This is a genomic window from Planctomycetia bacterium (assembly GCA_016795155.1).
Taxonomy (GTDB): domain Bacteria; phylum Planctomycetota; class Planctomycetia; order Gemmatales; family HRBIN36; genus JAEUIE01.
This window is the reverse complement of record JAEUIE010000008.1, coordinates 57,672-173,014: the sequence shown is the minus strand read 5'-3', so window position 1 is coordinate 173,014 and position 115,343 is coordinate 57,672. Positions and strand designations below refer to the sequence as shown.

Genomic DNA, 115,343 nt, shown 5'->3' with positions numbered 1-115,343 from the left:
AACCAGGGGGGATTCAAGGGTAACAATTAGGTCAAAATCACTCTACACCTTGGGGCTTCTCGTCAACCTCTTTTTCAAACTTTGCTTTCCTATCGGCAATTTCACGAGCCAGCTCAGCTCGCTTCTTATCCCCCTTCGATTCCCAGTACGTCGCTTCCATTGAGTACCCTTCAGGCTCGTTCACTGGTCTAAGAAGGAAAACAACTCGTTGGATGTCGTCCCACTCAGTGTTGCAAATGGGATGAAATGTGACTGAGAGCATGCTTTTGACATATAGCGGTGGCGACCCGGATGAAGAAAAGTGAAGCGGAAAATCCGCCCCATCACCAGTGCTCCAATTCCTGAGTATTTCCCCTAATTCATAGATATCCTTATTGTAATAAGAAGTTAATTGAAAGAACTCCTTTCCTTCATCCCATTTTTTCTCTAATTCAGTTTGAGAAATATCTGGACTATCAATTCTTGGCGCGCTAAATAATCTCCCTGGTTGAGTCTTAAGCGTTTCTTCAAAATAGACTTTGCCAGCCGAAGTAGCGAACTGAAGAACGATTGCAGTGCCCAAAATTTTCTTGCTGCTTCTAAATTCCTTCCAATAGTCTAGTTTTTGAGCAGTATCTTGCAGTGCAACTTTCTGTAGTTCTTCCTGAATCACGAATATTGGGATCGCAAGAGATTCATCTTGTCCTTCAAGTGCGTCCAAGAGTAGGTAAAGCCAGGAAGGAAGTGGAAATAACCCCTCCTCAAGCCCAGTCGCATTGGATACTCCAATTGTACGACCGTCGCTCGCTAATACTGATTCGATACGGAAGGCTCTGCTTCTGGATATGGAATTGAGATATGCGATTTGTTTTAGGTGCTTAATTTGCATTCTGTCCCACCGCAGAGACCATGTAAATGTCACCATAGTCATCGGATTATTCTTGTTCGGCGTTGGAAGTTTCAGTAAGAGCGGACATTGATCGCCGACTGGATCTGAAAGCGGATACAGCAAGAAGCGGATTGTGTTCGAAGCCTCGTCGTAGTCTAAGATCGCAGGGCAAGTGACAGACGGGACTACTCTAGGCCTTTCCGGCGCAAATCGTATTGATCGTATGGTCTTACCCCCTGAAATTTCTGTCTCGGCACTTTTTATGTCTGCAGTAAGTACCCCATCTGTCTCGGCAGCAATTGTCAAAGGCTTTCCCGAACGGCCACTGGCAACTACCAAATAAGACATTAGTGTTGCGGCCGCAGGGGCCTTATTGGGAATTGTTTGTGTAAAATGTATTGTTGTTTTCTCATTACTCGATTTTGGTGTTTCCATTGCTCTTTGTTCCGCGCTGGAAGGAATGAGCAAGCCTTCTATCTGTTCAGGGTCATACGCCCCTACTAATGTCATTTCTTCGACCCATCGTAGCGACGTCTCTAACTGGTCATTGCCCTTTACTGTCGACCAAATCGCTTTACGAAATTCAGGCTCAAGTATTCGTGAAGTGTCGTTGAACAAGTCATACATGCCACCAGTGATCACTGCCAACCTTAATAATTCTTCTTTGCAAACAGTTGATGTACTTGGCTGATAAACCTCTGCTACTCTAACAGCAGATGGCGAATAGCGTAATATGGTTCTTATTTCGTTAAGTGATGGTTCGTAAGCAAATGATACGGTAAACACTCTTTCGATTGCTGGGAGAACATTCTTCTCTACATATGCTCTTCCAAATGGACTTTCAAATAAGCGAGTTTCCCACCCTATGCGGTACCTTCCAGCGAATAATTCATCAATCTTATCGATCTCACGCATCAATTCAAAGAACTTGTCTGCGTTCTTTTTTTGGAGAGATAGGCTTATGCCTTTGGAATTCTGATCGATACTGCCCTTTGTCACTTCCTTACTAATGGCGCGTCTCACGTCCAAAGTTTGGTCTCGCTCCTCTTCTTGGCAAAGTTCTATCAAATTCGTGAACTTGGTAGTTTGCTTGCTCCATTCTTCTAAGACGGCGTTTACTAATTCATCTTCGCTAATTGGGTTGGGAAAAGATGCCAAGCATACTGTGATTAAAGACTTCCAAATTCCAGTTCGATCCCAATTAACATAAACTTTTCTTGGCTCTATTGTGATATTGGATTGCTTTAGTAGTCCAACTAGATCTCGTCTTGCGCTTAAGCCCTTTGCAAATACATTGGCCCGTAAGTCTTCCTCGGCTACAGCTGACTTAGGCGCTACGTCAAATGTGAAACGTCCTTCCCCAAGTATACTTGGACCTGAAATCATCCCATGCCTTTTCCAATGCTTTAGAGCATCGGGCTGGGTTACTTCACGGTATTGCTCAATTAGCTTCGGAGTTCTGTCCCCACCAAGATGTAATTCATCTGAACAGTAAATAAGACCGGCCACAAGACGCGTTCTAATCGATACTCCTGGGGCTAGTATCATTTCAGTATGGAGATCATCCCAATTTGCCACGCCTTTCAATCTGTTTGGTCGGTGGCCTCTACATACCTCACCAAGAATCTCGGCTTCTCTTTGAGTACTAAACCCAAGCACTTGCCAGTGTTCTTTTAATCTCTCTCCAATTGTTAAGGCATGTGCATGTCTCGTTTGCTTACGACCTTCCTCATCACGATCAGCTTCGACAGTGCCTACCATTCCAAGATCATGGTAGTGGCATGCTAAGACAAGAAAGAACAACTCTTCATCCGTCAATTTGGCTACTAGCGACTCAGGTAGTAGCATTTCAGCAATTTGTTCGACCGTAATAGTATGAGTAGCTGTATGGTCAGTTCCACTTGGAAAGCTTGAAGGCGAGAAGGTTAGCAACTTATGTGCATTGTCAATCAAGAGCTTTGCTTTAAGTGCAAGATCACTTGATCGAATGAGCAATCTTGAAATGAGAGGAAACTTCAGCTGATCAATCGTCATAGGAGATCTCAAATAGTCACTAAAAATTATACATATTTAACAATACGGAACCGCACGAGTGCCACAGTGACGGTGCTTCGTTGATTGCAAGCCGCGCACCGTCAGCGAGTACGCAAACGGTGGCACCCATGAAGGACAAGTAACGAAACGTAACTCATTGTCCAATTATGGTGAATGTGGAGTTCTTTATACCTCGCCATGTCGCTGAAGATGATTGGGATGACGACGAGGAGCGTGACTACTCTGACGATGAAGAAGCAACGATACCCTGTCCCTATTGTCGCAAGCACATTCACGAAGACGCTCAACGTTGCCCGTATTGCGAACACTTTATTTTGGAGGAAGATGCATCAGTCTCCCGGAAACCCTGGTGGCTTATTCTCGGTGTGATCGTTTGCCTGATCATTGTCTATTTTTGGATAACCAACTGAGGTGCTCGCAGGTCTCCTCTGTGAGGCGACCAGTGGCACGTGAATCAAGAATTGCAGATAGAGTACACAGACGATAGAATATCACCATGCCGGAACTCAGTCGCTTTTTTGGCATCATCATTCGCATGTACATGGAGGTTGGAGTACCACACCACCTGCCACATTTTCATGCTTACTATCAAGACGATGTGGCAATCATTGGGCTCGATCCAGTCGAATTGATCGCCGGTGAACTCCCGAGACGCCAGCGCCGTCTTGTGGAGGCATGGGCAGAGCTTCACCAGGAAGAACTGCTCGCTGATTGGGCACGATTGCAGGCGGGACAATCGCCTTTGCCGATTGATCCTCTGGAGTGATGAAGATGTCGATGCATCCTATCTACCGCGTGAAGTCGTTCCAAACGGTAGCGCCTTATACCTTGCACGTACAATTTGATGACCAGACAGATCAGGTGATCAACTTTGAGCCGGTTTTGTTCGGCGAGCTTTACGGCCCGTTGCGGGAGTTAGCCCTGTTCAATCAAGTGAAGATTGATCTTGAAGTCCACACACTGGTTTGGCCAAACGGTGCCGATTTCGATCCGGCCACACTCCACGACTGGCCAACACTGGCAGAGGCACTCGCACGAAAGGCGCGGCAATGGGAGCTCTCGGCTGTCTGAATTGAACCAAATCAGCGGGGTCGGAAGACCCGTGCCGAGGGCCGCGAGAGCGCATTCGATTGCAACCCCCTCACCCCCAGCCCCTCTCCCGCCAGGGGAGAAGGGAGAAAATATCTCCAGGGGAGAATGCATCTCCGGGGGAGAAGTCGTTATCGCAGCATCCCCATCTTCCCCGCCTGGTAGTCGCGGATGGCTTCGCTGATTTCTTCCCGGCTGTTCATGACAAACGGGCCGTGGCCTACGATGGGTTCATTGAGCGGCTCGCCGGTCAGTACCACTAGCTGCGAATTCACCACGGCATTCAGTTTGACCTTGTCGCCTTCGCGATCCATATGCGCCAGTTGTACACCTACCAGCGTGTCATCTCTGATCATGACTCTGCCTTTCTGCACCACGACCATGGTGGAGTGGCCTTTCGGAATCGGCAGTTCAACTGTGCTGCCTGCGTGCAGGAACATATCCCACACGTTGACAGGCGTAACGGTTTTTGCCGGGCCTCGGGTGCCTTCCAATTCGCCAGCAATGACTCGAACGCCACCGCTGTCCGCTGGAAGTTTCACGGTCGGAATCTGGGCAGCGAGTATTTCCTGATACCGGGGCTTGCTCATCTTCTCGCGGGCAGGCAGATTCACCCAGAGTTGCACCACTTCAAACTGCCCCCCCATTCTCGTGAATCGTTCACTGTGGAACTCTTCATGCACCACACCTGAAGCAGCGGTCATCCATTGCACATCGCCTGGACCAATGTTCCCGGCATGGCCACCTGAATCGCGATGGGAAAGCTCTCCCTGATAAACAATGGTCACCGTCTCGAAGCCACGATGCGGATGTTTTTCCACGCCACGCCGTTTCTTGGCTGGTTCAAATTGTGCCGGGCCTGCATAGTCAAAAAGCAGGAACGGATCGGTACGCTCCGGGCGATCTGCATAGGAAAACAGGCTGCGTACCGGAAAGCCATCGCCTACCCAGTGTGGGGGGACATTGCGAACGATATCCACTACTTTCTTACTCGACATGACTTGCTCCTTTTTCGTAGACACCATCATTGTCAACGGGTTCCACGAGTCGTCAATCCTGAACAGAAAGCTCGAAGACGGGACAGATGTATCGAGAAGGAGCGAGTAGCTAAGTTCTCCCTTCTCCCCCCTTGGGGAGAGGGGCCGGGGGTGAGGGGAATAAAATCGTATTGAACCCTGTTGTCAACAAACATGGTTAAACATGAATAAAACCCCTCATCCCTACCCCTTCTCCCCAAGGGGTAGAAGGGAACTAGCAACGTCACTAAGTAGCTAGTAGAACACGAGGTACTATACTGCTGGAATGAGCACCAATTCCAAACGATTACGCGTTCTTTCGGGCGTGCAGCCTTCGGGTAAGCTGCATCTGGGCAATTACTTCGGCGCCATCCGCCAACATATTGCTTTGCAGGATACCAACGAGAGTTTCTACTTCATTGCTGATTATCATGCCATGACCACGCTGCAGAACCCGCAGCAGCTTCGTGACAATGTGCGTGATGTGGCTCTCGATTACCTGGCACTGGGACTCGATCCCAACAAGGCTGCTTTCTTTCGACAGTCGGATGTGCCTGAAGTCACCGAACTAACCTGGTTTCTTTCCACTGTGGCAGGCATGGGATTGTTAGAGCGTGCACATTCATACAAGGACAAGGTGGCGCGAGGCATTTCGCCCAGTGTTGGTCTTTTCACGTACCCCATTCTGATGGCTGCTGATATTCTCGCATACCGTTCCAACCTTGTGCCGGTCGGGCAGGATCAGGTTCAGCATCTGGAAATGACCCGCGACATGGCTGGTTCCTTCAACAGTACGTATCAGACCGATCTGTTCCCGTTGCCTGAAGCCCGCCTGGATGTTGCTGCAGTAGTGCCTGGCATTGATGGCAAGAAGATGAGCAAGAGTTATCAGAATACCATTGATATCTTTGCGGAAGGCAAGCCACTGAAAAAGACGGTGATGAGCATTGTCACTGACAGCACGCCTCTGGAAGCGCCTAAGAACCCGGATACCTGCAACGTGTTTGCACTCTACAAGCTCTTTGCGAGCGAAACAGAACAGCAGGAACTGGCGGACAAGTATCTAGCAGGTGGCATGGGGTATGGCACTTCCAAGACGATGCTGCTGGAGAAGATTGAAGGCTACTTTGCACCAGCACGGGCTCGTCGCAAGGAATTGGCAGCCAATCTCGACTATGTTGAACAGGTATTGAAACAGGGTGCAGCGAAAGCACGTCATGAAGCTCAACTCACGATGGAACAGGCCCGGCGTATCGTGGGCTTAAGGTAATTCGCCATGAACCCCCGGGTCTATCTTCAATATCACAATTGCGAGACCCAGGGGACGTTGCCTCATACTTGGCGGCCCGAAGTACAGACGGTGCAAATCCATACCAAAGTCCGCTCTGCAAAGCAGGCAGTTGGGCAGGTCATGCTGATTGCAGGTCTGGGCAGCCCACGTCGCTATTATCTTTGGAGCACGTTCACCACAGGTCGATGTCTCAACAAGCCGGGTGGCGTGATTCAACTGGAAGGAACAGGCTGGCAACTGGCTCCACCGGTGGAACTGACAGGTGCCGACTTTCAAAAGTTCAAAGCAGCCTGTGCCAATTTCATAGGCTTCCGCGAGATCAGTTCGCTGCCTTTTGCTCGCAAGCTGTTGCAGTACACGGAGAAGTATTGTCCGCCTGGCGATGGGGATATTATTGCGAAAGCATTGCAGGCTATGCAGCGTTATGTCTGTCATCCCCATGTTAAACAGCAATTACAATCGAATGTCGTGAGGGAAAATGTTTCCGAGAATCCTTATGACATGATTGCCTTGAGCATACGTCAGCCCCATGCGGAGGCGATTCTGCGAGGCATCAAGAAAGTGGAATACCGTTCGCAGGCAACCACGAAACGTGGCAGGGTGCTGATCTATGCCAGTCGTATTCCGGTTGATGACGTTCCATCATGGATGAAGAAGTATGGCATTCGCGATCAAGCATACGATGCGTTGCCTCGTGGGGTGATTGTTGGAAGTGTGGAAATACACGATTGCGAAGGAGGTGAATGGCACTTGCGCAATCCGCAACGAGCTACCAAGTTGCTAACACCTCGAAATCGCCCGCAGCCGATCTGGTTTTATCCGTTCCGATAGCTAACTGATCAATTTCAACTGAATGTCCTTCACGGTGGTGCTCGCGGGGAGAGGTTCATGCAGAATGACCTGCACTTTGTGCTGCGCAATCTGGTACGTCACCGGCAATACCTGCAGTTGCGGGATTGCAGCGTCGAGCCCACTGAGTATGTCCGTTAAAGCTGGTGCGTTCTCAGTCATCAGCACCAGGTGGTCAGCCTGCAGAGCATTCTGGGCTTGTTTCAATTCTTTTGCGAGATCTGCCTGCTGTCCCTGCAGGGTTATCACCAGCCTGTCGCAACAGGCATGGATGTCTCCCAGATGTTGAGGTGTGGTGGCATTGGTTACCATGACGATGGGCCCAGTGGCAGGCAGATACTTGGAATTGACGATCGAGATGGAATAACGGCCCAGTGACTTCAGCCAGATGCTGGTTCGAGCGAACAGGTCCGGTAGTTGCCAGACCAAGAGGCCCAGCACAATGAAAGACAGCAGCGTGCCACCCATGAATAAATAGGCTGGCAGGTTCTGATTGTCGTAGACCGTAGGAACAGGCTTGCTAGCCAGCCGGACATGGTAATTGATGACATCCTTGCCAGTCGACTTGCTGTGGATGATATAGGTGGAAACCTTGACCTCATCGCCGACGGTAACGCCTTTGCCGCGATGAATGACAGCCTGGGCAGCATGGTCGTCGTGTTTGCCTGCCACAAAGTCGGGAGGCAATGCAGCCTCCTTGGCACCATGCTGGGCACTGATGCTGTAGATGACTTTGCGCGCTGCAGGATCATCGCCCTCGCTGCTGATTTCAATCGCTTCGGTTTCAATGCTGCCAGGCGGTTCCAGCCTCGTAAGGATACCTTTGGCAACCACCACATCGGTGGCTTTCACTTCTGGCGCCAGCCCAGCACTATGCATGCCCGTCTGCAAGGCCCAGAACAGAAACGAAGCGAGGATAGCGCCTGTCACATTAAGAAAATTGCTTGCTGCAATCGTAGCTCCTTTGCCCCCTTTGGGAGCACGGAACTGCAGCATCGTATACATAGGCAGTACATAGAAGCCGGAGAAGAAGCCGATGGCAATCAAGCCAATGATCAAGCCTACATCACCGGCGGTGCTATGTATGAGTACACACGCTGCGCCGATGGCACTGAAGAGTGCCATGCCAAGCGTGCCGATGGTCACCATGCCCAGTTCAAGCTTGCCGCCGGAAAGGAACCCTGCCAGCGGACTGCCGATACCGATGCCCAGTGCTACGGAGGCTACTACCATGCTGGTCTTGAGTTCCGACCAGATGGGGTTCTGCGATTCGCCATGCATGTACATCACGCCACGCATGTAGACGGTCATAAACGTGAAGAAGGCAATGCTGCAAAGAGCAGTCCGGCGGGAAGCTAGGCTGAAGAGCATTTTCAGATCAGCCCACAGCGGTGCGTACAGCTTGAGCGGATTCCACCCCGGAAACTTCGCATTCGGATTGGCAGGCTTCATGGGTAAAATCAGCAGACTGCATAGAGAGCCGAAAATCGAAGTGCCTACCAGAAAGTAACCGATGACTACTTCGTTGCCTTTGAAGAACATTTCATCGGATAGAATGCCACCGCTGGCAGTGCCGAGGATGACCGCAAGGAAGGATGCAGATTCGACCAGGCCGTTGGCTTTGGCGAGCAAATGCGTCGGGAAAATCTCAGGCAGCACGCCATACTTGTTGGGAACATAGAACGCACTATGACTGCCCATGAGAAATACGCAAGCCAGCACCGCCCAGGCGCCGTAATGTTCAGCGCCAGGGAACGGCGGGTGCGTACCGAGCCAGAAACCGGCAAGAGCCACCAGGGCAATCACCACTTCGCTGAGTTTCCAGATGATCATCATGTTGCGTTTGCTGTGCTTGTCGGAAAGATAGGCAGCAAGCGTGCAGAAGATGGCCCAGGGCAAGAAGAACAGAATCGGCATCAGGCTGATCGCCAGGCCTGGTGTCAACGTTTCCGTACGAATCGCAAAAAACATGGCGGCGGCATGAATGCACTGATCATTAAACGCCGCCAGGAACGCTGCAATTAAGAAACCAATGAAAGTGCGGTTGAAGAGTGATGAGTAGAGTTTATTTTCACTGGCAGGCGTATCGGCCATGCGGATCAACCTGAAAAAGGAATGAAGCGGTTATGATAGAGTAAACAGATTACATAAGCTATTGATAAGAATGTTTGATTATTGCACGGCATTAAATAATCAGATTTGTTGAATTTGATTTGACTTTCACAATTTGCAATGTTTAAATGCTCCTCGTTACGCGTATTCCATCGCGTTTGTTTCATGGTTCAAAAATTCGCCCAACTTTAAGGAGTTTGCTGCTATGCTGCGAAACATGTTGTTGTCCCTTTGTGTGCTGGCGCTCGGCCTAACCGCTGCCAGAGCCGATATCATTATTGATTTTCAGTCGTTGGAAGTGAATGACAGCGGTTATCACAGCCAGGGATTCACTTATTCTGAGGATGGTTTTACCCTCGATAACCTCTCATCTCCATTCCCCTTTGCAACATTTGGCACAGGCGAATTCCGCTACCCCGGTTCGACTGCAATGTTCAACGATACAGTTTTGGGAATTACTCGATTGACGAAGACAGGCGGGGGCGCATTTGATCTGCTGTCTATCGATCTCTGCCAACTCAACTTTACGAGTGGCACTGTTGATGTCACGTTTGTAGGTGAATTCGACGGTGGTGGAACTATTTCCCAGACAGTCACCATTGCGGTTCAGGGAACATTTGCGTTGCAGACCTTTAATCTTGTAGGTTTCACCAACCTGGTAAATGTTCAATGGGAACAGACGCCTAATTTCCATCAATTCGATAACATCCGCATTGGCGATGGAGTTGCAGTTCCCGTACCTTCCAGCATCGTGCTGATGGGTATTGGCAGTCTAGGTATGATCGGTTATAGCCTGCGTCGCAAGAAACTGCCTGCAGACTGTTAAAGTCAATTATTAACCAAATTCAAAAGGCAACTGGATAACAGTTGCCTTTCTTCAATTGTGTAAATAATTGTGACGCAGGATAATTGCATATTGTCACTTCATCGCTCCTGTGCCGCGCATGTCCAATTCTCTGCAATCCTCCTAAAATGTCACCAGTATGTCACGCGATTGAGCGTCGCCCTCATGGAGTGACTGATGGATTGGCGACATCTGGAGGATTCTGAAATGCGTCGCACCCTCGTTTGCCTGGCTGCCTGTGCTCTGTTGACACCGCTGGCTGCTCAGGAAAAAGTTCCTGCCCCCACGACCGGCACCACGGTAGCACCGGCTCCCATGACGATGAGCCGTTCAACCCGCTCAATGACCCGCCGTGGCGAAGTCGTCGTGATGCCTGGCACCATGACCACCACTACCATCGTCAATGGCCAGACTCAGACCATGACCATGGAACCGGTCGTGGACAGTCGAGGCCGCGTCCGCGGATTTCGTCAGGTGATGACTCCATCCACCACGGTGACCAAGTCAGAAACCAAGTCCGAAACCAATCCAGTCACCCAGACAGGCAACTCCGAACCCAAGGTGGAGAAGTCTGAAACCAAGGTGACCACCACGCAGACCACGGAACAGCCTGCGCCAGAACGCCGACGTGGTTTTCTGTCGCGTATTTTCCGTCGATAATTCAGTCTGATAAAAGACGAACAGGCAACCGGCATTCCGGTTGCTTTTTTTGTTATCCGATTGCAGATCATTTTCACATGACACTTTTCATGTTCAGTTATCAGTACACGAAAAGCACGTGCAAACCGGCTTATTCCTCTGTAAACTATTCCATGACTTATCTTCTAAGGTGCTCTCCATGTCTACGACTGCAGCGATCAAGCTGACTTTTCCTGAACCCGATATTGCCTTGATGACATTTGATCTGCCCAACAAGGGGGCGAACGTGCTCAGCAGGCCGTTCCTGGCTGAACTGAAACAGCATCTGGAAACCTTGAACAAGCGAAGCGACCTGGCTGGGTTGATCATTGCATCGGGCAAGCCGGGCATCTTCATTGCCGGTGCGGACATCACCGAGTTTGTGAAGTCGTTTGAAGCGCCCAAGAACGAGATTGTTGATTTCAGCAAAAGTGGCCGGGCATTGCTCGAAACGCTGAACCAAGGCAACTATGTTTCGGTAGCTGCCATCGATGGCTTGTGTCTGGGCGGTGGTGCGGAACTAGCATTGCAATGCGACCGTCGGCTCTTTGGCAACTCGCCCAAGGCCCAGTTTGGCTTCCCTGAAGTGAAGCTCGGCCTATTCCCCGGATGGGGTGGCACGGTTCGCTCGCCGCGTATTGCCGGGCTTTCCAATGCGATTGAACTGTGCACCGGCGGCGAGAATATTGATGGCCGGACTGGGGTGATGATGAACCTGGCGAGCGATGTGGTGCCCTCAGCTAACCTGATTCCTGCAGCTATCAAGCTGATTCGCGATGAACAAAAGAGCGGACAGTTCAAGAAGGATCGGGTGAAGTGGAGCCAGCCGATCAAAACCAACCCGACCGAGATGGCGTTCCTGGGTGCAACCGCTACCGCCTACATCCAGCAGATGACCAAGGGTAACTACCCTGCCCCGCTGGTGTGTCTGAAGCACATGATGATGAGCGCGGGGCTGGATGCCGCCGCCGCGTATGAATCGGAGGCGAAGGCATTTGCAGAGTTGTTTGGCTCACCGGTCAATCGGGCACTGGTGAATGTATTCCTGATCATGGATCGGAACAAGAAGGACATGGGCATCTCGGCCAAGGTCGAACCCAAGCCAATACAGAGTGTAGGCATCATTGGTGCAGGCATCATGGGTTCGGGCATTGCTGCCGCCAGCATCAAGAAGAACCTGGCAGTGACTCAGACCGATGCCAAGCCGGAAGCGCTGGGGGCGGGCATCAAGAAAGCACTGGAAGAAGCGAGCTTTGAGAAGACCATCAAAGGCCCCGATGCTGGCAAGATGGCCAAGCTGGTGCCGTTCCTGAAAGCCAGCAGTAACGATGCTGATTTCGCTCAGTGCGACCTGGTGCTGGAAGTGGTGGTGGAAAACCCTGAAGTGAAGAAGCAACTTTACCAGCGTATCGAACCGATGATGAAGCCGGGTGCGATCCTGGCCAGCAACACGTCAGCTATTTCCATCGGTGTGCTCGCTGAAGGTTTAAAGAACCCTGATCGGTTTGTTGGCATTCACTTCTTCAACCCGGTTCGCCAGATGCCTCTGGTGGAAATCATCAAGGGGCCGAAGACGAGCGACCAGACGGTGATCAGTGCTGTGGCGTATGCCAAGAACCTGGGTAAGGTCACCGTGGTGGTGAAGGATGGCCCCGGCTTCCTCGTCAACCGCGTGCTGTTCCCTTACATGAATGAAGCGATGGAGCTGATCCTCGATGGCGTATCGCTGCGAGATATCGACAAGGCATCGAAGGCGTTCGGCATGCCGATGGGGCCCATCACGCTGAGCGATGTGGTCGGCATGGATACAGCACTGCTGGCTGGTGGCGTGATGCTGAAAGCGTTCCCGGATCGTGTCATCAAGACACCGGTTCTGGAAGCCATTGTGAAAGCAGGCCGACTCGGTCAGAAGACCGGTTCAGGTTTCTTTAAGTATGGTGGAGGTAAGAAGGATAAGGCACAGGACGATCCCACCGTGGAAACCATCATCGGGCCGCTTCGCCGCAAGGGCACACCGCCGAGTTTGAACCAGGCGACGGAACGGCTGTTCCTGCCCATGCTGCTGGAAGCGACTCGCATCCTGATGGAGAAGAAAGTCCGCCATGCTGCGGATGTTGATCTCGGTGTGATCAATGGCATCGGCTTCCCACCATTCAAGGGTGGGTTGATGTTCTGGGCCGACACCGTGGGTGCAGGTAAAATTCTGGAGATGCTCAAGCCGTATGAAAGCCTGGGCGAGCGGTACAAGCCCACGCCGTTGCTCCAGGAACTGGCAGCCAGTGGCAAGAAGTTTTACGACCTGCCACCGAACGAGATTTAGTCTGTAGTCATCGATACTGTAGTCATCACTCTCCGAGTGATGACCGGATCACGCGAAATCAACAACACCCATTGACACCATATCGCACAACTTGTCCTCATGCGGAGCGTGAGGACTACTAACCAGAAAGCACTCTCATGAAACGTCCTGTTATTGTCGCTTGTGCCCGAACTCCCATTGGCCGTGCCCATAAAGAAAAAGGATGGTTCCGCAATATTCGTTCCGACGACCTGGCGACCACCGTGGTAAAAGCCATTGTTGAACGTTCCGGCGTCGATCCGAAAGAAATCGACGACCTGGTGCTAGGCTGTGCTTTCCCCGAAAAGGAACAAGGCCTGAACGTAGGCCGGGCAGTCAGCCTGATGGCTGGTTTGCCGTTCACCGTTTCAGGCGCTACGGTCAATCGCTGGTGCGGCTCCAGCCTGCAGGCTTTGAACCAGGCAGCTCACTCCATCATGGCGAATGCTGAAGATGCCCAGATTGTCGGCGGCTTGGAACACATGCACCACATCCCCATGGATACCATCGGCGAGATCAACCCCAAGCTGTTCACCCAGACCAGCAAAGCAGCGATGATGATGGGCATTACCGCCGAGTTCCTGGCCCAGGCTAACATGATTTCGCGGCAGGAACAGGATGAGTTCGCCCTGCGCAGCCATCAGAAAGCAGCGAAGGCACATGCCGAGGGACAGTTCAAGAAGGAAATCGTGCCCATCTATGGCCATGATGATGCAGGCAACCGCATCCTCTGCGAAACGGATCAGTGTGTTCGTGCTGATGCTTCCATGGAATCGATGTCTGCACTGCAACCTGCATTTATGCCGGGCAAAGGCACGGTGACAGCGGGCAACAGTTCACCGCTGAACGACGGTGCAGCAGCGCTGATGATCATGTCGGAAGAGAAAGCCAAGTCGCTGGGTCTGAAGCCACTGGTGCGCGTGGTGGCCACCGCAGCCATCGGTGTGGAGCCTTGCGTGATGGGTACCGGCCCGGTGCCAGCTACTCAGAAAGCCCTCAAGCGGGCAGGCATGACTCTGGACAATATCGACATTGTTGAACTGAATGAAGCGTTTGCTTCGCAGTCGCTGGCCTGCATGCGGATGCTCAATCTTGATGAATCGAAGGTGAATGTCCGGGGCGGCTCGATTGCTATTGGCCATCCACTCGGTGCCAGCGGAGCACGTATCAGCACGACGCTGATTCACAACATGATCGACCGGAATGCCAACGTCGGCCTGGCGACCATGTGCATCGGAATGGGCCAGGGGATTGCGACGATTTTTGAGCGGGTGTAGTCACGTTCAGGATGAAAGAATGAATCAGTTTGGTCTTACCTGCCCCGTAGTGGAGTAGCTAAACTGGTAACAGTTCATTTCTTTGACTGAAGCTCAACATGAAGATTCCAGGGAAACGATTGAAGCGAACCCGCCTGATTCAAGGAGACAAGTACGTCGTAGCAGTGGACGTGGAGGTTGTCATTCCTGAAGACGATCCTTCCGAACCTTGCTACGAAGCAGAGACGGTGGAACTCTTGAAAAACATCCAACAACATGTGGAGAGTGGCGATTTGCCTTGGCTGAAACAGCATGGCAAGGTGTATACAGCTGTTGAGGCTGCATGATTCTCGTATCACTGACCTTCTTATTTTTCAACCACCTCTTCATAACATGACACGGGTATTTTCTCATCATGCCCGTAAATTCTATGAGAGGTTCACCGTGTCATTCCATCATCGTCATCTATTTACCACTCTATTTGCTCTCTGCTCAGCACAGCTTTGCTTCGCCCAGGAAGCAGACGTTGCAGCGTCCATTGCCCGGATGCGGGCGGATGTGAAGCATCTGGCGAGCGATCAGCTTCAGGGCCGGGGGGTGGGTACGCGGGGCGAAGAGTTGACCACCGATTACATTGCGGAGGCGTTTCAGAAAGCTGGCCTCAAGCCGATGGGTGACGATGGCGGCTGGTTTCAGAAAGTGCCGCTGGTCATGGTAAAAACGCAGCCCGATGCGACGCTGCAATACATCAAAGATGACAAAGCTCAATCGCTTCGTCTGGAAGATGAATTTGTTGGAGTAACGCACCTGCAGCAATCGGTCGATTTTGAAGGTGAAGCCATCTTCGTGGGGCATGGCATCAGCGCTCCCGAATTTGGCTGGGACGATTACCAGGGTGTCGATGTCAAAGACAAGGTGGTCATCCTGTTCACCAATGAACCGCCTTCCGATGATGCTGCATTCTTCAAGGGCAAGGCACTCACTTACTTTGGCCGATGGACTTACAAATTCGAGGAAGCGACCCGGCGTGGAGCCAAGGCAGCGTTCATCATTCACACTACCGAATCGGCGGGTTATCCCTATGGCGTAGTGCGAACGGTCAAGGGAGCGCAATTGATACGCAAGCCCGGCGAGCCGGACTTGGCGTTTGCAGGCTGGCTCTCATCCGCAGCAGGGGAGAAACTGCTGGCTAATGCCGGGCTGACCGTGCAGGAAGCTCTCAAGCAGGCAGACACCAAGGGATTCAAGCCGATCAGCCTGGGTATTCGCCTGAAAGGCCACATCCCCACTTCGGTGCAGAAGATTATTTCCCGGAATGTGATCGGTGTCATCGAAGGCAGCGATCCGAATTTGAAATCGGAAGCAGTACTGTTCACCGCCCACTGGGATCATCTGGGCACCAGTCGATCCAGTGCCGGCGTGGAAGAGATTTACAGCGGTGCGCAGGACAATGCTACCGGCACGGCGATTCTGATGGAACTGGCCCGTACGTGGGGTAAACTGAATACCAAGCCGAAACGATCAGCGATCTTCCTGGCTACCACGGCGGAAGAGAGCGGATTGCTGGGTGCGGTTTATTTCGCTGGCCACCCAACGATCCCGCTGGGCAAGATTGCCGCCAACTTTAATTTCGACATGCTATCTCCACTTGGCGAACCTGAGTCCATTGTGCTTAATGGAGCAGAGCGCACTACGCTTTGGCCCATGATGCAGGAGACTGCGAAAAGTCAGGGGCTGGAACTGGAACCTGACCCGCGTGCTCATCTGGGCACCATCTACCGTTCCGATCATTTCGCCCTGGCCCGTGGCGGCGTGCCTGCGTTTTCTGTCGCCCGTGGCGTCAAAGTAAAAGGTGCATCCGCAGATGCGATCAGGCAGCGGATGGTGGAATTCATCGCGAAAGCATATCACACGCCTCAGGACAAGTACCAGGAAGATTGGGACTTTGCCGGCTTCCCGGTGCTGATTCGTTTTGCGATGGAAGCAGCCCAGAAGGTGGCGAATAATTCGAAACTGCCTACGTGGAATGAAGGCGATGAGTTCAGGCCTGCACGGGAAAAGAGCGGGGTGAAGTAGACAAGGTTGTGGGTCACGATTGTATCGTGACAATGCTCCGTGTGCAATTCAGCGCACTATCGCCGATGACACGTTACAAACGTGTCCCACGGGGCACTTCGTGCCAATCAGCCAATTTCACTGGCACTGCATGTTCCCCTTCGTGTATCATAGGTCGCGAAGATTCGGATCATCCCTTATCCAATTCACTGGTGAATCTCTCCACTATGTACGATAAACCGACCACGCTGGTAAAACTGTTCGTTGACCGGGCCCGTAAACAAGCTGATCTTCCGGCGATTCACTTCCGACACAACAAGGAATACCTGCACTACACCTGGAAGCAGTTGGCAGATGATGTAGGCCGCACCGCCGTGGCGCTCAAGAATCTCGGCGTGAAGCATCGCGACCGGGTGATGCTCATTTCCCCCAATCGTTACGAATGGGTAGTTGCCGACATGGCTATCCTGGTTGCTGGCGGCGTTAATGTTCCGGTGCATGTTTCGCTGTCGGGGCCGCAGATGGTCTGGCAGATCAAGAACAGTGGGGCCAAAGTAGTGATTGCCGCTGGGCCGCAGTTAGCCGGACTGATTGCACCGCATCTGGAAGATTTGAAGTTGACGCTCCTCAGCTTTGATGAATGCAAGGAACCGCTTAGTGGCCATACTTTTACCCAACTGAGCACATTGACCAAATCGCTCAGTTCTACCGATGGCCAGAAGCTGTTGGAAGAAGCTGAGAAGACCGTTACCCCCGACGACCTGGCAACGATCATCTATACTTCAGGCACCACGGGCGAACCCAAGGGCGCCATGCTCAGTCAGAACAACCTGGCGAGCAACTGTCTGATGACCTCAACTGCGATCAATGTCGATAACAACGATGTCCGGTTGACTTGGCTGCCAATGAGCCACATCTTCGCCCGCACCTGCGATCTGTATGGCATTCTGTCGTGCGGTCACCAGCTCGCTCTGGCTGATTCGCCAGATACTATTCTCGAAAACTGTGCGTACTACAAGCCGACGCTACTCAACGGTGTGCCTTACTTTTACGAAAAGGTGATGAATAAGCTGATCGAGGCGAAATCCGAAGCAATGCTGAATCACATCTTCGGAGGCCGCTTGCGGGTGTGCATTGCCGGGGGGGCACCACTGCCTGAACATGTGGCAACGTTCTACCGAAAGCATGGCGTATTTCTGTTGCAGGGTTACGGTCTGACGGAATCGTCGCCTGTTATCAGCAGTGAAGTGCCTGATGCGGTGAAGTATGGCACCGTGGGCAAGGTGCTGCCTGGGTTGGAAGTGAAGATTGCTGACGATGGCGAAATTCTCAGTAAAGGCCCGCATATCATGCTGGGCTACTGGAATAATCCAAAAGCAACTGAGGAAGCGATCACCGATGGCTGGCTGCACACCGGCGATCTGGGCGAACTCGACAGCGAAGGGTTCCTCAAGATTACGGGCCGCAAAAAGGAATTGATCGTTACCAGTGCAGGCAAGAACATTGCCCCGGTCTATCTGGAATCGCTGCTGAAGGCTGATCCACTCTTCATGCAGGTAGTGGTGATTGGCGACAGGAGGAAATTCCTCACCGCTCTGATTGTGCCCGGGATGGATTTTCTGAAAGTCTGGGCTGCGGAACAGAAACTGGAATGGACCAGCGATGCAGAGATGCTCAGCCATGCCCAGGTCAGGCAGTTGTACTTTGATCGTATCAAGACGCTTCTGAAAGATGTTTCACATAACGAGCAGATTCGCAACTTTGCCCTGCTCAGCAGGCCGTTCTCGGTAGAATCGGATGAGTTGACACTGACGCTTAAACTACGCAGAAGCATCATTGCGAAGAATTACGCGGATGTGATTGAAGAGATGTATGTGCAGAGGGATACGAAGGTAGAGCAGGAGGCGGTGTGAGAATAAGTAGCCAGGAGACAGAATGAATACGATCATGACTATTCTGCACAACTTAGCCCCAGTTTCCACTGATACAGCATATTGCAGCAACATTGGTTCGATGATATCGTGATATTAGCCTTCGAGAGGATGCCATGCCCATCACATTAGCGCAATACGGAATTGATCATTTGCCCCCTGAAGAACGTCTGGAATTAGTGGGTCTTCTTTGGGACAGCTTGAATGATGAAAAACTGCCTCCGATTCCGCGCTGGCATCAAGATGAAGTGGAACGCCGAATCGTTCAAGCCGATGCCAGACCTGGAGTAGGCATCCCGTTGGAAGAAGCTGTTGACAAAATGCTAGGTAAGCCATGAGCCTGCCGGTCAATCTTACCGACGAGGCGCTCTTCGATTTGCAGCAAGCATATGAGTGGTACAACACCAAGCGAGATGGTTTAGGGGTAACATTTGTTACTCGGACAAAAGCGAAACTATTGGCAATTGGCGACTCTCCGGAATCATGCGCCTTGTTATGGGGAAATGTTCGGGCAACGACGATCCGTCGTTTCCCGTATATCGTCTACTACCGCATTCTTGTCGATCGCGTTGAAGTGTTGGCCATCTTGCATGGAAGCCGTGATGTTTCAGAATGGCAACGCAGAGTTTAAAAAGGTTGGAAGGGATAATTCCCGGCATTTACCTTCTATACTTCTCCGCAAAATCATAATACCGTCGCAGTTCGCGTTGGATTACCTTGAACGCGATATAGATCACCACGGCGTTGACGCAGTAGTTCATCACGGTGCCGAAGATGCCGGTCCAGGCGCTGAACCAGGGCCAGATGGTGACATAGAAGATGGCAAAGAGTGGCACCACTTTGAAGGCGGTGGACATCGGATAGTAGGGATCGCGGAACATTCGCCAGGCTATGCGAATATCCCACCAGAAATCGCGCCATAGTGACGAAGCGGGCAGCACTTTGTTCATCATGGAAGATGCAACAGGCAAGGCTGTTTTCACCGGCTGCAGCAGCGTCGTCAGTTTCGAAGGGGGAGCTGGCTGAGGCAGTGCAGTAGCAGGAAGGCTGAATTCCGCGAGCGATGCAGTAGGCGGCGGAGGGATTGGCATCGCACGAGGAACATCATTGCTGACCTGCGGCATTGGCCTGGAAGCAGGCTCCAGTTGACGAGGTGATTCATCCCAATGCTGCATTTCCGTGAGGGCAGCAACAGCTTCTTCCAGACGCTGAATTCGATCCTCCAGCTCCTGAACAGGCGCAGTTTCCACCGGCACTGATGCTGAGACGGGCATCAGAGAAGTGGGCTGCTCATCGGTCAGATTGACTGGGGTCATACTCTGCCTCCACCCCATTATTCGTTCCGTGGCAAGCGAAATTGCGGTGGGAACAGAATGAGGGGTATGAATTAGAGTACGTCGAAAAGAGTTGGCTCGCCAATGAAAAGCGCGTATCAAAGTAAACGACCTCTGAAGATCAGAGGCCGTTGCGTACTTCGAATTGTCTAGCTCAGGATGCCAGCAACGGTTAGAAGTTGACCGAAGTGGTTTCACCAGCGCGAACAACGATCGTCTTGGTTTCGGTGACGTTCTTGCCGTCGCGAACCAATTCAGCGGTCAGGGTGTACTGATAGTCTTTACCAGCAACCAGAGCGGGGGAGACGAAAGTGCGTTCGGTGGAGGTGGAAGCAGTTGCATGACCATCGATCAGCAGCTTGGCATCAGCAGGCAGGCTCACGAGGACCTTGGCAGGAGCTTCGAGAGAAGCGGCTGGTGGCTTGGGTTCGGCCTTCTTGGGTTCTGCAGCAGGAGCAGCTGGAGCTGCAGTGCCTGTGCAACCAGTGCAAGCTGAACCGGAGCAAGCTACCACGTGGCCATTGCAACCATTGCAGCCATGGCAGCGATTCTTCTTGAAGCAGCTGAAGAGACCGCGGTGACCGCCATTGCAACCTGTGCAAGCGGAACCAGTGCAAGAGGAACCTGTGCAGGCAACAACGGTGCCTGTGCAACCAGTGCAGCTACCGTGGCAGCGGCTGCTGGAGCAGGATGCCCAGCCGTTGCAGCCATGACAGCTGCTCTTGCGGCTGAAGAGACCGTGGCAACGGCTGCCGGAGCAGGCCGAGCCTGAGCAAGAATAACCGGAGCAGCTGTAACCGCTGCAGGCGACCGCGCCATGGCAGGAATTGCCATTGCACTTACCGAAGCAGCCAGCAGGCAGAGCTGCAGGGCTACTCATCGCCATCACCATCACCATACTGTACATGCGAAACGCTCCTTAAAAAGTGGCCACCCAGCGAAGACGTCATCCCAGATTTACGTTCGTGCTTGTTCCTACACGAGACAACGCAACTGGGCAAGCTGGCAAAGTTAGGTAGATAGCTGATCGTATATCTTAGACACAGGTGTGTCAACGGAAATTGAGTCCTTTTCACAGTCTAGGCAGGTAAAGTAAGTTCTTTGTGTCACAATCATGTCACATAATGCTGATGCGACATTTATTCCTTTTATGATGATACCCGAATTCTCACTTTTTTCTGATTATCCAGTAGATTATTTGCATTTTTCGCTAGATGCGCTCTCGTTATAACCTGAACGGTACGTTCGATCATCGCAGCAAAAACCACACTTCAATTTCATCTAAAATTTAGACTTTGACTTGCAGCGAGTGAGCTACTGTGCTGGACGAACCATCGGGAATCGCTGCAGCAGTGGAGCTGCCTGATCGAGTTCCAGTTCGGAATAGCCAGCCTGCACCAGAATTTGTCGTGCACAGGTGGGTGCATCGTTGACGGGAACCTGCTGCTGTTGCTCTCGCCGTCGCGGATCGCGCGGGTCACCCCGGAACTTGGCTTGTGCCGCCAGATCAAGCAAGGCCTGGCTGGAAGTCATGCCGTCACGTTCCTGATAGATGTCAGGAGGAGGTGTGGTTTCACGACGTTGCTGAACAGCTTGCATGGCAACGCGCTGCCTGGCTGCCATCAGATCACCCAATTGCAAAGCCATAACAGCCGCCAATTGCCCGTCGCTGGCAGATTGTACCAAACCGCTGGATATCATGGCATACTGTTCACCCTGTGTATTGACACCTGGCGTATCACCAGCAGTGACATACCACTGCGGACGTACTTTCAGCCAGGGATTAGCCTGGTAGAGTCGGGCAGCGGTTTGTTGAACGCGAATCTGCTCCTGGCTTTGCGGAGCCATGGTTTGCGGCATCACTCCCGGAGGCGGTTGAACACCAACACCCGGAGGAGGCTGAATGACTGCTCCCGGTGGTGGTGGCATCTGTCCCGGTGCTGCAGGGTTAGGCGTGGGTAACGGTGGTGCTACACCACGATTGGCACCGGCAGATGAAGTGCTGGCACAGCCACTGGTGAACAGTATCAGAAGAATCAGGAATTTTGCGCAATGTGCCATATGATGCTCTGTACCCGCGCTAAGTCAAGCGGTCAAGCGTAACTCAGTTGCAGGCACAGAGATAGCTGGCAAGATGGTGAAAATGAATTGATAGGGCAAAATACTAATGCCGTTTCACGGATTTACTTCTTGTCCGGGCCAACATCGACCTTGGTTCCCGATGAATCAGACTTCACTTTGACACCGGGAGCATCAACGCTCACTCCGTCGGCACCAGCCTTTACTTTCACTCCAGGTGCATTCACTTCGGTTTTGCCACAGCCAATGATGGCCAGTAAGGCTATCAGAAACATGAAACGAATCATGTAGAACTCCTTATCGATGTGTAGTGTTTTAACTCAATGAACCCTTCACCCCCTCGGCTGCCAGGGGCGAGGAGAGAAAGCGAATTAGTCATTGCCCGTATTTTACGCATTTCCACAGCGAATGACCGGGAATTGCTCAACATGCCTGGTGCAAGGCAGTGCCGGGGTGAATTGGCCTTGCATTATTTTTCACATCGCGTATCGCACCGCTGTTTGTAAGGGGAATTTTTGCAGGGGGGAGGCCCGTAGTATGACGCGCACGACGCAACGAGCGACGTGGTGCGGAATCGCATTGATGCTGTTGGCATCAGTGAGCGGGTGCGGTATCTTCAGTCCCAGTCAGAACCCGGCACAGTTGTACTATGGTTTGCTACCCAATGGCGAAATTGTGCAAACGCATGCCAAGCCTCCTGGGAAGGGTTATTACGCGAATTACGATCCCTATGCCTGTCGTGTAGAAGTACGTCCCAAAATACAAAGCCAGCAGGTGGGTGGCATCCAGGTCTACATGGCAACCGTTTACGACCAGCAGGGCGCGGCTCGGCGAGGTCGACGTGTCGAATGGATGGTGCATGGCAAAGGGCACATCATCGAAGTGGATGAAGGTGGTGTCTACCCCGACCGAGGCTACAAGGTCAACGAGAAGTACGCTGTCAGTTACACCGGATACCTCGAACACAAGTTTGATCGAGGCAATAAAGATCCGAAGGACGATTTCGTTGTCAATCCAGGGCAAACGTTCTGCATTGTTTCCTGCCCGGAAGAAGGTGAAACCAAGGTTACCGCCTACGTACCGGCTATCCATGACATGGATAAGAACCGCATGACGGTGACGACCTACTGGCTCGATGCCCAGTGGAAGATTCCCGAACCACAACAGGCACGCAAGATAGCAACACTGACCACCAAAGTCTTCAAAGCATCCGACAGTCAGCCACTGCAGGGTTATCGCGTCCGCTATAAGGTACTGGATGGCCCGCCGGCACTCTTTGTGAACACCAATGGCCCCGAAGCGGAAGCGACTTCCGATTCGCTGGGCAACGCCATCGTCCAGCTCAGGCAGCAAAGCCCGCAGATGGGGATTACCCGCATTGGGGTCGAGCTGATTCGCCCACCTGATCTGGGGGCGGTAACGGGTTCAGGCATCGTCGTGCTGCGAGGTGAAACCCAGGTCGAATGGGTTGGCTCTGGCCTGACGTTGAACAAATCAGGCCCCAATGTCGTCGGCATCAACACCGATTTCGATTATCAGCTTACCGTAACCAACACCAGCCGCAGCCAGTCTGATCCGCTGACGGTGGAAGATGACCTACCTGCTGGCTTGCAGTTTGTCAGTGCTGAGCCCATGCCCGTTGGCACTGAAGGCAACCGATTGGTTTGGACACTGCTGCCTTTGCCACCCGGCGCTGCGAAGGCCATCAACCTGAAAGTAAGAGCAACCCGGGGAGGACAGTTCAACAACCAGGCACGAGTGATTGATCAGGATCGTATCAAGGCTGCTGAATCGTTTTTCATGACCACTGCCACCAGCCCGGCACTCAAAGTGCGCTTGACCGCACCGCCTAATGGCTACGTGAACGCTGATGTTCCGTTCACCATTCGTGTCGAGAATACGGGTGATGCACCAGCGAGCAATGTGATTATTACCAGCAGTTTTGATCAGGGCCTGGTCTTCTTCTATGAAGGCAAGCCGAGTCCTGATCGCAGCGTGGCCATGTCGCCGTTCACGTTGCAGCCTCGCGAATCGCGTGACTTTACGCTGCCTTTGAAGGCAGTGCAGGCTGGAACATTCAATACAAAAGCTGTAGTAACGGCAGACAATGGCCTGCGTGATGAAGCCACCGCGCTACTCAATGTGGTTCGGCTCAGCGTGAACCTGCAGCAGAAAGGCCCGCAAGCACGCTATGTGAGTGGCAGGTTCATCTGGGAAATCTTTGTCGAGAACAACAGCGATCAGCCAGTCAATAATGTTGTCATTCGCGATACGCTGCCTGCGCAGGTAGCACTGGTACGGGTTTACGATAACGGCCAGGGAACAGGCAACGACGTGACCTGGAACCTTGGCACGCTTGAAGCTAATGGCAAGCGTCGGCTGCGGGTGGAAGTGGAAGCCCGGCAGACTGCAGCCAAGGCTACCAACCGCGTGGTGGCAACCTTCGGCCCGAACCTCAGCGAACGTTCCGAAGTGGATGTTGAACTGCGAGGCATCCCGGCACTCCTGATGCAGGCTGAGCAGGCAGACCGCAAGGGCACCATCCATGTCAACGATACTACTTCGTACACGATTACGATCAACAACACGGGTTCGCAACAAGTGGGACGCATTGCGGTGAAAGTGAAGACATCGCCAGAGCTGCGTATTCTGAAAGCGATTGCACCCGATGGCTCAGCAGGCCAGGTGCAGGGCGACACGATTGTGTTTAATGTGATGAAAGATCTACTGCCGACCAATGCCTTCAATTATCAATTGGAACTCGAAGGTGTGGCAGCAGGCGATGGCCGACTGTTCATCGAACTGGAAAGCGATTTGACGGGTAAAGACCCTATCAAAGATGTGGAACAGATTTCGGTGATTAAGTAAGATACGAGCGGCAAATCGATCATGCCAGACTATGGCTTATTTCGCTTGTGGTGGTAATTCTTTTCAAGGAATTTCAAAGCTTCGCGCAGCTTGTCTGCTGATTTCGGATTAGTCTTGTCCAACTTCTCGATTTCCCTGGTGAAGTAGTCCTTAGTGCCTTGGTAATCGAGGATGCACCAGAAGACGTAAATGAGATTTTTGTATCGGACATAAACGCTTGCCGTTTTGTATGAGTCACCATTCGCGTTGAATTTAGTAGGAATCACGCTCTTTATTAATTCACGCAATGTTGGTTCCAAGGCAGGTTGACCAATATCAATAAGACCTTTCACAGCGGCAAAATAATCTTCACTGTGTTGCCGCCCCTTTGCGTCTGTTTCGATCGGTCTTTTGGGATCGGGAGCCTGATAAACAATGAACTCGAGAAACAACGGAATCAAGCTGGGGTCTTGCCATTCGGCAAGAATCGACAAGGCAACACGCCGGGATGAAAATTCGAACTCTTCTCCAATGATCGGTGCGTATCGCGGTGGCGAACCTCTTTTCACTAGATGCACCAGGTACGGTTTCATCTTCTGTCGTTTGATGCCAATGACGCTATTCAGGGAATATTGATAAGCGAATTTACGCTCTTTCCAATTGGAGGATTCGATATAACGCCCGAGAGGCGATAACTTTCCATATGCAATCTCTGCCGATTGAATAAAGAGGGCCGTAAACAGGAAGGTTGGTATCATGGTTTTGTTGCGATCACCAAGTGAGTGGGGCAGTGGGGTCTGAAACCGTAGGTATGTTAACACAACCCGATCCAAAGTCCTGGAACGTCTTGGTTTGAGTATTCGGCGCTCGTGTCAGGTATTCCGAATCATTGGGTTTGAGGAATATTACTGAATGCCAGTTGTACCAATTTGAGCACATAAATGACTGTCAATAAATACTAATGAAGGTCGATCTATGAAAATTTCGATGTTCTCAATTGTTTTTGCCCCGGAGGGGCGATGGCCAGTAGCCAGGGGCGCTAGCCCCTGGTAAGCATGTTGTCAAAACAGAGCCCTGGAAGGGCGATGGTAAACGAGCACACGTCACCATCGCCCCACTGGGGCTCAACACAACTTTCGATTCCTTCCAGGGGCTAGCGCCCCAGGCTACTAACCAACGTCCCTCCGGGACTAAGACAAATCGATAAGATCATTGTTGATGAACTCAAAGCAGCCAACTTAATTGGGCAGCTAGTCAAGTGCACAAAGTTATCTTCCCTGCAACGTAGGGACCAGCGATAACATCAATATGGGCACGATTCTCGTGAGTGTGAACACTTCGCAAACACTACCGGCGGACTCACGTCGCGCCCCTCTTTATGGCAAATCTAAAATTCCGGCATAGTTGCATTCACCAACTGGTTCGCATGCGCCAGCGATTCCGGGGTGCCTGCGTCGGTCCAGTAGCCATCGAGGAAGCTGGCGCCCATGCGGCCTTGTTGCAGGTAGTACTTGTTCACATCGGTGATTTCGAGTTCGCCACGAGCGCTGGGCTTCAGAGTCTTGATGACAGTAAATACATCAGCTGGGTAAACGTAGATACCCGCAACAGCGAAGTCGCTCTTGGGTTGCTTGGGCTTCTCTTCGATGCCGATAACCTGGTTGCCTTTCATTTCAGCAACGCCGTAGCGGCCGGGGTCGGGAACCTGTTTCAGCGCAATCCATGCCCAGTCGGGATGTTCGTTGGCATCGCGGAGCAGTGGAGTCAGTGGAGTGCTGAAGATATTGTCGCCGAGAATGACGACGGAGCGGCTGTTCTGGGCGAAGAGTTCTGCCAGGCCCAGAGCCTGTGCGATACCGCCTGCTTCATCCTGAACGCGGTAGGTGAGTCGACAATCGTAATCCTTGCCGGAGCCGAGCAATTCGACGAAATCGCCCATGTGCTCGGTTCCTGACACCAGCAGGACATCCTTAATACCAGCGCCGGTTAATTTTTTCAAGGGATGATAGACCATGGGCCAGGGGCCGACAGGCAACAGGTGTTTATTGGTGACCTTGGTCAGTTCGCCGAGCCGAGTTCCCTTGCCGCCAGCCAACACAATGCCTCGAATGGGATGCATCTAACTTACCCCACTTAACAACGATGGTGAATCATGATGTACTTACTGGAATATATGACAAGATATCAGGTAATTCTTGCAAAAATGTAATCCCTTTTTACAAAGCAGGCTGGTTGCACTTGGAGCGAGGAATTTATCTGCTAAGAGCCGACGCATCTCGCAGGGAGGCGAAGAAGCATGCAACAACGATATTCAACCCTCTGGGCTATTTTGAGTTTTGTGATGGTGTATGGCCGTATTGAAGCACAGTCCTGACTGCCTGGTGGAAACTGCCCGCCTGGTGGTTCACCAGTGCCGATGCAGATGATGCCAGTTCAGCAAATGCCTGCACAACAGATGATGGGATACCCGCAGCAGGGTATGCAGCCTCAGGGCTATGCCATGCAGCCTGCGCAACAGTTTCAGCCTGCTTCACAGGCTCCGCGGAGCTATGCCAGCAATGATAGGCTGCCTGCCATGCCGGGGATGTTGCAACGGCCAGTCCAGCAGCCTGTGAATCCACAGCCTACTCGTCAGCCCATCATCCGTGCCGCTGCTCCAGAAGCACAGCAACCCGCTTTGGCTCAACGACAGCAAGCCGACTGGAAGCCTATTCGCATTCCCACACCTGTAGAAGCGGGGATTCTGGTCAAGCAAACCAGAACACTGCCTGTCAGCACCGTGGAACTGCCTGAACGATATGATCTTGGAACGGTGACAGCCTGGCTGGATCGCATGGACGTCCGCAGTGTCAAACGCGACAAGCTGGCGGAAGGCTACCAGTATTCGTGCCATCTGGGTGAAGGTCAGGTTACGGTACAGGGTGCAACGGAAGAGCTGGCGTTACAGAAACTGGTGCAGGAAGTGGCTCGGCAGAAACAGAGTACCATGCTCAGTCAACGGTAAAGAAAACAGGTTAGCTGGTTGACAGCTAACCTGTGTTAATATTCAAACGTGCAATCAGATTTCATTGCCATTGGTAACGACGAAGACCGCCTGGCGCGTTTCGGGATCAACCATCACGTAGCCTGCGTCAAGTACGGTGCAGGTTGCCAGCTTCTGCTTCTCACCTGAAAGTGTGCAGGTAAAAGGCAGTTCCAGCGGCACGAAATCGAAGCGAAACTTCGACGTTGGTGGCTGATTGGTTTGATCCATTGGTAAGTACTCCTCTGTTACCTCATTATATGCTGACTAAATTCGAGGCAAATAAGAACAGTTACTATTGTGTGTCTGGACGAATGCATGTTGTGTTATTCGAGATGAGATCAAAGATATTATGACTGCAGGTAATTATCCAGATACGCAACAGTTGCAGCCTGCTTCCCATGCTTCGCCCAGCCTAGCGGTGCACTGTCGTAGAGCGTATCGCAGATATCAAGCCGGGCGCCACGTTCCACCAGCAGTTTGACCACATCCAAATGACCAGCGAGCGCTGCATGATGCAACGGCGTGGCATGCGAGTGGAATCCTTCCGGGTTGTAACGATTGGGATCTTCGCCAGCATCGAGAAGCAGCTTCACTATCTCCAAGTGGCCAAGCTGCGCAGCTAATGCCAGGGCCTGATGCCGAGCGAGACTGTCTGCTGTTGGCAACAATCGTTTTGTTTCTTCTACTTGTCCCAGGCCAGCTGCGATGGGCAGGTGTTCCACTTTGGCGCCGCGCTTCGCCAATGCCTTGGCCGTATCAAGATAGCCAAACAAGAGCGCGGTAAGCACGGCAGAAGACCATTCGCTGCCGGGGCCTTCGAGTGCTGCTCCATGATCGAGGAGTGTTTCTGCGAGAGCCGTTTGCAAACCAGCTTCATGAGGATGCGAACTGGAAACCAGCATGCTCATGGTAGTGCATTTCTGGTCGTACATATCGGCCAGGACATCGGGTTCGGTGCCTGCTTCCAGAAGGAGCTTCATGATTTCGACAGCATTGGCAGGCGTCTTCTGCCTGTAGCTTTCTATGCCGTTGGCCCCAAGATAATGGAGCAGGGTGGCATGATGATTACGAACCGAGTGGGCTTTCACCAGTTCAGGATGTGTCTGCAGCATGGAACGAAGACTGGCAACATCGCCTGCGATCACTGCTTCCACTGCCTGTTCAAGCCATTTCACTTCACCTTCATGCTGAACTGCTTGGGTGAACTCAGCCAGGGCATTCCAGTCTTCAAAATAGTATTCACGAGCGATCAGCAGTTTGGCATCTTCCAGAGTAAGACTGGCTGACTTCACTTCGCTGACATGCTTGCCCCGAAAACGAGGATGCATCCACTTGAAGCGCCATTGAACGGCTTCGTCACCGGATTGGAGATTAGCAAACACCGCTTTGGCTTGTTGCTGGTAAAGTTCCAAGGTTGCATCAAAGGGAATTACATTCATTATCACTATTCTCAAAGATCAATCATTGCTTGCATCGCATGCTGGCGAAGGAAAGTTTAGTTAATAGCCGCTGTATCGCGATATTGTGTGTTGTTCCGCGGTGAAGTCAGCAGTCGGAAGGGAGCCAGCAGGTCGCTCATCAAACTGACCGAGCGTGTATTGCAGCGGGCCAGTAACAGGGTGAAATCATCATCGATGCGGCAGTGCAACCGCATTTCGAGTGCGCTGACTAGCCTTGGAATGATCTGTTCTGGCTGTTGGGCATTCAGCGATTGTACGAGTGTCAGGAGGCCATCACTGCCCAGTAGTTTGCCTTCCTCGACTCGAGCTTCCATGATGCCATCGGTATAGGCCAGCAACATATCTCCCTTGGACAAGGGTAATTCCAACTGGCTGTACTCCACTTCCGAAAGGATGCCGAGAGGAATATTCCCCGTGGCTCCGGGTTGGCGATTGAGTTCCAGCAGTTCCCAGGTATTTGCCTGAACACGATATATGAGTGGTTGCGGATGGCCCGCGGTGCAGAGTTGTAACCGGCCGTTGCTCGAGAAATAGGTTCCGACCAGCGCGGTGGCGAAACGGCTTTCCTGATTGAAGTGGACGAATTCCTGATTCATGCTGGCAACGAAACTGGTCTGATCGATCCGATTGATATTCCGCCGCATGAGTTCACGCAGTCGCAGTGCTAATTGCGATACTTCTGGACCATGTCCACTGACATCGGCTACGAGCAGACGGGAGATGCGGCCTGAAGCACACGAAGAAAGATAGTAAACATCGCCACCATTTTCCGCATGGCCGATCGGACGTGAGTATAGCCATACATCCAGCCCGGGAAGTTCGAAGGCCTGTTCAATGCCCCGGTTGCCTCCCCACACTTCCATACAACGTAGCGATTCGGTTGCCTGCTGTGCTGCCATCACCATTTCCATCTTGAGCGATCAAACCATTTGAGCAGATTGCGAACGCGTTTGCAACCAACCAGCACAGGCTTGTACCTGATAAAGCATCAGAGGAACGTCGAAGTGCTTACTCAAACATCAGTTGCTGCTGGTAACCAGGCCGTCGAAAGGCAGAAGTTGAAATCGGCGGTACACTTTCAGGATAGCCTGCCCGTTTCTTATGTATCCGAAACTGTTGTTGAAACAGATTCGCCCAGATGCCTTCGCCTCGCATTCTGGTGCCGAAGTTCGGGTCGTTGAGTCTGCCGTCACGCAGATCGCGAATGCGGTTCAGCACCTTATCCTTGCTGTTGGGGAAGTGTTGCTGCAGCCAATCTGCAAACAGGTCTTTGATGTCATAGGGCAGCCGCAACACGATCCAACCTGCAAAGGCGGCGCCTGCCTGGCGGGCTGCAGCAAGTATCTCGGGCATTTCATGATCGTTCAAGCCGGGAATCACCGGGGCCATGAGAATACCCACTGGAATGCCAGCCTGGCTGAGTTCACGGACAGCATCGAGTCTGCCGGGCGGTCGGGTGGCACGAGGTTCCAGCTTGCCTGCCAGTGCATCGTCGAGCGTGGTGATGGAAATGCTGACGCTGGTAGCCTGGTGCCTGGCTAACTCGCTGAGCAGGTCTATATCGCGAACAACAAGATGATTCTTGGTGACAATCTCAACGGTCTGCCTGAACTCAGCCATTACTTCGAGGCACTGGCGGGTCAGTTGCAGTTTCCGTTCGATAGGCTGATAGCAATCGGTATTGCCAGCGAGGTTGATCAGTTCCCCTTTCCAACTCGGCTTCATCAATTCCTTTCGCAGTAGCCTGGCGACATCGGCCTTCACCATGATCTGGGTTTCAAAATCGAGACCGGACGACAAGCCGTAGTATTCATGCGTCGGCCGGGCGTAGCAGTAGATGCAGCCATGCTCGCAGCCACGGTACGGATTGAGCGTGTACCGGAAATGGAGATCGGGGCTGTCGTTACGCGAGATTACCGAACGGGAATGATCAACGAAAAAACGGGTGCGTGGCGAGGGTAGATCTTCCTGAGGCAAAGCATCATCAACATCATAATGGATGGGAACAAAGCGGTTTGCCGGATTAATGGCAGTCCCCCGGCCTTTGATCATCAAGTGTGGTTGTAGTTCCATCGTGAGGAAGCCTCCTCATGATGATTTAGGTCAGGCTTATTCTTAAGCACAAGTGTACAAGGAAAGAAATTGCTGAAGTGTAGTAGTTTCTGAATGGAGGGGTTTGGAAAACAGAACGCTAGCTGAATCTGCCTGGGCAACTCAAGAAGTAATGTGCGAAGTGAATTAAAATTCACAAAAGACCGGTACGCACGATGACACAGGAGGGGAAAGAACCAAGATGCTCTTTCCCCTCTCCGATCAGAATACCATTCAGTCTGTGCACATCCAAAGCAAGATAGAATCGTGCCATTCGGGTGCATCACTTCTTCGGCCAGGTTTTTCCGGGCCAGTCATCGGTACGGAAAGGCGATGCGGGAATGCCTTCCTGGTTGAACAGGTTTACCACTGGGTAGTCGGCCCAGCCAAAGCGAACTGCTACGGGCTTGTCAACAACTTCACACGTCACCACCACCGTGTTGCCCTCGATCTTCGCATCAGCGTTGTAGAACTTCTTATCTGCCCCTGCAGCGGTGAAGCCAGTGAGCTTATCCCCTTTGCACATTAATCCTTTACCAACCGATGTAAAGTGCAGGATGGCTTGGCCATCTTTAAATTCTGCTTTTTCAAAGACAGGTCCGGAGCCTACTATCGATTCGCCGTACACTTTCTGCAACGCTGCCAGGGCAAGCCGTTCGCCGACCGGAGCCTTGTTGACCGGATGTATGTCTTTCTGATCAGTATCGGGGTTGGTGGTGTCAGTGATGACCGCTTGGGCCGTGCCAGCCAGCTTGAGACTGGTCATCAGTTGTGCTTCGCGCAACTCAGCCCAATCACTCTCCTGAGGCTGTTCAACAATGGCCTTAAAGGGTGCCAGTTGCACAAACAGGAACGGAAACTCATATCCCCAGGCAGATCGCCAGGATTGAATCATCGTCGGGAACAACGTGCGGTATTCATAAGCCCGGCCTGCATTCGATTCGCCCTGATACCAGATAGCACCCTTGATAGCAAACGGCACCAGTGGCTGGATCATCGCATTGTAAAGACGTGCCGGGCTGCCAGGGTTCGTGTCAGGGTGCTGAGGTTTGCGAGGTGCAGCGGGTACTTTCTTGTTTTCCGCTTTCAACCTGGCCGCTTCTTCCTTGTAAGCATTGAGTTGTTCTTCATACTTCTTCGTAAGGGCGTCCTGGTTCTGCTCAAAGTCAGCCACGGCCTTGTTGATGTTCGTCAGATAATGGCTGACATCAGGCGTCTTGCCCAGAAACTCGGTGGAAGTCCATGCCTCGGCAGGTGTGCCGCCCCATGCTGTCTGAATCAGGCCGATGGGTACATGGCGTTCTTTCTGCAGAGTCTTGCCGAAGTGGTAGCCGACCGCGCTGAAGCCAGGCACGGAATCGGGACCTGCCAATCGCCATGATTTCCACGCGGGATTGGTCTGTACTTCACTGAGCGGCTTGCCCGATGTCACCATCTTGTGCTGGAACAGCCGAATTTGCGGATTAGCTGAGCTGGCTACCACATCCTTGGCATCTTTCGATTGGTTCACAGCCCACTGCATGTTCGACTGACCGGAGCAGATCCAGACTTCGCCAACAAGAACATCACTCAGCTTGACGGAATTCTTGCCTTCTACTGTCAGTTCAAATGGGCCGCCCGGTTCCAGGTTGTTGAGCTTGGCCATCCATTTGCCGTTGCTGTCAGCCTGGGTGGTCACTTTCTGTCCCTGCATGCTGACGGTAATCTTTTCATCAGGATCAGCCTGGCCCCAGATGGGCACGGTAGCTTTCTGTTGCAGAACCATATGATCCGTAAACAAGCCATGCAGTTTGACATCAGCATACGCTGGCGACAGCGCCAGGCAGGTCAGCAGACAGGCAATCCAGAATCGCATCGGTCTTACCTCGAGAAATATGCAGGGGTGAACGCTCTACGGTAACCTGAGTTGGTGTGCGGGGAAAGGAAATTTTAAAGATGGAATGTCAAAATGAGTATTCGAACCACGTGAGCAAGTGTTGCATGGACTGAATCTTTCGATTGCCGGGTCCAGCTTGAAACCGAACCAACAAGCCAAGGCGGCGAAGCAGTGGCAGAAAGTGTTGGTGTCGGTTAAGATGAATCAAGAGGCATTGCCAGAACGAGAGTTCTTCGAAATGATTCCGGAATTCAACGACATCGGCTACCTTCCGCCCGGTGTGCATCTGGCATCCCTTGAGGAGATTGCTTCTCGTTTTGGGCAGGAATCGGAGATTCGGCGAGCACAGATGGATTCGATTCGCTGGCTGGTCGAATTAGCGAAGAAGTCAGGTGTTCAGCGTATCATCATTAATGGAAGCTTTGTCACGGATGTGTTCGAACCTAATGATGTCGATTGTGCAATGCTTCTTCCTTCCGATTTTCCGCTCGACCCCGCAGCAGCAGCTGAGTTGAGCGAGGGACTTCCTTTTGTTGATTTACACATGGTGGAGGCAATGGAATACGCCATCATGGTTGAGCAGGTCTATGCATCAGATCGGGATGCAGTTCCCAAAGGCGTTATCGAGGTGTTACTATGAGCATTCAAAGCAAGCGGCAGTGGAAGAATACACAAGCCAAACTCAAAATGCTGGAAGACCGCCTGCGTGAATTAGAGATCGAGCCTGTAGCCAATGTCAGAACACGCGAACTCACCAAACAGTCTTTGAAAAAAATCATTAATCAATTGAAAGAAGAAATTGTTCGATTTGAAGCGCACCAGATGGAAGCCTCCCTTTAAGCACACTTGTGTTGCATGTGAGATGCCCTCAACCGCCCGATCCTGCCTGACACAGAATCCCATAATCCGGTGGAGGTGAAAAGTTTCATTATGACCGCAACAACAAAAATCTCACGTCAGATTTTTCCTCACCGCCACCGGGTCATCCGCAATCAATCTCGCTGAGCGGGCGCGGGTGATGTAGTTCCATGCCCACTGAATCAACACTAGCAGCTTGCTTTCAAAGCCTACCAGGAAAATAACATGCAGAAACAGCCAGGCCAGCCAGGCCGGGTAACCTGTTAATTGCAGAAAACCCAGATCAGCGACGGCAGCGCCCCGCCCAATCGTCGCCATGCTGCCCTTGTCGCGATACTCGAACATCGGAATGATCTTGTTCCGCAGCCTGGCATCAATGAGCCGGGCAGCATACTTTCCCATCTGCATGGCCACCGGTGCTACACCGGGGATGATTTTCCCCTGTTGTTCCACATGAGCCAGGTCGCCGAGAATGAAGATATTCGGAAAGTTTGGCACCGTGAGATTGTCCCGCACCAGTAACCGCCCCTGTTTATCAATCTTGCAATGTGTCTGATCGGCAAGCTGTTTGCCCAGAGGCGAACCCTGCACGCCAGCACCCCAGAGAACGACTTGGGCCTTCAGTTCAAAAGTCTGCCCTTCCTGCTCAAACGTGACAACCTGCTCGCTGACGTGTGTTACCTTCGCCTTAAGCCTGACTTCGACACCCAATCGCTGTAGTGAATGCAGTGCGGATTGCGAAAGCTTGGGAACATAACTCGTGAGGATGCGATCGCCACCTTCCAGGAGAATAACACGAGCCATCTTCGGATCGATAGCCCGGAAATTACCACGTAGCGTATGACGTGCCAATTCCGCAATAGCTCCTGCCAGTTCCACCCCGGTTGGCCCGGCACCAATGACTACAAACGTCAGCAGCCTTTGTCGTTCTTTCGGGTCGGTCTCAGCCTCCGCTTTTTCGAAGGCAAGAAACACCTTGGCTCGGATCGCTACAGCATCTTCCAGTGTCTTAAGCCCCGGAGCAAACTGTTCCCATTCGGGGTGGCCAAAATAAGCATGACTGGAGCCCGTGCAAACCAGCAAGCTGTCGTAAGGATGTTCACCCAGATCAGAGTGAACTACTTGCTGCTGCGGATCAATGCGGGAAACATCTGCCAGCAGGGTTCGGCAGTTCTTCTGCTTCTGCAGGATGCCTCGCAGCGGTGCAGCAATGTTAGCAGGGGACAATCCACCGGTGGCTACCTGGTACAGCAGTGGCTGAAAGCAGTGAAAGTTGCGCCGGTCAAGCAGCGTGATGTCTACGGGTGCCCGCCTGAGTGCCCGTGCGGCGGTCAGGCCAGCAAAGCCACCCCCCACAATGACAACACGATGAGCCATTATTTCTTCAAGAGTTTGACCAGGGTTTCACCAATGGTCGCGGGGCTGTCTGCCACGGCGATGCCTGCTGCCTTGAGGGCAGCGACCTTGGTATCTGCTCCGCCCTGCCCACCTGAGATGATGGCGCCAGCATGACCCATGCGCTTGCCAGGCGGCGCAGTTCGACCAGCAATGAATGCTGCAACTGGCTTGGTGACATTCTTCTTGACAAACTCGGCAGCCAGCTCTTCCTGGTTGCCACCAATTTCGCCAATCATGATGATGGCTTCAGTACCAGGATCATTCTGGAACATGGCCAGCACATCAATGAAGCTGGTGCCATTGACAGGATCACCGCCGAGACCAACACAAGTGCTTTGCCCGACACCCAGCGTCGTGGTTTGAAATGCAGCTTCGTAGGTGAGTGTTCCACTTCGGCTGACGATGCCTACTTTGCCCGGCTTGTGAATGTGCCCAGGCATGATGCCAATCTTGCACTGGCCGGGAGTGATAACGCCAGGGCAATTGGGTCCAACCAGCCGCACTTTCGGTTTACTGGCAAGGAATTGTTTCACCCGAACCATGTCGAGCACCGGAATGCCTTCCGTGATGGTGATGATCAAAGGTAGATCAGCGTCCGCTGCTTCCATGATGGCATCAGCTGCGGCAGGTGGAGGAACGAAGACGACCGAGGCATTCGCGCCAGTCTTGGCAATGGCCTCTGTCACCGTGTTGAACAACGGGAAGCCTTCCTTGGTCTGTCCACCTTTGCCTGGCGAAACGCCTCCCACAATGTTAGTGCCATATTCCCGACACTGCAGGGCATGGAAGGTGCCCTGCTTGCCCAGCCCCTGTACGAGAACTTTGGTGTTTTTGTCGACGAGTATGCTCATGGATGATTTTTGCCCGGAGAGAATTACTGAGTGAGTTAGTTTAGGTGCCGGTTGGGTTGATGAACATAGCTGTCAGGAGTGAAATAACGAAAGTGCTTTGTGATGAAGCATCACAGAAGTCCTCTCACCAACCGAGCAATGAACCGAGCTTTGCCTTGACTTCACTGAGTATTTCTTCATCGGCTTTGCCTGCAAAAACAGCCTGTCTGGCTTTCCAGTCCGCACAGCGCAGGTGATCAGCAAGTACAACACCAGTTATTTCTGACTGATCGGGAAGCACGACTTCAAATGGGTAGCCTTTGATTTGACTGGTAATTGGACAGACGATACACAAGGAGGTGACACGATTATAGGCCAGTGGTGTCAGCACCAGTGCAGGCCGACGGCCCATCTGTTCACGACCAGCCTGTGGAGTAATTGTCAACCAGATGAGATCGCCTGCATCGGGTATATAAACAGATTTACCAGCTTTCGTTTCCGGTCGATTGGCCCCACTCGACTTCGCCATGACAGTTCTCCGGCGTGATTCCCTTCAACAGTTCCTGCAACGAGATTCGCTTCTGTGTTTTGCGAAGCGTGATACCGGATTGATCCGACTTCAGTTCCAGAATGGTTCCTTCGCGGAGTCTGAGGTCTTTGACTACCGTATGGGGCAATCGAACAGCGAAGCTGTTGCCCCATTTGCTGACATGCGTACGCATGGCCTGGCTCCAAGGTGTGTCTACAAAGTATACACATCAATTCATGGTGTTGCAAGGCAAACTACCGCCTCACCGCCCTCGCCCGCCACACGGGTCTGCCTTCCTTTCTCGCCTTCTTCTCAAAATTCGTCTCGGGCTTCGCTTCTTCTGCCCGTTCCTCTCTGCCTGCATCTTCCAGTTGAAACGCAGGCTGCTGGGCGACGGTCCCCATCATCACCTGAAAATACTCAGCGACATCGGTGGCAATATGCAGATATCCGCCCGGCTGAATCACTCGTGCTGCCTGCTCAGCAAACGCCTCGTTGAACACCCGGCGTTTGCGGTGTTTCTTCTTCCACCACGGGTCAGGGAAATAGACATGCACTGCGGCCAGGCTGCCTGCAGGCAAATGCTGTGAAAGCAACCGGCCCGCATCGCCATGTGCCACTTTAATATTGGCGAGTTTGCGCTTCGCCATACGCGTGGCAACATAGAGTGCCAGTCCCTTGTCAATTTCGATGCCGAGATAATTACGATCTGGATGCAACGGAACCGCTTCAATCAGGAAGGCCCCTTTGCCAAAACCTACTTCCAGCTCGAAAGGGTTTTCATTGCCGAAAAGCTGCTTCAGATCAAGCAACTCTTCCGTTGCAGGCAAAGTAAAGAGATACGGTGCCAGCGATTCCAGGGGAAGACGCTTGCTGTTACGCACACTCACGCAGCACCTTCAGATGGACCGGGCGTGGTGAAGGGCATGCCAATCAACGTTCCTTCAAACACCATCTTGCCGTCAACAAAACCCTGCACCTGGTTTACCACCTGTCGTCGATTCACTTTGACTGCCTTGCTGACAATCCAGAAGCGATCTCCCGGTTTGACTTGTCCCCGGAAACGCACCTCTTCCATGCCGCCAAAGACAACGAAGCTACCTACCGGCACCAGATGTTTCTTGGAAAAGAAACCACCCAGTTGTGCACCGGCTTCACACATGATCACACCAGGCATCAATGGAAAGCCAGGCATGTGGCCTCGTACCCAGAATTCCTGATCGGTCACATCCTTGTAACCCACAATCAGGTTCTGTTCCAGATCGATGTGGACGATGGCAGTCAACTGTTCCATCTCGAAACGTTGCGGATTCACTTCACGTATCTGATCGATGTTGAAGAGTACACGGCCATCATCGACGGTACTGACATCAAACATCACTTCTGGAGGCATGGCAAGTTTCGAATCTGTAAGGATAAAAGGAATTTCGCGACGGAGAGGTTGACAACATCAACGTAGCAGGAAACCAGCATCATGACGAGAGCATGTCAACTACCTGGGCCAGATCGTTGATCATGACCACCGGGCGAATATTCTTGTCTGCCACCAGTTCCGATGGGGCTTTCAACGACTTACTGTCGCCTGTGTAGAGGCAGGTGATGAACCCCAACCGGCGGGCTGGTGCCAGGTCGTTCGGTAAATCATTACTGATGTGCAGGGTTTCTTCCGGCTCGATTCCAGCTGAACGCAGTTTCTGCACCATGTCTTTGAATAGTCGCTCGGACGGTTTTCTGCCTTTCACCTGAAAGGAAAGAGATCGACAAAAGGATGGGATGCAGAAATCCAGCATCACCTGCGGATTCTGCTCAGCCAGGCTTCGTTGCAGTTGCAGCATGGTGAAGCACTGGGCATCTGCCAGGATTCCCTGCCAGTATTTGCGATCTTTCAGCCATTGTACTGTGTCAGCAGCAGATGCCTGAGCACCCACACCCTGCAGCGACCGGTGGAAGAAATAGGCAATCTTCACCGCCAGTTCTTCCAGAGTACCATATTTGCCTGTTTCAATGACGTATTCGTTCTGCATGAGCTTGCGGATAATCCCTTCCCACTGCCGCTCTACGGGGAATTCAGGGTACTTCTCGCCCTTTTCCACCTGAAAACTGATTTCATCGAAGACGTTCTGCAACATTACCCGCATGTATTCGGCGGGCTGGCCGGGCTTGCGCGACATCGACTTCCACATCTTGAATTCCTGGATCGTCTTATCCAGGGCAAGGTTCATGATGAAAGGCTGCGGATGCTCGCGATAAAATTCGCCACCCGAAATAGCCAGCAACGTCCCGTAGACATTCCACGTAACGGCCTTCACCATTGGCAGGCTTTTCAGGTGCGGCTTCGACTTGGTACGATGCACCTCCGGCGGGGCTGGCCACAACAGGTCAGCCCGACTATCCAGATGTTCTGCGTACTGTGCCAGTGATAAGGCCATAAGATCGCGGTGAGTTCAGGTCAGGCAGATGATAGCGTGTTAAATGATGAGATTCCACTCACATTTTTACGGATTGGCATTGGTTTCGGGTATGTTAGGCTGTGAGGATGGAAATATCGACCCATTATGTCACGCCGCCTCACCGATGCAGCTATCTGCCCGAGCAGACAGCGATGCTCGAGTACCTCGATTGCATCAGTCTGACCGTCGAAGAGTACGGCAATTTGCTCGATGCAGGCTGGCGACGGTTTGGGTGTTCGCTGTTTCGGCCCCGATGTCCTTTCTGCACTGCCTGCTGGTCGCTGCGTGTACTGGTCAATGAATTTCAGATGAACCGCAGCCAGAAACGCAATCACCGTGACAATCTGCATCGCATTCGCCTGGTCATTGATCAACCCAGTGTCTCGGATGCCAAGCTGCACCTGCACGATATGTTCCACAGTCATCAATCGGAACATATCGGCTGGCAACGTTATCCGCCCAAGGACCATGAATCCTACCTGTCGAGTTTTGTCAGCAACCCGATCCCCACAGAAGAATGGTGCTATTATGATCGCGACAAGCTGATTGGCGTTGGCTACGTGGACGTGGTGCCACAGGGTTTGTCGGCCATTTACTTTTTTCACGACCCGGAATATCGCGACTGGGGCTTGGGTACCTGGAATGTGTTGACGGTCATGGATGAATCGCGTCTGCGGAAATTACCTTATGCCTATCTTGGTTATTATGTTGCAGGATGCCGTTCATTAGAGTACAAATCACGTTATCAGCCCCACGAAGTGCTCTCCCCGTCCGGGCAATGGACGAGGCATAGCACGGATGCTTAGAGACAGAACATGGACGCACCCTCTTCCATCAGTTCCAATCCGAAAATCGTTTTGTTCAACGAGGTGCTCCCCATTCAGCATCTGGATGTCTGGGCAGGGTACCGACGAAAACAAGCATCGCACCGCCAAGGCATCTTCCTGTTGATGGCACTCGTTCTGGGTGCTTTGCTGGCTGTGCTGGTGGGTGACCTCATTTTGCCAACTTCTCGAAAACCGTTGCCCGAACCGTCTGTGAACTTTTCCCATACACCTGCCATTACGACGGTGGAATTGAATCCTCGCAATGACTTGATGCATGAGGGGAAGCGGAATTAGATCAGTTTCTATTTTGGTTGGTAATGATCTCGCTCCGTCGAGATGACGCGGCGATGAGCGTCCGAATACTGTCTGGAGCATGCTGGAACCCTGTGGTATAATGCCAGCGGAGGTAGTAATGCCGTTGCATGACTGGTCACAAGTACCCGCAGGGCTGTTTCATCACTTTCATCAGGTATGGTCGGTGAGCATTGCCCGCGCTTTGAATCGTGGAGTTTTGCCCACGGAACTGACAGCTCTGGTCGAACAGCGGGCTGGCACCGTCGAAAGTGATGTGTTAGCCATCGAAGAAGCATTGAACGATACTCGGTTTTCGGGCGGTGCCGCCGTTCTTGACAAGCCACAGACCCGATTCGTACGTCAGACGGAAAAGCACTTCTATGCCGACAAGGCGAACCGCATTGTCATCAGGCATCATTTGGGAAAAGTGGTTGCTCTCATCGAAATCGTTTCGCCAGGCAATAAGGATGGCAATCGAGCCATCAGACAATTTGTCCAGAAAGTAACTGATGCACTGTATCAAGGCATTCATGTGCTCGTCATCGACGTGTTCCCTCCAGGTAAACGCGATCCTCACAGCCTGCATGAATTAATCTGGAACGAACTGGACGATGAAGAATTTTCCTTGCCATCACCGCAGGACCGCCTGCTGGCTTCTTATGAAACAGGCTCCGTGCAGTCGGCTTACATTGAAACGATGGGGGTTGGAAGTCCATTGCCTGATATGCCACTTTTCATTGCTTCAGGGACGCACGTGTTGACACCGCTCGAATCCACCTATCAGGATGCCTGGCAGGACACTCCTGAAAGTGTCAGGCGGTTGGTGCAAGGTGGTAGCAAAAGCGCATAACAGTTAAGTTCATGACCATTCCTCCTCCCCCTCGCCGCTGGTACCACTTCCGCTGGTGGCAGATCCTGTTGCTGCTTATCGCATTGTTAGCTAGTTGGTTCGGAATCTATAGGTGGCTGGGGTATCGTGAACTGCAGGCAGTCTTGTCAGAGTGGGACAAACTCGGACGTTGGCGCTATGCCGACCTCATCGCCAATCAACAGGCTGAGGATCACAACAGTGTATCCTCTTGGGTTCTCAGGCAAGCACGACCTATTGCCTGGAATGAGATCGTAGATGAGATAGTGCACTTTCAGCCACGTGAAAATGAACCAAACCTGCTGTTGCATGCAGATACAATTCAGTACCTTCGCAATCGCTCCAGTGGATGGCCGACATTTCTGGAGCAACTGAAGGAACTGGATGCTATTCCCGACAAACCTGGTGTTGGTCCGCTCAATAGAGATCCTCCTTGGCATGTTTATTGCAAATACAACGAAGAAACATCCAAAGTCAATTTGGCGATAAAAGAACAACTCTGGCTGGCGCTTCAAGAAAAGAATGTGTCATTGGCCATGAAGTTGATGCGCTATAATAAGCGACTCGCTCTACATCTATCGTCAGAGCCGTTTATTACTAATCAGATGTTCGGGGACAGTGCTTTGAGAAGCTATCTGGAAAATATGGATGTTGCATTGTCACAGGTTGAATTCACCGATCAACAATTGAAGCAATTATCTACAGATTTGGGTAACTATGACAGCCGTGCTGTGTGGCAAAAATACTTGATTGCAGAAGCAGGCAACACGATTCATGACTTGGATCACTTTTCTCGACCAGATGTCGATATTTTGAAAGAGTTTGGAAGGCAAAAGAGCAATGATGCCTGGGAGAGATTCAAACAGTATCTATTGGAGTTCCGCATACGTGCCGACTTGCAGTCGCCATTCTTTCGCGCAGAAATCATGCGTTCGATCCTGAATGTCTATTCGCAACAAGAGAAGCCCCTGTTCGATCTCTTTCGTGAACTTGATGCGCAACATGATGCATTGAAAAAACAACGTAAAGATGAATTGGATGCCAAAAGCATCTCTACTCCGCCCGTGCATTACCGGCTGAATACCATCATGAGACAAAGTGCCAGTTGGCGATGCACTCAGATCGCCCTAGCTGCTGAACGATTCCGCCTGCAACACCAGCGCTGGCCTCGAACTCAGGATGAATTAATTCCCCAATATCTTCCAGCGGTACTGCTCGATCCGTTTGATGATAAACCCTTGAGACTGATAGCCGTCGAAGATGGACTGCACATCTACTCCGTTGTCGGTAGCGCACTCGACCGGGAGTTTAAAGACGATGGTGGAGATATTCAAAAAACCGAGGAGAAATACTTGACCAAGGATACCGGAGTAATACTCTGGAATCCCGCTCATCGCAGAAAACCAGCCAAGCCGTTAGAGAAAAGGGAGGAGCAGGAGTGAACTCAGGACCAACGATACGTCACGATTGGAAATTGTACTACCTGTATCCCTTGGCGAATCTTGGCGCTGCTTGGCTTCTTGGCGGTTAAACCTTAATAAACCGCCAAGAAGCCAAGGTGCGCCAAGAGATGCACACGTTGCTTTTGTCAATCCCTACACTACCCCTTTCCCAACAGGGCGTATCACATGCCAACCACTCCTGGCCGCACTATCCTTCTCACCGGCGCCACTCGTGGTTTGGGCCGGTCACTCGTAGATCGTTTCATCGAGCGAAGCTGCACCGTCTGGGGGTGTGGCAGAAATGCAAGCCAGGTGCAGCAACTAAAGCAGATGTACCCCCTGCCTCATGATTTCGACGTCGTGGATGTCGCCAGGGAAAAAGATGTCGAGCGCTGGACTCATCGGCTGCTCAAGGAAAACGGGCCGCCTGATTTACTCATCAACAACGCTGCGGTCATGAACCGTATGGCACCCTTGTGGGAGATCACCGCTGCAGAAATGGATACCATCGTCGATGTGAACATCAAAGGCGTTGCCCACGTCATCCGCCATGTCGTGCCTGCCATGATCGGTCGTGGCACAGGCATCATCATCAATCTCAGTTCAGGCTGGGGCCGTTCCACCTCGCCTGAAGTGGCACCCTATTGTGCTACCAAGTATGCCATCGAGGGAATGACCAAAGCCCTGGCGGAAGAACTGCCCGATGGCCTGGCGGCCATCCCGCTCAACCCCGGTATTATCGATACGGACATGCTGCGAGAATGCTTTCAGGAATCGGCCAGCCATTATCCCGATGCCAACCACTGGAGTCATGGGGCAGCAGACTATATCTTGGCATTAGGCACAACAGACAACGGCCTATCGCGAACCATCCCCCAGTAACGGAAACGACATGCTGAGACCCAGGCTCATCGTCGGCACCCTGCTCGCCATCTGGGGCTTTGCCGTATTGGGGCTGGACCGCTGGTTTGCTCCCTGGTTCCCCATTTCGTTTGCCTTTGGCATCGCGGTCACGTGTGCTTTGGGCTACGAACTGCAGCAACTGCTCCCTGCCCAGGCCAGGCCGCGTTCGTTTCCCCTGTTTGGCTCGATGTTGCTGCTGGTCATCTTCAACTGGGCCAGTGCCTTGGAGTGGCCTGGTGCTTCCCTGGCTTGGATCACGGGCGGATTGCTGACCAGCCTGCTGGTTACTTTTCTGGTGGAAGCCTGGCATTATCACGAACCTGGACAGGTTACCAAGCGTCTCGCTTTGACCTTCTTCAGCGTCGCTTACATCGGGTTTCTCGGCTCGTTCCTGATTCAACTGCGCTGGTATCAGCCCGGTTCGAGTACGACTACCGGCCCCAGCACGCTAGCGTTGATCATTGCGATCTTTGTTCCTAAGTGCTGCGACATCGGTGCCTATGTTGCAGGTCGGCTGTGGGGCAAGCACAAGATGACGCCTTTGCTCAGCCCGAAGAAAACCTGGGAAGGCGCTGCCGGGGGCATTCTGCTTTCAGGCCTGGCGGCACTGCTCATGGTCTATGGCTTTGGCAACTGGTTTGATCTCGATCCTGAAAACCAGTTTCCCTTCCGGCGTGCCATGGTACTCGGCATGCCCGGCTGGCTCGCTACGTTCCTGATGGGTGTCGTCGTTGGCATCATGGGGATGCTGGGTGACCTGATGGAATCACTCATCAAGCGGGATCTGCATTTGAAAGATGCATCCAGTACATTGCCTGGATTTGGCGGATTGCTTGATGTCTTCGATTCCATCCTGTTCAGTGTGCCGGTAACCTACGGCATCCTGCAATGGGCGGTATGATAACGAATGGATATTTAGCCCCCGGCTCTTCAAGCCGGGGGCGGGCTCACGCGAACCAAAAAAATCTTCTTGCGGGGAAGCAGCATGCCTGAAATCACACTGAGCCTGCAGGATCAGGATGAAGTCTTGCGCGTGCTGGGGCCTCGCGATGCCCATTTGCGTACCCTGCGCGATGCCCTCAACATTCGCATCATTCCCCGTGATCGCACCCTGCTGCTCGAAGGCCCGGAGCCGCAGATTCAGCTTGCTGAACGCATTATCACCCAGCTACGTTCCATCGCCAGGCAGGGGCCCATCACACCCAGTGACGTGCAACTGACACTCGAAACCCTGCAACGCTCCGGCGATCAGGACAGCCCGGAAAGGCTTGCTGTCGAAACCATCGGCAAAGGGGTGCGTCCCAAAACAGATGGACAAAGCCGCTACGTCCGCATGATGCGGGAAAAGGACATTACCATCTGCATCGGCCCGGCTGGAACAGGCAAAACCTATCTGGCCACTGCCACCGCTGCTGCGGCTCTGAAGGCAGGTCAGGTGAAGAAACTCGTACTGTGTCGCCCTGCTGTCGAAGCAGGTGAACGGCTCGGCTTTTTGCCAGGCGATATTGAAGATAAGGTAAACCCCTATCTGCGTCCGCTGCTCGATGCCTTGGAAGACCTGCTGCCTATTGAACTGGTACGACGGTACCTGGAAACCAACGTCATCGAATTATCTCCCCTCGCTTTCATGCGAGGCAGAACGCTCAACCATGCTTACATCATTCTTGATGAAGGGCAGAACACCACCATCACGCAGATGAAAATGTTTCTGACCCGCTTAGGTGCTGGCTCAAGAATGGTCATTACCGGCGATGTAACCCAGGTCGATCTGCCCCGTACCATCCCCAGTGGCCTGGTTGATGCGGGCCATCGACTCAAGAACCTGGATCGCATCGGCGTGATCACCCTGGAGAACGCGGACATCGTTCGCCACCCACTGGTGCAGCAGATTGTGGAAGCCTATGAAGGGGATCGCTCACGCCGCACGACGATAGGCTGATATGAACGCCGCCTCTTTGCCGCAACTGAACGAGGAACGCGACACTCTGCGACCACCGGAGGAATTCTGGGGGCCTGTGGTTCTACGTGATTCAGCAGGGCAATTGCGAGATGCAGTTGAACCACAGGCCATTCCACATGATATTATCAAGCCGACTGCCTGTCCGATTTGTGCAGAAACCAACCACCCAAGCCTGGGTATTATTTACGGCTATCCCATTTACCATTGCCTTGGCTGCGATGCAGGTTTTGCCTGGCCTCAGTCCGATGCAGACAAGCTGAAAGCCTTTTACGGCCCACGATACTGGGCGAATTATCTGCAGGATAGTCGAACAATTTACGAACGCCCCGAGTTGTGCAAGCCCATCTATGCCCGGCAAGCCGACTGGCTGGATCGGCTGCTGAAACATCAGTACGATTCACGCATTCTCGATGTGGGTGCAGGCGATGGGACCATGCTTCGGCTGATGAAAGATCGTGGATACAGGGATGTATATGGTCTGGATCTTGATGCACGAAACTGTCAGCGGGCACGAGAACAACTGGGTGTACCAGTGGAACATAACGATTTTCTCAGCTATCCACAAAAAGGTTGGGATGTCATCACGCTCTGGGCAGTGATTGAACACTTGACCGATCCAGCAGCCTTCGTGGCACAGGCCTATCGGCTTCTCAAGCCAGGCGGCAAACTGGTCATCATGACGGGTGACAATGCTTCAGCCTGTGCACGCTTGCAGGGCTGTTTCGATATGTGGCTTTACCCGCCGGAACATTTGTTCTACTTTGGCAAAAAATCGCTCACCAAGCTATTGCAACAACATCACTTCCAGCAGGTTGGAGTTCGTGTTGGTTTTCAGCATCCAGTCAAAGAGACGATTCTTTCCGCGAGAAGGATGTTGACAGCGGTGAAGGATCGATATTTCAACAAAACGCCACCCCGCTGGCGTAGTACAGCTTCCAATCTGCTGGTCGCCTGGGGCACAAAATAAATCAATCTGTTCTAATTCACAGTGTGAAGTGACTGTAGTTGTTCTCTTGGCGCTCCTTGGCGTCTTGGCGGTTTATTAAGGTTGCAACCGCCAAGTTGCCAAGCAGCGCCAAGATTCGCCAAGAAGAATGCGATGCAAAACCTCTATCTCTAAATCTTTGTCCGAGCGGCCAAATAAAAAACCTCCATCATTGCGGATGGAGGTAAGTTAGCTCAGCGATCAGTTGTTTGATTAGCCAGCAGTCATTTCGATGGCCTGGGCAATGCGTGCGCCATTCTCGTCTTCTTCGTAATCGATGCTGATGGCATCGCAGGGCAGCAGTGATGAGAGCTGCAGATGATAGCGTTGATGACGAATGTGGCACTGATCAGGAATCAGAACACAGACACCGTACCTGTCTTTGCTGCCGGTACGGACATGCAGACGCCGCTTGTTGAGATCGACTCGTTCGATCCACCCTTCCAGGTGATGCAAGGGATGGCGCAATCCTTTCTTCTTTCGCGAAGATGTATCAATCATGATGAGACCTCCCCAGTTGGCTTCGACGAGCATCAGGACACCTATGAAGTAAATATGGTTCGCAAGTCTTCCATCCGTGAGGCTTGAGGCCAATACATTATTCGCCCTGCAGATTCATTCGTCACAAGCTGGCACAGATTTTGATATCTGCAGACCATGAATAGAGAATGAGTGACAGATCGGCATAAACCAGCTTCCCGGGATAACAGCCCGCAAGGTCGTTGCAGTTGTCAAGAATTAGCCTCTTCCCCCAAACCCATGTCAGGATGGCAGATAATCACCATTCATACCCTCTCAGGCAGGCTTTTGACGTCAAAACTTGAAAAAAGTTGTGCTCTATGAGTGAAATTTCACCAACTTCATTTGGCAAGTCGATATTCGCTTGCTAAAGTCGATTATCGGCCGAATTTCTACGTAACGGTTACGATCATGGCTCGAGTAGCAGCCTGTCCCAAGTGTCGCAAGCAGTTTTCCCTTCCACCCGTGACGGGGCCCGCAACTATTGCCTGCCCGTTCTGCCAGGCTCATATCACCATTCGGGTGCGAAGTGCTGCCGCCGTGGGTGCTGCGAAAGCTGGTCAACAGACCATGGTGGCAACGCGTGCCATGGCGCCTCCCACCACGAACGTGACGCCTCAGCCACAGCAATCAAAAGGCCCACCCGGCAAAAAGAAGAAAAAGAAAAAGGGTAGCAAGAGTTCTGAAAGCGGTGGAGGTGGTGGAAGCGAGATCGGCGTCAAAATCGCCGTTGTGGGTGGCATCCTGCTGCTGACGATCGTCTGCCTGGTGGTTGCCTTCTGGTACTTCATGAGCGATTCAGGCCCGAAGATCATCGTTCCTAAAGAAACGGTACCAGCTCCGACAAAGGTCTAATTCGGACTCAGTTGTTTTTCCAGTGGTACTGCATCATACTGCAGCGTGCCTTGATTTACTTGCAGCCACTGTTCCACTCTCTTAGAATAACTGCCTTCCTCACTTTCCCACCTGTCGGTTGTCGTGGAGTAGCATCATGCCGCATCGTCGAAGCTTTTTGAAGAAGAGTGCCGTAGCTGCCGCCTCAGCAAGTATGTTGTCGCTGGCGCCAGCGGTGCATGCTGCCGGGCGGGAAGAGATCAAGGTCGGCTTGGTGGGTTGCGGAGGACGAGGCACCGGAGCTGCCCAGCAGGCAGCTAACACAGGCTCCACCGTTCGCATCACGGCCCTGGCGGATGCCTTCCCGGATCGGATTCAAAGTTGCAAGAAAACACTCAAAGACAACCTGGGTGAGAAGTTTGCCGTCACCGACAAGAACTGCTTCGTCGGCATCAATGCCTACAAGGAACTGATCGCCAGCGATGTGGATGTCGTGCTGCTGGCTACGTCCCCTCACTTCCGTCCTATTCATTTCAAAGCTGTGGTGGAAGCAGGCAAGCATGCCTTTGTGGAAAAACCCATGGCGACCGATGCTCTGGGTTGCCGATCCATGCTCGAATCGATCAAGATCGCCAAGCAAAAGAACCTGGCAGTGGTCGCAGGCTACTGCTGGCGCTACCACAACGCCATGCGGGAAATGTTCAAACGTATTCATGATGGCGATATCGGCGATATTGTCTCCATCGAAGCCAACTACATCACTGGCTTACTCTGGCATGTTGCCAAGACCGCTGAAATGACCGATATGGAATGGCAGATGCGTAACTGGCTCTACTTCACCTGGCTCTCAGGCGACCATATCTGCGAACAAACCATTCACACCATCGACAAGATCACCTGGGCCATGAAGAATACCTACCCCCGGTATGCCTTTGGCATGGGTGGCCGACAGGTGCGTACCGATCCTGTTTTTGGTAATATCTATGATCACCATGCCATCGCCTACGAATACGACAACGGCGTGAAAGCCTATTGTTTCACTCGACAGATGAAGGATTGCTACTCGGACAATTCCTTCCATGTCTATGGGACCAAGGGTTCCGCACACTGGCAGGCCAACCGCTGGCAGATCAAGGGCGCCAAGCCCTGGCAGGCTTCACGCGACCAGGTACGCGACGACATGTACCAGCACGAACACAACGAACTCTTCGATTCCATCAAGAGCGGCACACCCATCAACGACGGCGAATGGATGGTCCGCAGCACCCTCACCGGCATCATGGGCCGCATGGCTACCTACACCGGACAAAAGGTTGAGTGGGACAAGGTCATGAACAGCAAAGAAGACCTGTCGCCCCCCAGCTACACGTTGGAAAAGTACCCGACACCACCAGTCGCGATGCCGGGGAAGACGAAGTTTGTTTGACAACCGTTTGGAATTCGCGTGAAATCCGCCGTGTGCCATGAGACAATCTGGCAACGCATGCGCTTGTGTTACGAACCATGATGTTGCCTCGCAGCATACTCATCACCGGGCAGATCGAACATGATACATTTCCTTCTCGTTTGTCTGCTGTTATCCATCCCGACCAACGATCAAGTATTTCAAATGCAGTTCGATGTGACGACGATCACACAGCAGGCCTCCTCTTCCTTCCAGATTCAAGTCGATGAAGCAGGCAAGATCAAGGAAATTCCCGGCAAGGAATCGGAACTACCAAAGCCAACCACTAAAAAGTATTCAAAATCTGTGTTGGTAGGGAAGGACTTCTTTGAAATCGTCACTCCTGATTCTCGCACACGCTACGATATGATCAAGAATCAGGTCATCGGCATTGTTCCCGAGAAGAAAGAATATTCTCAAACTTCTGTGCAGGCCCTGGTGCTATTTCGGGGTATGGAACTGCAGAACAGACAATACCTGAGCACGATTCTAAACGAGGCACTGAAAGATAAGACCAGGAAATCTGAGGTCAACCGCACGGAAGATCCACGCGACCTGGAGGCAACCTTCGGGATATTGATCAAGGATTTGCCGAGAGCGGAACCGGCGGAAACTCATCAGAAGCAAGCCACCACCTTCCACATCGATAATAAAGTCAAAGTGGAATACACTCCCTCGGGAGACAAAGTCCCGCCGGAGTTTCAAGCTGCCTTTCGACTCTGGCTTACCCATACTGCATCGATTCATCCCGCCATACGTAACAGGATTCTGGATAAACAGTTTGTCCCCAGGCATTTGAAATGGAAAACACAGTCAGGTGCCGGTTATGAAGAGCATGACTGGAAGCTCATCAAAGTGTCTTTAGCTCAAGTGGATCCCTTCAGTGTTCCTGCCGGATTTCGTTTGCTTGTCGATGACAAGGATCCTGTCAGTGTCATGCTCTCCAAGGCATCTGACCGGATCAGGAAGCACCAGCGTATGACTCCTCCGGAAATCGAAGCGGCCATGAAAAAGGCTGTGGAAGCGGGTAGACCGCTCGATGCCTTCCTGCTCGCCATCAACGATGGACTGAGCTACAGCGATAGCCAGGCTGCTCAGAACTTGCGCAAGCTGAACGTCTTTCAGTCTGAAAATGAACAATTGAAAAGCTTCACGCAGACTTTTGGCAATCGGAAATCAGAAAAGGAAAGCATCGAGATACTGGAAAAAATTGATAGAACGGGGCTGAACTATGGATACGTACTGGAGACACAACTGGGCGGGATGAAGATGCAGAATGCTAGCGGCGAAGCCAAAGGACACTACCTCAAGGCCATTGAAGCGAATCCGCATCTTACCGGAGCCTATGTCGATCTCGGCAAAGTTCTCCAATCAATGTACCGCACACCGGATGCCTGGAAATGCTGGGAACTCGCTCGTCAGATTGATCCAAAACATGGCATGGTACTTGGAGTTCTGAAATTGGAAAAACAGTTGTTTGAAATGCACCCGGAATTTTTTCTTTCAAAGATGGAAAATAGATAACAGCAGGTTTCGAGATTTTGAATTAATCCTCCGGGTACATGTGATATGCATTCCCGCCTCCACTCCATCGACCTCCTTCGCGGTCTCGTCATGATCCTCATGGCCCTCGACCATGTCCGCGACTTTTTCTTCACCCACACCATTGATCCAACCGATCTGAGCCAGACCACACCGTCCCTCTTTTTCACCCGGTGGATATCACACTTTTGCGCTCCAACATTCCTGCTGCTGGCCGGTGTCGGTGCGGCACTTTCAAGATTACGGGGCAAATCGAGTTCCGAACTAGCCAGCTTCCTTATCACACGCGGCCTGTGGCTCATCTTTCTTGAATGGTGCGTCGTGCGTACCTTCGGCTGGGCCTGGAACTTCGATTTCACCTACCTGCCCTGCTGGGTCATCTGGACACTGGGCTGGTCGATGATTTTGTTGGGACTGCTGGTACGATTGCCCACTTGGTTACCAGCAACTCTTGGAGCAATTCTGATCCTCGGCCATCATCTGGCCGATCCCATTAAATCAGCTGACTTTGGTGCATGGGGCTGGCTCTGGACGTTCCTGCATGATCCGGGTGAGGTGCAGTCATTTGGCATTACCTTCAGTGCAGGCTACCCACTCATCCCCTGGGTTGGTGTGATGATGGTCGGCTATGGGCTGGGCATGTGTTACGCATGGGAAGCGTGGGAACGAAGAATCCTGCTCGTGGTGCTCGGTATTTTTTGCGTGGTCTTGTTCCTCTTGCTTCGCGCCAGTGGACTCTACGGAGAAGGCAATACATGGATAGCACAATCAACCATCACAGGTAATGTTATCTCCTTCCTGAACTGCACCAAGCAACCGCCATCGCTCTGCTATCTGCTCATGACTCTGGGGCCGGTGCTCTTACTACTGGCCTGGTGGGATGCCGGCACAGGCAACTGGAGTAAACCGTTCATCATCTTCGGTAAAGTACCCATGTTCTTCTACCTGCTGCATCTGCCGTTGATTCATGGGTTATGTCTGTTGGCAGCATGGTGGCAGACTGGTGCTTTCCCCGGCTGGCTGTTCACGAACCCGCCGCTGGGTGATATGCCTGCATCCTTCGGGTTTCCACTGTGGGTCAGCTATCTGGTCTGGCTGTTGGTCGTGCTGGCTCTCTACCCGCTTTGTGTCTGGTATGCCGGTGTGAAGCAGCGAAACAAATCAGTCTGGCTGTCTTACCTATAATGCAGACATGTATCCGCATCGAATTCAACTACGTGAACCCTGGCAATGTCTGCCGGGCCAGACAATGGTCTTTCGCCGGGCCTTTCGCTGGCCCACGGAATTGATGCCCTTTGAAGAACTTTGGCTGATCGTTGGTTCCATCAATGTGCCTTGTAGGGTTATGCTGAATCAAAAGGTGGTAGCATCGCATCACGATGCACAGTTGCCTTGCCTGGTACCAATTACTTCCCAGGTGCAGATGCAGAACATTTTGGAGATCGTTTGCGAACCAGTTGCTGGCCCGCGAGCTCCCCAACTCAACGGCGTCTTCCTGGAAGTCAGACGCACAGTTCACCTGGGGCCAATCACTGGTAAGGTCGAGTGGACAGAAAAGAAACCCATCCTCCACCTGCATGCACCCCTTCATGGTACTTCCGAGAAACGGCTCAGTGTCGCAGTCATGCTCAACGATCAGGAAGTGCATTATCTGGAACTGTCAGCAGATGCACGGGAAATGGACTTGGTTACTCCACCACTGGAAGTAGCTATATGGATACCTGGACAAATCAATCAGCTTCATTCGCTGGACGTTCGTTTGCTCGACCCTGCCTGCATCCTGGATCAACGGCATTACCAGACAGGTTTCAGACAACACGAGACAATAGCAACAGCGGAAACTTTTCCACCGCAGGAACGCCTGTTCGAATCAGCCTGGCTGGAACAGGCCGATCGCGAAGGGCGCGTGGTGGAAGTCTTCACATCAGAGGTATCACTGGCCCTGCCCTGGCTCTGGCATCATCCCAGTGTCGTCAGGGTTTATTCTTCGGTGTGAGCCAGCAGTTCCATCGCTTCCCGTAAACCTTCGTTGTTCTTGAAGAAGTGTTCCGCCACTTTCTCGACTGTCAACAGGAAGCCGAGCAACTCGTCAACACGCTGCACATGATGCTCAGGCCGGTTTGCATCATTCTTGGGCTGTTCCAGGTTGTCGAGATCGGTTCGGCATTGCTTGAGCGTTTTGACGATGGGGTCAATTTCCCGACGTTTACGCTGGGATGCCAGCACGGTGAACATTTCCCAGACATCGGTAAGCGATTCATAGTAATCACGCCGGTCGCCTCGCTTGCGGACTCGTCGCACCAGTCCCCATTCCACCAGCGTACGGATATTCATGCTGACATTGCCACGCGAAATGCCAAGATGGTTCTGAATATCCTCAGCAGAGTGAGGTGTGCTGGTGATGAACAGCAAGCCGTGGATTTCAGCCATGGTTCGGCTGACGCCCCACCAGGAACTCATATCGCCCCAGAGTTCGATGAATCGCTGCTCGACAATGCGGTATACTTCGTTTGCACGGTTCACACTGTTTTTGTGCTTCATGGATTTCAATGCCATTAACGGATTTTAGAAGTGTCTGCAACATTCAGCTCTTATTGAAATGTTAGACAGTCAGGCAGGTTTGAGTAGGTTGCATCTGTTAAAGAATGTTTCGGAATGGCGTGACACCTAGCCTTTCAGAGGGTATGATCGTCTACTATGAAACTCAAACTCCTCTTCCCCGCCGGGCTTCTGGCCCTTGTCTTCTCCGTCGCTAACAGCGATGACCCACCCAAGCAATTCAATGGCCAGGCCAATGCGCCGGTCCAGAAGGAACTCTTCACCAAACCCGATGTCAGCAAGGGTTCAGGCTATCGCACCACCGTTGGCAACGGACCGGTCAAGTTTCCTGCCGTAGTGGTGCAAGGTACGCCTTACGAGATGGGCTATCATCTCGGCAGGCTGATGAAAAAGGAAATGCATGCCTTCATTCCCAAAGCGATGGAAGGCATCAAAGCTGAGCTCAAGGTCACTGATCAGACACTGAACGAAGTCTGGTCACGCACTTCGGCCTACGCCGACCAGCGGGTTTCTCAGGAGCTGGCAGGCCTGGCTGATGGCTCGGGCATGCCGTTGGCTCAACTGCAGGCGCTTCATTCCGTGGCACTGCTGATGCCTTATTCCTGCAGCAGCATTGCTGTCTGGGGCAAAGCCACCGTCGATGGGCATCTCTATCAGACACGCAATCTCGACTGGAGCATGGAAGTCGGTGCCCATGAATTCCCCGTGATTGTCCTCTACATTCCCAACGAAGGCATCCCCCATGTGGTACCCACATTCGCTGGCATCATTGGTGCTCACACGGGTATGAATACCCGAGGCATTGCACTTTCCGAAATGGGTGATGCATCTGCCAAGGAAGCTCCCTACCAGGTACATGCTCCACACTTCACGGTCTTCTTCCGCACCATGCTTTACGATGGCGATTCGCTTACCAAGGCACTCGAGATCTTCAAAGCCCAGCCCATGACCAAACGCTACCACTTTGTCTTTGGCGATGGCCAGAAGGAACTGCGAGCTGTCAAGATTCGTGCTCATTCACCGGAGCCGAAAGACAAGCAACTGGCCATCTGGAAGGATAATGATCCCACCGATGAATTTGCTCCGAATGTGCTTGCCAACTGTGTCTACAACGATGAAGGCCGGGGTGCTTTTCCCACGCTGCAGAGCGAGTATGGCAAATTCAACGCGGAAAAGATGATTGCCCTGGCCAACAAGATTCCCATCAAGGGCGATAATGTCATCAATGTCGTCTACGATGCCACCGCACTGCGCTTCTGGGTTTCCTATGCATCAGGCAAAACAGAAGCCTACCTGCGGCCGTACGTCGAAGTCGATCTCAACACACTCGATGCTAATGGCGATGGCAAGCCTGATCTGAACGGCAAACGATAAAGACGGAACATCAAACAAAAAAGCCGAGGAGATCAACTTCTCGGCTCCTACCTGAATGTTGGAATACAGCATTTCTTCCTATCGGCTTCCCGACAATTGTTCATGGTCCTTGTTGGCTTCCTTTCGGTACATGAAGCGGCCTGGCTGGGTGACAGCTAACTTCAATGCTTCGCCAGCTTCGGTCAGTCGGCCTCGCATGCGATGTACCTGCGACAGGTAGTAGAGGCTGTCCGCAGTGAACTGTCCACCCTGGAATGAAGCTTGCAATGCCTTTTCCGCATCATCCATGCGATTATTCTTGAACATCACCCAGCCATAGGTGGCGCTGGCATCGGGTATACGGGCACCATGTTTTTGAATGTTATCGGTGGCAAGCTGAACGGCTCGCTGCATCTTGGCCGGGTTGCCTTTCTGTTCTACCAGAGCCAGAACAAGCTGGTTCTGTGAATAGAAATCTTCAGGTTTTTCCTTCCAGGCTGAGTCGAATTCTGCCTCTGCAGCTTCATAGTTGCCTGTCCATCGGTACATCAGACCACGCAGTACGCGGTTGTCATATGCCTTGGGATCGAGCTTGATGGCTTCTTTCAGTTCTTCTTCTGCCAGCGCGAAATAGGATTTATCGAGGTAGTTCATGTCAAAGAGCCAGACCGCATAGGAAATATGTGCCTTGTAGTTCTTGGGATCAGTCTTGATGGCGTATTCATACCATTCCTTGGCTTTGGCAATCAGATCCTTCTGCTTGGCAGCTACCTTTTCCTGCAAGGCCCGGTTGGTGTAGAGCTTGGCCATCATGACGCCGGCTGGTTCCATTTCCGGCACATCGGCTTGGGCAGCCTGCAATTCCTTCAGAGCCTCGTCCTTCTTATCCAGCATGAAGAGCATGCGGCCGAGTGATGCCCGGAAACCTGCCAATTGGTTCTTGGGAAAATCGAGCTTCAAGATCGCTTCATAGTGCTTGCGTGCCACTTCGAACTGCTGACGGGATTCCGCGGTTTGAGCCAAGCCCGACAGGCAGGCCAGCATCACGCTCTTGCGCTGGCTTTCGTTCCATTTCTTCGTGTCAGCCACCGTTTGCATTGCCCGTTCAAACTGCAAGAGTGCATCGGTAAAACGTGCCTGCTGCAGAGCCTGGGTGGCAAAGGTGATGTAGATATCAGGATGATCGGGATTTTCCACAGCAGCCAGTTCGATAGCGCGTCGGGCATCTACCGCGCGGCCTGCTGAAAGATACATGCGGTGCATCATCAGACGGGCGGGTGGAAGTTTGTCATTCTTGGAGCAGGCTTCCACCAGCTTCTTGTAGGCTTCCTCTTCCTTGCGTTCCTTGAATAGATTGGCTGCTTCATCCACCAATGCATCCTTGACACCACCACCACCACCATCTTTCTCGGTTGCGCTGGTCACGCCTGGTGTCTCGGTCTTGCCCGGAGGCTGCTCCGTCTTGCTGCCCGCAGGTGGCGGGTTCTTTCCGGGTGGTTGAGCACCGGCGCCAATCGGCTGGGCCCACAATGATACAGTCGATGCTCCGCAGATCAGGCTTGCGGCTGCCAGATACTTCCACGTTAATCTCATATCCCTGTCCTCAACTTGATTCGCTCAATCTCGATACGATGTACGGGAACGACAGATTATCTTACGTCCAGTTGGTTCAGAATGCCTGAATTTACGATTATTTTTGCACAAAAGGCAGTGTTAAACCCGGCTGATCCTGATATTTCCCCGATTTGTCCGCATAGCTTGTCTTACACACCTGGTCTGCCCGCAGGAAGAGGATCTGGGCAATGCCTTCGTTGGCATATATCTTCGCAGGTAACGGTGTGGTGTTACTGATTTCAATCGTAATCTTGCCTCGCCATTCGGGTTCCAGCGGCGTCACATTCACAATGATGCCACACCGGGCATAGGTGCTTTTACCCAGGCAGATGGCCAGAATATCGCGGGGAATCTCGAAGTACTCCACCGTTTCAGCCAGGGCAAAGCTGTTGGGTGGAATCACGCAGCAATCGGCTTCCACATCGACAAACGCCTTCGGGCTGAAGTGCTTGGGATCAACAATTTCGCCATAGACATTAGTGAAAACTTTGAACGATCTGCCAACGCGGACATCGTAGCCATAGCTCGATACGCCATAGGAAACAACGCCTTGCCTCACTTGTGCAGAGGCAAAGGGAACGATCTTGATTTCTTTTTCAATCTGCCAGTCGGAAAGAATGCCCATGATGCGCCTCGCGTGGTACTTTCACTGTGATATACAAGGCGAGGGGAACTGCAAGAGTGGGTGAGAACCGGGATTCTGATAAATGCAATTCACATCGATTGACCTGGTCTTTAGCACCGGAGGTGCGATGGTCAGTAGCCAGGGGCGAAAGCCCCTGGAATGGTTGTTGTAAAGACAGAGCCTTGGAAGGGCGATGATGACATTGGTCTCTTCTCCATCGCCCCTCCCGCCCCTCCGGGGCTCAACACAACTTTCGATTTCTTCCAGGGGCTAACGCCCCTGGCTACTAACCATCGTCCCTCCGGGACTAAGACCAGACAACTAATCAAATAAATACCGCTCATCAAACACCACCTCATTCAACTTCAGCATGGCCAATAACTCTTCTTTGTAATCACGCTTGCGATGATGTTCTTTCTGATTTGCGATATACTCTTTCACATCTGGAGTTCCAGAATGGCTTACCGTAAAAGCGCTGTAGCCCTCCTGCCAGGCGAAGTCCTTGGTAAATTGTTCATGCACCCAGTTGGAAGAATTGCATTTAATGTCTCGTAATAGTGACGAGAGTGTTACTGTAGGGCGACAACTGACGAGCAAATGAACATGATCCGGCATGCCGCCAGCGGCAAGCAAGACTCCATGATGCTCACGGATAATCCCACCAATCACCGCATAGAGCTGCTCTTCCCATGCTGTTTCTATCAATGGCCGACGCTCTTTGGTGGAGAAGACGAGGTGATAGTAGAGCTTGGTGTAAGTGGAGGGCACGGGCATGCTCCTTGAATAATCACTTGCGATGAATCTTAGCCTATAAATGAGCGTTTGTTACGTGTTTTTAGCCCCGGAGGGGCGGCGGCCAGTAGCCAGGGGCGCAAGCCCATGGAATTGAATGGTGTAATAATAGAGCCCCGGAAGGGCGGTGTGACGTGCTCTCATCTCCATCGCCCCTCCGGGGCTCGCCATATCTCTCAACGCTTTCCAGGGGCTTACGCACCTGGCTACTTACCAACGTCCCTCCGGGACTAAGACAACGCAATAAGATCGTTGTTGATGAACTCGAAACAGCCCACTTCATTAGGCAAGTAGTCCCGTGCGAAGGTAGTCTTCCCCGCACCATTGGGGCCAGCGATGAGGTAGGCGGTGGGCATGGGGTTAACCAGGAGCGGCACGACCTCAGTCCGCCGGTAAGTTCGGCAGGGTGGGTCGATCGCCAAACTACCAAAGTACTCGTGCTCTTGCCAAATAAAGCGAGACCCACCAGGCGATTGCAGGCATTCGGTGGAAATCGCTAAACACATGAAGTAATCGACTTTGTTTATTTAGTTTATTTATTATTGAACTAAGTAAACTTTATGCTATTCTTTCATCATGAAAACCATCATCAATCATCGACAAATCGGGCAGTACGCAGGATTGTTGAAACGTTTAGGGTACTCCGCAGCCTTTGGGAAAATCTTTGGCTACCTGATTACTGCTCACCCGCCGTGCAGGACGTTCGAAGAAATTGTCACTGATCTCCGACTCAGCAAAGGGGCCGTGAGCATGGTGCTGAGAATCATGGAGCAACATGGCTACGTCGAGTACTTCTACAAAACGGGCGATCGAAAACGCTATTTCCGCGTCTCCATGAAAAAGTGGAAACAGGGTATTGAGCGGAAGATTGAGGACAGCATCGAGTTTACCGAACTACTTCGCGAATCGTTAGGTAGTGTTAGTCGGGCAGATCTGGATCACAGAAATACGATTCTCAAGTTCATCAAGCTCGAGGAACTGACTCAACTCAAGATGCGGGAGATCATTTCTTTATTTAGTCCCATCCAGGAGAGGAAACACCATGATTAAAAAGTACCCCATCCTGTCCTTTTTTATGATGACCATGCTGTTTTCCTGGGCCTGCTGGATACCCTATGCAGCAGCCCAGGCCGGATTGATTGATCATGTGCCAGCTGAGGTAGTCTGGCTTGGGGAATTTGGGCCATCCCTCATGGCCTTGGTTGTTGCGGGACTCACAGGCTTTCCAGCTCGTGTAAGAGAGATGCTGCGAAAACTGTGCAATGGACGGGTCAATCCAGGATGGTACCTGTTCGCTTTAGGAGTGACGCCTGTCCTGGTGCTCAGCAGTTTGTTGATCGATGCGGTACTCTTTGGTCATACAGTTGACCTGACTCTGCTGCAGGGTTGGGATCAGCGATTTGTAACGCGAACAAGTCTCTTTCAACCATCCATGGGCCTTATCTCCAATCTGGTGTACTTCATGCAGGGGAGCACCCTGGCCACTGGACTTGTGCTCGTAATCCTGGCGATCACCAACGGCGGCATTTCGGAAGAGCTTGGTTGGCGAGGGTTTGCCTTGCCTGGACTCTTCAAGCAAGGTTGCAGTCCTCTACAGGCAAGCCTGTTAGTTGGTTTCATGTGGGCAGTTTGGCATACTGGATCGCCGATATGGAAAATAATTCTGACATCGCCCCTTAGCGAGGGATTGCAGGTAGCTGTGACCAATGTGTTTGAGTACTTGCTTTTATTGATTCCACTATCTGTGGTGTACACCGTCTTGATGTTAGGAACAGGCGGAAGCATCCTGCTTGCGGTACTATTACATGCCTCTTACAACATGACAATCACTTTAGTGGCTTCTGCATGGTCTGAGTTCCCCATGTTGACTCTGGTGGTTTTGCTTTGGGTGCTTGCGTTCGGTTTGACGGCATGGTTTAAACTTTGGCGTGTAGACCATCACATGGGTGGATACAAATTCAAAAAGCACCGTGAACTCTCATCCACGGTGCTTGCTCGTTGATCAAAAAGAGCCGGGGGCGTAAGCCCCCGGAGAAGGCCTTACCGCACAACCCCTTCCGCCTTCGCCAAACCCTTCGGTTCATCGTCATCGATCTTCGTGATCATCACTTCGGTCGTCAGCATCAGGCCTGCGATGCTGGAGGCATTCTGCAGGGCGGAGCGGACTACCTTGGTGGGATCGACGATACCAGCCTTGTACATATCGACGTACTCGGCGGTGGCAGCATTGTAGCCGTGCGATTCCTTGTCGCTCGAGAGAACTTCGTCAGCAACGACCGCGCCATCGACGCCGCTGTTTTCAGCGATCTGTTTGATGGGGGCAGACAAAGCACGGAAGACAATCTCTGCACCGAGCTTCTCATCACCTTCAAGCTTCTTGGCCAGCTTCTGCACCACTTCGGTGCAGCGTAAGAGGGCCACACCACCACCGGGCAGGATTCCTTCAGCGCGGGCAGCACGGGTGGCATGCAGAGCATCTTCCACGCGAGCTTTCTTTTCCTTCATCTCTGCTTCGGTAGCTGCACCGATCTTGATGAGGGCCACGCCACCAGTCAGCTTGGCGAGACGTTCAGCGAACTTTTCCTTGTCGTATTCGCTGTCGCTGGCGTCCATCTGGGTGCGAATCTGTTCGATCCGCTTCATGATGTCAGCCTTTTTGCCTGCACCGTTAACGATAGTGGTGTTTTCCTTCTCGATACGGATGTTCTTGGCTTTTCCAAGGTCAGCCAGGGTGACATTCTCGAGCTTGGTGCCGAGGTCTTCACTGATGAACTTGCCACCGGTGACGGTAGCCAGATCCTGCATGAGGGCCTTGCGGCGGTCGCCAAAGCCAGGGGCTTTGACAGCAGCTACATTGAGGATGCCTCGCAGACGATTGACGACGAGCATCGCGAGGGCTTCGCTGTCAACATCTTCAGCAATGATGAGCAGCGGCTTGCCGGTCTGGGCTACCTTTTCGAGCATAGGCACCAGATCGCGGACATTGCTGATTTTCTTTTCGTACAGCAGGATGTAAGCGTCTTCGAGTTCAGCGGTCATGCTGCTGGCATCAGTCACGAAGTATGGGCTGATATAACCTTTATCGAACTGCATGCCTTCGACGAAATCAACCACCGTTTCACTGGTCTTGCCTTCTTCCACCTGGATGACGCCATCCTTGCCAACCTTTTCGAGAGCGTCAGCAAGCATTTCGCCGATAGCGGAATCGTTGTTGGCGGAGATGGTGCCGACCTGGGCAATCTCATCCTTCTTGGTGCATTCCTTGCTCATTTTGTGGATTTTTTCGACGGCAGCTTCCACAGCCTGGTCGATGCCACGTTTGAGCGACATGGGGTTGGCCCCAGCGGTCGTGCTCTTGAGGCCTTCCTTGTAGATGTTGAGAGCGAGCACGGTGGCAGTCGTGGTGCCATCGCCTGCGATATCGCTGGTTTTGGTCGCGACAGCGTTGACGAGCTTAGCACCCATGTTCTCGAAGGGATCAGCCAGATCGACTTCCTTGGAGACGGTAACGCCGTCCTTAGTAACGGTGGGGCCGCCGAAGGATTTGTCGAGGATGACCACGCGGCCACTTGGCCCGAGGGTCACACCGACTGCCTTGGCGAGTTTTTCCGCGCCAGCAAGGAGCTTGCGGCGAGCTTCGTTGGTGAAGAGTAACTGTTTAGCCATGTTGGTTTCCGGTATTTAGCCCCCGGCTCTTTAAGCCGGGGGCGAGTGTTGCAAAGATTATCAGTCCGATACTGGGATTGTTGTGTTTGGTTCAATGCGATCGAGCGAACCACCCCCGGCTTGAAGAGCCGGGGGCTAAATGTCAAACCACCTTCGCGAGAATATCATTCTCGCGGAGGATCTTGTATTCAACGCCGTCGATCTTCACTTCGCTGCCGGCGTACTTGCCGTAAATGACTTCGTCATTGACAGCGACAGCTACCGCAGCCCGGCTGCCATCATCCAACTGCTTGCCTGGGCCAATACTGATCACCTTGCCTCGCTGGGGCTTTTCCTTGGCTGAATCAGGCAGCACAATGCCACCGGCGGTCTTCTCTTCTGCATCAAGCGGTTTGACAACAATGCGGTCATCGAGGGGTCGGAGTTTCATATTGGGGTTATCCTTCAAGTGTTGTGTTCAAGGTTTCGCTTTAGTCCTGAGTGCTGAGTCCTGAGTGCTGAGAACAGATCGAGAACTGCACAATAGCTTCGCCCCAAGCCCCGAATGCCCTTGCCTGTTCTACTCAGGACTTTGCACTCAGGACTCAGGACTTTTGATTACATCATTCCGGGCATGCCCATGCCACCCATGCCGCCCATACCACCCATGCCTGGCATGCCGCCACCCATTCCACCACCGTGGTGGTCATGGTCGTGGTGATCGCCACCTGCACCCTTGGGTTCAGGCTTGTCGGCAATCAGAGTTTCGGTGGTGAGGAGCAGTGCTGCCACGCTGGCTGCGTTCTGCAGAGCGGAGCGAGTGACTTTTACGGGATCTACAATGCCTGCCTTGCGAAGATCGCAATACTTCTCTTCGTTGGCATCGTAGCCGTAGTTCTTGTCCTTGCCTTTGCGGATGTTGTTGACAACCACTGCGCCATCGAGGCCTGCATTTTCAGCAATGGCACGGGCGGGAACTTCGAGTGCCTTGCGAAGGATGTCCACGCCGTGCTGTTCTTCGCCATCTACTTTGAATTTCTCCAATGCCTTGGCAGCGTGCAGCAAAGCGACACCGCCACCAGCAACAATGCCTTCTTCGATCGCAGCGCGGGTGGCAGCGAGTGAATCTTCGTACAGAGCCTTGCGTTCCTTCATTTCGGTTTCGGTTGCAGCGCCCACCTTGATCTGGGCCACGCCACCAGCCAGCTTGGCCAGACGTTCCTGCAGCTTCTCGCGGTCGTATTCGCTGGTGGTGGTTTCAATCTCACGACGGATCAGGTCGCAACGGCCTTGGATATTCACATCCTTGCCGGCGCCTTCCACGATCGTGGTGTTCTCAGCATCAATGCGGACCTTCTTGGCGGTACCAAGGTCGGTCAGCTTGACTGCTTCGAGCTTGATGCCAAGGTCTTTGAAGATCGCCTTGCCACCGGTGAGGACAGCAATGTCTTCAAGCATAGCCTTGCGGCGATCGCCATAGCCAGGAGCTTTGACAGCAACAACCTGCACGATGCCACGGAGTTTGTTGACCACGAGGGTGGCCAGTGCATCGCCATCAATGTCTTCAGCGATGATCATCAACGGGCGGTTTGCCTTGCTGATGGTTTCGAGCAGAGGCACCAGGTCCTTGGCATTGCTGATCTTGTCTTCGTGAATGAGGATGTAGCACTTCTCGTATTCGCAGATGACCTTTTCCGGATCGGTCACGAAGTGAGGCGACAGGTAGCCTCGGTCGAACTGCATGCCTTCGACCCAGTCGACTTCAGTGGTGAAGCCTTTGCCTTCTTCAATGGTGATGACACCATCGGAGCCTACGCGATCCATCGCCTGGGCGATGAAGTCACCAATCTCGGTGTTGTTGTTGGCGGAGATGGTGGCGACTTCCTTGATTTCCTTCTTGTCCTTGGCGTTGATTTTTTCAGCCAGCTTCTTCAGTTCTTCCGTGGCCTTCTCGGTGGCCTTCATGATGCCCCGGCTGATGGCCATCGGATCGACACCAGCGGAAATGCCCTTGAGGCCTTCGCGGTAGATGGCTTCGGTGAGAACGGTTGCAGTGGTGGTGCCATCACCTGCAACGTCGGATGTTTTGCTGGCAGCTTCCTTCACCAGTTGAGCACCCATGTTTTCATAAGGGCACTTCAGTTCGATGTCTTCCGCGACCGAGACGCCGTCCTTGGTGACGTTGGGAACGCCCCACCCTTTATCGAGGACAGCATTGCGGCCACGTGGCCCGAGGGTGCATTTGACAGCTTTGGCGAGTTTGGTCACGCCGGCAAGTAGTTTCTGGCGTGCTTCATCAGCATACGAGAGTTGTTTGGCTCCCATGGGGGGATAGCCTCCTAAGATGCAAAAGGGGCAGACGATGTAACGGAGTAATATGTGAGCAAAGATTGTGCCGGAGGAAACTAGCTGTATTGTAAGATGTTGGTGTATATGGGTTTATGGTATGAGATTGGTTTGAATCGAAGACGCGTAATGCCAGAATGGCAGTGGAAATGGCTTTGTCCACAATTAGGTAGTAGTTGAGGAATGTATTCACCTTGGCTCCCAAGGAGCCTTCGATCTTAGCCAAGCCCGCGAGGGCCTGGACGATCGTGATAAAAACCATCAAGCTCCGAAGGAGCGACCGAAACTTCTGAACCAAAGCAGGGAATAGATAGTCATAACACCGAACGGATGTATTTACACTCAATGATTTGCGGACGTACCACAGTTCAGTGCCACTCAACCGTAACTGCTAGAATACGTAAGTTGCATTCTTCAATTCACGTGATCTTATGCCTACAAAAGTTGACCGAGTTTTTGGCATCAAGCAGAAGTTGAACCGTGCTCAAACTCATTTAGAAGAATTAATAGTGGTTGTGGAAAAATTCATGAATGAAAATGAAGACCCATATGTCATTGAAGAGGACATTGCAACAGGGGCTATGCAGTATAAAGTTAAATTCAAAACGCCTATTCCAGAAATTCTGCCGGTATTAATAGGGGATGTGATTCATAACCTACGTTGTGCCCTCGATCATTTGATTTGGCAGTTAGTTGAATCAAATGGTCAAATTCCACATAACCGTACTTCGTTCGTCGTTTGCAAAATCAAAAACAGTTATGATTCAGCGAAGAGCAATGCACTACGTGGGTTATCCAATGAAGTCTTGGACCTCTTTGAAAGTATCCAGCCTTACAATTCAAATTCAGGAATACAACAACTTACAATTCTTGACGACCTTGATAACTATGACAAGCATCGAAAATTGGTTGTAGGAGCAGTTCAAATGCTCAAAGTGGTGATTAGTTCCATGAAGCTATATCCCATAGATCAGTTGCCAAAAGAGGAAAAAGACCCAATCAGTCTAGATCTTGGTCTGAGTGCATCGAGTAAAAATGGAAGTCGTATCCTCAAGGAAGGTGATGTCGTCGCAACATTTCCCAAAGGCCGTGAATACAAGAACCAATTTGGATTTACTTTGCGTGTCGCCTTTGATGAACCAGAGTTTGTTCGCAATGAACTTGTAAGATTGTTGCTGTTGGACTTATTTGAAACAGTGGAAAGTATCATAAAAAGGTTCGAACCGTACCTGACATCTTCATAACGGAATCGTTCTTCAATAGTTCTCATGTCGATTTAGTTGCAGCTATATTCGGCCGAACGCATTGCGCGCTTTCAGAGCTTAAGCCTTATCCAACCTCTCACATAGCACTTCCAGGCAAGGCTAATACCGGTCGCTCCTTCGGAACTGCAGATGAGTCTTCCTCCAACTAGCTAACCCATCACCCCGTATTCAATTATTTCTCAGTTAATGTTCTCTGCGTTCAGCAGTATTGATTCTGGGCACCGCCCATGTCATCAAACAGGCATCATTTCCGAAAGCGACTATTAGTCATGCAGAAGAAGTCTTTCTCTCGTTATGCAATCCCTCAACTCAACAAGTCGAAATATCGTCCCCGTCTCGAAATCCTCGAAGACCGTTGCGTACCCGCAACCCGCACCTGGGATGGCGGGGCACTCAGTAACAACTGGTCGAATGCCTCGAACTGGGTAGGCAATATCGCTCCGGTGGCTGGCGATGACCTCATCTTCCCTGCAGGCAACTTCGACAAGACGGCGGACAACGACTACACCCCCGGCACCCACTTCCGCTCGATCAGCGTAGGTGGAGGTTATACCCTCAAAGGCAACCGCGTATTTCTCGGCGTCGGCGGTGTCATCGATAACAGTGGTACGTCCAACATCATCAAAAATGACCTTGACCTCGGCGCCGCCGCTGGCGCCACGCCACGGGTCTTTCAAGTGGGTGCTGGCTCCACACTCTTCATCGACGGCGAGATCCGCGGCGGCAACGGTCTGAACAAGACCGGCACGGGCAACTTGTCCTTCCGCGGCCATAACACCTTCGTCGGCTTGACCCAAGTGTCTGCCGGCCAGCTCTTCGTCACCAAGGACGACGGCCTCGGTTCGACCGCAGCCGGTACGTTGGTCAAATCCGGAGCCACGCTGGTCGCCGACCATTCTGCCACCTTGATCGGAACATTAGACCTGGACGAACCGCTCACCCTGGAAGGCGGCAGCAGAATCCGCGCGCTGCGGCAGGTCGAGCTCAACGGCGACATCGTGCTGCTGGGCACGGCGGACATCACTCAAGAAGCGGCTACCGAAGAGCTCTTCATCGACGGCTCGATCAGCGGACCCGGCGGACTGAATCTGATCGCGCAGAACAAGCTGTGGCTGCGCGGCTCGGGCTTCAACTCCTATTTGGGAACGACCTCGGCGACCGGCGACGTCCGCCTCCAGAAATCCGACCGCAACCGAGCTTTCAGCGGTGACTTGGTCATTCAAGCGAACAGTTCCGTCACCATGATGGACTACAACCAGTTCGGCTTTATCGTGCCGGAGATCACGGTGAACTCCGGCGGAAAACTCAGGCTGAACGGCTACACTCATGAAGTCGGCACGCTGCACCTCAACGGCGGCAGAGTGAGCACGGCCGTCGTCGTGCCGGACCTGCACAACATCCTCACGCCTTTGGGAGGGTTGTATCTTAAAGGTGACATCACTGGCACGTCGACAGCGAGCGGCCCGAGCCGCCTTGACGGCACGGTTTCTCTCTTCTCGTCTGAAGGACACACCATCACGGTCGCAGACGGACCGTCGTCGACGGACATGATCATCGACATGACGATCGATGGAGGAGATGACGACTTCGTCAAGGAAGGCAACGGCACGCTGGAGCTGTCCGCCCGTGAGGAAGACTACGTCTTTGACAGCTACACCGGAACTCTATTCGTGAACGCCGGCACCCTACTGCTCAAAGGCAGTCTAAAGGACAGCGAAGTCCGTGTCGAGGGCGGTAGGCTTTCGGGCACGGGCGACATGGGCGGCCTGAGCTGTTTTGGCGGCATCGTGGCGCCCGGAACGCTGAATGGCCCCGGCATTCTGCATCTCACCGGAACCTCGCCCGGCTCCGTGATCCTCTCTGGCGGAGACATCTTCAGCGTCCGCCTCAACGGACCCGTCGCCGGGACCGGCCACGACCAGCTGGATGTCGGGAACTTCACCTCGAATGACGACAGAAGAGTCTTCATCAGAGGCGCCAGCCTGGTGGCCTCAGTCGGCGCGGGCGCTTCACCCGGCAACCAGTTCCGGATCATCAATAACGAAGGCAACGACGCCATCGTCCTCGATTCGGCGACACCCGGCTTCGTCGATCCGTTGACTGGCGCCCTGATCGGTCAGGGGGACATCTTCACGACGGCCAACGGCGTGCGGCTCTCGATGGACTACCACGGCGGCACCGGCAACGATGTGGTGCTCACTTACGTCAACACCCCGCCGATGGCACCTGATCTGGCCTTGAATACCACCGAGATCAACGAAGGCGGCACCGTGACCGCCACCGGTAGCCTGGTGGATCCCGATGCCAAGGACAGGCTTCGCCTGTTCATCAACTGGGGCGATGGCAGCAGGCAGGAAGTCCATCGCCCAGGCCGCGATCTCTTCAGCTTCACCCACCGCTATCGCCAGGATGGCGTCTACACCGCCCGCTTTGAATGGATCGACCAGACCGGCCAAGGCAACAGCCGCGAGTTCACGATCACCGTGAACAATGTAGCACCAACACTCAAGCTGCGAACCTTCCGCACGTTTAATACCGGGCTGCTGATGGCCAGCGGCTGGCTCAGCGATGCAGGCGATGATCGCTACACTGCCACGCTCGATTTTGGCGATGGCACAAGCCGCACTAAAACTCTGAACTGGCGTGACTACTTCGCGATTGCCCACAAGTACAAGAATCCAGGCAACTATATCCTTACTCTAACTCTGCGTGATTCCCAGGGTGCAGAATCGATCTTTCAGCGCGAGGTGGTGATCAGCTGAGTTTTTTTAAGTCAACTGGCCGCTCCCCTACTCACCTCAACTGCTCAGTCGGTTGAGGTGTGGTAATTTGTAGGGATTAATCCGGTTACACAGGTCGCACCAAGGCAAGGTCATATGGGATAGAGGATGGTTCTACAGGCGGAGCATCCGATGTATATGTCAGTAGTCTGTCCCGGGAATGTCGAATGCAATCCATCATGTCGCTTTGCTTATTGTTACCAGTATTTGCACTGGGTTGTGGCACCTTCAGTGCACACTTTGATGGGTTCAACCCGCAGCCTTATGCTGGCGTGAAAGTTACCTGCGATACCATAAGCCGGGCTTGCACTTCGGAAGAATCGCTGAATCTTTATACTACTGCAGCACCCGAAATGAGATGCTTGGCTGGTACCGGCGAATTGGTTAACCGGGCTTATATTCTTGCCTGCTACACCGCAGACTTGCCTTTCTCTTTCGTGGCAGACACGTTGTACCTACCCGTGCAGGCCTGTTGGCGAAAAGAGCCGAATAAAGATGTAGCAACGACATCAATCACAGAAATGGTTGAACCCGCCACCAGCAACCCGTCGAAATAGAAACTGGCGTTCACGAAATGGTTAGTTGTGGCAGGGTTTTGCATGTAGTCAGGGATGACCCTGCGAGTATCTCGGTGTAATTGCAGAGCCACCAGGGTCATTCGGAGTACCGAATAACCCTGCCACACATGTCAATAGATGGTTAGATCACTTGATCCATTTGCATCTGCTGCTTATGTCGGCGATGGAACCAGAATCCGATTGCACCACAGACGGAAACGCCCATCAGTGCCACCGTGGTGGGTTCGGGAATCGCAATAGGATAGAGGAACTGACGCGTATTGTAATCATCGTTGCTGAGCGGAATCAGGTTGGTGATCGGGTTGCCTGAAGAGATGCCCAGCCCATTCGATTCCATCAGGATGTCCACGCCGGGAGTGCTCGTGCCCGGACTCGCACCTGGTGTATAACGAAACAGTGGTGATAATGCCGGGTTATTCACATTCACCAGGTGCACCCAGTTGTTCGTCAAAGTGGCGAGTGCAGTGGCATTCGTGCTGCCATCGTAATTGTCGTCGATGAATGCGCCGGGGTTGATGTTGCCTTCCACATCACCCAGACCGATGGCATGACCAATTTCATGGGTCAGCAGACGGCGGAACAGATCAAGCGAATACACCGCGCCCGGATTGTTGTTGATGATAATATCCGCGCCATTGATGGCGGAGGACCCGGCATAATTGGGTGTCCCTGAGGTCAGCGTCACCGTGCTGCCAATGGCCCCAAAGCGAGTTTCACCCTGTGTACCATTGTTGCCCGGGTTCCAGAAGAAAGCATCATTGGAAGCAAAGAGGTCAATCTCTGCTCCGCGAGAATCGAGTCCACCGTTACCTGCATTGAAGCCAACCACAGGTGTGGATAAATCAGGAACAAAGGTCAACGTCGACCCAACTCCCGATACGGGATCGACAGAACTCCAGGCATCGAACGCCTGCTGCACAACTGCCTGGAACTGGGGAACGGTAGGCACAACATTCCATGAGAATGAATCGCGATATGCCTGGAAGGAACCACCCTGCATGGAGTAGCGGAGTCCGCCATCAAGTGAGCGTTCAACATTACTGCCACTGATATTGATGATGCGGGGAGCAGCATCCCATCGGGAACCGCCACCAATCGTGGAGCCTGCGTAATTGAATATATCGCCAGCAGTCAGTGGAGTTGTCAAACCACCAACGAGAATAACTGCGGTTCTTGAGCGAGACCACGCAACCCAAAGGCTCATGTACATGTCCTTCAATTCAGAGATGTTAATCTAAAGATGATGTGGGACATTGTAACGTGAAGGTTTGCGTGTCAAAGCAAAAACCAGTAACTTTGGAAAAATGATGGATAAATACGCAACTAACTGATACTTGGCTGGTTTCTAAGCGATGAATTCCAATGAAATTACCGTAATTGCAAAGCGGGATACGGGAGTCGAACCCGTCTCACAGCCTTGGGAAGGCTGGGCACAACCGATATACCAATCCCGCGAACCTGCAACAAAGATATTGACTCTCGAATCATAACGCGCCATCATCATTTGTCGAGAGGGTAATTCCATGAAGACCAACCCGGATCATGCTACTTCGGTCACTACCAATTCCTGCGACCCTGAGACCTGGCTGCTGGCCCAGGGTTATCGCTTTGCCGGCGTCGTCAGTGGCTTGCGAAGCGAACCCAATCGTCGCGATGTCGGTGTCATCATCAGCGAATCTCCAGCCAGTGCTGCAGGAGTCTTTACGCTGAACCGGGTGGCTGCGGCGCCGGTACAGGTTTCCCGCAAGAGAGTGCCCTCCTCTGATGTGCGAGGCATTGTCTGTTGCTCAGGCAACGCCAACGCCTGCACCGGCGCTCAGGGCCGGGAAGATGCTGAGCTGATGGCAACCACCCTCGCCTGCAAACTGAACTTGCATGGCGATTCCATCCTCATCGCTTCCACCGGAATCATTGGCAGGCCGATGCCCATGTCGATTGTTGGCGCGGGCATTGTCAAAGCTGCCGCTGCAGTTGCTGATACGCCGCAGGCACTGTGTGACTTTGCTCACTCCATCCTGACCACCGACACCGTCATCAAGGTAGCGACGCTGGAAGTGAACCTGCATGGCACACCGATTCGCTTCACTGGCATTGCCAAGGGCGCTGCCATGATCGGCCCGAACATGGCTACCATGCTCGGCTTCATCCTGACCGATGCTACCATTGCACCGAGCCTGCTCCAGGAAGCGCTGGGTCGCGCGGTAGATCGCACCTTCAACTGCATCAGTGTTGAAGGGCACATGAGCACCAACGATACAGTATTTGCATTAGCCAACGGTGCTGCAGGCGGAGTGCCCATCACCGGGCATGGCATCTATTTCCAGCAGTTTGAACAGGATCTGACACGGGTCTGCAGCCAACTCGCCCGGGCGATTGCCGAGGATGCCGAAGGTGCAACGCATGTCGTGGAAATCATCGTCGAAGGCACCCACAGCGAAGCCGATGCCCGCCAGATCGCCAAGACGGTGGCAGAAAGCGCCCTGGTGAAAACCGCCCTCTTTGGCGCTGATCCCAACTGGGGCCGCATTGTCTCCGCAGCAGGCTACAGCGGCGTCGATTTCAAGGAAGAAGAACTGTCACTCACCATTGGGCCATACCTGCTTTACGACAAAGGCACACCGGTGGAGTTTGATGAAGCCGAAGTTTCGAAATTCATCAAAGCCAACCGCCATCTGACCGTGACGCTGACCTTCACCCAAGGCAACGCCCGCTGTCAGTTCTGGACCTGCGATCTGACGCACGATTATGTGAAACTGAATGCGGAGTATACGACGTAGTTAGTAGCTAGGAGACGAGAAAACTGTTCCAGTCGGTTACATGATCGAATCATGCTGCGAAGTGGACACTCAATGGGCGAACGAGAGGAAGTACGTGTCCAAGTACTTGTTCTGGAAGAATGCAAGTGATTGCCTGGTGTTTTCAATGCACCATGTACCAGCAGACGACTACATGCAGATTTGCCAAGCATTATCAGAAGCCATGCACCTCGTTCCATGTTCCTCGCTTGTTTCCGATGGTCTTGGGGAGGTATGTTTTCAGGAATACCGTAGAGGTGAACAGACGGTAGGATTGGAATGGGATATTTGGTCAGGTTTCATGGTGACTGCATCATCAACTGAATCGGAACCGCTTGTTCAGGAAGTTGCTGACTGGTTGTCGAAAAGCGAGTGGAAGTAATGAGTTGCCCCAACTAATGTTGGCTCCAACGGAGCCACCGGTATTAGCCAGGCCCGGCAGGGCCTGGGAAAGGATTTGTTTGACTCAAACTTCTCGACCTGTGCTGATTTTAAAGCGGTACACATTCTGATAAAAATCAATCGCTTCGATCTGGTTGCCGATGATGCGGAAACCTTCTGTAATAATATCTCTTCCGCCCGCCGTCCAGACAATATCACCACTCATGCTGAGCCGTACTATTTCACATTCACCGTGAGACAGGAGGCACTCTTCTTGAGGGTAGTAGTAAACACCAAAGCACGTTACAGTGTCAACTTTTGTAGCCCACTTCAATTGCAAATCAGGCAGAGAGAGTGAACAGAGCATATCACCTACGCCAATGAAGCATGAACCATTAACGATGACTGCCGAATGTTTGTGGACTCCTGTAGCTCCGCTGCCTGCCAAAAGAATGCATGAATGGGTTGAACCTGTTACATGTTTGCAAATCAAGCCGTGTTTCGAAGTGGGTTGGTATTCCGTGACAAAGCAATACTCGTGTTCATATTGATGCACATTATCGGCTGAGCCCTGAGTGTACGTCGGGTCGTCGAATAGCGTCAGGGAAACATCACCGTATTCGAATTCCACTTTTACCCTCGAATGGGGTTGTTGATCCAGCGTGGTAAACCAATTCTCTCAGCTTTGAGTTATGAAGATTGCAAAATCTTGATTTCTGCCGAAACAATCCTTGTATGTGCATTTGGATGGAGTAATCCAACTGATCGCAGCATCAACCCGGTATGGGCAGTGAAGAGTTTACCAGGGCGGGCAAAACTGTCGGTCATCAAACCTCCTGATACGAAATCTGCTTTCCCAAGAGGCACCGCAGTTGGATCGCCATACGGGCTGCTCGTGATTTGACATAAGACCCAATCGCCTCGGCCAGCGTCAGCCAGGCACAAGGCGGGTCGAACTTTAGATTGCGATAGATCAGAAAACGGGAATGGAATAAGGACTACTTCCCCGGCTGCAGGTGTGACCATGCTGCCTCCTCTTCGGGTCGTAGCCAGTCAACAGCCAGAGCTGCTTCAGCAAGTAATGCAGTTTCACCGGGAACGATTGCTGGCTCTTCCAAAACGGTAACCAAGGCGCGACGGGGGCCATCTACTGCGATAGTGCCTAGCAGTTGGACTTTCCCGTCTTCGTTGATTATTGCTTCAATCGTTTGGATCATGATATACCTCTTCGTGCATTATACACGATGATTAATCGTTAATCACTCACCGCCCATACTTCCCGTAAAACTGATTCTGAAAAATCCCATCCGGATCATACTGTCGTTTCTTCTCGAAAAACGCCCGGGCTTGCGGATAGGCTCGTTCAAACTGTTCATTTGTCGCATGCAACCGGTAAGGCAAATAGTACCGACCCTGGCATTGCAATGCTGCTTCAATCAGTTCACGGGTCATGGCCTGCATCTGCTGATCGGCTGGTTCCGTCCGCAACTGGTTGAACAGCATCACGAACGCGAACATCTCCTGGTCGGCATAACGCAGAAATGCATCCTTGTCTTCCAGCACGTTACGAATGGTGACATTCATCAAGTTGCCTTGATGCTTGGGAATGATCCTCCGGGCCTGTTCTAGAAAGGCTGGTACCTGGGATGGCGGAATGAAATACTCATGCAGGATATCCGTCCGGTCAGCATTCTGTTCCTGGAAAGTCTCTGCCCCTTCGTTCAGTAACTGGTTGCGGGAGAAGTGCATGTACCGCATCATCCTGCTTGCCATTTTTTCGACCGACCATCGGTTTGATTTGCCTGCATCGCTATCAATCTGTGCACGGTAAACTTCACGACGAAACTTCGCGTACCCCAGGGCTTTCAACTCGGGCATCTTATTCTGAGGATGCGGTGCCTCGCGGAACACGGTCAGAATCGCTTCGCGCAGAAAAGTCTTGTCGCCAGGAACTACGCAGAGTCTGCCATACACCATGCCTGCATCGTCGCTGTCATTCACCTTCTTCTTGAAGCGGGCAACATACTGTTCCGCTGGCATAAACTCGATGTCAGGCCGATACCGTTCATTCGGAACGATGCGCAGTTCCACATCGAGAATGATGCCGAAGAGTCCGTAGCCACCCAGCACCAGCGAGAAGAGTTCCTGATTCTCTGCCCGGCTGCAACGGACAATCTGGCCATCAGCTTTCAGCAATCGAAACGATTCGACGGTGGATGCAATGGGAGGCTTGTTGTGCTGCCAGCCATGGCAATTGACGCTGATGGAGCCACCAACGGTGAAGTTGTTGTTCGACTGCATCACCGCCACCGAGTAGCCCCGGGCATCGAGATACGGAATGATCTCGAACCAACGAGCACCGCTGCCTGCGGTCAGTATCTTTCTTGATACATCGAGTTGCAGATGACGAAAAGGCAACATGTCGAGCACGATGCCATCGGATGCGATGGTGTGTCCGCCCATGCTGTGCCTGGCCCCAGCAATCGCAATGGGAAAGCGTTCCGTTTTGGCTTTTTGAACCAGAGCGACCAACTGTTGTTCCGCCGCTTGGCGATCTGCGTGGATCGTCACCGTGCCTTTGACCCTAGTGCGATTCAATCGGCTGCCATCATCAACATCGCCTGCTGCCAGGGTTTCATGAAAAGGTTGATCTTGCCACCAGGCCCGCACCCACAGGTATGTCGGATGACCCAGGCAACCTGTCAGCACCAAGATGATTAGAGCAAACGAGATGAACAGTCTGCGCCGAAGCAGTTTGCGACGTAGACGTGGATCATTAGCTAGTGCTGCGGTCTGCATGATGACATGCCGTGTGAATGGATATGTGAGAATACTCATCCAGGCAAACGGAAGTGTCACCCGAAAAAGGGAAAATGACAAGTGGAAACGATTAATGCAATACGAAAAATGATTAGTTGTGGCAGGGTCATGCATGTACTCATGCATGACCCTGCGAGAATGCTGAATTATTGCACGTCAAGCAGGGTCATCCAGAGTACTGGATTACCCTGCCACGGCTTTTCGAATTATTTAACGGTGGCTGAAACCAGCGTCATACTCGTTCGACGCCCTTTGCGAATCATATCTCTCCGAACCAGGCGGTCGCCTTCATCAAACCAGAGATCAACATTCAACGACCCTGACAATCTGTAATGCGTGCAAGGGACTCGTTGACCAGCCACCATGAGGTTTTCCTTCCCCAGCATCTGCATGGTCAACTGATGTTCAATGCCCGTATCAGCATCCAGCACGATCACGTTCTGGCTACGCCGATCGGTCATCGGCAACGTCCAGTAGGTTGAGGTCCACACGTTTGGCGAGGCGGGTCGTTCCTTGCCACCTTCCTTCACCTTGAGCTGGTTGTTCTCCGCTGTCACCATCAGCGTGTGCGGTTTGCCATCGTCGTTGCTGGCTGATGCCAGGTACTGCAGTTTGTTTTCTTTCCACCGTTCGTTGGCACGGTAGGCATATTGAAACGACATGCCCAGCACTTTGACTTTGACATCGGCTTTGGAGGCAACATCGGTCGTGCCTTCACCATAGGTGGTGATGGTCTGCGAATACGAACCGGAATCCTTGTCTTCGACTTTGATCACGAAGACGCGGTACTCGCTCTTGTACTGCTGGGCCAGCGCCAAGCCAGGGACCAGCCAGACTGACAGCGCGAAGAGTATTGCAGTGCGCATGATCGAACCTCCACCAGCATGGGCGGCGGGACGATAGCCGAAGTGCGAATTGCCTGCAAGAGGAAGATGGGACAGGACTGCTTCCAGTTCACTCCTCTACGGCTCCTTAGCAGGTGACTTAGCGTATACTTCATCAAACATCGCTTGTACTTCTGCTTCAGTATATACTTGAGAAATAAGAAATTCTACTTTCCAAAATATGCTGTAATCACATCTTACTGCTATTCTTACAGCATTGAGAGCATGTCGCTTGCTTTTCTTAATATAATTACGAACTGCGTATTCCGGAAAGTACATGTCGATTTTGTTCTTTTTGAGAGTTGCAAGCTTTTCCAAGTCACGCTGATTGATATTAATAATAATCGCTCGAAGGGCAGATTCCTTGTCCATATGAATTATTAGATACTTGATAGAGTCTATTTTCTTGCCTACACTTGGGTTCTCGTCAAGATATTTCAGTAACTTCCATGACATTCTGGTTCCAAAGAAAACAAAGGGATCTATCTCTGCAGGATCTTTTGACTCTGTACACGAGTAATAACATGCTTTGACATACTCTGATAGCTGATAACGATTCATTGACGTGAGCGATTCGTAGTCACTGAGCATAGCGGTGAAAACGACATAGAGCTTGATAACAGTATTGGCGATGGAAATCATGGCGATCCTTCTCCATGTCTGTTCGTTAAAATGCGTCGGGGTCGGCAGGGAGGGGTTTCCAGCCCATGCCGAGCTTTTGCTTGGACATAACGTCACGAGTCAATTCATTCATTACGCCGCCTGGTTTGGGTATGAGTAGCATTTGCGAATGCCATTTTGCAAATCTAGAACAAGCAGTAAAGACTCCATAAATCTGAATTTGAACTTGCTCTCTGAAATTCTTGAAGTGTGCTACTTTGCTGAGTTAATCATCTGTACAACACGATGTCAAGCGCGGATTGGCCGGCTTCCAATGTTTCCGGCTTTACTGCTACTTCTCCGCAGTCCTCACTTCTTTCAACGTATAATCCCCCTTCCGTTCCCCCGGCACCACTTCCCAACCTGGTTTGAGCGTCAGCGTCCAGCCTTCACCCGATGCGGTGTTGTCCTTCACTTGTGGCCCGGCGGCGCGGGCCCTTTTGTTGTCGATCCCCAGCAGCATGCCTTTCCCGGCTACGATGGTGCCCCATTCATCGATGATCTGCATGGTCGGATAGACCGTGCCCACGCCTTCAATGGGTATCAGGTTGGCATAGGTGAACGAGTTCTGCATCTTGATGAGTGGCAGAATCAGCACCGGGCCATCAACATATTTGGCCTTCGCTTGAGCCAATAATTCCAGCCTTTTCTTTTCCCGTTCTGCTTCGCTGGCGTGCAGTGCCTTACTTTGATATATCTCGGCCCGCTGTTCGAGTTTTGCCTCACTGAATTGAACGGACTTCACTCCGTAAGCTCTTTCCAGAATGTCTCCGAGATTATCCTTGGCTTTGAGTTCTTTTCGCCATTCTGAATTCTTCAAATCAATCAGCAGTCCGTAAGGCGGACCCGAAAGGTAGGCGAATGTCCTCAGAAACGAGCCGACTTTTCCGGGCTGCTCCTGCAGTTTTCTAGCTGCATACGTTCGCTGCAGCGCATCCGACATGCCAGATAGTTTGATGCCTGAATACTCAGCCAGTCCTTCGTTCATTTCCAGAGACATCTCCGCTGCAGCGTCTTTCTCAAAGAGCTGATGCCGCATTCGGCGAAACAGCAACGCATCCAGAATCGCATCTACGCGATCATCCCCCTCTTTCTGTAGTGCCACCTGCAATGCTCGCCATTCAAGTTGCAGCCAGTAGCGGGCCTGCATGGTGTCGAGGTGATGCAGTGTCGGGCTGGATGCAGGCAACTTGATGTCATTCTGAATGCGATGCCACGACTCATGCATCAACAGCACCGCACGGGCATCCTTATCGGCAGGCACGGTTTGCCACATGACGATGACCCACTGTGCATCGCCCCACTTGCGGGCATAGTTGGCAATGGGGATGTTGTTAGGCAGCTTGCCCACGTAAACATCGCCCTGTTTTTCGAACTCGCCATCGGGGTCAGGCTGGTTGGCGACCGCCTGCCGGGTGCGGATATCTGCAAAGAGCATTGGGCCGGAAAGTTGTTTGCCCCACAGCTTGCCATCATCCTGCTTCCAGAGAGCCTGCGCTTCCTGAAAGTATTGCCTGGCGAGTTGCACATCGATTCCGGTGGGTTGTTCTTGTTTTGTTGTGGCTGCCGGTTCCAGAAACCACTTGCCAATCCGCTGGAAGAGTTTCTGCATTTCGCCCGGCTGGTTGGCCGGCGTGCCCGGCTTGCGATAGCCATGATCGAGACCTTCGAGCCGTTCTGCAACCACATCCCGTCCATGAGCAGCTAACTCAGCACGCAGCACATCCAACTCGCTGATGTGCGAAGAGGTATCAGCAGTCCCATGAGCGAGATAGATTTTCGCTTTGCTCTTGAGCAACAGATCGGTGGAATTGTACTTGAGGAACGATGTCCAGCGGCGATGCGGATGCCCCATCCAGAGTGCTGTGATGCTGTCGGGGTCTTTCATCACAGTTTGCCATTGTGCATAGACATTGGCCCGGCGTTTATCTGCATCGCCGGGCTGATCGCCCGGCTTGGGGTCAGCAGCCAGCTCAATCAGGCTGTGCAGTTGCGTTGGCCCGGCACCAGCCAGCGGCGCTACGTGCGTTACCTGAGGCAACTGCGCTGCAACATACGATGATGTCAGCGCACCTTCGGAATGCCCCATCACCAGTGTCTTGGTGGTGTCAATACCGGGCATGCTCCACACAGCACGCAGCGCTGCACAGTTTGCCTCGCCCCAACGCTCCAGTGTATGCTCGCGGCGAAACTCCTCGGAGCCTTCCTCCGCTGACCCAGGCCGCTTGGGAAAATCGAGAAACTTTACACCCGGCTTCTCGACACAGACGATTCGTGCCTTGTCTTTCAAATCCATGGTGACGAGGTTCTGAATGCCGCCGCCTATCCGCTCGCCACTTTTCATGAAGATGGATTGGCTGCCTGACCCGCCAATGACCAGAACGACGGGGAGCTTGGCGTCCTTGTTTTTGTTGCTGACCCGCGACAGGTAAAAGGTAATCGTCCGGCCCAGGTTATCCCTGGTTGTGTAACGCTGATACGGAATCGGCAGGCTGGTCGGATCAAGCTGATAGTTCTTGTTCGCATCATCGAGCAAACCGATGAGCAGCAGCGACAATAAGCAAGTCATGGATCAACCCTGCCGGGATACAAATACCTAATTGTTTAGGTGTAATCTATTATTCAAGCCAGCCTCGGCCAAATATGAGTAGGATTTCATGGCAGCCAGGTAGATGTCCATCGTGAATGCGAAACATTCTTGGCGCTCCTTGGCGGTTTATCTCTCTTTAATTAACCGCCATGCCGCCAAGAAGCGCCAAGAGTTTATCTACAATAGATACGATACTCGGCTATCTGCGTAATTATGATCACCTTCCACACCCTGTACCACAGTCCGCTCATCAGCGTGCGTGATTACCAGTGCAGTGCCTGCAAGGGTGGACCGGCTGCGGAAGAGCAATCTGACTTGAATTCTATTGTGCTGCCGCGGCATGGCGTGTTCTGTCAGCACTTTGGCAAACGTACCATCACCAGCGATGTCAACCAGGCGACGTTCTTTACGCTGGGTTCCACCTATCGCGTCAGTCACCCGGCAGACTGTGGCGACCGAGGCACCACGTTTGCCGTTTCGCAGCGCGTGCTCAACGACATCATTCGCGAACTCGATCCCACCATAGACGATCATCCGCTTCAGCCTTTTTCCATGTCGTCTGGCCCGTGTCATGATGAAGTGTTCTGGAGGCATCGCGACCTGGTGATGCGACTGGAACGTAAAGAACCGCTGGAACCCATCTGGGCTGATGTCACCGCACTGCAACTGATGGCTGATGTGCTGGAAGCGGCATTCGCCAGGCTAGGCAAGTCACGTCGCCGCCGACGGGCAGGCACCGAGGCAGATCACATCGAACGGGCTGAAGCGGCACGCAGTTATCTCGCCAGCCGATTTAGCGAACGGATCACTCTCGATGATGTGGCCCAGGCTGTCCATGCTTCGCCGTTTCATCTGGCCCGCATGTTCCAGCAGCGTACAGGGATGCCAGTGCATCGTTATCTCACCCGGCTCAGATTGCGGGCTTCTCTCGAACGGCTGGCAAACCAGCACACCGATTTGACTCGCCTGGCACTCGATCTGGGCTTCTCCAGCCACAGTCACTTCACGGATGCTTTCCGCAAAGAGTTCGGATACGCACCATCCAAACTGCGACAGCAAGCCACTGGTAAACTGCTTCGCCAAATGAGCAAGAATCTGGAAGTCTGATTTTCACATCGACACTACTATGCCTGCATGAACATCATCTGCTCCCTCTCAAGGGGAGAGGGGTTGGCCCGATTCTCCCCCTCTCCCCACCGGGGAGAGGGGTCGGGGGTGAGGGGTTCAATAACTCAACACACTTTTGCAAGGAGAATCTCATGCAGACGAAGAAGTGTCCAGTATGCGACTGGGAAATCAAAGACGGCGGCATCAAAGTTAAGGTAGGCGGCAAAGAAATTGTCGTCTGCTGCGATGAATGTGCTGAGAAGGCCAAGAAGGATGCCGGCAAGGCAAAAGCTGCTAAGGGGTAATTCAATGTGAACCCAGGCGAAACCTCTTTCGCCTGGGTTTGTTGAATCGTGAAACCATGCAAGTGTAATCGAGGTTGTGACCTTCAGATGGTCTCCCATGCCTTGAGTGTCACATGAGTCTGACGCATTTCATGTAGTGCCCCTCCGTTTGCTCCAGTACCTCAGTCGTCTCTTTTCGTGAGCAATGGCCAAAACTAAGACCACATCGTCGGAAAAGCACTCGTAGTACAAAACATAGGGATATTGATGAGTAGCGACCCAACGTATGTTGTCATCATCTGCTGGAGCAAGCGTTGGCATACGTTCGATTTTCTGGATGGTATGTGCAATGGCATGGATAAAGCGATCTTCAGCCAGCAAGCTGCGTTTTCGGTACCATCGACGAGCCGCATGAAATTCGCTTAGCGCCAATCGATGCAGCCGAACTTCGGTCATCGCGATGTGGCCTCATCGCTATCAAAAATGGCCTTCCAGGGCACGGAGCAACTCTTGTCCGCCAGGTATTCATCTCGGCGACGTTTCAGTTCTGTTTTGAACGTGTCGTCATCAATGCTCGAGAGTACCTTCTCGATCAGGGCTTGCCGGTCTTTCAGGGGCAATGCCATGACATCATTCAATAACTGTTTGCCACGATGGCTCATATTAACCTCCACAACAGGATTCTAGCATGCATGAAGTTGACCGCAACTGTGAGGAATAATCTTAAATGGAAGGTGACATCAGATTTCCTACCCCGGACGCAGCGCGTGAATCAGAGGCTAACCATTGCCGTTATTGAGGGAAAAGGCAATTATTCTGCTTTTCGAACGTTTAGCTGGCATTCGATTCATAGATCCACTCAACTGCTACGAATACTGGCACACCATTTTGATGCTTTTGCGAATTCATGCAGGATGAGAGTAAGGGTTTAGGGTCACCTTCTTCATAGTCATCCGACCACCAGTGTCCACACTCTGGACATTGCCAGCAAACATGACGTGTATCGCATGCATTGCCACGCAAAATCCCTTTGATCGGTTGTGGATTTTCTTCATCAATCACGAAGCACCTCTTACTACTCCGGCAGCCCCTTCCCTTTCGTTTCCGGCGCCCACCAGATGATCACCATACCGATGATGAACACACATGCCATCACGGAGGCGGCCATCGGGATATCGCCGTTGAAAACATTCTTGGTCAGTACGCCGGTCTGCAGTGCACCGATGGCAGCCAGGATGCGTCCGAAGTTGAATCCAAACCCCTGGCCAATCGCCCGTACCGATGTGGGGAAAAGTTCCGGGAAGTAGAGCGGTATCCATCCATAAAACGAGGCAGCAAAGAAGCCACATGCTGTTGCCCAGACCAGGAATTTCGTGTCATACGCGGTATTCAGTTGGTAGAAACCCCAGGTGGAACCGAGTGCCAGCAGGCAGATGACAAAGTAAGCAGGTTTTCGACCAAACCAGTCTCCCATCCAAGCTGCGATGATGCAACCGAACACGGAACCGAGTGCAGACCAGAATTGCGTCCAACCCATCGCTGTCGGGTAGGTTAATGTCGCACCATACTCAGATTGAATGCGTGGGTTCATGTCTGCGCCACTCACCCACAGCACGCCCCATTGAATAGAGGCCCATGTTCCAATCAACGCAACGCCCGAAATCGCGGCTGCCAGCAACATGCGGCGAAGGATGAACGATTTCTGTTCTTTCGAAACCCCGGCACGTTCCATGTAGCTGCGTACCGGGTAGAGATAGCCGACACAGGTCAGCACCAGGCCAATGAGCGTTCCAGCAATTTGCAACCAGAGTGGCAGCTTGACCATCGGCATCCACAGGAAGGTGATCCCTACCGCTACCGCTGTGCCGAAGAGGACTCCGAGCAGATCGCGAGTGGCCCAATGATCCGTTTTGCCTGATTCCTTTTCCGCCTTCCACTTTTCCGATTCGGGCACGAACAGGCGAATGAGAAACGTCAAGATGGCCGGCGTGATGCCCATCAGCATGAGCATTCGCCAGCCGCTGTTAGCCATGAGAGCTCTGATGAGCCACTCCGGAAAGTTCCACGCCTGCATGGTATCACGCATGAAAGGCAGCAGCGTCGTCAGACTGATCGCCACCAGTGCCACCACGGCAAAGCCCAGGTTGGATGCAGAGCCGATGATGCCCGCCAGCCAGGCTCGTACTGAAACACCAGGCAGAATGGACTTGGCACCATGGTTCCAGACTTCCATGACCAGTGCTACGCCCAGCGCCCATTCGCCGCCCATGCCTAATGCTGCAAAGAAACGCAAGAGTGCAAGTTGCAAAGGCGATTGAGCCAACCCGCAGGCGCCTGTCAGCACCGCATAAGTAAGCACGGACAGTGCCATCGCACGCACCCGGCCAATGCGATCACCCAGCCAGCCAAAGAGAACGCCACCCCCCGCAGCACCCACCAGGAACAGTGCCGTGATGATGCCAAACCACAAATCCACATCGGTCAATTGTTCCGGAGGCAACAAGGCTCGCAGGGCATGTCGGCCTATCACGCCGAAGATTCCCATTTCAAAACCGTCAAATAACCATCCGAGATAAGCCGCAATAAATGCCAGCCACCGGCCTTTAGCTGATGTCATCATTCCAACGCTCGCGATTCCTGTTCAAAAAAGGGTGGGAGATGCAGGGTAACAGAAAATCGGCAAACTCAAAATGGAAAATCTGAAGGAAGTATTTCTACCCAAAAGAGAGTGGGGTCGGGGTGAGAGGTGCGTTTTCTTAGACGCTCCAAATCCGCGCTTGACATGGTATTAAACAGATGGTTAACTCAGTTAGCCCTGTCATTTCAGTTTGGTTTACATCATGAAATTCACACCACGTTAACGCAAGCTGGTTTTGGAATTGCTGGAAGACCGCAATGCTCCAGGCGTACTCTTTGATGTTGCCCGCCCCTTTGCTCCGGATGTGGCTGTTCTGAAGTCAAGTCTCAGATTAAATGACATCCAATCATTCGTTGATCCGTTAAGGGATATTTCGATAACGGGTTTAGATGGTTTCGCGAATGTCCCTGGCAGATCACAAAGCGTTGCACAACAGAGAACAGAGCCAAGGCGTGTGGATGCTGCTTCGCCGTTGAGCTTTGCGTTGACTGAGTTGAACGATGTACTGAAAAGCAGTTCGAGCTTGATAGTTTATATTCCAAGTAATGAAGGAACTCCCCTGCCGTCCACGGTTGCTTTTACAGAAAAGACCATGGGGTATGCTTTAGATGGCTCTGGCATATTCCAAGGTATATCAAATATAAAGGGAACACACTCCGAGACAATTCAGTCAAATAGTACGCTCAATGCGGTCGATAGTCTATATTCAATCTTAACCAGCGACGGCATGAAGTCGCCGAGTCTGAAGGGAGATGATCCAGCGCCGAATTGGGGGCAAACGGAGTACGGCAATATACGTATTGATTGCACAACCAATCTGGCATCGGGTGGTAATCCTGAAGGTATTCTTGGTAACAATGCCAAATTGATCCCAGGCTGGTTCAGTAATGTGAACTGGAGTGCAGATTGGAACAATAAGAATGGTTGGGATCCGGATACAACAAAAACAACTACAGCAACTAATAGTGCAATTTACACACCTGACAAAGACAAATCCGTTGTTGTAAACGGCATCGCAGGAGGCGACCCCGATCTGCGCAAGTTCGTTGTTTATGTAACAGCTCACAATAACACAGGAAATAACAACTGGGATTTCAAGTTGACGTTTCCAGCATCGGTACGTGTCTACTAGGATGTTAACACCAAAGCTGAGGCACCGATTACAAGTGGTAATGTTTTTACTCCAACCGCTGGTAATAACATCACCAAGTCGATGACATTTTACCTTGAAGGAATAACTGCATCGTCTACCTTTGGAGATGTCCAGTTAAACGTCGATTATGTTGGTGGTACTATCCCGATGCAGTGCATCTTTGATTTGGTCAACGTGACAGTGTTTGGAGTGAATCAAGATGGTTTTTTTAGTGGAAATCAACAGCCTGATAACAGAGCCAAATTCGTAATGTATGACGCTAGTTACAATGAAAATGGACAAATAAGCTGGGATAAGGGTTGGTATCCAGTCTGGGAAGCGTTTTCAGGTGTGCAGTATTGCAAATACATACGAGATTGTATGGAAGTCCAAGGCACAGTATTTCCACCGCGTGAATCTAATCCTAGTCAATACTATGGCAATTCTTGGGATCCCTCCGATCCAGAGCCTTATCCACCTAATCCCGTTCAAGCTAAAGTTAAATTTGGAATGACAAGGGAGAAGATCAAGGTTTCTTGGAGAATATTTAATGGCACAAATCAGTGGGTAGCCGATCCCGCACCTATTGAATGGGGTCCAGATCACGGCCAAGGCGGATTGAATGACGGTGTCGCCAATATCGTAACAAATACAAGTCACATCTATTTCGTAGACGCAGTTGGACTCGATAAAAGAAATATTAATGAACTAGGCTATGGTTACTATGTTAAATACATAAATTTCCGCAATGCAGTAAACGTTAATATTTATGGAGATCCTTTTCAATGTTCTGATTATTACAGATGGCATTCGGTTATTAAAGCCAAACCCTCACCTGATAACATAACTGTTACACGCGCCAGAAATGAAGTTTTATCATTTGGAGAGCATTGGGCCGTTTTTCCGAATGCAGCTCCCACAGACCATGGATCTTGGTAAAGGGTATCCGATGCAGTTTCCCATCGACATAATCATGGTCTTCTTTCAACTTTTCATAGTGGCTGAAAAGCTGGATGAGAACAGACTTGCCGGTTTGTTTTCGCGTGATGTCGCGGTGCGCCGTGGAGTCTATCATTTCGCAAAGCAATCATTGGTTGGATTGAAGCGAAAGGAAAGTATGCTGCTCATTAAATTGGCTTTGTACTCGGATGGGTTTTCAAATAAGCCGGGCAAGTTACCTTCTTCGGATGATGATTACTATTCACCACGCCGTATTGCGTTAGCTATTGTTTCTGACTGGCATGAGTCCGAATTGATTGAACCTCTTATCAATTTGATTGATTCTACTAGAGGGGCTGGTGATACCGACGCGCCACTTCATGAGCAGTATCCAGCAATAAAAGGGCTCATCAACATAGGTACTCCAGCTCTAAAACCATGTCTACGTGAAATCGCAGATATCCATTATCAAGAACCATTCCTAACAGAAAAAATATCGCGCGACGCTAGGAAATCATCTCACCTTCTCTATGTTGTGTGGGGAATTCTAGGATACGACGAATCTCTGAAACTGTTTGCCAAGGAGATCAGTAGAATTGAGACCGATAACCCCAAAGGTGCGGATAACTTAAAAACAGCAGTTGAACGTTTTAAGAATAATGCCCTATTCAAGTACAAGAAATAAGCGGGAGTGGCTAATCGCTGGTTCTCTTACCTCAAGCCAACTCATTGTCAGCTCAACAGACAAAAAATTATCATCCCGATGGTGGTACGCCAAGTTGCCTACCATGCGAAGGCTCACTCCCTACATCCCCTACACCTGGTACAAATTGATGAGAAGAGTATGGGAGATCGGGTAACTTGCGAGACTTTTCACAATCAGCACGTTAATATCGTCCTCACTTGAGTGACACCGTGAATTGACTAGTTCGGAGACACACTGTGAAACGCCAGCCGTGGATTGCAGCTATTGCTGCATTGCTGACCGCTTGTTTGTTGATTGCCCAGGACCCCATTGCTTCTCCTCAACAAGCCAAACAGGATGAAGCCAAGGAACTGGAAAAGCAGATTACCGAGATGCAAAAGAAGCTGGCTGAATTGAAAGCTGCTTCTGCCAAGAAGGCTGAACCTGCATCAGCATTGTCGTTGCCTCAGGATTGGACCAAGCAGTTCAAGTGGCGGAGCATCGGTCCAGCCAACATGTCAGGCCGCATCACGGCGATCAGTGTCTATGAAGCAGACCCTGCAACCTATTGGGTAGCTACCGCATCGGGCGGCCTGCTTCGCACCGATAACTATGGCAACACGTTTGAACATCAGTTCGATAAGGAAGCCACCATCTCCGTGGGCGATGTGTGTGTAGCTCCTTCCGACAAGAACATCGTCTGGGTAGGCACCGGCGAAGCCAACCCTCGCAACTCAGTTAGCTACGGCGATGGTGTTTACAAGAGTACCGATGGCGGCAAAACCTGGAAGAACATGGGCCTGAAGGAAACCTACCAGATCGGCAAGGTGATCGTTCATCCCAAGAATCCTGACATCGTTTATGTAGGCGCTCTCGGTCGCTGTTACGGCCCCAACCCTGAACGAGGTCTTTACAAGACCACCGATGGCGGCAAATCGTGGGACAAGATTTTTTATCTCGATGACAAGACAGGCGTCATCGATATGCAGATGGATCCATCCAATCCAGAAACACTGATCGTTGCCATGTGGGAACGCAAACGCGATGAGTATGATTCCACCCTCGGAGGAGGCATTGCTGATGGCTACGACGGCTACGATCCCATCGTGAAATGGGGCCCCAATGCTGGTCTCTACAAGACGACTGATGGAGGCAAGAATTTTAAGAAACTCACCAAGGGGCTGCCAACGAATCAGTTTGGCCGCATCGGTATCGATTACTACCGCAAGGATCCCAAGATTCTGTATGCAGTGATTGATTGCCAGAAGATCGGCATGGGTACACCGCCAGCAGCAGGCACCGGCCAGGGCGATTTTGGGGCCTTTGGCCAGGCGGGCGAAGGCGGTGTCAAGCTGGTGATGGTGCGTGAAGAACGCTCTGCAGCCAAAGCAGGCCTGCAGGCCGACGATGTCATTCTGGAAGTGGATGGCAAGAAAGTGGCCGAGATGGAAGATATCTCCAACATCGTGCTGGATAAGAAAGTCAACGACAAGCTGAAAGTGAAGTACAAACGAGGCAACGATACCAAGGAAGTGGAAGTGACGCTCATGGAGCGCCAGGCTCGTGGCCCAAGTGGTGGCCCTCCTGGCAGTGAACAGGCTGCTGCACAAACCACTACCACGACGGCTGCACAGTCCAACACTTTCCTTGGCCTGATTGGCGTGAATGCTGAAGAAGACGGCGCCAAGGTAACGGAGATCATCAAGGATGGCCCTGCTGACAAAGCTGGTCTGAAAGTTGGCGACATCATTACCGCCTTCGATGGCCGTGATCTGCTCGGCTACAACGCTCTCGAAGTCCGCGTGCGCAACAAGAAGCCAGGCGACAAGGTCAAAGTGAAATACAAGCGGGGCAGTGAAACCAAAGAAGTCGAAGTTACATTAACTGCGCGTCCCGGTAATGTTCCTGCACCGGCTGCTGGCCAGGCCGCTGCTGGTGGAGCAGGTGCTTTCGGTGGTGGCCCCGGTGGCCCGACTCGTAACCGTCCCTACGCTGCTTACTATGGTGGTCAACGTGAAAACATTCAGGATCGCCAGGGCCCTGATGGCCATGAATATGGTGGCATTTACAAGAGCACCGATGGTGGTGAAAGCTGGAAACGGGTCAACAGCCTGAATCCTCGCCCCATGTACTTCACCCTGATTCGTGTTGATCCCACCAATGAGAACATCGTCTACGTTGGTGGCATCTCCATGCATTGGTCGCAGGATGGTGGCAAAACCTTCCGGGCCAATATCGCGCGCCAGGTGCATGCCGATCATCATGCCCTCTGGATCGATTCCCGCGACAGCAGGCATATTCTGGTAGGCTGCGATGGTGGTGTCTATGTCAGCCGAGATAGGCTGCAGAACGTTGATCACCTGAACTCCATGGCCATGGGGCAGTTCTACCATGTCGCGACCGATACCCGCGTGCCTTACTATGTATATGGTGGTTTGCAGGATAACGGTTCCTGGGGCGGCCCCAGTTCCGTCACCCGACCCGGCGGCTCGGTCAACGAAGACTGGATGAGCATTAACGGCGGCGATGGCTTCGTCTGTCAGGTCGATCAGGACGACCCTGACTGGGTCTATGCGGAAAGCCAGAACGGCGCAATGATGCGTCGCAACATCAAGACAGGTGAGCGAGGTTTCCAGAGACCACGTGCACAGCAGGGTGTAACCACCTATCGTTTCAACTGGAACACGCCGTTCATCCTTTCCAGCAAGAACCAGAAGGTGTTTTACTGCGTGGGGCAATTTGTCTTCAAATCCACTGATCGAGGCAACGATCTGAAGATTATTTCTCCGGAGTTAACCAAATCCAAGCGAGGCAGCGGTACTGCGATTTCCGAATCGCGTCGCAATGGCGATATCCTCTGGGCTGGCACCGACGATGGTTACGTCTGGGTCACGAAAGATGGTGGCAAGGAATGGACCAACGTCACCAAGAACATTGGTTTGCCTGGCGACCGCTGGGTGGCCACCATCGAAGCATCACGCTTTGAAGATGGCCGGGCTTATGTCTGCTTCGATGCTCACCGCAGCAATGATGACAAGCCTTACATCTATGTCACGGAAGATTTCGGCGCGACCTGGAAGCCGATCATGGCGAATCTGCCCAGCTTCGGTTCCACCCGCTGCCTGCGTGAAGATATCAGCAACCCTGATCTTCTTTACTGTGGCACCGAGTTCAACATTTATGCATCGATTGACCGAGGTCTGAGCTGGACGAAGATCAACAATAACCTGCCCACGGTAGCAGTGCATGAAATTGCAGTGCACCCCACGGCTGGCGAAATCGTCGCAGCAACGCACGGGCGCAGCTTATGGGTACTCGATGTGGGAGCCTTGCGACAGATGAAACCTGCCACGGTGAAAGCCGATGCACATCTCTATCAGCCTCACACGGTGATTCGTTATCGCTCGGAACCAAGCCGTGGCGGCACCGTTCGCCGATACACCGGCGAAAGCGCACCATTTGGCGCTCAGATTTACTTCAACCTCAGCAAGCCAGCTGAGCAGGTCAGTCTGAAGATCACTGATGCCAAGGGAGACCTGGTCAGCGAACTGACTCGCGTTCCCAAGGAAGCCGGCTTGCACAAGATGACCTGGAGTCTGACCCGCAGTATAGGCAACCCGCTGTCCGGCCTGCTGCAGGGAGGTGGTGGAGGCACCGGCGGCCGACGTGGTGGTGGTGCAGGTGGCGGTGGTGGCCGTGGCACTGCTTCTACGAGTGAAGCACAAGGCGGCACCGCTCAGGCTGGCCAAGCTAGCCAAGCGGGTGGTGGAGGCCGACGCGGTGGCCAGGCTGGCACTGCTGGTGGTGGTGGCGCTGCTACCCAGGCTACTGGCACCGCAGGCCAGGCTCAAGGCCCCGTTGGCATGGGTGGTGGTGGTTTCGGCGGCTTCGGTGGCCGAGGCGGCGTCCTGCCCCCAGGTACCTATGGCGTTGTCTTGACCGTCGATGGCAAGGAATACAAACAGACCGTCACCGTCGAAGGCGACCCCACTCTCCCCGGCACACTCCGTCTCTCGGAAGAAGAAGAGGAAGAATGGGAGAACGATCAGAAGGAGTACCGCAGGAAGTTTGAGAAGGAAGCTAAATAACTTCTGCAACCAGTTCCACACAAAAGCCGCCGGGGTTGATCCCCGGCGGTTTTTTAATGAAAACGACTTTCTGTCGCTATTGGGCATCTTTTCGAGGATAATTGTCCCCGACCTGTCGTCTCTTTGCATAGGAGCAAAGAAACCGGGGAAATGATCTGTCCCCCGACCCCTCAACCCCTCATTGAGGCAACTGTGGCCGATCCGCCGGATGCCCTGGAACCCTATCGCCAGTACCTGATGCTATTGGCCCAGGTGCATCTTGATCCGCAATTGCGTGGTAAGCTCGATCCGGCAGACTTGGTGCAACAGGCGCTGCTGCGTGCACACCTGGCTTTTGATGATCTGCGCGATCGCCAGCCAGCGGTTCTCAGCGCCTGGCTGCGAAAGATTCTTGCCCGCACCCTGGCCGATGCCATGAAGCATTATCAGCGAGACAAGCGCGACCTGGCCTTGGAGCGATCTATCGAAGCTGAGTTTGACCGGTCTTCCAGTGGTCTGGCATCCTGGCTTGCTGCCGATCAATCAAGCCCCAGCCAGCGGGTTGAGAAGAACGAAGAACTGCTTCGGCTGGCAGATGCGCTAGCCCTGTTGCCGGAACACTATCGAGATGTGGTGGTGCAGAAGCATTTGCAGGGTCGAACATTGCAGCAGATTGCCGAGCAGAGCGGCCGCACTGTTCCCGCCGTCGTCGCTCTCCTAAGGCGAGGCTTGGCTGAACTGCGGGAACATCTGGGAGACAAGACATGAACGAGACGTTGCCGCCCACCAGTAATCATTCAATAGATCGCCTGATTGCCGAGTATCTGCAGGCTATCGAAGCGGGCAAGGTGCCGAGCCGGGAAGAACTGCTTGCTCAGCATCCGGGCTATGCCGAGGAACTGCGTCGGTTCTTCGCCGACTTCGACCGCGTGGATCGTGGCGCTGCCTCGCTACGAGTGGCTGGTCCCAACACGTCCGACTACACCGACACTCCTCCCGGCACACTGCCCACGGTTTGTTACTTTGGCGACTACGAGCTGCTCGAAGAAATCGCTCGCGGCGGCATGGGCATCGTCTACAAAGCCAGGCAGGTTTCACTCTCGCGTCTTGTTGCTCTCAAGATGCTGCTCAAGGGCGAACATGCCAACGCCAAAGACGCTGCCCGTTTCCAGGCTGAAGCTGAGGCTGCTGCAGGGCTCGATCATCCCAACATTGTGCCCATCTATGAAATCGGCACCCACGATGGCAGGCAATACCTGGCCATGAAGTTCATCGAAGGCAAGTCGCTGGCCAAGGTAGACCGCAGCGATGCCCGAACCGAAGCGGCCCGGTTGCTTACCATCGCCAAAGCTGTCCACTTCGCCCACCAGCGTGGCGTGTTGCACCGCGATCTCAAGCCAGGCAACATCCTCGTTGATGATGCCAGCATCCATTACGTTGCCGACTTCGGCCTGGCCAAGCGCGTTGATGCCCAGGTCTCCCTCTCCGAAACCGGCGACGTCATCGGCACGCCTCGCTACATGGCTCCCGAACAAGCCAACGGCAAAAAAGGTCTCACCACCGCTGTAGATACTTATGCCCTGGGAGTCATTTTGTATGAACGCTTGACGGGTCGCACACCGCACCAGGGGCAAACGCTCCTGGAAGTGTTGAGGCAACTGCGTGAAGAGACACCTGCCAATCCCCGCAGCTTGGTGCCAACGCTGGATCGTGATCTGGAGACGATCTGTGTGAAGTGTCTGGAGAAGGAACCGGGGCGACGGTATGCATCTTCAGGGGAACTGGCTGATGACCTGCAACGGTGGATAGATGGAAAGCCGATACAAGCGAGGCCCGCCGGCTGGATGGAACGTGCGATGAAGTGGGTTAAACGACGACCTGCTGTCGCAGCGTTGTTCGCCGTTACGCTACTGGCTGTCCTGGCTGCGATGGTTGGCGTCTGGTATCATGTGCGTCAAATCACGGAACAGATTGATCTGAGAGATATTGCTTACGATGAACTGAAAAAAGAACAGAAAACCACCAGTGAATTGCTGGTCAAGGAATCTTCTGCCCGCCAGCAACTCACGGATGCGCTGGCACGCGAACAGAAAACCTCTTATGTCTACCGCATCCCACTGGCTGCCCGCGAACTGGCGGCTAACAATGTTGCCCGCACACGTGAACTTCTCGAACAAAGTCCGGAGCATCTGCGAGGTTGGGAATGGTATTACCTGAAACGCCTGTGCGGCGGCAATGCCTTGGAAATCCCTACACCCAGGGGTGGCTGGCAGGAATTTGTGCTCAGCCGTGATGGCAAACAGATTATCGCGGGACAGTCCAAAGATATCGTTTTCTATGACGCTGAGAATGGAACAGAACTGAAACGATGGCCAGCTCATGCCGGTCCCATTCGGCGTCTGGTCATCAACAGGGAAGGCACACGCCTGGCTACCATGTATGGTCCGCAGACAGACAAAAAAGAAAAAAAGGAAGTGAAGATCTGGAACCTGGTTTCAGGTGAATTAATTCACACACTCACCATCGAATCGACCGAGCTTTTATCCATCGCATTCAGTCGCGATGGTAGTCGCCTGGCATGCAGTGGTCGCGAGCCGGAAATTGCCATCTGGAATGTTGAGACAGGCAAAGAACTGCGACGATTACCAGCTGGTGATGCGTTCAGTCTGGCGTATGCGGAAAAGGGTCTCGTGGTGGGACAGTGGCAGCAGGGGATAACTATCTGGGATGATCAGGAAGGCAAACTTCTTGAAACACTGAAGGGCCGAACAGAACCTATCAGTGGCACATGGTGCGTGACTGCTTCTGCCGATGGAAAGTACATTGCCGGGGCCACCAATCATGGCAGGGTCATACGCGTCTGGGAAAAAAGTTCTAAGAAGCCAATGCTCGAAATGCAGGGGAGTACGGACATTGTCAACAAGCTGCAATTCAATCAGGACAATACGCAGTTAATATCAGGTGGAGATGATCAAACCCTGAAAATTTGGGATCTGGTTAAGGGAACCTATTCCAGAATTATTCGAGGACATGCGTCTTCTGTCAGGTGCGTTGCTTACAGCCCTGACGATAAGTTGATCTATTCGAGCGGTACCGATCGAACCATTCGCGCCTGGCCTGCTCACGCAGACCTCGGTGGGTTTCAATTGACGGACGAGATTATCACTTATCACGATTTGGCGTTTCATCCTTCTGGTGAAACATTTGCAACGGCAGCCGGTGAATACTCAGTCAAATTCTGGGATATGAAAACCCGAAAAGTTCTGGCTGTTCATGGTGACAAAGGTTATCCCAGGCAGAATCGTGGCGATCTGGTATATCATCCGAATGGAAGCTTACTGGCATCAACCTGGGGTGCTACCACTGTAAAAATCTGGGATACGAAAACATTCAAGGAGGTTATCTCGATCGAAAATCTGGGTAAAGTCTCCTGGAAACGGCCGCTCTGTTTTCAGCCTGAAGGCGATTTGATTGCCATCGCTGTCAGCGAAACAGATATACAACTGCGAAACGTCCGTGATGGCAAACTCGTGAAAACGCTTCGAGGACACAAAGCCAATGGTTTAATCTCCTGTATGCGTTGGCTGTACGATTCACCAACCCTCATTTCTTCAGCCAGGGAAATCATCCTGTGGGATATCGAGACAGGTCAACCACGCAAAACTCTGATGCCAGACTACGAGGTAATCGTCAGCTTTGATATCACACGAGACAAAAGCAGGCTGGTTGCCTTTTCTGCAGGTGGTGAAGTAAGCATGTGGTTGTTGACGGATGGCAAAAAGATATTCAAACATAAAGCCCATGCCCAGCGAGCTATAGCTGTTGCACTCACCAAAGATGATAAACGATACGTCACCGTTGCAGAGAATGGCCAAATGCACTTCTGGGATGCTGAACTAGGGCAGGAACTCTATTCAGTTCGACTGAATCTGCTTCCTTCTGTGCTGAAGTTCAGCCCGGATGGACGTTATCTGGTCTGCGCAGGGATGCATGACAAAATTCACTTTCTGGACAGTGCGTCGGTGGAACCTGTACGACCCTCCCTGGCGATCACCAGTGGTACCGAGGAGCAACGCAAATAACTCTACAAAACTATCAGTCTTATGCTCTTGACCCATGCATTAAACTAGGCATAATTACAATGTAAGGCATTTTAGAAAAGTAAGGCGATTCCATGCTGCATTCCACACTCACCAAGAAAGGGCAGACTACTATCCCAAACCAGGTTCGGGAATCGTTGCACATCATGCCCGGTGACAGGCTGGAGTACATTGTCCAGGGCGATCATGCTATTATTCGCGTTCAACCTAACGCCAAGTCTCTCAAGGGCGCCCTGGCCAGCAAGAAGGGTAAGCATTTTTCCATTGGCCAAATTCGTGAAGCCGCTGCCCGTGAGTACCTGCGGAGCCAGGCGAAATGAGTCAGCGTCGCCTGGTCGATACCAACGTCATTGTCCGGTATCTCGTGCAGGATCATCCCCGCCATGCAAAGGTTGCCAATCAGCTCTTTGAAGCATGTGATCGGCAGGAACTGGTTCTCGTGATACTTCCCGCAGTGCTGGCCGAGTGCGTCTTCCTACTGCAGTCCTTCTATCAGTGCTCTCGGCGTGATATTGCAGAGGTCTTATCGCAACTCATTAAAACACGAGGTGTTGAAATCAGTGAGTTGCCCGTGAATCTCGATGCCCTGAGCCGCTATTCCCAGAGCAACCTTCACTTCGTCGATTGCCTGATTGCTGCCCATGCTGCGAGTAACCAGCTCCCGGTAGCAACGTTTGACACAGACTTCAAGAAAATGAAAGACGTGATAGTTGAAATTCATTGATCAAGGACGCTCTCTGAACCCTTTGTTAGAGCGTTGTTGCCGCAACTGCTTGATCAATTCAACATCGGCCTTGTCTTTCAGGCGGCCTGCTGCCTTTTTGTTTTGCATCAGCTCGTTCAACCCGACGACAGGGATAGTCAGATCGTGAATCTTGATAATGACCTTGGCGCGATAAGCTTGAGAAAAGAGCGTTCCGCTGATTCCTGATAACACATCAATGCGATAAGGCGGCTTACCAAGAAATAGCGCCTGACGTGAGGAAAATTGTTTCGGAAGTTTATCAGCCAGCATATTAAAACCAAACTCGGTAAGCACCGTCTTCAACTTGCGGATATTCGCGGGCCGATTGTCGATCCAGATATCAATGTCAGCGGTAGCGCGCACCAGGCCGTGCAGAACCATTGCCACGCCGCCGACGACGAGGTAGCGGAGCCGGTTCAAGTTCGCCAATCGCAAAAACTCTTTCCAGTCGTCCGTAAAGGGCGTCGGGTCCATAGTTCATCCAGCGTAGGCGCATCAAGTGTTCAAGACGCTCATAGACAGAAAGGTGAGCCAGATTTTCCGACACAACAGCAGGGTCTTCAAGCGTCGAAATCTGCCAGTATGAACGGTCAATCGGCTCAGTTTGCCATTTTCTGATAAGCTTGAGCCACATCCGTTTTCGTTTGCGTTTTTCCAGAGATGTCATTTCAAACTCGATCAAATGGACTTCACGAATCTAGACGTTAACTGGATGAGTGTCAAGACAATGCTCGTTTCCTGTCCGGGCGATCTCTCGAATGACATGCCCCCCCTTGTACCCACTTGCCCCTCTGTTACACTATACCCACTTATTGTCACCACTGAATTGCGGGCTATGATCTCCGTATGCCCTGCATTTTGACACCCGGCGAAGGATAATCTCATGAATAATGATCGTGGCCCCGCTGTTCTTGATGAAGCCAAAGCATCCTTTGCGGAAACCGCTCTCAAGTTGGGAGGCAAATCGGAAGACGAAGCCCGCCGCACTGGCGCTATCGACAAGGCAGATGACAACGTCGAAGCGATGTTCGCGGCCCGCTTTCAGACCACCGCTAGTCCGGCACACCGGGCTGTGTGGGATAACGGCGTGCCTATCGATCTCTTCGTCAGCACTGAGCCAACCGTCACTGCAGATGCCCAGAAGGTGATGGACTCCTCCGTCGAGGTGATCCGCAAACACCGATCAGCCAAAACGCTGATGGATTCCAATAAGAAAATCACTCCGCAGGTCTTTGAGGAACTCGGCAGCGTTGGTTACTGGGGCTTGCTCGTTGATAAGAAGTATGGCGGTACGGGTTTGCCTTTCGCTGCCTTCGCCCGCTTTCTCACTCGCATGTCGCTGGCAGATGCCACCGTTTCCGGCCTGGCCAGCGTGCATGGGTGCATCGGCGCGGTTGATCCACTCCGTACGTTCGGCACCGAAGAACAGAAACAGCGTTTCCTGCCTGATCTTGCTTCCGGCAAACGCCTCAGTGCTTTCGCACTTACTGAACCCTGTGCAGGCAGCGATTTGACTGCACTCAAGACCACTGCTACCAAGGCAGGCGATTATTATCTCGTTAATGGCGAGAAGCTCTTCATTACCAATGTGGTGCCGGGCCGTACCATCGGTCTGGTCTGCCTGATTGAAAACAAGCCTGCGGTGCTCATTGTTGATTTGCCTAAGGAAGAGAACGCACAGTTCCAGATCAAGAAGTATGGCTTGCATGCACTGAAGCATACGCACAACCAGGGCATGATCTTCAAAGACCTGAAAGTGCCCGCAGACAACCTGCTAACCCCGACACGAGGCGACGGCTTGACCATTGCTTACCACGGGCTCAACCTAGGCCGTGTTGCCTTGTGTGCCGGCGCTGCAGGGCAGATGCGGGTGATGATGGCAAGCATGATGCCCTGGTCGCGTTACCGTGTGACGTACAGCCAGCCCATTGCCACGCGTGAGTTGGTACAACGCCGCCTGGGTCGCCTGGCTGGGCTTACTATTGCCAGCGATTCGCTCGTTGCCTGGTGTTCCGGTCTGATTGATCAGGGTTATCGTGGCGAAATGGAATGTATTATCGCCAAGATCTTCGGCAGCGAATCGCAGAAGGAAGCCGCCATCGAACTCTTCATGAAGACGCACGGCGGACGGGCCTTCCTGCATGGCCACATTTTCGGCGACAACGTCCACGAGTTCCTCGCTCCGTGTATTTACGAAGGCGAAGGCGAAATGCTCGGCATGGCGTTCTTCAAATCGCTCGTCAAGCAGCATGGTACCCAGTTCTTCGAGCCGATTGGTAAGACACTCGCCAAGCTCGGCATCCGCAAGCCAAACTTCGCCAACCCCGCACATCTCTGGGCGCTCAAAGGCCCACTGTGGGAGTACAGCAAATGGATGATGGCTCAGAAAACCAGTGGCAAAACCAAAGCACCACTGCCCATCATGCCCGATGCCTTGCGTGGCCATGCTGAGTTTGCAGTCGATTGGCTCAACAAAGCCGGCGTTGATATCAGCACCACGATGCGAACCCATCAGCTTGCCCTGGCAGATCGCCAGTGCCGCATGGCTGAACTCTCGCAAAGAGTGCAGGATGCCATCACCATTTTGTGTACCGCGCTCTACGGCGGCCGACAGAATGACGAGATTCTCCAGAAATCCGCCGACATCGCCTGCCAGGATTTAACCCGCAAGCTCACCGGGCAACGTCCCAGCGACCGCTACTACAAGAGCGTCACCAAGCTGGGCAAAGAGTTAATTGACGGCGGCTTCAAGTCGTTTATTGATTTTGAGTTGGATGAGATTCTGATGGGGTATTAGGGAGGATTTACCTCCAAGTGATTGTCAATCATTATGAATGTCGTTGCATACATACTGATTGCGCTAGGAGGACTGGTAGCTCTGGTGAATTGGAGCACTCCAGTATTATCATGGCGTAAGAAGGGCTTTGTTTCTCCAATTCCATTCGTTGGCAGTCTATTGCTTCTCTTTGGATTGCTGCTTCTCCCAGGAACGCGTCCATACGCTTGGATTGCACTGTTTGTCGATTTCAGCACTCTCACCTTTCTTATCGCGTTACCTGTAATTGTTTATCAATGCTGGCCTACCTCTCGATTGAACTTGCAGCATTGCTTCGTCGCAAATGCAAACAAGCGATCACTCACCATCAAATTGTTCAAGCGACATAAAGCAACCATTTCAGCCAACTTTACAGTTCTTGGGGATGACAAGAGTGAACAAGTTATGACATTGGGATTAGTAGGCGAATGGACGACAACGAAGAACGGCTTCTCCATTACGGGTTATGCAGCGAATCGAAAACTACTCATCAACAAGCACCACGACAACTACATAACGAGTGAATTAAACTATTCGAGTGACAAGTATGATGGCTTGGGCGGATTTGAAGTACTGAAAAGGATGTAAAACTATCAGAATTCCACGGACTGTGGGGGACTATCAAGCGCTCTTTCAGAGCTTGCAATTTCTCAACCTCAAAACCAGGCCCTTCCGGGCCTGGCTAACGCCGAAGGCTCCTTCGGAGCCAACAGAAGAACACTTGTCACATAGGTATGCCCAAAAGCATTTACAGCCCTTGTAACGCAAACGAGTCTTGCTTTTGGCTCCAAAGGAGCCGCCGGTATTAGCCAGGCCCGGAAGGGCCTGGAAAAGGAACGCGCCGTTAGCTAAGCTCCAAAGGAGCGATCGAAATGCAACGTTTCCTCACAACCAATGTTTCAGATCGTTTCTACCCTTACCTGGGCGGTATCCTGCGCAATCTTAAATGCCAATTGATTCGCATTGGTGGCATCGAAGATCATATTCATCTTCTCATTCGTCAGGCTCGGGACATTTCCACTTCGGAAATGGTAGGTGAGTTGAAATCTATTTCGTCAGGTTGGATACATGATGAGTTTCCGCAGTCGAAAGACTTCTACTGGCAGCAGGGCTACGCGGAGTTTTCAGTGAGTTTGTCGGGGATTGATGCAGTGGCAGCCTATATCGAGAATCAAGCCGAACACCATCGCGTCAAATCGTTCCAGGAGGAGTTGAGGGAGTTTCTGGAGAAACACGGAATTGAGTTCGACGAACGTTACATGTGGGATTGATCGAGCGCTCCTTCGGAGCTTGTCAACCTTCAATATTCGTACCAGGCCCTTCCGGGCCTGGCTAACACCGAAGGCTCCTTTGGAGCCAGCAGACAACAGAACATAGTTCGCGTTCAGAAGAACAGTGTTCGCGTTGGCGCCATCACTGCGTCACAGGCACAACAGCTTTCGCCTCCTTCAATACCTTCTGAAACTCTGCTTCAAACTGTTTTGCGGCGGCGGCGTTGTAAATAATCAACAGGTTTTCGTCGTTCGATTCATCCGCGCTCTTGCTGAAGTTGAATGAACCACAAATCACAATCTCACCATCAATAATGATCACCTTGTGATGCAGATTGCGTGAGTTGCCATCCAGGTAGACGGGCAGCTTGGCCTGCAGCATGCGGTGGTATTCACAATAATCATTGGTGCTTTGTGATTTCTCGAACACGCCCTGCACATCCACACCTGCCATTGCTTTGCTCATCATCTCCTGGCCGATGCCATCATGCGTGAAGCTGAAGGCCATGAAATGGATGGAGCGTTTGGCTTTCTTCAATACCTCCATGACATGGTTGGCAGGCCGATCATGCGTCGAGAAATAATTCTCGATGACTGTACCATCTGCCAGGCTGACGGAGGGATGCGGAATGCGATCTTCCTTGCTGGGCAGGCCGCCAAACTTTCGCTTTTCAAACATCCACGTAAACTTGGTCATGTAGTTCTGTGCCAGTGCTTCACTTTGAATCATCAGGCCGTGGTTGTTGTTCTTATAGGCACAGTTCTCGGTGAAGTTCATGGAACCGGTCCAGACCTTTTTCTGATCGAACACCATGAACTTGTTGTGCATCAGCGCCCCGTCACGCTGGTCATCAACGATGGGTACGTTCACTTTCTTCATTGCCGCAATGCCTGATTCATCCAGGTAATCGGTTTCGGTGACCAGTCGAACTCGTACGCCCCGCCCCACTGCCCGCACCAGGGCGTCAACAATCACCTGGTTATCGAGTTCAAAGGCACAGACATCCAGCGTCTTGCTGGTTTCATCAATGCAGGCAGCCAGTTGCTGGGCAATGTTGCCCGGCTTCATCGCCTGTTCACCCGGCTCGGTAAAGTAAATCGCCAGGTTGCCACTGGCAGGCTTGACCGCATCGCCGGAGAAATCGAGTGACAACCTGCTGACAATAGCGTGTACAATTTCCTTGCGATGCTTCCAGGCGAATTCCGCCAGACGGTTGCCATAATATCCGCTGGAAAAACCACCCGCGATGAAGACCATCAGCCAGGCGGCATTGGCCAGGTAGCCACCACCAACGCGCTTTTTGAGCAGCTTGAGGGTCCAGTTCGCAAGAGGCTTGGCGATCCACGGAGCCATGATTTCATCCTTGAAAAACGTTCAGCTCGGTGTCGATAGAATTAACGCTTTGAGTAATTGATGAGCATTCGCCGGGTTCTGTTCAGGCCAACGCACCTGCTGAGTTACAGCCAGTTGTCTGGCCGGTTCCAGTCCTTGGTCGCGAAAGCAGGCAACTACTTTGGCGAACTTCCGCGCCAGTTGTTTCTTCTCGCGAATGAGTTTCCAGGCAGCATCATCGGAAGCAGTCTCGTTGGCAATGGTCTTCACCACCCTGGTCAGCCAACTGGTCAGCGTGATGGCTTCAGCCTCGTCCAGGTCGCTGGATAAGCCTTCATCTTCCAGCACCTGACTGATGGCAGCTTCCACATCCATGCCCGATCCTCTTCTCATTTATCGGGTAATCAAAAATTCGGAAGCGCTATAGCAGATTGGCTAAACTCCACAAGTGCAGGCTGAGAAGTGATCTTTCCTTTTTTGTTGTTCCGCTCGGGTAACACATTATACTCAGGCATCCTCTTACCCAGAGAATGCACCCATGATGTTGCGATCACTGCTGGTCTTGCTGGTTGTTGTGTCTTCACTGCGTGCACAGGTACCGGAAGCAACGGTCAAGGAAGACATTGTTTACGGAAGAAAGTATGGCGTGGCACTCACGATGGATGTGTTTACCCCGAACGCGAATCGCAATGGTGCCGGGGTAATCATGGTGGTGAGTGGCGGTTTCTTTTCCTCGAAGGAAGCCATCAACCGTGCATTCTTCAATGTCATGCTGGCACGTGGGTATGTAGTGTTTGCAGTGGTGCATGGCAGCCAGCCCAAGTTCACCATTCCGGAAATTGTGGATGATATGAACCGGGCAGTGCGATTTATTCGCTACCATGCCAAGGATTATGGCGTTGATCCGGATCGTCTGGGCATCATGGGTGCCTCGGCAGGCGGGCATCTTTCATTGATGATGGGCTGTGCATCGCGTGAAGGGAATCCTTCAGCCAAGGACCCCGTGGATCGTGTTTCATCGAGAATTGCTGCAGTCGGTTGTTTCTTTCCACCCACCGATTTTCTGAATTATGGCAAAGAGGGGGAAGTGGCGCTAGGCACCGGCATCCTGCAGGGTTTCTGGCCTGCTTTTGATTTTCAAACGCTGGATGGCAAGAAGGGGTTTGTACCAGTGGATGACATGGAGAAACGCAAAGAAGTTGGTAAGCAGATTTCACCTTTATATCACGTGACCAGCGATGATGCTCCAACGCTGATTATTCATGGTGATGCAGACAAGCTGGTTCCCATTCAACAGGCAGAACTGATCATCGCTAAGCTTAAGGAGAACAATGTCGTTTGTGAACTGGTGGTTAAACCGGGCAAGGCCCACGGGTGGGCAGGCATCGATAAAGATCTAGTCATCATTTCAGACTGGTTTGACAAACACGTGGCGAAAAAGGGACAGTAGCTTGAATGATATCCATTCCAGACTAAATCAGAATTTTTCTGCTGAATCTCAAAATGGAATATGCTACAGTTTTTCAACAAGTTCCTTTCTCCTGGGGATTACCATGAATCGTTTGCTTACCTTGGCGTTAATGAGTTTGATGTTGTGTACGCTACACGCACGTGCAGCAGATTTGAATGTTGGCGATAGTGCTCCTGATTTTGCAGTCAACAAGTTCCTCAAGGGTGAACCTGTCAAGCAACTGCAGCAGGGACAGATTTATGTGATCGAATTCTGGGCGACCTGGTGTGGCCCATGCATCGATAACATTCCCAAGCTGACTGCGATGCAGAAAAAGTATGGCGACAAGGTGGTCTTTGTCGGGGTTAGTGTGTTTGAACGTGACCAGACTAAAGTAGCTCCCTTTGTGAAGCAGATGGGTTCCAAGATGAACTATCGCGTAGCTATGGACAAGGTGGAGAAAAATGGAAAGTCTAGTGATGGTCACATGGCTAAGAACTGGCTGAAAGCTGCGGGTCAGAATGGCATTCCCTGTGCCTTCATCGTTGACAAGGAAGGCAAGATTGCCTGGATCGGTCATCCGGCCCAAATGGCAAAGCCGCTCGACAACGTGGTAGCTGGCCTGCCTGCGGTCAAGTAAATGGATGTTTCTTCAGCACTCAAGTCGCAGTATCGTGCTGCACTCCGGACATTGCTTGCAGTCGTCGAAGCATGTCCGGAGGAGCTTTGGTACAAGCCGAACGATGGTGGCCCAGTCTACTGGCGTGTGGCGTACCACACGCTTTTTTATTGTCATTTCTATCTACACCAGAAACAGGAAGATTTCATCCCCTGGGACAGGCATCAGCCAGAGGCAAACTATATTGCCACTGTTGCTCACGAGAATCATCGTCCTCCCAAGCCATGTGAACCTTATTCCCAGGCAGATTTGAAAGCCTACTGGCAGATCATTTACGATGATGTTGACCGGCTCGTCGATGCACTCGATTTATCAGCAGCACAGTGTGGCTTCCCGTGGTATCAGATGTCCACGCTGGAACATCAACTGGTCAACATCAGGCATATTCAGCACCATGCAGCCATTCTTTCCTGGCGGTTAAGAAGTACCAGCGGCAAAGCGATGGGCTGGGTGGGTAAGGGTTAGGTCAATCAACATACTGGCTTGGTGTTGTTCCAAAGAAACGTTTGAAGGCGACGATGAAGGCGCTCGGGCTGTCATAGCCTACCGCCAGGGCGACCTCCGTTATTGATACATTTCGTGTACTGAGCAAACGAACCGCCTGTAGTAGACGGAATTGCATACGCCATTTGCCTAGCGACATGCCAGTTTCGTGTTGAAACAGCCGTTCCAGTGTACGCACGCCGGTAGCAGCATGTCGGGCAAGCTGTTTCATGGATGCACGATCATCGGGATGCTTCCTGAGCCAATGTACCACTCGCAACGCACGCTCATCCCGTGGCATGGGGAGAAACAACTCCGCAGATTGCAGATCGCCCAGTTGATCGAGCAGAAATGGAATCAGACTGGCATGAACGGGGTGGCTTTCCTTCAAATACCCCAGCGAGATAGTGTGCAGGATCAGTTCGCGAAGCAGCGGGGAGATGTTCACCGCACTGCACTCGGTTGGCAGCGGTGCACTGACTACCGGGTTGATGTAGAGTGTGTGAATCAGCACCGATGCTGAGAGTTCCATGCTGTGATGCACACCTGCGGGCACCCAGACCGCACGGTTGGGCGGCACCACCCATTCCTTGCCCAGTGTAAACACCCACATCACGCCTTCGCTGGCATAGATCAGTTGATGCCAGTCGTGAGCGTGTACGGGCACACGCGATGCAGCATAGTGACGTACAGCCAGGCTGCGCACCAGGCACTCATCATGCTTGCTGTGAGCCCCTTTTTTCAGCGGTTGTCGCTTTTTCGACATATTTTGACGTTATATCGAGAGACAGACTGACCCGTTGCTGGTTATCATAGCATGCGTTCAACCATGGCAGCCATTTTCCAGGGAGTAAACGATGCCGAATAACCTGTCATTCTTTGCGATTCATGCCGACGATGTTGGTCGTGCACAGGCCTTTTATGAAAAGGTATTGAAGTGGAAGTTTCAGCCTTGGGGCCCGCCTGGCTTTTTGACCATCAACACCGGGCATGAAACGGATGTATGCGGCGCCTTGCAGATGCGACATGAAATTGTTCCGGGGCTGCAACTGAACGGCCTGGAATGCACTTTCGATGTGGAAGACATTGATGCAACAGCCAAGGCCGTGGTGGCTGCTGGTGGAACAGTCATTATGCCCAAGTGTGAAATTCCCACCGTGGGCTGGCTGATCAAGATCAAAGACACGGAAGGTAATGTGCTCTGCATGAAGCAGCCTGCACGAAAATGAAGTTGTTGTGGTTGTTCTCAGATATCTTTTGCATCCTCCATAAGCTGGGGCAGGGTCGTGTGGTACTCCACTCGACCCTGTTCAGCTGTGACAACATCATATCACCGCATCAGGGTCGAAACGGAATACCATTACGACTCCGCCACAACTAATTAGCAGGCTTATTGAGTGACTGAAGACAAGCAGGACAATACCACGGTGCCGGTGTCTTTACCGGTCGTGGGCTGCGTTTGCGGCAGCGGGCACAAAGATAGCGTTTGCCTTTGAAAGCTGTCTTGGGTCGGTGCTGCTTGCCTGTCCGGGGAATGTTTTTCACGGCTTGGCTTTCTCTTCGATCTTGGCACGTCGCCAGTCGTACTGTGTTTTGCCATCCTTATCCAATAGCAGCAGACGATCTTCGGTCACTTCTACAATCGTGTCTTCTGCGGTGTCACCCAGCGTATTGATGATCAGATTAACTTTGCTGGCAGGTTCGCCGCCGATGGTTTTCTTGATCAGTTTCTTATCCTTCAGTGACCATGTCATGTCAAAACGGAGCTTGGTGGCATAGAGCAGAGCAGCGGCCCCTTTGAGTTCCACGAGCATGGTGCCGGTGCCATCGGCATTCAGAGTCATGGTGCGTTTGCCCTGATATTCATCCTGCCATGTGCCAATGACCTGCTGGCGTGCCTTGTCCTCGACGGAGCCAGTGGTAGGCAGAGTGGCGTTCAGAGCCACAGCAGAATCTTTGGCGGAGGCTGGTGGCAACGTCAACCGCCACCAGGCTACTCCACCACAAACAATGATCGCCAGCAGGCAGAATGCAACAATCCATCGGCGTTTCATGACTGGTACCATTCCATCTGTTACCCTATGAATATCTTACACGGAATAACTTGAGCAACGAGTTGCTGCTCAGATGTCAGTAGCCCTGGTGGTGGCAGGCATGCCCAAACATGCTCAGCGTACGGTCCTCTTCCTCTGCACCGGCAACTATTATCGCAGTCGGCTGGCTGAGGTCTTTTTCAATGCGCTGGCTGGCAAAATGGGGCTGGGCTGGAATGCGGTTTCCCGCGGATTAGCCCTGGAACGAGGCATCCATAACATCGGGCCGATAGCAGATATCGCGAAGCAGGCAATACAAGCGAAAGGAATCAACCGGGATGAGTCAATAGAACGGATGCCTGTTGCAGTGACTCTGGATGATTTCGAGAAAGCTCAATGGGTGGTTGCTTTGGATGAAGAGGAGCATCGGCCGTTGCTGATGGAGCGATTTCCGGGTTGGGATGATCGGGTGGAATACTGGAATGTGGAAGATACGCCAGTGGTCATTCCGCTGATTGATGCTGAAGTGAAGGGTTTGTTTGCCCGACTGTTGAGCGGAGCAAAGCGTCTGGGGCCGCCTATCCTGGAAGAGCCAACAGTAAAGCAAGCTAAGGAACTGCCTCGCAAAGCATCTCCCATGATTTTGAAAGTAGGCAGGGAAACAGCAGGTCGCAAGGGCAAAAGGGTGACCACGGTTTTCGATACGCCATTGGATGAAACTGCCTTGTTGGAACTTGCAGCCAAGCTGAAACAGAAGTGTGGCACTGGCGGCACGGTAAAAGATGGGCGCATTGAGATTCAAGGCGATCAGCGAGAGCGGATTATTGTTGAACTGCAAAAGCTTGGGTATCAGGTCAAGCGGGCGGGTGGGTAGCCTATTTCTTTCCTGGTTGCAGCGTCAGAACCGGGTCGAGCCAGACGCAGTGACAGCCGTAGTTGCTGCCGGCCGACCAGCATTGCAGTGACAGTACTTTGACGCCTGTGACATCGACGTTGAACGGTTCGACTTTTCCTTTTTGTGTTATTTTTCTGGAATGCCAAAGAAGTTTGCCATCACCCACGATAGCGAATCGGCCATCCGATGAACTGCCTGTGTCGTCGATGCCAACGGCACCATTAAGCCTGGTTGCTTTTTCACCCAGCAAGTAGTAAACGCAGAAACGACTGTCGATGCCGGGATGAGTACTGAGAGCCTGTTCGTACTTTTTGGAGTTGACGAGAATGCTGTTGTTAGAGGGTGATTTCAATTGTCCCTTTTTTCCGAAAGACCACTGTGGTGGAGCCATGCTGACGCCGAACTCCTGCATGTCGGAAAGGAAGAGGGTGGACATGCCGGGCTTGATGGCTGGATCAACATCAAACTGCGGTCTTGGTTCAATAGGCAGGCGCGGCGCGACTTCCTGATCAGGGATCAATTCCTGCACGGGTACTTTCGCAGGAGGAGTTTTTTCCGCTGGAACGGCCTTGTCCGATTTCTCATTGGACGCCGGTGGTTCCTTCTTGCGTTCAGGTGGAGATGCCGGTTTCTCCTCTTTATTCACTGGTGGTTGTTGCTGTAGCTCGGCTGGTTTATTTGGCACTTCGGTGATTTCAAACGAATCGTAAAACTTGACGACATCGGGGTGTTTCTCATGCAGGCCTCTGCCGCCAGCGATAGCGAAATACAATCGCGTTCCAACCAGGTAAGTGCGTACGAGGAAGTAGCCTTTCTTCTCGGAGACCTTCATGGTGAGTTGTTTGCCTGGCAATTCCTTGTGCTTGATGGGTTTCCTGTTTTCCTCCACAGCTCCCATGTTTTCCAGGAACGCAGCATAGCCTGAACAGGTATCGTTGAGAATGGTTTCCGAACCGACTTGCAATCTGCCGGGTGCCATGCGGCCATCGGAATAGGCAACACCAAAGATGGCATCTTTATTTGGTTGTGTGCTAGACATTCTTATGGAGAGGCCGGGAACCTGTTGAGTTTCATTCTTGACCGTTCCAGGTAACAGTACTTTCAGGTAGGGTGCAACCTCATGAGGTCGCCAGAGATCTGCTTCGTAGGGCTGTGCATCGGGCCAGCGTGTGAAGGCATAGATGGCCCAGATCACCATGCCAATGCCCAGGATGGCAAAGAGCCCCTGCCAGACGATGGGTTCTAATGCGATGGCTGGCATTTCCCAGCCGGCTTTCCTGGCTGGTTTCTTTTTCTTCTTCTTTTTCTTGAGCGGCTTGGCAGGATCAACTGTCTTTTCATCAGGAGTCAGCGTCATCGTCTCCTCTTCGATGACATCAACCGGAGTGATGATTTCCTCATCATCGGGTAAGTCGCCTGGTGCTGGAAGAGTGACAGCGGTTTTACAGCGTGGACAAGAGAGCGTCTGACCGATCAGGGCATCGTTGTATTTCAAAGTAGCCTGGCAGGAATGACAGGAGTGAGCATAGTTCGACATGGAGATACCTCAGGATGTCGAGGATAGTATCATGATGCAGACGGTGTTCAAGCATGTAAATGAATGGTGAAAATGAATTCACGATTGCCAGTACCAGTGAAGAAATCCTTCATGTGGCACTGGCCAAACCCTCACCAAGTTCGCAAGATAGTAGGTTCCCAACGCTTGCGGTACGCGCCATGCGTATTGCACATAACACCTAGCGTGTGAAGGAGTTACGTCGTGGTTGTGATTCGTTTGCGGGTACAGGGCCGAAAACACCGGCACTTCTTCCGCATGTGTGCCATGGATAAACGCCAGCCAAATGATGGGCGGTTTATCGAAGAATTAGGGACTTACGATCCCCATGTGAAGGATAACGACAAGACTGTCGTGCTGAATCCCGAACGCATCAAGTACTGGCTGAGCGTGGGCGCTCAACCTACCCACCGATGCAAGGTGATTATCGATAAATTCATGAAGAAATTCGAGGAACAGGCCAAGACCGAAACGATCTCCGGCCATGTACCTCTCGATCCCAATAAAGCCAAGGTATAACGGCGGTTATTCCAGGAAGAGACTATCATGCGTTTCGACGTGTTGACTCTCTTCCCCGGCATGTTCTCAGGGTATCTGACGCAGAGCATCCTGAAGCGTGCCATTGAGAAGGGCCTGGTAGACATTCATTTGTGGGACTTTCGCGACTGGGCGTCGGGAAAGTACAGGCAGGTGGATGATCGCCCCTTTGGCGGTGGCCCTGGCATGGTGCTGATGCCCGAACCGGTGGTTCAGGCAGTGGAAGGCATCAGGCCGCTGGCGGAACATGAGGGGACACTCCTCATGATGACGCCGCAGGGCGAAAGGCTGACGCAATCGCTGGTGCAGGAGCTGGCAGCTAAACCCAGGCTGCTACTACTCTGCGGGCGATACGAAGGCTTCGATGAACGGATCAAGGAGATCCTGAAGCCTCGCGAAATCAGCATCGGTGATTTCATCTGCAATGGCGGTGAGGTGGCTGCCATGGTGGTGATTGACACGGTGCTGCGATATGTTCCCGGCGTACTGGGAGACGAGGAAAGCGTGACGGAGGAAAGTCACAGCCAGGCTGGTGTGGTGGAATACCCGCACTACACCAGGCCTCGCGACTTTCGAGGACATAGGGTGCCTGAGGTGCTGCTCTCGGGAAATCATGAAGCCATAGCAGCGTGGCGACAAGAACAATCTGCTCAGCGAACAGCTGAGCGACATCAGAACGACAGAGAATAAAGGAAGACTGACATGGCTCTCAAGCGTGGTGCATTACTTTCCAAAGTGGAAGCTACAGCACTGAAAAAAGAAGAAGATCGCAAGCAGATTGCCAAGTTCAATGTGGGCGATACCATCGATGTCCACCAGTGGATTCTCGAAGGGTACGATAAGGAAGGCAACGAAAAACGTCGCATCCAGATTTACTCCGGCACCGTGATTGCCATGAAAGGCACCGGCAACCGCGAAATGTTCACCGTCCGCCGACTGGTGGATGGCCAGGGCGTCGAGAGAACCTTTCCGATGCATTCCCCCAAGATTGCCAAGGTAGTCGTGAAACGCTCCGGCATCGTCCGCCGAGCCAAACTCTATTACCTGCGCGACCGAGTAGGCAAGGCCACCCGCATCCGCGAACGCAAGAAGGGCGTTGTCGTGGAAAGCGCAGGGGCTGCGAAGTAGGCCAAGTCACCTAGGAATGCAGATATACGATTCCAGCACGGTCAATGGGCCGTGCTGTTTGCATTCTTCTACTGTTTGAGAAAGGGGAGAATCCTGACCCCTCAACCCTCTATCCTGAAGCCTACTCAAGCGGTAGCCAGTCTTGGGTGTCCATGCGGCTGTGGGGGGAGGAGACGAGGGATGATTTGTTCTGTTCGTAGTCGTCGGTGCAATGCTGGAAGACCTGCTGCATGTCGCTGACGGTCAGGTTGCCTTGCTCGCGGCAGATGAAGATGTCGGTGACGACGCTGATCGGCATGACTTTGAGCGTATCGAGTGCTTTGACAGCAAGTTCGGTGAAGTGCTTGCCGGCATCGGTGGAGGGTACGAGAAGGAAATCGCTCTGTTCTGTGGGAGGCGTCTTCGAGGCAATGCTGGGCGTAGCCAGGTGATGGAATACCTTGGTCTGTGCGGCGAGGTCGACACCGAGGGCTTGTGCGGTAGAGAGTTCCGCCTGGCAGACATCGGTGACTTCCAGATGCTGATTCAGATAGGTGGCAGTACCCTGAAGCAGCGGGCCATTGAGCGCACGGGAAAGATCGCTGTTGTTCATGCACAGGGAGAAGAGTCCTCCCATAGGCTTCATGACATTTTCCTGCAGGTACATGTCGAGTTCGCCCCAGGCTGTTGCAGGCACTGAGGCAAGGAAGCGGGTAGCTGCCTGTTCCAGATCGGTCTGCCCTTCGGGAAGCACGATGCGGGAAGCAAGCACCATGGCGGCATCGCGGAGAATCTGGCTGCTCGACATCTGCGAGGAGGAGATGTCGTTCGATTTTCCACCGAAAGTATCCATGCTGGCGCTGGTAAGATCTTGTTCCGAGGCAGCGGTGATGAGCGACTGTTCAAGAGTCTTGAGTCGCTGGCCGCAGAATTTCAGATCGCGCTGCAGTTCGCTGATACGTGCCGCCAAGGTGCGATAGATCAGTTCGATGGCCCGCAGGGTATATTCCTTGAGCCTGTCGCGCGTGAAGTGAACGACGGCATCGAGGAACTGCTGCAACAGCCTTTGCATGCGCTTGGCAGGGAAGAAGCTGAAGCTCCTCACGCCGGCGAGGGTATCTTCCAGAGCCTGGCTGACTTTCTGGTGGCTCTGTGCCGAGACATGTCGCTGTTGCTCTACTTCCAATTGATACTTCTCAACAATTGCATTGAGTTGCAAGCCGAGTTTTTCGTAAGCAGCATGGGCGATTGCCATGCGGTCGCCCGGGGTGTTAAAGAGCCTACGTGCCGGGCGATTGAGGATGGCAGCATATTCACCTGCTACCTTTTCAGCGCTATCGAGATAGAGTCGGTCGAGTTTGCTGCGTTGCCAATCGCTGCCGGGACCGGAGGTTCCCGCACCACCTGCCCATTCGCGCATACGCTGAAGGGCATCGCGGCACCAGGTGTTAGGTTCGTTGCGGGCAAAACCGCTTTCAGCCTGCTGGGCCAGTTGTGCCAAAAAACTTTCGATGAGCTGGGCTGGCGTGCCCTCTCCACCCGCTTCTTCCATGGCAACCTGTTCCACACGCAGGGCCATGGCTTCAGGCTGCCAGTTATTTTCGTTTAGAAGTGCTGTGCATTCCCGTTCCACTTCGGCATGTCGCTGCGTAGCATCGTCGCGAAGCCAGAGACGGATGAGCCGTTGCACCGCCTGGCGGGAGGCGATACGCAACATCAAACCGCGAGGATACCAGACGTTGTAGGTACCGAAACTGCGGAAGACGGTGCCAATTTTGGCATACTGTTGAACTCGGGACGGAGTGAGCATGCGTCCCAGGGGTGTAGCCAGATCGTTGAAGACATAACTGGCCATGCGGGACGCGACTTCGCGAACCGTGCCGGGGCTGCGACGGCCCACTCGAGTGAGATAGACACTCTGGAACGGCGCACCAGAATCTTCCATGAGCTGCATGCCGGGGCGATACTTGGCGGTAAATAAAGTATCGGGGTGGCTATAGTGATGGATTTCGGCCAGTGCTGCGTAGGTGTTGGCTTTTTCGCTGGGTGGGGTGGAAAGATCGCTCGGTGCACCGCAAAACAGGTAAGCAAAAATATCCTGCTCACCAATACCCTGTTCCTGAAGCAGGCGACGACAGGTGTAAGCGATGTCGACGAGCATGCCACTACCGGTACCTCCGCCTGTGGCAGCGAAGATCAGAATCTGGGGCGTTTCAATGCCTGGTTCCAGACCGGTCATAGTGGCGGTCTGTTCCAGGCCATCCACGTCAAGAAGAGCCTGGATATCACGTTTCAGTTTCGATGCGATGCGTAGATGATTCTCAGTGAGAGCCAGTCGACCGAGCGTACGAACCCCGGAAACGGCGAGTGAACGGGGGATGCTGTAAAGGCGTTCGGGAGGCAGCCATTCGGAGATGAGTTCGAGTGATTGCCGATGTTTACGATAGCCTGCCACGCCGCTGAGTGGCGCGTGATAAATTTCTTGAGGCTGGAAGGATTGTTCAGGCGGACCGGTCAAAGCATCGTTGACCGACTTCGGGTCAGAATCGATGTAGATGTATTTCCAGCAGGGCACACGATCGAGCCCACCAAACCTGTCAATAATCCGGTAGCGAACAGCCTGCAGAGCTTCTCGGCCGTAATCGCCCAAGCCAATTAAATAGGTGGGGCGGAGCGGGCCGGGTCGCGAGGGCCTTGCGCCGGGGGTAGCCCGGATGGCTTTCGCAAGTTGCGATTTGCCTGAAGGCTGTTCTTCATCGTTTGCCTCGATGAACAGATCTTCCATCGTAGCCCAGGTGCGGGCGCCGGGAGTAGCTCTAACGAGTGCTCCGATGAAATCAAGGCAACTGGGAAACCGCTGTTGCGGATCTTTCGAAAGTGCCCGGGCCACCACGGCCCGGTCGCTGGGTGGCAAAGGCTTCAGATCAGGCTCCTGCATGCAGTGCTGCTGCATAAGCTGGCGAGCGCTTTTGCCGGTGAAAGGCAGACTGCCTGTCAGCAGTTCCTGAAACACAATGGCCAGAGAATACTGATCGCTGTGCTTGCTGAGGTCGCCCTGGAATGTTTCAGGTGATGCATAGGCCGGTGTGATGCCGCCGAGCAAACCGCTGTTAGTGGTGTTGCCTCGCCCTTCGAGGGCTTTAACCAGTCCGAAGTCTGCGACTTTCACTCGATTGCTGACCAGGAAGAGATTGCTCGGCTTGATATCGAGATGCTGAAGGTTGTATTGGTTGTGGATCAGGTCGAGTGCTTCGGCAGCATCACGCAGGTAGGAGAGTAGTTCCGAACGGGGGATGCCCACCTGGCCATTGGCGCGATATTCGTTGAGCAGATCGCGAAGGTCCTTGTCGGCCAACTCCATGACGATGACGAGTTCGCCTTCAATCTGTTCAACGCGTTCTACATTGACCAGAAACGGATGCCTGATGTTCTTGACACGTTCGAGAGCAGCGAGTTCCTGCTCGGCACGGACAGCTTCGTTCTCTGAGCCTTGCAGGTTGCCGAAGACAAATTTGATGGCTTTGTAGATGCCGCCTGGGACGTCGCATTTCCACACTTCGCCAAAGCCGCCACTCCCCAGCGGCTCGATGAGTCGATACCCTGGAATAGGCTCGGCATTTGGTTCTCTGACCAGTGACATACTGGTACCCTGGGCGAAGCAAACAAGTCAATCGTAGGAAGGCATCCTATCTACTTATCGCTACTTGCTTTAGATTAGATCATGAACGGGCTGTTGTCCAATAGCAAGAGTAGGTAACATGAAATCTTGCAGATGGGGCAATTGTATACTCTCCCACTTTACAAGGGGGAGTTGGAGGGGGTAAATTTAAAACTCCACCCAGCCTCCCCTTGGTAAGGGCAGGAGTAAATGATGTCTATTCAAGTGCATCCGTCTGGGTGAACGAACCCAGAATGACAATCTGCTTACTGTGTTTCTCGAGAGCATCAAGAGTCTTCTTGACCTTAACGTCGTCAACATGCCCCTCAAAGTCAACGAAGAACACGTATTCCCCCTTGCCGGTGCGGGCGGGGAAGCTTTCGATCATGCTCAGATTGATTTTGTTGTTCTTGAATACCAGCAAGGCATCGAGCAGGCTGCCTGGATGATTGGAAGTCTGGAACACCAGAGCTGTCTTGTCTTTGCCCGAACGATCCGCCATGTTCTTGCCAATGACAGCAAAGCGGGTTTCATTCTGGGGGTTGTCTTCGATATGTTCAAACAGCATCTTGATGCCGTACCGGACGGAAGCTTGTCGGCTGGCGACGGCGGCGGCACCCGGTTCGCGAAGTGCTAACTCGGCAGCAGCAGAAGTGCTGTTCACAGGAATCAGTTGGGCCTGGGGTACATTCTTGCTCAGCCAGTTGCGGGTTTGCGAGAGCGCCTGTTCCTTACTGTAGACCCGACGGATTTCCTGTTGATGGCAATTGGCCAGCAGGTTGTGATGAATACGAAGGCGAACTTCAGCACAGATGCGAATCTGAGGCAGGCTCAGGAACTGGTCGAGAGTGTCAGCAATGCGGCCATCAGTTGAATTTTCCAGTGGCACCACACCGTAATCAGCGTGGCCTCGGTTTACTTCATCAAAGACGGCAGGAATGCTGCCTACGCCGACAAATTCCACGCCGTGCCCGAAGCGTTCAATGGAGGCAATGTGACTGTAGCTGTATTCTGGTCCAAGGAAGGCGACTTTGAGGAGTTTCTGAAGTGAACGGGCACCGCTCATCAGTTCGCGATAAATGGCCCGGATGGTGACAGGCTGTAACGGGCCTTTGTTGTTGCTCAACAGGTTGGCAATCACTTCCTCTTCGCGTGCTGGCGAGAAGACTTCGGATTGTGTATCTGTCTTTAGCTGGCCAATTTCAACAGCACATTCAGCCCGCTCATTGATCAGCTTGAGTATCTGCAGATCAAGCTTGTCGATCTGGGATCGCAATGATTTAAGCTGCTGGGCTACCTTAGCGGGATTCACTTCAGGTTTTTTCGACATGTGGTAACTCAATGTGCTGCCTGGAACTGAACATTTGTCATTTTCTAAGGTGTACAGTTCAGGTGTCAACAAATACCTGAACTAAATGTAAAAAATGATGGTTAATTTCGAGTGATTCTTCTATCAGATGTCATTTTGGCATAGAATGAAAAATGCCTTTTAGGAAGTGGTGTGCCAAATTGACAATCGACAGTGCATTGCATGGAATATTTCGTAACATTTATGTGTTTATATATCATATAGTTACGTCAATTCATCGAGTTTGTTTATTTGAATGGAATAGCTATTGCTCAATACAGTACGTTTTAACTCCAATCCGCCAAAACAACACTCTGACATAAGGAAACAAACTCAATGGCTGAAGAGAAAATCATAGGTATTGACCTTGGTACCACCAACTCCGTCGTGGCAGTGATGGAAGGTAACGAGCCCAAGGTTATTGCCAATCAGGAAGGTAATCGCATCACCCCCAGCGTGGTGGCGTTTACTGACAAAGGCGACATTCTCGTGGGCGACCCTGCCAAGCGGCAGGCGGTTACCAACCCTAAGCGAACCATTTATTCGATCAAGCGATTCATGGGTCGCCGACATAACGAAGTGGAATCGGAAGAGAAGCTGGTTCCCTACCAGATTGTTGGCGGCGCCAATGATCTCGTCAAGGTTCAGGTAGGCGACAAGACACAGACGCCTCCTGAAATTTCCGCGCTCGTCCTCCGCAAACTCAAGGAAGCTGCTGAAGCCTACTTGGGCCACAAGGTACGCAAGGCGGTTATCACCGTGCCTGCCTACTTCAATGATGCTCAGCGCCAGGCGACCATTGATGCTGCTGTCATTGCAGGCTTTGATCCCGAATGGGAGATTGAAGGTAAAGATGGCAAGATGATCAAGCAGAAGATGCGTATCATCAATGAACCTACTGCTGCCTCCCTGGCTTATGGCTTGGATAGCAAGAAGAACGAAAAGATTGCTGTCTTCGATCTGGGTGGTGGTACGTTCGATATCTCCATCCTCGATGTAGGCGATGGCATTTTCGAAGTGAAATCGGTTAATGGCGATACCCACCTGGGTGGTGATGACTGGGATGATGTCCTCATCAACTGGTGTGCTGATGAATTCAAGAAACAGCAGGGTATTGATCTGCGTAAAGACCCGATGGCCATGCAGCGACTGAAGGAAGCTGCCGAACGCGCCAAGAAGGATCTGTCGCAGCAGGCCAATACCGAAATCAATCTGCCCTTCATCACTGCAGATGCGAGCGGGCCGAAACACCTGCAACTGTCGCTGAGCCGGGCTCAGTTCGAGAAGATGACTGAACATCTGATCGAACGCTGCAAGGCACCGGTGCTGAAGGCACTGAAGGACTCGGGCCTCAAAGCCAGCGAGATCGACGAAGTCGTACTCGTGGGTGGTATGACCCGTGTTCCGCGCGTGCAGCAGGTGGTGAAGGAAATCTTTGGCAAGGAACCTCACCGAGGCGTGAATCCTGATGAAGTGGTTGCCATCGGCGCTGCGATCCAGGGTGCACAGCTTCTGCTTGGCGCCAAGTCGGAAGTATTGCTACTCGACGTCACTCCGCTTTCCCTGGGTATTGAAACCCTGGGTGGCGTGATGACCAAGATGATCGAACGCAACACGACTATTCCTTGCCAGAAGAAGAATGTCTTCTCGACCGCAGAAGACAGCCAGCCTTCGGTTACCGTCAAGGTGTTTCAAGGCGAGCGGGAGATGGCTGCAGACAACAAGATGCTCGGCATCTTCAATCTGGATGGCATCCCCCCTGCTCCACGAGGCACGCCGCAGATCGAGGTGGCATTCGATATCGATCACAACGGTATCCTGAATGTGAGTGCCAAGGATCTGGGTACCGGCAAGGAGCAGAAGATTCGCATCGAAGCATCTTCAGGTCTCAATGCTGCCGAGATCGACAAGATGCGTAAAGATGCGGAGTTGCATGCCGCTGACGACAAGAAGAAACGCGAACTGGCTGAGACTCGCAACCAGTGCGAACAGATGGCTTATCAAACCGAGAAACTGCT

General features: G+C 52.4%; 110 protein-coding genes and 1 tRNA gene (1 of these 111 only partly in view). 59 read left to right on the top strand and 52 right to left on the bottom strand.

Translation table 11 applies throughout. The annotated features are described in order from the left end of the window. Positions 1 to 37: 37 nt before the first annotated feature. Entirely contained in the window at positions 38 to 2,902 is a 2,865-nt protein-coding gene (locus tag JNJ77_04445; GenBank protein ID MBL8821816.1) for an HD domain-containing protein, read from the bottom strand. A 556-nt stretch (positions 2,903 to 3,458) separates the two neighbouring features. On the opposite strand from JNJ77_04445, the gene JNJ77_04440 reads away from it, so the two are divergent. Next, a complete protein-coding gene (locus tag JNJ77_04440) occupies positions 3,459 to 3,689 on the top strand; it encodes a DUF4160 domain-containing protein (GenBank protein MBL8821815.1) in 231 nt (76 codons plus the stop codon). 11 nt (positions 3,690 to 3,700) lie between these two features. Next, a complete protein-coding gene (locus JNJ77_04435; GenBank protein ID MBL8821814.1) occupies positions 3,701 to 3,994 on the top strand; it encodes a DUF2442 domain-containing protein in 294 nt (97 codons plus the stop codon). Between the two features lie 149 nt (positions 3,995 to 4,143). Here JNJ77_04435 and JNJ77_04430 read toward each other — a convergent pair whose 3' ends face one another. Further along, positions 4,144 to 5,010: a pirin family protein gene (locus JNJ77_04430; protein MBL8821813.1), complete on the bottom strand. Its 867-nt coding sequence runs from the start codon at positions 5,008 to 5,010 to the stop codon at positions 4,144 to 4,146. A gap of 304 nt (positions 5,011 to 5,314) precedes the next feature. Here JNJ77_04430 and trpS point away from each other — a divergent pair, with 304 nt between their 5' ends. Then, entirely contained in the window at positions 5,315 to 6,298 is a 984-nt protein-coding gene (gene trpS, locus JNJ77_04425) for a tryptophan--tRNA ligase (GenBank protein MBL8821812.1), read from the top strand. A 6-nt stretch (positions 6,299 to 6,304) separates the two neighbouring features. Next, positions 6,305 to 7,150 (top strand): ASCH domain-containing protein, encoded by an 846-nt coding sequence (locus JNJ77_04420; GenBank protein MBL8821811.1) that lies wholly within the window; start codon positions 6,305 to 6,307, stop codon positions 7,148 to 7,150. On the opposite strand, the gene JNJ77_04415 is transcribed toward JNJ77_04420, so the two are convergent. Continuing rightward, positions 7,151 to 9,262 carry an MFS transporter gene (locus JNJ77_04415; protein MBL8821810.1) on the bottom strand — a complete coding sequence of 704 codons (2,112 nt, stop codon included), beginning with the start codon at positions 9,260 to 9,262 and terminating at the stop codon, positions 7,151 to 7,153. Positions 9,263 to 9,497: 235 nt separating this feature from the next. Between JNJ77_04415 and JNJ77_04410 the strand changes: the two genes are divergently transcribed. From JNJ77_04410 to JNJ77_04370, 9 genes are all read left to right on the top strand, one after another. After that, positions 9,498 to 10,106, top strand: a complete 609-nt coding sequence (locus tag JNJ77_04410; GenBank protein MBL8821809.1) for a PEP-CTERM sorting domain-containing protein — start codon at positions 9,498 to 9,500, stop codon at positions 10,104 to 10,106. 195 nt (positions 10,107 to 10,301) lie between these two features. Beyond that, entirely contained in the window at positions 10,302 to 10,784 is a 483-nt protein-coding gene (locus JNJ77_04405; GenBank protein MBL8821808.1) for a hypothetical protein, read from the top strand. Between the two features lie 178 nt (positions 10,785 to 10,962). Continuing rightward, positions 10,963 to 13,122 (top strand): enoyl-CoA hydratase/isomerase family protein, encoded by a 2,160-nt coding sequence (locus tag JNJ77_04400; protein MBL8821807.1) that lies wholly within the window; start codon positions 10,963 to 10,965, stop codon positions 13,120 to 13,122. 137 nt (positions 13,123 to 13,259) lie between these two features. Beyond that, positions 13,260 to 14,417: an acetyl-CoA C-acyltransferase gene (locus tag JNJ77_04395; protein ID MBL8821806.1), complete on the top strand. Its 1,158-nt coding sequence runs from the start codon at positions 13,260 to 13,262 to the stop codon at positions 14,415 to 14,417. 98 nt (positions 14,418 to 14,515) lie between these two features. Next, positions 14,516 to 14,743 (top strand): hypothetical protein, encoded by a 228-nt coding sequence (locus tag JNJ77_04390; GenBank protein MBL8821805.1) that lies wholly within the window; start codon positions 14,516 to 14,518, stop codon positions 14,741 to 14,743. A 46-nt stretch (positions 14,744 to 14,789) separates the two neighbouring features. Next, positions 14,790 to 16,472 (top strand): M28 family peptidase, encoded by a 1,683-nt coding sequence (locus tag JNJ77_04385; protein ID MBL8821804.1) that lies wholly within the window; start codon positions 14,790 to 14,792, stop codon positions 16,470 to 16,472. A 26-nt stretch (positions 16,473 to 16,498) separates the two neighbouring features. Beyond that, positions 16,499 to 18,364, top strand: coding sequence for an AMP-binding protein (locus JNJ77_04380; protein ID MBL8821803.1), 1,866 nt, complete (start codon positions 16,499 to 16,501; stop codon positions 18,362 to 18,364). A gap of 134 nt (positions 18,365 to 18,498) precedes the next feature. Then, positions 18,499 to 18,720, top strand: coding sequence for an addiction module protein (locus tag JNJ77_04375; GenBank protein MBL8821802.1), 222 nt, complete (start codon positions 18,499 to 18,501; stop codon positions 18,718 to 18,720). After that, positions 18,717 to 19,013, top strand: a complete 297-nt coding sequence (locus tag JNJ77_04370; GenBank protein MBL8821801.1) for a type II toxin-antitoxin system RelE/ParE family toxin — start codon at positions 18,717 to 18,719, stop codon at positions 19,011 to 19,013. Before JNJ77_04375 ends, JNJ77_04370 begins: the two co-directional genes overlap by 4 nt. Before the next feature lie 28 nt (positions 19,014 to 19,041). On the opposite strand, the gene JNJ77_04365 is transcribed toward JNJ77_04370, so the two are convergent. The 5 genes from JNJ77_04365 to JNJ77_04345 all read right to left on the bottom strand — a co-directional run bounded on the left by JNJ77_04365 (position 19,042) and on the right by JNJ77_04345 (position 22,082). Further along, positions 19,042 to 19,698 (bottom strand): hypothetical protein, encoded by a 657-nt coding sequence (locus JNJ77_04365; protein ID MBL8821800.1) that lies wholly within the window; start codon positions 19,696 to 19,698, stop codon positions 19,042 to 19,044. Positions 19,699 to 19,888: 190 nt separating this feature from the next. Further along, positions 19,889 to 20,230, bottom strand: a complete 342-nt coding sequence (locus JNJ77_04360) for a TIGR03000 domain-containing protein (protein ID MBL8821799.1) — start codon at positions 20,228 to 20,230, stop codon at positions 19,889 to 19,891. After that, the gene (locus JNJ77_04355) at positions 20,224 to 20,535 is read right to left on the bottom strand and encodes a hypothetical protein (GenBank protein MBL8821798.1); all 312 of its coding nucleotides are present in this window, start codon (positions 20,533 to 20,535) and stop codon (positions 20,224 to 20,226) included. The genes JNJ77_04360 and JNJ77_04355 overlap by 7 nt, the downstream gene beginning before the upstream one ends. A gap of 495 nt (positions 20,536 to 21,030) precedes the next feature. After that, entirely contained in the window at positions 21,031 to 21,777 is a 747-nt protein-coding gene (locus JNJ77_04350; protein ID MBL8821797.1) for a hypothetical protein, read from the bottom strand. 122 nt (positions 21,778 to 21,899) lie between these two features. Further along, positions 21,900 to 22,082: a hypothetical protein gene (locus JNJ77_04345; protein ID MBL8821796.1), complete on the bottom strand. Its 183-nt coding sequence runs from the start codon at positions 22,080 to 22,082 to the stop codon at positions 21,900 to 21,902. 250 nt (positions 22,083 to 22,332) lie between these two features. On the opposite strand from JNJ77_04345, the gene JNJ77_04340 reads away from it, so the two are divergent. Further along, complete coding sequence (locus JNJ77_04340; protein MBL8821795.1) at positions 22,333 to 24,663, top strand: DUF11 domain-containing protein; 2,331 nt, start codon at positions 22,333 to 22,335, stop codon at positions 24,661 to 24,663. A 29-nt stretch (positions 24,664 to 24,692) separates the two neighbouring features. On the opposite strand, the gene JNJ77_04335 is transcribed toward JNJ77_04340, so the two are convergent. Both JNJ77_04335 and JNJ77_04330 read right to left on the bottom strand, forming a co-directional pair. Then, positions 24,693 to 25,400, bottom strand: a complete 708-nt coding sequence (locus tag JNJ77_04335) for a hypothetical protein (protein ID MBL8821794.1) — start codon at positions 25,398 to 25,400, stop codon at positions 24,693 to 24,695. A 629-nt stretch (positions 25,401 to 26,029) separates the two neighbouring features. After that, on the bottom strand, positions 26,030 to 26,752 hold the full coding sequence (locus JNJ77_04330; protein MBL8821793.1) for an NTP transferase domain-containing protein: 723 nt from the start codon (positions 26,750 to 26,752) through the stop codon (positions 26,030 to 26,032). A 300-nt stretch (positions 26,753 to 27,052) separates the two neighbouring features. Between JNJ77_04330 and JNJ77_04325 the strand changes: the two genes are divergently transcribed. Continuing rightward, positions 27,053 to 27,646 (top strand): hypothetical protein, encoded by a 594-nt coding sequence (locus JNJ77_04325; GenBank protein MBL8821792.1) that lies wholly within the window; start codon positions 27,053 to 27,055, stop codon positions 27,644 to 27,646. Positions 27,647 to 27,700: 54 nt separating this feature from the next. On the opposite strand, the gene JNJ77_04320 is transcribed toward JNJ77_04325, so the two are convergent. The 5 genes from JNJ77_04320 to JNJ77_04300 all read right to left on the bottom strand — a co-directional run bounded on the left by JNJ77_04320 (position 27,701) and on the right by JNJ77_04300 (position 33,073). Next, complete coding sequence (locus tag JNJ77_04320) at positions 27,701 to 27,895, bottom strand: hypothetical protein (protein ID MBL8821791.1); 195 nt, start codon at positions 27,893 to 27,895, stop codon at positions 27,701 to 27,703. A gap of 119 nt (positions 27,896 to 28,014) precedes the next feature. Continuing rightward, on the bottom strand, positions 28,015 to 29,106 hold the full coding sequence (locus tag JNJ77_04315) for an ankyrin repeat domain-containing protein (protein ID MBL8821790.1): 1,092 nt from the start codon (positions 29,104 to 29,106) through the stop codon (positions 28,015 to 28,017). A gap of 56 nt (positions 29,107 to 29,162) precedes the next feature. Next, positions 29,163 to 30,026 (bottom strand): serine/threonine-protein phosphatase, encoded by an 864-nt coding sequence (locus tag JNJ77_04310; protein MBL8821789.1) that lies wholly within the window; start codon positions 30,024 to 30,026, stop codon positions 29,163 to 29,165. A gap of 109 nt (positions 30,027 to 30,135) precedes the next feature. Continuing rightward, on the bottom strand, positions 30,136 to 31,200 hold the full coding sequence (locus JNJ77_04305) for a PA0069 family radical SAM protein (GenBank protein MBL8821788.1): 1,065 nt from the start codon (positions 31,198 to 31,200) through the stop codon (positions 30,136 to 30,138). A 301-nt stretch (positions 31,201 to 31,501) separates the two neighbouring features. After that, positions 31,502 to 33,073, bottom strand: coding sequence for a sialate O-acetylesterase (locus JNJ77_04300; GenBank protein MBL8821787.1), 1,572 nt, complete (start codon positions 33,071 to 33,073; stop codon positions 31,502 to 31,504). Positions 33,074 to 33,230: 157 nt separating this feature from the next. Here JNJ77_04300 and JNJ77_04295 point away from each other — a divergent pair, with 157 nt between their 5' ends. Then, positions 33,231 to 33,734, top strand: coding sequence for a hypothetical protein (locus tag JNJ77_04295; protein ID MBL8821786.1), 504 nt, complete (start codon positions 33,231 to 33,233; stop codon positions 33,732 to 33,734). Beyond that, positions 33,731 to 33,934: a hypothetical protein gene (locus tag JNJ77_04290; GenBank protein ID MBL8821785.1), complete on the top strand. Its 204-nt coding sequence runs from the start codon at positions 33,731 to 33,733 to the stop codon at positions 33,932 to 33,934. The genes JNJ77_04295 and JNJ77_04290 overlap by 4 nt, the downstream gene beginning before the upstream one ends. 111 nt (positions 33,935 to 34,045) lie before the next feature. On the opposite strand, the gene JNJ77_04285 is transcribed toward JNJ77_04290, so the two are convergent. From JNJ77_04285 to JNJ77_04255, 7 genes are all read right to left on the bottom strand, one after another. Continuing rightward, on the bottom strand, positions 34,046 to 35,329 hold the full coding sequence (locus JNJ77_04285; protein ID MBL8821784.1) for an NAD(P)/FAD-dependent oxidoreductase: 1,284 nt from the start codon (positions 35,327 to 35,329) through the stop codon (positions 34,046 to 34,048). Further along, positions 35,329 to 36,201 (bottom strand): succinate--CoA ligase subunit alpha, encoded by an 873-nt coding sequence (gene sucD, locus JNJ77_04280; GenBank protein ID MBL8821783.1) that lies wholly within the window; start codon positions 36,199 to 36,201, stop codon positions 35,329 to 35,331. The genes JNJ77_04285 and sucD overlap by 1 nt, the downstream gene beginning before the upstream one ends. Positions 36,202 to 36,325: 124 nt before the next feature. Further along, positions 36,326 to 36,709 carry an endoribonuclease MazF gene (gene mazF, locus JNJ77_04275; protein ID MBL8821782.1) on the bottom strand — a complete coding sequence of 128 codons (384 nt, stop codon included), beginning with the start codon at positions 36,707 to 36,709 and terminating at the stop codon, positions 36,326 to 36,328. Further along, positions 36,663 to 36,902, bottom strand: a complete 240-nt coding sequence (locus JNJ77_04270) for an AbrB/MazE/SpoVT family DNA-binding domain-containing protein (protein ID MBL8821781.1) — start codon at positions 36,900 to 36,902, stop codon at positions 36,663 to 36,665. The genes mazF and JNJ77_04270 overlap by 47 nt, the downstream gene beginning before the upstream one ends. A gap of 61 nt (positions 36,903 to 36,963) precedes the next feature. Next, complete coding sequence (trmB, locus tag JNJ77_04265) at positions 36,964 to 37,569, bottom strand: tRNA (guanosine(46)-N7)-methyltransferase TrmB (protein MBL8821780.1); 606 nt, start codon at positions 37,567 to 37,569, stop codon at positions 36,964 to 36,966. Positions 37,570 to 37,595: 26 nt separating this feature from the next. Next, a complete protein-coding gene (locus JNJ77_04260; GenBank protein MBL8821779.1) occupies positions 37,596 to 38,102 on the bottom strand; it encodes a beta-hydroxyacyl-ACP dehydratase in 507 nt (168 codons plus the stop codon). A gap of 79 nt (positions 38,103 to 38,181) precedes the next feature. After that, the gene (locus tag JNJ77_04255; protein ID MBL8821778.1) at positions 38,182 to 39,138 is read right to left on the bottom strand and encodes an HAD family hydrolase; all 957 of its coding nucleotides are present in this window, start codon (positions 39,136 to 39,138) and stop codon (positions 38,182 to 38,184) included. A 107-nt stretch (positions 39,139 to 39,245) separates the two neighbouring features. On the opposite strand from JNJ77_04255, the gene JNJ77_04250 reads away from it, so the two are divergent. From JNJ77_04250 to JNJ77_04215, 8 genes are all read left to right on the top strand, one after another. Continuing rightward, positions 39,246 to 39,965 carry an arginyltransferase gene (locus JNJ77_04250; GenBank protein MBL8821777.1) on the top strand — a complete coding sequence of 240 codons (720 nt, stop codon included), beginning with the start codon at positions 39,246 to 39,248 and terminating at the stop codon, positions 39,963 to 39,965. Between the two features lie 9 nt (positions 39,966 to 39,974). Further along, positions 39,975 to 40,280, top strand: a complete 306-nt coding sequence (locus tag JNJ77_04245; protein ID MBL8821776.1) for a hypothetical protein — start codon at positions 39,975 to 39,977, stop codon at positions 40,278 to 40,280. Positions 40,281 to 40,398: 118 nt separating this feature from the next. After that, complete coding sequence (locus JNJ77_04240) at positions 40,399 to 41,130, top strand: DUF4058 domain-containing protein (GenBank protein MBL8821775.1); 732 nt, start codon at positions 40,399 to 40,401, stop codon at positions 41,128 to 41,130. An 11-nt stretch (positions 41,131 to 41,141) separates the two neighbouring features. Further along, positions 41,142 to 42,590, top strand: coding sequence for a hypothetical protein (locus tag JNJ77_04235; GenBank protein MBL8821774.1), 1,449 nt, complete (start codon positions 41,142 to 41,144; stop codon positions 42,588 to 42,590). A gap of 186 nt (positions 42,591 to 42,776) precedes the next feature. Continuing rightward, complete coding sequence (locus JNJ77_04230; protein MBL8821773.1) at positions 42,777 to 43,472, top strand: SDR family NAD(P)-dependent oxidoreductase; 696 nt, start codon at positions 42,777 to 42,779, stop codon at positions 43,470 to 43,472. A 10-nt stretch (positions 43,473 to 43,482) separates the two neighbouring features. After that, positions 43,483 to 44,394 carry a phosphatidate cytidylyltransferase gene (locus JNJ77_04225; GenBank protein MBL8821772.1) on the top strand — a complete coding sequence of 304 codons (912 nt, stop codon included), beginning with the start codon at positions 43,483 to 43,485 and terminating at the stop codon, positions 44,392 to 44,394. An 84-nt stretch (positions 44,395 to 44,478) separates the two neighbouring features. After that, positions 44,479 to 45,432: a PhoH family protein gene (locus JNJ77_04220; GenBank protein MBL8821771.1), complete on the top strand. Its 954-nt coding sequence runs from the start codon at positions 44,479 to 44,481 to the stop codon at positions 45,430 to 45,432. A gap of 1 nt (position 45,433) precedes the next feature. Beyond that, positions 45,434 to 46,420, top strand: coding sequence for a class I SAM-dependent methyltransferase (locus tag JNJ77_04215; GenBank protein MBL8821770.1), 987 nt, complete (start codon positions 45,434 to 45,436; stop codon positions 46,418 to 46,420). 231 nt (positions 46,421 to 46,651) lie between these two features. Here the strand turns inward: JNJ77_04215 and JNJ77_04210 are convergent, their stop codons facing one another. Beyond that, positions 46,652 to 46,939: a hypothetical protein gene (locus JNJ77_04210; GenBank protein ID MBL8821769.1), complete on the bottom strand. Its 288-nt coding sequence runs from the start codon at positions 46,937 to 46,939 to the stop codon at positions 46,652 to 46,654. A 429-nt stretch (positions 46,940 to 47,368) separates the two neighbouring features. Between JNJ77_04210 and JNJ77_04205 the strand changes: the two genes are divergently transcribed. The 5 genes from JNJ77_04205 (at position 47,369) to JNJ77_04185 (ending at position 52,773) form a co-directional block, all read left to right on the top strand. Next, positions 47,369 to 47,812 (top strand): hypothetical protein, encoded by a 444-nt coding sequence (locus JNJ77_04205; GenBank protein MBL8821768.1) that lies wholly within the window; start codon positions 47,369 to 47,371, stop codon positions 47,810 to 47,812. Between the two features lie 136 nt (positions 47,813 to 47,948). Beyond that, positions 47,949 to 49,217, top strand: coding sequence for a Gfo/Idh/MocA family oxidoreductase (locus JNJ77_04200; protein MBL8821767.1), 1,269 nt, complete (start codon positions 47,949 to 47,951; stop codon positions 49,215 to 49,217). Positions 49,218 to 49,337: 120 nt separating this feature from the next. After that, on the top strand, positions 49,338 to 50,759 hold the full coding sequence (locus JNJ77_04195) for a hypothetical protein (GenBank protein MBL8821766.1): 1,422 nt from the start codon (positions 49,338 to 49,340) through the stop codon (positions 50,757 to 50,759). Between the two features lie 45 nt (positions 50,760 to 50,804). After that, on the top strand, positions 50,805 to 51,962 hold the full coding sequence (locus JNJ77_04190) for a DUF1624 domain-containing protein (GenBank protein ID MBL8821765.1): 1,158 nt from the start codon (positions 50,805 to 50,807) through the stop codon (positions 51,960 to 51,962). Positions 51,963 to 51,969: 7 nt separating this feature from the next. Next, a complete protein-coding gene (locus JNJ77_04185; GenBank protein MBL8821764.1) occupies positions 51,970 to 52,773 on the top strand; it encodes a hypothetical protein in 804 nt (267 codons plus the stop codon). Here the strand turns inward: JNJ77_04185 and JNJ77_04180 are convergent. Then, positions 52,758 to 53,318 carry a MarR family transcriptional regulator gene (locus JNJ77_04180; GenBank protein MBL8821763.1) on the bottom strand — a complete coding sequence of 187 codons (561 nt, stop codon included), beginning with the start codon at positions 53,316 to 53,318 and terminating at the stop codon, positions 52,758 to 52,760. The two genes, JNJ77_04185 and JNJ77_04180, sit on opposite strands and share 16 nt — an antisense overlap. Before the next feature lie 156 nt (positions 53,319 to 53,474). Between JNJ77_04180 and JNJ77_04175 the strand changes: the two genes are divergently transcribed. Then, positions 53,475 to 54,710: a hypothetical protein gene (locus JNJ77_04175; GenBank protein MBL8821762.1), complete on the top strand. Its 1,236-nt coding sequence runs from the start codon at positions 53,475 to 53,477 to the stop codon at positions 54,708 to 54,710. 78 nt (positions 54,711 to 54,788) lie between these two features. Here the strand turns inward: JNJ77_04175 and JNJ77_04170 are convergent, their stop codons facing one another. From JNJ77_04170 to tnpA, 3 genes are all read right to left on the bottom strand, one after another. Next, positions 54,789 to 56,282 carry a tetratricopeptide repeat protein gene (locus JNJ77_04170; GenBank protein ID MBL8821761.1) on the bottom strand — a complete coding sequence of 498 codons (1,494 nt, stop codon included), beginning with the start codon at positions 56,280 to 56,282 and terminating at the stop codon, positions 54,789 to 54,791. Between the two features lie 97 nt (positions 56,283 to 56,379). Continuing rightward, entirely contained in the window at positions 56,380 to 56,928 is a 549-nt protein-coding gene (locus JNJ77_04165) for a dCTP deaminase (GenBank protein ID MBL8821760.1), read from the bottom strand. Between the two features lie 321 nt (positions 56,929 to 57,249). Beyond that, the gene (tnpA, locus tag JNJ77_04160; GenBank protein ID MBL8821759.1) at positions 57,250 to 57,702 is read right to left on the bottom strand and encodes an IS200/IS605 family transposase; all 453 of its coding nucleotides are present in this window, start codon (positions 57,700 to 57,702) and stop codon (positions 57,250 to 57,252) included. Between the two features lie 594 nt (positions 57,703 to 58,296). Between tnpA and JNJ77_04155 the strand changes: the two genes are divergently transcribed. After that, entirely contained in the window at positions 58,297 to 58,770 is a 474-nt protein-coding gene (locus tag JNJ77_04155; GenBank protein MBL8821758.1) for an ArsR family transcriptional regulator, read from the top strand. Beyond that, the gene (locus tag JNJ77_04150) at positions 58,763 to 59,722 is read left to right on the top strand and encodes a CPBP family intramembrane metalloprotease (protein MBL8821757.1); all 960 of its coding nucleotides are present in this window, start codon (positions 58,763 to 58,765) and stop codon (positions 59,720 to 59,722) included. Before JNJ77_04155 ends, JNJ77_04150 begins: the two co-directional genes overlap by 8 nt. A 38-nt stretch (positions 59,723 to 59,760) precedes the next feature. On the opposite strand, the gene groL (JNJ77_04145) is transcribed toward JNJ77_04150, so the two are convergent. From groL (JNJ77_04145) to groL (JNJ77_04135), 3 genes are all read right to left on the bottom strand, one after another. Next, positions 59,761 to 61,386 carry a chaperonin GroEL gene (gene groL, locus JNJ77_04145; protein ID MBL8821756.1) on the bottom strand — a complete coding sequence of 542 codons (1,626 nt, stop codon included), beginning with the start codon at positions 61,384 to 61,386 and terminating at the stop codon, positions 59,761 to 59,763. A 142-nt stretch (positions 61,387 to 61,528) separates the two neighbouring features. Beyond that, positions 61,529 to 61,816, bottom strand: coding sequence for a co-chaperone GroES (gene groES / locus JNJ77_04140; protein MBL8821755.1), 288 nt, complete (start codon positions 61,814 to 61,816; stop codon positions 61,529 to 61,531). 167 nt (positions 61,817 to 61,983) lie between these two features. Further along, positions 61,984 to 63,690 (bottom strand): chaperonin GroEL, encoded by a 1,707-nt coding sequence (gene groL / locus JNJ77_04135; protein ID MBL8821754.1) that lies wholly within the window; start codon positions 63,688 to 63,690, stop codon positions 61,984 to 61,986. Between the two features lie 452 nt (positions 63,691 to 64,142). Here groL (JNJ77_04135) and JNJ77_04130 point away from each other — a divergent pair, with 452 nt between their 5' ends. The 3 genes from JNJ77_04130 (at position 64,143) to JNJ77_04120 (ending at position 68,313) form a co-directional block, all read left to right on the top strand. Continuing rightward, complete coding sequence (locus JNJ77_04130; GenBank protein ID MBL8821753.1) at positions 64,143 to 64,955, top strand: hypothetical protein; 813 nt, start codon at positions 64,143 to 64,145, stop codon at positions 64,953 to 64,955. Between the two features lie 290 nt (positions 64,956 to 65,245). After that, positions 65,246 to 67,738, top strand: a complete 2,493-nt coding sequence (locus JNJ77_04125) for an autotransporter-associated beta strand repeat-containing protein (GenBank protein ID MBL8821752.1) — start codon at positions 65,246 to 65,248, stop codon at positions 67,736 to 67,738. A gap of 185 nt (positions 67,739 to 67,923) precedes the next feature. After that, positions 67,924 to 68,313, top strand: a complete 390-nt coding sequence (locus JNJ77_04120; protein MBL8821751.1) for a YceK/YidQ family lipoprotein — start codon at positions 67,924 to 67,926, stop codon at positions 68,311 to 68,313. A 142-nt stretch (positions 68,314 to 68,455) separates the two neighbouring features. Here JNJ77_04120 and JNJ77_04115 read toward each other — a convergent pair whose 3' ends face one another. Further along, entirely contained in the window at positions 68,456 to 69,538 is a 1,083-nt protein-coding gene (locus JNJ77_04115) for a PEP-CTERM sorting domain-containing protein (protein ID MBL8821750.1), read from the bottom strand. Between the two features lie 179 nt (positions 69,539 to 69,717). Next, positions 69,718 to 69,788: transfer RNA gene (locus tag JNJ77_04110), tRNA-Gly, on the bottom strand. 69 nt (positions 69,789 to 69,857) lie between these two features. Here JNJ77_04110 and argJ point away from each other — a divergent pair. Next, the gene (gene argJ / locus JNJ77_04105; GenBank protein ID MBL8821749.1) at positions 69,858 to 71,111 is read left to right on the top strand and encodes a bifunctional glutamate N-acetyltransferase/amino-acid acetyltransferase ArgJ; all 1,254 of its coding nucleotides are present in this window, start codon (positions 69,858 to 69,860) and stop codon (positions 71,109 to 71,111) included. Positions 71,112 to 71,595: 484 nt separating this feature from the next. Here argJ and JNJ77_04100 read toward each other — a convergent pair whose 3' ends face one another. From JNJ77_04100 to JNJ77_04070, 7 genes are all read right to left on the bottom strand, one after another. Then, positions 71,596 to 72,141 carry a hypothetical protein gene (locus JNJ77_04100; GenBank protein ID MBL8821748.1) on the bottom strand — a complete coding sequence of 182 codons (546 nt, stop codon included), beginning with the start codon at positions 72,139 to 72,141 and terminating at the stop codon, positions 71,596 to 71,598. A gap of 59 nt (positions 72,142 to 72,200) precedes the next feature. After that, on the bottom strand, positions 72,201 to 72,536 hold the full coding sequence (locus JNJ77_04095) for a MazF family transcriptional regulator (GenBank protein MBL8821747.1): 336 nt from the start codon (positions 72,534 to 72,536) through the stop codon (positions 72,201 to 72,203). Further along, positions 72,509 to 72,727, bottom strand: a complete 219-nt coding sequence (locus JNJ77_04090; GenBank protein MBL8821746.1) for a hypothetical protein — start codon at positions 72,725 to 72,727, stop codon at positions 72,509 to 72,511. The genes JNJ77_04095 and JNJ77_04090 overlap by 28 nt, the downstream gene beginning before the upstream one ends. A 46-nt stretch (positions 72,728 to 72,773) precedes the next feature. After that, positions 72,774 to 74,309 (bottom strand): FAD-binding oxidoreductase, encoded by a 1,536-nt coding sequence (locus JNJ77_04085; GenBank protein MBL8821745.1) that lies wholly within the window; start codon positions 74,307 to 74,309, stop codon positions 72,774 to 72,776. Between the two features lie 227 nt (positions 74,310 to 74,536). Beyond that, positions 74,537 to 75,196, bottom strand: coding sequence for a hypothetical protein (locus JNJ77_04080; GenBank protein MBL8821744.1), 660 nt, complete (start codon positions 75,194 to 75,196; stop codon positions 74,537 to 74,539). A 96-nt stretch (positions 75,197 to 75,292) separates the two neighbouring features. After that, positions 75,293 to 75,856, bottom strand: coding sequence for a hypothetical protein (locus JNJ77_04075; GenBank protein MBL8821743.1), 564 nt, complete (start codon positions 75,854 to 75,856; stop codon positions 75,293 to 75,295). Between the two features lie 310 nt (positions 75,857 to 76,166). Continuing rightward, on the bottom strand, positions 76,167 to 78,443 hold the full coding sequence (locus tag JNJ77_04070) for a hypothetical protein (protein MBL8821742.1): 2,277 nt from the start codon (positions 78,441 to 78,443) through the stop codon (positions 76,167 to 76,169). Between the two features lie 234 nt (positions 78,444 to 78,677). On the opposite strand from JNJ77_04070, the gene JNJ77_04065 reads away from it, so the two are divergent. Together JNJ77_04065 and JNJ77_04060 are read left to right on the top strand one after the other, a co-directional pair. Next, positions 78,678 to 79,571, top strand: a complete 894-nt coding sequence (locus JNJ77_04065) for a helix-turn-helix transcriptional regulator (GenBank protein MBL8821741.1) — start codon at positions 78,678 to 78,680, stop codon at positions 79,569 to 79,571. 152 nt (positions 79,572 to 79,723) lie between these two features. After that, on the top strand, positions 79,724 to 79,876 hold the full coding sequence (locus JNJ77_04060; GenBank protein ID MBL8821740.1) for a hypothetical protein: 153 nt from the start codon (positions 79,724 to 79,726) through the stop codon (positions 79,874 to 79,876). Between the two features lie 129 nt (positions 79,877 to 80,005). On the opposite strand, the gene JNJ77_04055 is transcribed toward JNJ77_04060, so the two are convergent. The 4 genes from JNJ77_04055 to JNJ77_04040 all read right to left on the bottom strand — a co-directional run bounded on the left by JNJ77_04055 (position 80,006) and on the right by JNJ77_04040 (position 82,475). Further along, positions 80,006 to 80,311 carry a type II toxin-antitoxin system RelE/ParE family toxin gene (locus JNJ77_04055; protein ID MBL8821739.1) on the bottom strand — a complete coding sequence of 102 codons (306 nt, stop codon included), beginning with the start codon at positions 80,309 to 80,311 and terminating at the stop codon, positions 80,006 to 80,008. Next, positions 80,308 to 80,517: an addiction module protein gene (locus JNJ77_04050; GenBank protein ID MBL8821738.1), complete on the bottom strand. Its 210-nt coding sequence runs from the start codon at positions 80,515 to 80,517 to the stop codon at positions 80,308 to 80,310. The genes JNJ77_04055 and JNJ77_04050 overlap by 4 nt, the downstream gene beginning before the upstream one ends. Positions 80,518 to 80,686: 169 nt before the next feature. Beyond that, entirely contained in the window at positions 80,687 to 80,917 is a 231-nt protein-coding gene (locus JNJ77_04045) for a hypothetical protein (protein MBL8821737.1), read from the bottom strand. 13 nt (positions 80,918 to 80,930) lie between these two features. Beyond that, positions 80,931 to 82,475 (bottom strand): MFS transporter, encoded by a 1,545-nt coding sequence (locus JNJ77_04040; GenBank protein ID MBL8821736.1) that lies wholly within the window; start codon positions 82,473 to 82,475, stop codon positions 80,931 to 80,933. Between the two features lie 253 nt (positions 82,476 to 82,728). On the opposite strand from JNJ77_04040, the gene JNJ77_04035 reads away from it, so the two are divergent. From JNJ77_04035 to JNJ77_04000, 8 genes are all read left to right on the top strand, one after another. Then, positions 82,729 to 83,625 (top strand): hypothetical protein, encoded by an 897-nt coding sequence (locus JNJ77_04035; GenBank protein MBL8821735.1) that lies wholly within the window; start codon positions 82,729 to 82,731, stop codon positions 83,623 to 83,625. A gap of 81 nt (positions 83,626 to 83,706) precedes the next feature. Further along, entirely contained in the window at positions 83,707 to 84,564 is an 858-nt protein-coding gene (locus JNJ77_04030) for a hypothetical protein (protein MBL8821734.1), read from the top strand. Beyond that, a complete protein-coding gene (locus tag JNJ77_04025) occupies positions 84,551 to 85,249 on the top strand; it encodes a hypothetical protein (protein MBL8821733.1) in 699 nt (232 codons plus the stop codon). The genes JNJ77_04030 and JNJ77_04025 overlap by 14 nt, the downstream gene beginning before the upstream one ends. Before the next feature lie 257 nt (positions 85,250 to 85,506). Continuing rightward, positions 85,507 to 89,337 (top strand): PDZ domain-containing protein, encoded by a 3,831-nt coding sequence (locus JNJ77_04020; protein MBL8821732.1) that lies wholly within the window; start codon positions 85,507 to 85,509, stop codon positions 89,335 to 89,337. Positions 89,338 to 89,529: 192 nt separating this feature from the next. Further along, positions 89,530 to 90,084: a sigma-70 family RNA polymerase sigma factor gene (locus JNJ77_04015; protein MBL8821731.1), complete on the top strand. Its 555-nt coding sequence runs from the start codon at positions 89,530 to 89,532 to the stop codon at positions 90,082 to 90,084. Then, positions 90,081 to 93,398: a protein kinase gene (locus JNJ77_04010; GenBank protein MBL8821730.1), complete on the top strand. Its 3,318-nt coding sequence runs from the start codon at positions 90,081 to 90,083 to the stop codon at positions 93,396 to 93,398. The genes JNJ77_04015 and JNJ77_04010 overlap by 4 nt, the downstream gene beginning before the upstream one ends. Positions 93,399 to 93,490: 92 nt before the next feature. Further along, positions 93,491 to 93,736, top strand: coding sequence for a type II toxin-antitoxin system PrlF family antitoxin (locus JNJ77_04005; protein MBL8821729.1), 246 nt, complete (start codon positions 93,491 to 93,493; stop codon positions 93,734 to 93,736). Then, positions 93,733 to 94,140, top strand: coding sequence for a PIN domain-containing protein (locus JNJ77_04000; GenBank protein MBL8821728.1), 408 nt, complete (start codon positions 93,733 to 93,735; stop codon positions 94,138 to 94,140). The genes JNJ77_04005 and JNJ77_04000 overlap by 4 nt, the downstream gene beginning before the upstream one ends. On the opposite strand, the gene JNJ77_03995 is transcribed toward JNJ77_04000, so the two are convergent. Next, positions 94,141 to 94,635 carry a hypothetical protein gene (locus tag JNJ77_03995; GenBank protein MBL8821727.1) on the bottom strand — a complete coding sequence of 165 codons (495 nt, stop codon included), beginning with the start codon at positions 94,633 to 94,635 and terminating at the stop codon, positions 94,141 to 94,143. A gap of 409 nt (positions 94,636 to 95,044) precedes the next feature. Between JNJ77_03995 and JNJ77_03990 the strand changes: the two genes are divergently transcribed. The 3 genes from JNJ77_03990 (at position 95,045) to JNJ77_03980 (ending at position 98,247) form a co-directional block, all read left to right on the top strand. Beyond that, on the top strand, positions 95,045 to 96,958 hold the full coding sequence (locus tag JNJ77_03990) for an acyl-CoA/acyl-ACP dehydrogenase (protein ID MBL8821726.1): 1,914 nt from the start codon (positions 95,045 to 95,047) through the stop codon (positions 96,956 to 96,958). A gap of 33 nt (positions 96,959 to 96,991) precedes the next feature. Beyond that, the gene (locus JNJ77_03985; GenBank protein ID MBL8821725.1) at positions 96,992 to 97,564 is read left to right on the top strand and encodes a hypothetical protein; all 573 of its coding nucleotides are present in this window, start codon (positions 96,992 to 96,994) and stop codon (positions 97,562 to 97,564) included. Positions 97,565 to 97,848: 284 nt separating this feature from the next. Beyond that, positions 97,849 to 98,247, top strand: a complete 399-nt coding sequence (locus JNJ77_03980) for a transposase (protein ID MBL8821724.1) — start codon at positions 97,849 to 97,851, stop codon at positions 98,245 to 98,247. A gap of 142 nt (positions 98,248 to 98,389) precedes the next feature. Here JNJ77_03980 and JNJ77_03975 read toward each other — a convergent pair whose 3' ends face one another. Together JNJ77_03975 and JNJ77_03970 are read right to left on the bottom strand one after the other, a co-directional pair. After that, the gene (locus JNJ77_03975) at positions 98,390 to 99,601 is read right to left on the bottom strand and encodes a hypothetical protein (protein ID MBL8821723.1); all 1,212 of its coding nucleotides are present in this window, start codon (positions 99,599 to 99,601) and stop codon (positions 98,390 to 98,392) included. Positions 99,602 to 99,622: 21 nt separating this feature from the next. Continuing rightward, the gene (locus JNJ77_03970; protein MBL8821722.1) at positions 99,623 to 99,955 is read right to left on the bottom strand and encodes a hypothetical protein; all 333 of its coding nucleotides are present in this window, start codon (positions 99,953 to 99,955) and stop codon (positions 99,623 to 99,625) included. Positions 99,956 to 100,118: 163 nt separating this feature from the next. On the opposite strand from JNJ77_03970, the gene JNJ77_03965 reads away from it, so the two are divergent. The 3 genes from JNJ77_03965 (at position 100,119) to JNJ77_03955 (ending at position 102,174) form a co-directional block, all read left to right on the top strand. Next, positions 100,119 to 101,030 carry an alpha/beta hydrolase gene (locus JNJ77_03965; protein ID MBL8821721.1) on the top strand — a complete coding sequence of 304 codons (912 nt, stop codon included), beginning with the start codon at positions 100,119 to 100,121 and terminating at the stop codon, positions 101,028 to 101,030. 103 nt (positions 101,031 to 101,133) lie between these two features. Next, positions 101,134 to 101,670: a TlpA family protein disulfide reductase gene (locus JNJ77_03960; GenBank protein MBL8821720.1), complete on the top strand. Its 537-nt coding sequence runs from the start codon at positions 101,134 to 101,136 to the stop codon at positions 101,668 to 101,670. Next, complete coding sequence (locus JNJ77_03955; GenBank protein MBL8821719.1) at positions 101,671 to 102,174, top strand: DinB family protein; 504 nt, start codon at positions 101,671 to 101,673, stop codon at positions 102,172 to 102,174. 1 nt (position 102,175) lies between these two features. Here JNJ77_03955 and JNJ77_03950 read toward each other — a convergent pair whose 3' ends face one another. Beyond that, positions 102,176 to 102,958, bottom strand: a complete 783-nt coding sequence (locus tag JNJ77_03950; GenBank protein ID MBL8821718.1) for a helix-turn-helix transcriptional regulator — start codon at positions 102,956 to 102,958, stop codon at positions 102,176 to 102,178. 91 nt (positions 102,959 to 103,049) lie between these two features. On the opposite strand from JNJ77_03950, the gene JNJ77_03945 reads away from it, so the two are divergent. Beyond that, complete coding sequence (locus JNJ77_03945) at positions 103,050 to 103,421, top strand: VOC family protein (GenBank protein ID MBL8821717.1); 372 nt, start codon at positions 103,050 to 103,052, stop codon at positions 103,419 to 103,421. Positions 103,422 to 103,569: 148 nt separating this feature from the next. On the opposite strand, the gene JNJ77_03940 is transcribed toward JNJ77_03945, so the two are convergent. Next, positions 103,570 to 103,737, bottom strand: a complete 168-nt coding sequence (locus JNJ77_03940) for a hypothetical protein (GenBank protein ID MBL8821716.1) — start codon at positions 103,735 to 103,737, stop codon at positions 103,570 to 103,572. Next, the gene (locus JNJ77_03935) at positions 103,734 to 104,246 is read right to left on the bottom strand and encodes a hypothetical protein (protein ID MBL8821715.1); all 513 of its coding nucleotides are present in this window, start codon (positions 104,244 to 104,246) and stop codon (positions 103,734 to 103,736) included. Before JNJ77_03935 ends, JNJ77_03940 begins: the two co-directional genes overlap by 4 nt. 73 nt (positions 104,247 to 104,319) lie before the next feature. Here JNJ77_03935 and JNJ77_03930 point away from each other — a divergent pair, with 73 nt between their 5' ends. After that, complete coding sequence (locus JNJ77_03930) at positions 104,320 to 105,099, top strand: hypothetical protein (protein ID MBL8821714.1); 780 nt, start codon at positions 104,320 to 104,322, stop codon at positions 105,097 to 105,099. A gap of 1 nt (position 105,100) precedes the next feature. On the opposite strand, the gene JNJ77_03925 is transcribed toward JNJ77_03930, so the two are convergent. Next, positions 105,101 to 106,657, bottom strand: coding sequence for an NPCBM/NEW2 domain-containing protein (locus JNJ77_03925; protein ID MBL8821713.1), 1,557 nt, complete (start codon positions 106,655 to 106,657; stop codon positions 105,101 to 105,103). Between the two features lie 237 nt (positions 106,658 to 106,894). On the opposite strand from JNJ77_03925, the gene rpsP reads away from it, so the two are divergent. Genes rpsP through rplS form a run of 3 tightly spaced genes read left to right on the top strand, consistent with a single transcriptional unit; the run spans position 106,895 to position 108,340 of the window. Then, positions 106,895 to 107,194 (top strand): 30S ribosomal protein S16, encoded by a 300-nt coding sequence (rpsP, locus tag JNJ77_03920; protein MBL8821712.1) that lies wholly within the window; start codon positions 106,895 to 106,897, stop codon positions 107,192 to 107,194. 27 nt (positions 107,195 to 107,221) lie between these two features. Then, the gene (gene trmD / locus JNJ77_03915) at positions 107,222 to 107,902 is read left to right on the top strand and encodes a tRNA (guanosine(37)-N1)-methyltransferase TrmD (protein ID MBL8821711.1); all 681 of its coding nucleotides are present in this window, start codon (positions 107,222 to 107,224) and stop codon (positions 107,900 to 107,902) included. Between the two features lie 12 nt (positions 107,903 to 107,914). Further along, positions 107,915 to 108,340, top strand: a complete 426-nt coding sequence (rplS, locus tag JNJ77_03910; protein ID MBL8821710.1) for a 50S ribosomal protein L19 — start codon at positions 107,915 to 107,917, stop codon at positions 108,338 to 108,340. 121 nt (positions 108,341 to 108,461) lie between these two features. On the opposite strand, the gene JNJ77_03905 is transcribed toward rplS, so the two are convergent. Then, a complete protein-coding gene (locus JNJ77_03905; GenBank protein MBL8821709.1) occupies positions 108,462 to 111,959 on the bottom strand; it encodes a protein kinase in 3,498 nt (1,165 codons plus the stop codon). A 235-nt stretch (positions 111,960 to 112,194) separates the two neighbouring features. Further along, on the bottom strand, positions 112,195 to 113,307 hold the full coding sequence (gene pheA / locus JNJ77_03900; protein ID MBL8821708.1) for a prephenate dehydratase: 1,113 nt from the start codon (positions 113,305 to 113,307) through the stop codon (positions 112,195 to 112,197). A gap of 354 nt (positions 113,308 to 113,661) precedes the next feature. On the opposite strand from pheA, the gene dnaK reads away from it, so the two are divergent. After that, positions 113,662 to 115,343 carry the 5' portion of a molecular chaperone DnaK gene (dnaK, locus tag JNJ77_03895; protein ID MBL8821707.1) on the top strand. It continues 271 nt past the right edge of the window, so 1,682 of the gene's 1,953 nt are visible here — the first part of the coding sequence; its start codon is at positions 113,662 to 113,664; the stop codon falls past the right edge of the window.

Bases quoted from the DNA above. Each gene is read 5' to 3' on its own strand.
- JNJ77_04445 (MBL8821816.1), bottom strand. From the start codon at position 2,902: ATGACGATTGATCAGCTGAAGTTTCCTCTCATTTCAAGATTGCTCATT.
- JNJ77_04440 (MBL8821815.1), top strand. From the start codon at position 3,459: ATGTACATGGAGGTTGGAGTACCACACCACCTGCCACATTTTCATGCT.
- JNJ77_04435 (MBL8821814.1), top strand. From the start codon at position 3,701: ATGCATCCTATCTACCGCGTGAAGTCGTTCCAAACGGTAGCGCCTTAT.
- JNJ77_04430 (MBL8821813.1), bottom strand. From the start codon at position 5,010: ATGTCGAGTAAGAAAGTAGTGGATATCGTTCGCAATGTCCCCCCACAC.
- trpS (MBL8821812.1), top strand. From the start codon at position 5,315: ATGAGCACCAATTCCAAACGATTACGCGTTCTTTCGGGCGTGCAGCCT.
- JNJ77_04420 (MBL8821811.1), top strand. From the start codon at position 6,305: ATGAACCCCCGGGTCTATCTTCAATATCACAATTGCGAGACCCAGGGG.
- JNJ77_04415 (MBL8821810.1), bottom strand. From the start codon at position 9,262: ATGGCCGATACGCCTGCCAGTGAAAATAAACTCTACTCATCACTCTTC.
- JNJ77_04410 (MBL8821809.1), top strand. From the start codon at position 9,498: ATGTTGTTGTCCCTTTGTGTGCTGGCGCTCGGCCTAACCGCTGCCAGA.
- JNJ77_04405 (MBL8821808.1), top strand. From the start codon at position 10,302: ATGGATTGGCGACATCTGGAGGATTCTGAAATGCGTCGCACCCTCGTT.
- JNJ77_04400 (MBL8821807.1), top strand. From the start codon at position 10,963: ATGTCTACGACTGCAGCGATCAAGCTGACTTTTCCTGAACCCGATATT.
- JNJ77_04395 (MBL8821806.1), top strand. From the start codon at position 13,260: ATGAAACGTCCTGTTATTGTCGCTTGTGCCCGAACTCCCATTGGCCGT.
- JNJ77_04390 (MBL8821805.1), top strand. From the start codon at position 14,516: ATGAAGATTCCAGGGAAACGATTGAAGCGAACCCGCCTGATTCAAGGA.
- JNJ77_04385 (MBL8821804.1), top strand. From the start codon at position 14,790: ATGACACGGGTATTTTCTCATCATGCCCGTAAATTCTATGAGAGGTTC.
- JNJ77_04375 (MBL8821802.1), top strand. From the start codon at position 18,499: ATGCCCATCACATTAGCGCAATACGGAATTGATCATTTGCCCCCTGAA.
- JNJ77_04370 (MBL8821801.1), top strand. From the start codon at position 18,717: ATGAGCCTGCCGGTCAATCTTACCGACGAGGCGCTCTTCGATTTGCAG.
- JNJ77_04365 (MBL8821800.1), bottom strand. From the start codon at position 19,698: ATGACCCCAGTCAATCTGACCGATGAGCAGCCCACTTCTCTGATGCCC.
- JNJ77_04355 (MBL8821798.1), bottom strand. From the start codon at position 20,535: ATGGCGCGGTCGCCTGCAGCGGTTACAGCTGCTCCGGTTATTCTTGCT.
- JNJ77_04350 (MBL8821797.1), bottom strand. From the start codon at position 21,777: ATGGCACATTGCGCAAAATTCCTGATTCTTCTGATACTGTTCACCAGT.
- JNJ77_04345 (MBL8821796.1), bottom strand. From the start codon at position 22,082: ATGATTCGTTTCATGTTTCTGATAGCCTTACTGGCCATCATTGGCTGT.
- JNJ77_04340 (MBL8821795.1), top strand. From the start codon at position 22,333: ATGACGCGCACGACGCAACGAGCGACGTGGTGCGGAATCGCATTGATG.
- JNJ77_04335 (MBL8821794.1), bottom strand. From the start codon at position 25,400: ATGATACCAACCTTCCTGTTTACGGCCCTCTTTATTCAATCGGCAGAG.
- JNJ77_04320 (MBL8821791.1), bottom strand. From the start codon at position 27,895: ATGGATCAAACCAATCAGCCACCAACGTCGAAGTTTCGCTTCGATTTC.
- JNJ77_04315 (MBL8821790.1), bottom strand. From the start codon at position 29,106: ATGAATGTAATTCCCTTTGATGCAACCTTGGAACTTTACCAGCAACAA.
- JNJ77_04310 (MBL8821789.1), bottom strand. From the start codon at position 30,026: ATGGCAGCACAGCAGGCAACCGAATCGCTACGTTGTATGGAAGTGTGG.
- JNJ77_04305 (MBL8821788.1), bottom strand. From the start codon at position 31,200: ATGGAACTACAACCACACTTGATGATCAAAGGCCGGGGGACTGCCATT.
- JNJ77_04300 (MBL8821787.1), bottom strand. From the start codon at position 33,073: ATGCGATTCTGGATTGCCTGTCTGCTGACCTGCCTGGCGCTGTCGCCA.
- JNJ77_04290 (MBL8821785.1), top strand. From the start codon at position 33,731: ATGAGCATTCAAAGCAAGCGGCAGTGGAAGAATACACAAGCCAAACTC.
- JNJ77_04285 (MBL8821784.1), bottom strand. From the start codon at position 35,329: ATGGCTCATCGTGTTGTCATTGTGGGGGGTGGCTTTGCTGGCCTGACC.
- sucD (MBL8821783.1), bottom strand. From the start codon at position 36,201: ATGAGCATACTCGTCGACAAAAACACCAAAGTTCTCGTACAGGGGCTG.
- mazF (MBL8821782.1), bottom strand. From the start codon at position 36,709: ATGGCGAAGTCGAGTGGGGCCAATCGACCGGAAACGAAAGCTGGTAAA.
- JNJ77_04270 (MBL8821781.1), bottom strand. From the start codon at position 36,902: ATGCGTACGCATGTCAGCAAATGGGGCAACAGCTTCGCTGTTCGATTG.
- JNJ77_04260 (MBL8821779.1), bottom strand. From the start codon at position 38,102: ATGCCTCCAGAAGTGATGTTTGATGTCAGTACCGTCGATGATGGCCGT.
- JNJ77_04255 (MBL8821778.1), bottom strand. From the start codon at position 39,138: ATGGCCTTATCACTGGCACAGTACGCAGAACATCTGGATAGTCGGGCT.
- JNJ77_04250 (MBL8821777.1), top strand. From the start codon at position 39,246: ATGGAAATATCGACCCATTATGTCACGCCGCCTCACCGATGCAGCTAT.
- JNJ77_04245 (MBL8821776.1), top strand. From the start codon at position 39,975: ATGGACGCACCCTCTTCCATCAGTTCCAATCCGAAAATCGTTTTGTTC.
- JNJ77_04240 (MBL8821775.1), top strand. From the start codon at position 40,399: ATGCCGTTGCATGACTGGTCACAAGTACCCGCAGGGCTGTTTCATCAC.
- JNJ77_04235 (MBL8821774.1), top strand. From the start codon at position 41,142: ATGACCATTCCTCCTCCCCCTCGCCGCTGGTACCACTTCCGCTGGTGG.
- JNJ77_04230 (MBL8821773.1), top strand. From the start codon at position 42,777: ATGCCAACCACTCCTGGCCGCACTATCCTTCTCACCGGCGCCACTCGT.
- JNJ77_04225 (MBL8821772.1), top strand. From the start codon at position 43,483: ATGCTGAGACCCAGGCTCATCGTCGGCACCCTGCTCGCCATCTGGGGC.
- JNJ77_04220 (MBL8821771.1), top strand. From the start codon at position 44,479: ATGCCTGAAATCACACTGAGCCTGCAGGATCAGGATGAAGTCTTGCGC.
- JNJ77_04215 (MBL8821770.1), top strand. From the start codon at position 45,434: ATGAACGCCGCCTCTTTGCCGCAACTGAACGAGGAACGCGACACTCTG.
- JNJ77_04210 (MBL8821769.1), bottom strand. From the start codon at position 46,939: ATGATTGATACATCTTCGCGAAAGAAGAAAGGATTGCGCCATCCCTTG.
- JNJ77_04205 (MBL8821768.1), top strand. From the start codon at position 47,369: ATGGCTCGAGTAGCAGCCTGTCCCAAGTGTCGCAAGCAGTTTTCCCTT.
- JNJ77_04200 (MBL8821767.1), top strand. From the start codon at position 47,949: ATGCCGCATCGTCGAAGCTTTTTGAAGAAGAGTGCCGTAGCTGCCGCC.
- JNJ77_04195 (MBL8821766.1), top strand. From the start codon at position 49,338: ATGATACATTTCCTTCTCGTTTGTCTGCTGTTATCCATCCCGACCAAC.
- JNJ77_04190 (MBL8821765.1), top strand. From the start codon at position 50,805: ATGCATTCCCGCCTCCACTCCATCGACCTCCTTCGCGGTCTCGTCATG.
- JNJ77_04185 (MBL8821764.1), top strand. From the start codon at position 51,970: ATGTATCCGCATCGAATTCAACTACGTGAACCCTGGCAATGTCTGCCG.
- JNJ77_04180 (MBL8821763.1), bottom strand. From the start codon at position 53,318: ATGAAGCACAAAAACAGTGTGAACCGTGCAAACGAAGTATACCGCATT.
- JNJ77_04175 (MBL8821762.1), top strand. From the start codon at position 53,475: ATGAAACTCAAACTCCTCTTCCCCGCCGGGCTTCTGGCCCTTGTCTTC.
- JNJ77_04170 (MBL8821761.1), bottom strand. From the start codon at position 56,282: ATGAGATTAACGTGGAAGTATCTGGCAGCCGCAAGCCTGATCTGCGGA.
- JNJ77_04165 (MBL8821760.1), bottom strand. From the start codon at position 56,928: ATGGGCATTCTTTCCGACTGGCAGATTGAAAAAGAAATCAAGATCGTT.
- tnpA (MBL8821759.1), bottom strand. From the start codon at position 57,702: ATGCCCGTGCCCTCCACTTACACCAAGCTCTACTATCACCTCGTCTTC.
- JNJ77_04155 (MBL8821758.1), top strand. From the start codon at position 58,297: ATGAAAACCATCATCAATCATCGACAAATCGGGCAGTACGCAGGATTG.
- JNJ77_04150 (MBL8821757.1), top strand. From the start codon at position 58,763: ATGATTAAAAAGTACCCCATCCTGTCCTTTTTTATGATGACCATGCTG.
- groL (MBL8821756.1), bottom strand. From the start codon at position 61,386: ATGGCTAAACAGTTACTCTTCACCAACGAAGCTCGCCGCAAGCTCCTT.
- groES (MBL8821755.1), bottom strand. From the start codon at position 61,816: ATGAAACTCCGACCCCTCGATGACCGCATTGTTGTCAAACCGCTTGAT.
- groL (MBL8821754.1), bottom strand. From the start codon at position 63,690: ATGGGAGCCAAACAACTCTCGTATGCTGATGAAGCACGCCAGAAACTA.
- JNJ77_04130 (MBL8821753.1), top strand. From the start codon at position 64,143: ATGCCTACAAAAGTTGACCGAGTTTTTGGCATCAAGCAGAAGTTGAAC.
- JNJ77_04125 (MBL8821752.1), top strand. From the start codon at position 65,246: ATGCAGAAGAAGTCTTTCTCTCGTTATGCAATCCCTCAACTCAACAAG.
- JNJ77_04120 (MBL8821751.1), top strand. From the start codon at position 67,924: ATGCAATCCATCATGTCGCTTTGCTTATTGTTACCAGTATTTGCACTG.
- JNJ77_04115 (MBL8821750.1), bottom strand. From the start codon at position 69,538: ATGAGCCTTTGGGTTGCGTGGTCTCGCTCAAGAACCGCAGTTATTCTC.
- argJ (MBL8821749.1), top strand. From the start codon at position 69,858: ATGAAGACCAACCCGGATCATGCTACTTCGGTCACTACCAATTCCTGC.
- JNJ77_04095 (MBL8821747.1), bottom strand. From the start codon at position 72,536: ATGGTCACACCTGCAGCCGGGGAAGTAGTCCTTATTCCATTCCCGTTT.
- JNJ77_04090 (MBL8821746.1), bottom strand. From the start codon at position 72,727: ATGATCCAAACGATTGAAGCAATAATCAACGAAGACGGGAAAGTCCAA.
- JNJ77_04085 (MBL8821745.1), bottom strand. From the start codon at position 74,309: ATGCAGACCGCAGCACTAGCTAATGATCCACGTCTACGTCGCAAACTG.
- JNJ77_04080 (MBL8821744.1), bottom strand. From the start codon at position 75,196: ATGCGCACTGCAATACTCTTCGCGCTGTCAGTCTGGCTGGTCCCTGGC.
- JNJ77_04075 (MBL8821743.1), bottom strand. From the start codon at position 75,856: ATGATTTCCATCGCCAATACTGTTATCAAGCTCTATGTCGTTTTCACC.
- JNJ77_04070 (MBL8821742.1), bottom strand. From the start codon at position 78,443: ATGACTTGCTTATTGTCGCTGCTGCTCATCGGTTTGCTCGATGATGCG.
- JNJ77_04065 (MBL8821741.1), top strand. From the start codon at position 78,678: ATGATCACCTTCCACACCCTGTACCACAGTCCGCTCATCAGCGTGCGT.
- JNJ77_04060 (MBL8821740.1), top strand. From the start codon at position 79,724: ATGCAGACGAAGAAGTGTCCAGTATGCGACTGGGAAATCAAAGACGGC.
- JNJ77_04055 (MBL8821739.1), bottom strand. From the start codon at position 80,311: ATGACCGAAGTTCGGCTGCATCGATTGGCGCTAAGCGAATTTCATGCG.
- JNJ77_04050 (MBL8821738.1), bottom strand. From the start codon at position 80,517: ATGAGCCATCGTGGCAAACAGTTATTGAATGATGTCATGGCATTGCCC.
- JNJ77_04040 (MBL8821736.1), bottom strand. From the start codon at position 82,475: ATGATGACATCAGCTAAAGGCCGGTGGCTGGCATTTATTGCGGCTTAT.
- JNJ77_04030 (MBL8821734.1), top strand. From the start codon at position 83,707: ATGACATTTTACCTTGAAGGAATAACTGCATCGTCTACCTTTGGAGAT.
- JNJ77_04025 (MBL8821733.1), top strand. From the start codon at position 84,551: ATGGATCTTGGTAAAGGGTATCCGATGCAGTTTCCCATCGACATAATC.
- JNJ77_04010 (MBL8821730.1), top strand. From the start codon at position 90,081: ATGAACGAGACGTTGCCGCCCACCAGTAATCATTCAATAGATCGCCTG.
- JNJ77_04005 (MBL8821729.1), top strand. From the start codon at position 93,491: ATGCTGCATTCCACACTCACCAAGAAAGGGCAGACTACTATCCCAAAC.
- JNJ77_04000 (MBL8821728.1), top strand. From the start codon at position 93,733: ATGAGTCAGCGTCGCCTGGTCGATACCAACGTCATTGTCCGGTATCTC.
- JNJ77_03995 (MBL8821727.1), bottom strand. From the start codon at position 94,635: ATGGACCCGACGCCCTTTACGGACGACTGGAAAGAGTTTTTGCGATTG.
- JNJ77_03990 (MBL8821726.1), top strand. From the start codon at position 95,045: ATGAATAATGATCGTGGCCCCGCTGTTCTTGATGAAGCCAAAGCATCC.
- JNJ77_03985 (MBL8821725.1), top strand. From the start codon at position 96,992: ATGAATGTCGTTGCATACATACTGATTGCGCTAGGAGGACTGGTAGCT.
- JNJ77_03980 (MBL8821724.1), top strand. From the start codon at position 97,849: ATGCAACGTTTCCTCACAACCAATGTTTCAGATCGTTTCTACCCTTAC.
- JNJ77_03975 (MBL8821723.1), bottom strand. From the start codon at position 99,601: ATGGCTCCGTGGATCGCCAAGCCTCTTGCGAACTGGACCCTCAAGCTG.
- JNJ77_03970 (MBL8821722.1), bottom strand. From the start codon at position 99,955: ATGGATGTGGAAGCTGCCATCAGTCAGGTGCTGGAAGATGAAGGCTTA.
- JNJ77_03965 (MBL8821721.1), top strand. From the start codon at position 100,119: ATGATGTTGCGATCACTGCTGGTCTTGCTGGTTGTTGTGTCTTCACTG.
- JNJ77_03960 (MBL8821720.1), top strand. From the start codon at position 101,134: ATGAATCGTTTGCTTACCTTGGCGTTAATGAGTTTGATGTTGTGTACG.
- JNJ77_03955 (MBL8821719.1), top strand. From the start codon at position 101,671: ATGGATGTTTCTTCAGCACTCAAGTCGCAGTATCGTGCTGCACTCCGG.
- JNJ77_03950 (MBL8821718.1), bottom strand. From the start codon at position 102,958: ATGTCGAAAAAGCGACAACCGCTGAAAAAAGGGGCTCACAGCAAGCAT.
- JNJ77_03945 (MBL8821717.1), top strand. From the start codon at position 103,050: ATGCCGAATAACCTGTCATTCTTTGCGATTCATGCCGACGATGTTGGT.
- JNJ77_03935 (MBL8821715.1), bottom strand. From the start codon at position 104,246: ATGAAACGCCGATGGATTGTTGCATTCTGCCTGCTGGCGATCATTGTT.
- JNJ77_03930 (MBL8821714.1), top strand. From the start codon at position 104,320: ATGTCAGTAGCCCTGGTGGTGGCAGGCATGCCCAAACATGCTCAGCGT.
- JNJ77_03925 (MBL8821713.1), bottom strand. From the start codon at position 106,657: ATGTCGAACTATGCTCACTCCTGTCATTCCTGCCAGGCTACTTTGAAA.
- trmD (MBL8821711.1), top strand. From the start codon at position 107,222: ATGCGTTTCGACGTGTTGACTCTCTTCCCCGGCATGTTCTCAGGGTAT.
- rplS (MBL8821710.1), top strand. From the start codon at position 107,915: ATGGCTCTCAAGCGTGGTGCATTACTTTCCAAAGTGGAAGCTACAGCA.
- JNJ77_03905 (MBL8821709.1), bottom strand. From the start codon at position 111,959: ATGTCACTGGTCAGAGAACCAAATGCCGAGCCTATTCCAGGGTATCGA.
- pheA (MBL8821708.1), bottom strand. From the start codon at position 113,307: ATGTCGAAAAAACCTGAAGTGAATCCCGCTAAGGTAGCCCAGCAGCTT.